This window comes from Dyella sp. 01N448 (genome assembly GCF_056399225.1).
On the sequence record NZ_JBFTQX010000002.1, the window covers coordinates 230,687 to 343,399 of the forward strand.

The following is a 112,713-nucleotide window of genomic DNA, read 5'->3' on the forward strand; positions in this document are numbered from 1 at the left end:
CGAACCGACCGTTGCAACCGGCCAACCCGAACATCACCTGCAGCGAAATCTGCGCAACCGCCACCTGCAGCTGATCGCCATCGGCGGCGCCATCGGCACCGGCCTGTTCATGGGCTCGGGCAAGACGATCAGCCTCGCGGGCCCGTCGGTGATTTTCGCCTACGCGATCATCGGCAGCGTGCTGTTCTTCATGATGCGCGCCATGGGCGAGCTGCTGCTGTCCAACCTGAACTACAAGTCGTTCGTCGATTTCAACTACGACTTGCTCGGCCCCTGGGCGGGTTTCTTCACCGGCTGGACCTACTGGTTCTGCTGGGTGGTCACGGGCATCGCGGACATTGCGGCCATCACCGGTTATATCCAATTCTGGGCGCCGCACGTGCCGCTATGGCTGCCCGGATCGGCCTGCATTCTCCTGCTGCTGGGCCTCAACTTGCTGACCGTGAAGCTCTTCGGTGAAATGGAGTTCTGGTTTGCGCTGGTGAAGATCGTCGCCATCGTCGCGCTGATCGCCGTCGGCATCGTGCTGATCGCCATCGGTTTCACCTCGCCGACCGGCGCCAAGGCCGCGGTGTCCAATCTCTGGGCGAATGGCGGCTGGTTCCCGCACGGCGGTTCAGGATTCATGGCGGCGTTCCAGATCGCCGTGTTTGCCTTCGTCGGCATCGAGCTGGTGGGCACGGCATCAGCCGAAGCGCGTGATCCGGAAAAAACCCTGCCCAAGGCGATCAACTCCATTCCCATCCGCGTGATCATCTTCTACGTGCTCGCCCTGCTGGTGATCATGACGGTCACGCCGTGGAACGAAGTGGCGCCGGATCGCAGCCCGTTCGTGAACCTGTTCATGCTGATCGGCATTCCGATCGCCGCCAGCCTGATCAACTTCGTGGTGCTCACCTCGGCAACGTCCTCCGCCAACAGCGGCATCTACTCGACCGGCCGCATGCTCTACGGTCTTTCGGCTGGCCGCCTCGGCCCCAAGCCGTTCGCCAGACTGAGCAACAACAACGTGCCGGCGAACGGCCTGGCCTATTCGTGTTTCCTGCTCTTCATCGGCGTGTTCCTGCTCTACCAGGAAGGCGACGTCATGAAGGTCTTCACCATCGTCACCACCATCTCCAGCATCTGCTTCATCTTCGTGTGGTCGCTGATCATGATCGCCTACATGCGCTACCGGAAACTGCATCCGGAGCGTCATGCGACGTCGATCTTCAAGATGCCCGGCGGCGTGGCGATGTGCTGGATCGTGCTGGCCTTCTTCGCCTTCGTGCTGTGGGTGTTCGCGCAGAAGCAGGACACGCTGCAGGGCCTGATCTACACCCCGATCTGGTTCATCTGCCTGGCCCTCTGCTACCCGCTCTATCGCCGGCAGGCGATCGAGCATCGCAAACAGACGCATTGACGTTGCGACACGTGACGGCGCGCGGCCCAAGCCCGCGTCGTCACGGCCTAAGAAGGGCCTGATTCACAGGCATAAAAAAACGGCCGCGAGGGCCGTTTTTTTTTTGTGAATGGCGATGCTTCCATTCACTGAATCTGGAGCGGGAAACGAGACTCGAACTCGCGACCCCGACCTTGGCAAGGTCGTGCTCTACCAACTGAGCTATTCCCGCATCGAAGTCGCGCATTGTAATGGCTAATCCGCGCCCGTCAAGCACCTGTCATGAATCTCAGGGCTTCTTTTATTCAGTCGTCGTTGCGGGGCAGCGGATGGCCGGAACCATCGCCCTTCAGGCTGGGCCACGCGGCGCGCAGGTAGTACAGGCCCGACCAGATGGTGAGGATGCCGGCGATCACCAGCAGTCCCTCGCCGATGTGATACAGGCGCAAGGCCTCGGCGTCCTTCTCGTGCTGGACGATCAGCACCACCAGAGCGACCATCTGCATGGCGGTCTTGAGCTTGCCGATGAAAGCCACCTTGATGGTGGCACGCATGCCGATCTCGGCCATCCATTCGCGCAAGGCGGAGACACTGATCTCGCGTCCCACGATGATGGCTGCCGTGATCGCCATCAGGATGCCCGGCCAGCCGCCGCGATGGGTTTCCACCAGCAGGAACAGCGTCACCGCCACCATCAGCTTGTCGGCGACCGGATCGAGGAAGGCGCCAAAGGCCGAGGTGAGATTCATGCGCCGGGCGAGATAGCCATCCAGCCAATCGGTGATGGCGGCAAGCGCGAACACGATGGCTGCCGTGATGTTGTGCCCAGGAAACTGCCAATAGAACACCACCACCATCACCGGCAACAGCAGCACGCGAAACAAGGTCAGCCAGGTGGGCAGGTTGATGTGCATAAATCCTTTCCGGTTTGCAGCAGTCAGCAGGGAAGCTTGTGGATCAACGCCATCATCAACCGTCCACGCCCTCGATCATGCGGGATTTTGATGTAAGCCGGCATGACGGTCCGCACCCATTCGCGCGGATCAGCCATGGAGTGCAGCATAAATGCGTTCGGCCAATCCGCGATCAATGCCTTTCACGCGGGTGAGCTCCTCCACGCCGGCCGCTTCCACGCCGGCGAGACCGCCAAATGCCTTGAGCAGGGCCGAACGGCGGCGCGCGCCGACGCCGGCAACATCCTCCAGCACGCTGCGCTCGCGCGCCTTCTCGCGGCGCTTGCGATGGCCGGTGATGGCAAATCGATGCGCCTCGTCGCGCACGGCGGCCACCAGATGCAACGCCGGCGATGACGGGCCCGGATGCAGGTTGCGGCCCGAATCGGCCAGCACCAGCGTCTCCTCGCCCGCGCGGCGACCCGGCCCCTTGGCCACGCCGACCACGTGGATGCCGGTCACGCCAAGCTCGCGCAATACGTCCAGCGCCTGCGCCACCTGCCCGCTGCCGCCATCGATCAGCAGCACGTCGGGCCGCGCGCCCTCGCCTTCGGCCAGCCTGCGGAAGCGGCGCACCAGCGCCTGATGCATGGCCGCATAGTCGTCGCCGCCGGTGATGCCGCTGATGTTGAAGCGGCGGTAGTGCGATTTCTCCGGGCCTTCCGGGCCAAACACCACGCAGGACGCCACGGTGAGCTCGCCCTGGGTGTGGCTGATATCGAAACACTCGATGCGGCGCGGCGGCTCGTCCATCTCGAGCAACTTCTGCAGATCGTCGAAACGCGCACCCAGGGTCTGCCGGCTGGCCAGCCTCGCGGTCAGCGATGCCTGGGCGTTGCGCTCGGCCATCTGCAGGAAGCGCGCACGTTCGCCGCGCACGCTGGATTTGAGCTCCACCGCATGGCCCGACTGCTGCGCCAGCACTTCGCCGAGGACCTGTTGGGTGGGCAGCGTTTCGCCCAGGATCAGCTCGCGTGGGACCGGACGGTCCAGGTAGTACTGCGCGATGAACTGCTCCAGCACGTCGGACGGTTCGGCATCCAGCGGCAGGCGCGGGAAGAAGTCGCGCGTACCCAGGCTGATGCCGTTGCGGAAGAACAGCACACTCACGCAGGCCATGCCCGCTTCGATGCGGCAGGCGAGCACGTCCATGTCCGCGCTGGCGCCCTGCACGTGGTGCTCGGCCTGCAGCTTGCGCAAGGCGCCGACCTGGTCGCGGAACGACGCCGCGCGCTCGAATTCCAGCGCCTTGCTCGCTTGCTCCATCTGGCTCGCCAGCTCGTCGATGACCGCGCTGCTGCGGCCTTCGAGGAACATCTCCGCGTGGCGCACGTCGTTGCGATAGTCGTCGACCGTAATCAGCTGCACGCACGGCGCCGTGCAACGACCGATCTGGTGCTGCAGGCAGGGACGCGAGCGGTTCTTGAAATAGCTGTCCTCGCACTGGCGCACCTTGAACAGCTTCTGCATCAGGTTGAGGCTTTCGCGCACGGCGAAGGTGCTCGGGTACGGCCCGAAATAGCGGCCCGGCAGATTGCGTGCGCCGCGATGAAAGGCCAGCCGCGGGTAGTCCTCGCCGCCCGACAGATAGATGTACGGGTAACTTTTATCGTCGCGCAGCAGGATGTTGTAGCGCGGCTTGAGCGATTTGATCAGCTGCGATTCGAGCAGCAGCGCCTCGCCTTCGGTGCGCGTGATGGTGATCTCGGTGCGCGCGATCTGCGAGACCATCGCCGCGATGCGCGGCTCCATGCGCGGCTTGAGGAAATAGCTGCCGACGCGCTTCTTTAGGTTGCCGGCCTTGCCCACGTACAGCAGCTCGCCGTCCTCGTCGAAATAACGATAGACGCCGGGCGACGTGCTCAGGTTTTTGACGAAAGCCTTGCCGTCGAAGGCTTGCGGCGGCGGTGTGGACTGCATCGTGTGATTCTATCCGGTCACTGCTGCCCGCAGGCGCACGATCAGGCCATCCACGCCCTGCTCCGCCAGCGCCACAGCGCGGCGAAACCCCTCGGTATCGCCAAAGTACGGATCGGGAAACTCTTCCGGCGCGGCCACGCCCGCCCAAGGCAGGAACAAGGCCGGCGCCACGCCATCACGCGGACGCAGCCCTTCGAGCGTCTCCAGATTGTCCTGGTCCATCGCCAGCACCCAGTCGAACGTCTGGAAATCGGCTGCCCGCACCTGTCGCGCGCGATGCGGCGACAAGTCATAGCCGGCATCCGCTGCCGCACGCAGCATGCGCGGATCGGCGCCCTTGCCGATATGCCAATGGCCGGTGCCGCAGGAGGCCAGCGACAACGAAAGGCCGGCCTGTGCCGCGCGCTGGCGAGCCACGGCTTCCACCAGTGGCGAACGGCAGATATTGCCCAAGCACACAAACAAGATGGACGGGACCGGCGCGCTTTTCATCAGATGGAAATGTCCTCGTCGCGTCGCCCTGATATAGGCATCGCATGAAAACTCGAAATGGCTGCGGAAAGGGCCGCAATCAAGCCCTCAGGGAGTGACTAAAGTCACGATTGTTGTGACACGCGAAGTCTGCCTATGCTTGCCCGATCCACAGGGAGGAAGAAAGTGAATCGCAAGCTCATTACGATAGTGGCCGCTGCCATGCTGCTGGGCCAGGCGGCCATCGCAGGACCCGCCGGGCAAGACGCGCCGGCTCCGGCTGCCGCCTCGCCCACGGCAGGCGCCAGTGCCAATACGGCAGGCGATCATCCGGCGAGCATCGACGAGGATCGCCCCCAGCCGGCCCCGCGCTTTTCCGCCGCCATGAAGAACAACGCCGGCACGGGCACCGTGGTGGTCATGGTGCAGGTCGGACCGGACGACAAGGCCAAGTCTTTCCACGTGATGATGTCGTCGGGCTCCAAGGCCCTCGACGACGAGGCCATCCGAACCGCGAAGGGCTGGTCGTACAAGTCGGCCGTCAAGAACGGCGCGCCTGCCGATGGTTATGTGCAGGTGCCGATCAGCTTCAACAAATAGCCTGAGTCGATGCAGGGCTGATTGGAGGATCGCTCGTGGGCTGCCTGCCTCTACCCATCCTGTTCGTGCTCGGCTTTTTGATCGGTCGCGCCGTTGCCGGTACCAACGGCGCCCTGTGGGGCGCCGGCATCGGGCTGGTAGTGGGCCTGGTCCTGGGCGGCTTGTTCGTGATGCTGCTGCGTCGCCGACGCTGAGGCTCAGCGCTGGGCCAGCCAGCGCTCCGCACGCTCGAGGTCGGCCTCAGTATCGATGCCCGGCGGGAACGGTTCGGGCGTCAGTCGGGCAGCGATGGCATAGCCGTGTTCGAGCACGCGCAGCTGCTCCAGCGATTCGGCCTGCTCCAGCTGAGTGCGCGCCAGCGTGGTGTAACGCTTGAGGAAGCCTGCGCGATACGCGTAGATGCCGATATGGCGCAGGAACGGCACGTTCGCGGGCAATACATCACGATCGGCAGCAAACGCATCGCGCGCCCACGGCAGCGGTGCACGACTGAAGTACAACGCCCGCCCATTGGCAGAACGCACAAGTTTGACCACGTTGGGATCAAACAGCTCGTGCGTATCCACGATCGGCGTGGCCAGCGTGGCCATCGGCGCATCGTCCTCGGCCAGCGCGCGCGCCACTTCGCGGATACCCGCCGCCGGCGCGAACGGCTCGTCGCCCTGCAGATTCACCACGATGGCGTCGTCGGGCCATGCGTAGAACTCGGCACATTCGCCCAGGCGATCGCTGCCCGAGGCGTGGCCGCTGCGCGTCATGCATACATCCACGCCATGCCCTTGCAAGGCATCGGCGATGCGCTGGTCGTCCACCGCCACCACCACTTGCGTGGCACCCGCCTCGAGCGCGCGCTGCGCCACGCGCACCACCATTGGCACACCAGCTATATCGCGCAGCGGTTTGGCCGGCAGGCGCGTGGAGCCGTAGCGGGCGGGAATGGCGACGATGAAGGACGGGGTGGCAGTGGGCATGGCGATCTCTGCGTGAGGCCACAAGGGTAGCTGCACCCGTTCCCACGGGCGAGACCTTGTGGGAGCGCACCCTGTGCGCGACGGGCATGCCGGACGGTCTCGGTTCCGGCCAGTCGCGCACAGGGTGCGCTCCCACAGAAAGCCGAATTGCTCGAATCAGGCGGTTTCCAGCTTGAACCCGCAGCGGTTGGCCAGCTCGATGAACCCAGGGAACGAGGTCGCCACATTGGCGCAATCGTTGATGCGCACCGACCCACTGGCGACCAGGCCGGCCACTGCGAAACTCATGGCAATACGGTGATCGCCATGGCTCTCGATGGTACCGCCATGCAGCGAGCCGCCGTGGATGGTGGCACCATCAGGAGTCTCGTCGACAACGGCGCCGAGCGCGCGCAACCCCGTGGCCATCGCCGCCAGGCGATCCGACTCCTTCACGCGCAGCTCGGCCGCACCGCGCACCACGGTATTGCCCGTGGCTGCCGTGGCCGCGACGAACAGCGCGGGGAATTCGTCGATCATGTCGGGCACCAGCGCCTCGGGCAGTTCGATGCCGTGCAGCGGCGCATGGCGCACCACCAGATCGCCGACTGGTTCACCGCCGCTCTCGCGTTCGTTTTCGATGCGAATATCCGCCCCCATCAAACGCAGCGCCTGCAGCAGGCCGGTGCGGCGCGGATTGAGGCCTACCGACTGCAAGCGCAGCTCGGCACCCGGCACGATGCTGCCGGCGACGAGGAAGAATGCCGCCGAGGAGAAGTCCGCCGGCACATCCACATTGGTAGCGCGCAAGGTATGACCGCCGCTCAGTCGTGCGCGACCCGGTGCGAAATCAATGGGCCAGCCAAACGCCGCAAGCATCCGCTCGGTGTAGTCGCGCGTCGGATGCGGCTCGATCACTTCTGTTTCGCCTTGCGCATACAGGCCCGCGAGCAACAGCGCCGACTTCACCTGGGCACTGGCCACCGGCAAGGTATAGGCGATGCCATGAAGCGCCTGCCCGCCGCGCACCTGCAGCGGCGGAAGACCGTCCTGCGTGTCGATCTTCGCGCCCATGCGGGCAAGCGGGTCGGTCACGCGGCGCATCGGACGCTTGGACAGCGATTCGTCGCCGACCAGCGTGCTATCGAAGGCCTGCCCTGCCAGCAATCCGGCCAGCAGGCGCATGCCGGTGCCGGCATTGCCGCAGTCCAACAACTGCGTGGTTCCCTTCAGGCCGTGCAAGCCCACGCCATGCACCACGCGTTCGCCATCGGCCGGGGTTTCGATGCGAACGCCCAGCTGCTGCAGCACGGCTGCAGTGGCGCGCGTATCTTCGCCTTCAAGAAAACCACGGATATGCGAAGCACCTTCCGCCAACGCACCCAGCATCAGCGCGCGGTGCGAAACGGATTTATCGCCAGGCACACGCACGCTGCCCTTGAGCGCGCGCGCGGCGTGACTGGTCCAGTCGAGTCGGGTCACGAAGCATTCTCCAACGGCTGCACAGCGGCGGCCACAGTTCTATCAGGGCAGCGCCACGGGGTAGGAGCCGAGCACACGCACCTGCGCGGCGGCTTCGCCCATTTCCTTCATCGCAGCCTGCAAAGGCGCGTCGTTGATGTGACCGGAGACATCGATAAAGAAGGCGTACTGCCACTTGCCCGAATGCGCCGGACGCGATTCGATGCGATTGAGGCTGATGTCGTGCTCGGCAAACGGCTTGAGCACGTGATACAGCGCGCCCGGCTTGTCGTTCACGGTGATCAGCAGTGAGGTGCGATCGTTGCCGGACGGCGGAAACAGCGAGCGGCCGATGACCAGGAAGCGCGTGGTGTTGTCCGCGCGGTCTTCAATGCCCTGGGCCACCGTCTTCAGGCCATACACGCGGCCCGCCGTTTCGCCGGCAATCGCAGCCACGTCATCGGCGTGACGCGCCATGCGGGCCGCCTCGGCGTTGCTGCTCACCGCCACGCACTCGACACCAGGCAAGTTGATGTGCAGCCAGGTCTTGCACTGCTGCAACGACTGCGCATGCGCGTAAACACGCTTGATGCCCTCCAGCTTGCCCTGCATCGAATGCAGGCACTGATGCACGCGCAATTCCACTTCACCGCAAATGGTGGCTTCGGAGGTGAGGAACATGTCCAGGGTGACCTGGATCATGCCCTGCCCGGAATTCTCCACCGGCACGACGCCGAAATCGGCGTGGCCCGCCGCCACTTCCTGGAAAACTTCCTCGATGCTGCCCAGCGGCAGTCCGTAGGCGGCGTGACCGAAATGCTTGCGCACGGCCTGTTCGCTGAAGGTGCCCTCAGGGCCGAGAAAGCCGACCTTGAGGGGATCTTCCTGGGCCAGGCACGAGGACATGATTTCGCGGAACAGCCGCACCATTTCCACGTCGGTGAGCGGGCCATCGTTGCGGTCCACCACCATGCGCAGCACGTGGGCTTCGCGTTCCGGGCGGTAATAGTCGATCGCCGAAAGCCCCTCGCCCTTGACGCGGGCCACTTCCTGCGCCCATCCGGCGCGCTCGGAGATCAGCTGCTGGATCTGCTGATCGATGCTGTCGATGCGCTCGCGCACATCGGAAAGCGAGGATTTCTTATCGGTCATGTCGTGGGCTGCGCAAGCAACGGAAGTCCAAATGGGGATCAGGGATAGTCCTTGATGTGCGACCAGGCGTGCAACGGTTTCATCCGTGACGATGCGCGAAATCGCGCATGAAACCCACCAGGGCCTGCACCGCTTCGAGCGGAACCGCGTTGTAAAGCGAGGCGCGCATGCCGCCCACCGCCTTGTGTCCCTTGAGCGCGAGCAGGCCGGCGGCTTCCGATTCCTTGAGGAAATCCGCGTCCAGCGCGCTGTCGTGCAAGGTGAACGGCACATTCATGCGCGAACGCGAATCCAGTGCCACCGGGTTGCGATAGAAACCGTTGGAGTGGTCGATGGCGTCGTACAGCAGCGTGGCCTTGGCCGCATTGCGCTCGCCGATCGCTGCCAGACCGCCCTGCTCCTTCAACCACTGAAACGTGAGGCCGGCCAAATACCAGCCCCAGGTGTTCGGCGTATTGAGCATGGAATCGTTGGCGGCGTGATCGGCGTAGCGGAAGATCCGCGCCATCGGCCGCGTGGCGCGCTCCAGCAGGTCGCGCCGGATGATCATCACCACCAGGCCCGATGGGCCGATGTTCTTCTGCGCGCCGGCGTAAATCAGCCCGAATTTGCTGACATCGATGGGCCCGGAGAGGATGTCCGACGACATATCCGCCACCAGCGGCACGTCGCCCACCTCGGGAATCTCGTGGAATTCCACGCCATGAATGGTTTCGTTCGGCGTGTAGTGCACGTAAGCGGCGCGCCCGTCGAGCTGCCACGTGTCGCGCGGCGGCAGGCGCATGTAATGCTCGGCCTTGCTGCTGGCGGCGACATTCACCTTGACGTACGGGGCCGCCTCGCTGGCCGCCTTCTCGCCCCAATGGCCCGTCACGATGTAATCGGCACTGGCGCCTTCGGCGGCCAGATTCATCGGGATTTGCGCGAAATGCTGGGTGGCGCCGCCCTGCAGGAACAACACCGCGTAGTTCGCCGGAACCGCCAGCAGCTCGCGCAGATCGGCCTCGGCCTGCTGGGCCAGACCCATGAAGGCCTTGCCGCGGTGAGACAGCTCCATCACCGAGGCGCCGCAACCCTGCCAGTCCAGCAATTCGCGCTGGGCGCGCTCGAGCACCGGTTGCGGCAATGCGGCCGGGCCAGCGCTGAAATTCCAGAGTCTGCTCACTGACGACGCCTATGGAAGGAACATCGCCGCATTATGCCGCGTCGCAGCAACCGCGAGTCAACCAAAGATGACGCTGCCTCGGGACTGCCTGAAGGCTGCCTCAGAAACGCACCAGCAAGGCCACCGCAATGCCCAGGGCGAGCACCGCGGCGGTAGCGATCAGCCACCACACCTCGCCGCGCGGGCCGGCGTCCTCTTCGGGCAGATGCGGGCGCTCCGGCTCGGGCTGAATGATCTCCGGCTCCGGCTCCAGTCCCGGGGCATCGACCACGAAACGATGCATGCCCAGGCCCACCTGATCACCCGGCCGCAGCGCGGCCTGGGTTACCGGCACGCCGTTGACGCGCAGGGGATAGCGCTCGGACTGCTGGCCGGCCTCCAGCATCAGCTGGCCGTCGCGCCAGAACACCACCAGCGACGCCGTCTCGCCCTGCGGAAGCTCCAGCGGGATGCGCCCATGCGGGCCAAGTTCCAGCTTGTCCAGCAAGGTCAAAACTCGGCCGGACAAGGGCCCCGCCACCGCACGCAAAGCCACCGTGCAACGTCCTTCGGCCGGCACGGTCACGGGCAGGTTGTGGGCGGGTTCTTCCTCGGCACGCAGCAGCATGCGGCAATCGCCGACGCTCAGGATGTCGCCGGCACGCAACAAGGCCTTCTCACGCACCGGGCGCGCATTCACGTAGATGCGGTTGCCCTGGGGCAAGACCTGCAGTACCCAGCCGCGGCGATCCAGTTGGATGCGCAGGTGATAAGTGCCGGCCTGATGCGCGGCCAGGATCAGGTCATTGTCCGGCGCACTGCCGATGCGCAGCGCCGGCCCGTCCCAGTGGAAATCCTCGCGGGGCGAATTGGGAAACTCGATGCGCATCTGTGAACCAGTCGATGGACGGGCGGGACTCTAGCAGATGCCTGCGAGCTTAAGGACGCTCTGATCTCACCCATGGGCTTCGACAACAGAGCTGCGCGCGCTGCGCAGCGGCAGTTCCGGGTGACGTGGCTTACCATATGCCTTTGCCTCCCAGGAACACCCATGCCCAAGATCGACATCCGCCGCCCCCACCAGCTCTCCGTGACCGAGGCCCGCGCGGTGGTCGACAAGGTGGCGGCCCGCATGCAAGAAAAGTTCGGCATGGAGGGCCAGTGGCAGGGCGACATCCTGCGCTTTTCCCGCCCGGGCGTGAACGGCAGCATTGCCGTGGCGGGCGACGTCATCCACGTGACAGCCGAGCTGGGAATGATGCTGGCGCCGCTCAAGGGCATGGTGGAACAGGAGATCCGTCGCAAGCTGGATGAGCATTTTGGCTGATGATTCTTTAACCATTGGACTTTCCGTGGCATAATCGACGGATTAAGCAGCCACGACGGCTGCCCTGCCCCCACGGAACGCATGGCCAAAGACGACGTCATCGAAATGGAAGGTACGGTCCAGGAGACCCTGCCCAACACCATGTTCCGCGTGCAGCTGGAAAACGGCCACGTCATCACGGCCCATATTTCCGGCCGCATGCGCAAGCATTACATCCGCATTCTCACCGGCGACAAGGTGAAGGTCGAAATGACCCCCTACGACCTGACCAAGGGTCGCATCACCTACCGCATGAAATAATCGCTCGTCTGTAGGAGCGCACTTGTGCGCGAAAAGCCTACGCAGCGGTAAAGCCGGAACCTTGCGGTCGCGCACAAGTGCGCTCCTACAAGGGACGGCCCATCGAAAAGGCCGCGCCATGTCGCGGCCTTTTTGTTTGCCCTCTCCCCACAACAACGAAAAACGGCGCCGTATCGCTACGGCGCCGCTCTCTCGTGAAGGTATAAAACCCAGGCTTACCAGTTGTAGCTGGCACCCACGCCCACACCGGCGTCGCCGTGGGTGGTTGCGCTGACGTTGAGCTTCACGGCAAATTTGCCGGTCGCGCTCATGGCCGACATGCTGACCGCCACGCTGGACTGGCCGCGGAAGCTGCCCACGCCCGCGCCGATGGAGTGCCCGCCGTTGACCACCGCCTGCGGGATGGAGGACATGGCCATCGCCGAGGCGACGCCGCCATCCGCCTGGCGACCCATGTTCCTGACCTGCTGGTCGGTGTAGCTCTTGGACCAGTCGGCCACCTGCTGCACCTGGCCCACCGTGGCCGCGTCCGTCGCCGAGGTACCCGGAGCCACGTTGTGGATCACCGCGGCATTGCCGCCGCCGTTCAAGGTCACGCTGCTGCTGCCATCGGCGTTGGTGTCGTAGGTCACCGCCGTATTGGTCGAGCCATCGGCATTCATCACACCGGCGGCCTTCAGCTGGCCCACGTTCACGGCATCCGTGTTGGCCGTACCGGCCGCCACATTGGTCACCTGACGCTCATGGCCGGCCGAACCCATCGACACGCTGTTGCTGCGATCGGCGACCGAGTTGGCGCCCACGGCCACGCTGTTGTCAGCCGAGGCTACCGCGGCATTGCCCAGCGCGGTGCTGTTGTTGCCGGACGCGACGGCGCCGTTGCCACCGGCGGTCGAGGTGCTGCCCGAAGCCACCGGCTGCTTGCTGTTGCTGTCCTTGCTGACCTGGAACATGCCGGACTGGCCGTTGGTGATGTTGGTGACGTTGCTCACGGCACCCGCCATCGTGTTCACCGTGTTTTCCACGTTGGTCACGCGGCCATCGAGGTTGGTCACCGCCTGGTTGGTGGCGTTGAGCTGGCTGCCATTCACCGCATCGGTGCTGGAGGCAGACAAGTTGCCGGCCGCCACGTTGGTGACCTGGCGTTCCTGCCCCACTGCACCCACCGAGACACTGTTCGCACGGTCAGCCACCGAACCCGCACCCAGCGCCACGCTGTTGGCCTGGCTGGCCTGCGCGCCGTTGCCGATCGCCACCGCATTGGCGGCAGATGCCTTGGTGTTGCCACCCACGGCCACGCTGTCCGAGCCCGCAGCGTTGGCAGCGGCAGCCGTCGAATTGACCTTCACGTACTTCAGGCCACCGGTGTTCATGGTGTTGATGGTGCTGTTGATGTTGGCGATATCGCCGGTGTTCTGCGCCACCTGCTGGTTGGTCGCATACAGCTGCGAGCCGTTCACCGCATCGCTGCTGGTCGCGGACAGCGCGCCGTCCTTGACGTTGCTCACCTGCACCGGCGTACCGGCATTACCCAGCGTCACCTTGTCATGGGCGGCGGAATCGTACTTCACCGCGTCAGCAAGCTGACCATTCATGCCATTGATGGTGGTGTTGATGGTGGAGATGTCGGTGGTGTTCTGCGTGACGCGACCATCGAGATTGCTGATGGCACTGCCCGCGTTGTTGACCGTGGTGGTGGAACCGTCCGCATTGTGCACGCTGTAGCTCGGTGCCGAGATGGAACCATCCGCATTCACTGTCGAGCCACCGCCGATGGCATTGGCCATCGACTGGCTCACGCCATACAACTGACCACCGTTGACGGCATCCTTGCTGCCAGCCGCCACCGTGCCATCTGCCACGTTCAGCAGCTTGCGGGCGCCGGCGGTGCCCTGGAAGTCCACCGCAGCACCGTTCGTGCTCTTGCCCACCGTCAGGTTGGCGCCGGCCGAAGCCTGCTGGACCAGACCGATCGTGCCGCTGTTGATCTGGGTGTTGATGGTGTTGATGTCGGAGGTGTTCTGCACGACGCGGCCATCGATGTTGGTGAGCGCCGTGCCCACGTCGTTCGCCGTGGTCGTCGTGCCGTCGGCATTGTGCAGGGTGTAGCTCGGCGCCACGATGGCACCGGTGGTGCTGTTGTAGCTCGCACCGCCGCCGAAGGCCGAAGCCGTGGTGGTGCCCTGCTGGTCGGCCTTGCCTTCCACGCGGGTCACGTTGGCGTTGGTCGTGTTGAGCTGCGACATGTTCACCGCATCGGTGTCAGCCACGCCAGCCGTCACATTCTTGAGCGTGCGGGTGGCGCCGTTCTTGTCGGCAAAGTCCACTGCAACGCCGTCGGTGCCCTTGCCCACGGTCAGGTCGGCGCCAGCCGCAGCCTGCTGCACCAGGCCCACGGTGCCGCTGTTGATCTGGTTGGTGATGTTGTTGATCGACGTCGTGTTGCCCGCGATGTCGGTGGTGTTCTGGGTCACCTGCTGGTTGGTCGCATACAGCTGCGAGCCGTTCACTGCATCGGAGCTGGCAGCGGACAGCGCACCATTCTTGACGTTCGTCACCTGCACCGGCGTACCGGCGTTGCCCAAGGTCACCTTGTCGTGCGCGGCCGAGTCGTACATCACCGCATCGGCCAGCTGACCATTCATGCCGGCAATCGTGGTGTTGATGGTGGAAATGTTACCTTCGGTGGTGGTGACGCGGTTGCCCAGGTTGGTGATGGCGGTGGTGTTGCCGGCCACATTGGCGTTGGTCGCGTTGAGCTGCGACATGTTCACTGCGTCAGTCGCGGCCACGCCAGCCGTCACGTTCTTGAGCGTGCGGGTGTTGCCGTTCTTGTCGGCAAAGTCGACCGCCACACCATCGGTGGCCTTGCCCACGGTCAGGTCGGCACCGGCCTCAGCCTGCTGCACCAGGCCCACGGTGCCGCTGTTGATCTGGTTGGTGATGTTGTTGATCGAGGTCGTATTACCCGCGATGGCCGTGGTGTTGCCGGCGATGTCGCTGGTGTTCTGCACCACGCGGCCATCGACGTTAGTGAGCGCCGTGCCCACGTCGTTCGCCGTGGTGGTCGTGCCGTCGGCATTGTGCAAGGTGTAGCTCGGCGCCACGATGGCACCGGTCGTGCTGTTGTAGCTCGCACCGCCGCCGAAGGCCGAAGCCGTGGTGGTGCCCTGCTGATCGGCCTTGCCTTCCACGCGGGTCACGTTGGCGTTGGTCGTGTTGAGCTGCGACATGTTCACCGCATCGGTGTCAGCCACGCCCGCCGTCACATTCTTGAGCGTGCGGGTGGCGCCGTTCTTGTCGGCAAAGTCCACTGCAACGCCGTCGGTGCCCTTGCCCACGGTCAGGTCGGCACCGGCCGCAGCCTGCTGGACCAGGCCAGTTGTGCCGTTGTTGATGTTGTTCTGCAGGTTGGTGATGGCCGTCGTATTGCCGGCGATGTTGGTGGTGTTCAGCGCAACATTGGCGTTGGTCGTGTTGAGCTGCGACATGTTCACCGCATCGGTGTCAGCCACGCCCGCCGTCACGTTCTTGAGCGTGCGGGTCGCGCCGTTCTTGTCGGCAAAATCCACTGCAACGCCGTCGGTGCCCTTGCCCACGGTCAGATCGGCACCGGCCGCAGCCTGCTGGACCAGGCCAGTCGTGCCGTTGTTGATGTTGTTCTGCAGGTTGGTGATGGCTGTCGTATTGCCGGCGATGTTGGTGGTGTTCTGCACCACGCGGCCATCGACGTTGGTGAGCGCCGTGCCCACGTCGTTCGCCGTGGTCGTCGTGCCGTCGGCATTGTGCAGGGTGTAGCTCGGTGCCACGATGGCACCGGTGGTGCTGTTGTAGCTCGCACCGCCGCCGAAGGCCGAAGCCGTGGTGGTGCCCTGCTGGTCGGCCTTGCCTTCCACGCGGGTCACGTTGGCATTGGTCGTGTTGAGCTGCGAGACATTCACCGCATCGGTGTCAGCCACGCCCGCCGTCACGTTCTTCAGCGTGCGGGTGGCGCCGTTCTTGTCGGCAAAGTCCACTGCAACGCCGTCGGTGCCTTTGCCCACGGTCAGGTCGGCACCGGCCGCAGCCTGCTGGACCAGACCCACGGTGCCACCGCTGATGTTGTTGACGGTGTTCTGCAGGCTGTTGATCGAGGTCGTGTTGCCGGCGATGTCGGTGGTGTTCTGAGTCACCTGCTGGTTGGTCGCATACAGCTGCGAGCCGTTCACTGCATCGGAGCTGGCGGCGGACAGCGCGCCGTTCTTGACGTTCGTCACCTGCACCGGCGTGCCGGCGTTGCCCAGGGTCACCTTGTCATGGGCGGCCGAGTCGTACATCACCGCATCGGCCAGCTGACCATTCATGCCGGCAATCGTGGTGTTGATGGTGGAAATGTTGCCTTCGGTGGTGGTGACGCGGTTGCCCAGGTTGGTGATGGCGGTGGTGTTGCCAGCCACGTTGGCGTTGGTCGTGTTGAGCTGCGACATGTTCACCGCATCGGTGTCAGCCACGCCAGCCGTCACGTTCTTCAGCGTGCGGGTGTTGCCGTTCTTGTCGGCAAAGTTGACTGTCGTGCCGTCGGTGTCCTTGCCCACGGTCAGATCGGCACCGGCTGCAGCCTGCTGAACCAGGCCCACGGTGCCGCTGTTGATCTGGTTGGTGATGTTGTTGATCGACGTGGTGTTACCCGCGATGGCCGTGGTGTTGCCCGCGATGTCGGTGGTGTTTTGCGCGACCTGCTGGTTGGTGGCATACAGCTGCGAGCCGTTCACCGCATCGGTGCTGGCAGCAGACAGGGCGCCGTTCTTGACGTTCGTCACCTGCACCGGCGTACCGGCGTTGCCCAGGGTCACCTTGTCGTGCGCGGCCGAGTCGTACATCACCGCATCGGCCAGCTGGCCGTTCATGCCGGCGATGGTCGTGTTGATGGTGGAGATGCTGCCTTCGTTGGTGGTGACGCGGTTGCCGAGGTTGGTGATGGCCATGGTGTTGCCAGCCACATTGGCATTGGTCGCGTTGAGCTGCGACATGTTCACTGCGTCAGTCGCGGCCACGCCAGCCGTCACGTTCTTGAGCGTGCGGGTGGCGCCGTTCTTGTCGGCAAAGTTCACGGCGGCACCATCGGTGCTCTTGCCCACGGTCAGGTCGGCACCGGCCGCAGCCTGCTGGACCAGGCCCACGGTACCGCTGTTGATCTGGTTGGTGATGTTGTTGATCGACGTCGTGTTACCCGCGATGGCCGTGGTGTTGCCGGCGATGTCGGTGGTGTTCTGCGCCACCTGCTGGTTGGTCGCATACAGCTGCGAGCCGTTCACTGCATCGGAGCTGGCAGCGGACAGGGCGCCGTTCTTGACGTTCGTCACCTGCACCGGCGTGCCGGCATTGCCCAGGGTCACCGTGTCATGCGCTGCCGAATCGTACTTCACCGCATCCGCGAGCTGACCATTCATGCCGGCAATGGTCGTGTTGATGGTGGAGATGCTGCCTTCGTTGGTGGTGACGCGGTTGCCGAGGTTGGTGATCGCCGTGGTGTTGCCAGCCACATTGGCGTTGGTCGCGTTGAGCTGCGACATGTTCACCGCATCGGTCGCGGCCACGCCGGCCGTGACGTTCTTGAGCGTGCGGCTGTTGCCGTTCTTGTCGGCAAAGTTCACGGCGGCACCATCGGTGCTCTTGCCGACGGTCAGATCGGCACCGGCCGCAGCTTGCTGCACCAGGCCCACGGTGCCGTTGTTGATCTGGTTGGTGATGTTGCTGATCGACGTGGTGTTACCGGCGATGTCACTGGTGTTCTGCGCCACCTGCTGGTTGGTCGCATAGAGCTGGGAGCCGTTCACCGCATCGGTGCTTGCGGCGGAGAGCGTACCGTTCGCAACATTGGCCACCTTGTTGCCGCCCATGCTGGCCGTCTGGCCAGCGCCCACGGTCAGGCCGCCATTGGCGGTGAGCATGCCGCTAAAGGTCGGATTGCTGACAACGCCCATGGTGATGGTATTGCCGCTGCGCGCCACCGTGGCATTGGTGCCAGCTGCGAAGTTGGCCGTGCCGCCCGGAGCGATGTTCTGCGACGTGGCGCCGGCGTCGGCGCTCAGATTCCAGCCCTTGTTGGCAGTGGTGTTGGCCGTGTTCGCGGTGGTTTGCGCCGTGGTCACAGCCGTGTTGAGTGTGCCGAGCGCGGTATCGACCTTGCTGAAGCCGCTGCTGACGGTGGTGGCCGCACCGGCGGTGCCGCCGATGCTGTTGGCGTTGGCCAGCGTGTAGCTGGGCGCATTGATCGCGCCGTTGGCACCAACCGTCGTGCCCAGTGCGCTTGCCGTGGTGCTGGCAACGTTGTTGACCTTGGCATCTTCAGACTGCAGCTGGCTGACGTTGACTGCGTCGGTGGCGTTTGCGCCAGCGGCCACATTGGTCAGGCGACGCTCTTTGCCCGCCGAGCCCAGCGACACTTCGCCATTGGCCGCAGACGCCGTGCCCGACAGTGCGGCGGTACCCGGGTTGTAACCAGCCGTCGCGAGATTGGCGGTAGTGGTGGAGTTTGCGCCCAGTGCGACCGAGTTTGTGGTCGAGGCGACCGCACCGGCACCGAGCGCCGTACCGCTAGCACCCGTGACACTGGTGGCATGACCAATCGCGACCGCGTAGCTCGAGAGGTGGGTATCCGCACTATTGCCCAACGAAGTCGACTGGTTGCCGGATTGCGAACCGCCACCGATCGAAAGCGAATTGTTGATGCCTGATGCAATGGATGCGTTCTGGCCGATGGCAATGCTGGCGGACCCGCCCGATGAAGCGTTCTGGCCGATGGCCACCGCACTTCCACCCGATGCGGTGGCCGAGCCACCAATGGCGATCGCCTCGCCTCCCGTCGCGCTGGAATCGGACTGCACGCTGTTGGTGTGGAAGTACTTGATGCCAGCACCGTTGTTGATGTTGGTAAGGCTGGTGTTGAGCTTGCCCAGCGCGGTGTCGACCGTATTGAACGCTCCACCCACATCCGTGGCCGCACCCGATGTGCCGGCGATGCTGTTGGCATTGGTCAGCGAGTAGCTGGGGCCGGTGACAACGCCCGTACCGGCGTTGAACGCCGCGCCTGCGCCCAGGGCGCTGACGAGCGGGGTCAGCTGCGACACGTTCACTGAGTCGGTGGCCGCGGTGCCATTGGCCAAGCCGGTGATCTTGCCGGCATTCATCAAAATATTGGCGCCGCTCTGGGTAATGGTCAGAGCGTTCGAACCGTCGGCACCGTTGATGTATTGATACCCGCCAACGGAGAGCGAATTGGCGGCAACCACGACAGAATCGGTCTGCCTGGCGTTCTTGTAATTGCCCGATGTCATGCTGTTCGCATCACAGTTGGGGATATTGACGAACGTGTTCGTACCGTCACCGCCGATGGCCTGACAGTTGCCGCCATCGGTTTGATTGAACGACATGTCGTTGACAATCAATGGGGCTTTGCCGTTGGTGCTCAACGCAAAGACAGGAGCCACGGCTGCCATCATGCCGATGGCGGCCAACTTCGAAGCGATCCCCTTGGCGGAGGACTTCTTGCGGCCCTTGGCCATTTCGGATGCGACGACCCAGCGGCAGGTGGTGGCGTTCCAGACGATGCGATAAATGGTGTTCATTGAGTGACCTAGCGGATGATGATGGTGTCGGTGGACGACTGTTTCGTCCTCATCAGCAAGGCTACGGACCGGGCCTTTGGGCCTATATCAGAGGCCTCTCAAAACCATCTCAGACGACTCTCAATTTGCGCTGCAACGACGATGCAGTGATCCAGCCGCTTTCGATTTCCGCCCATCGGTGATACTGGCGATAGGCACAAAAAAAAGACCGCGCAATGCGCGGCCTTTTCTTGTTGCTACTGATAACGAGCTATCAGCTCACGGTGGCCGGCAAGTTTTCCGCCGCTTCCGTAGTCACCACCAGCTCGCCCTCGTTGACGCTCAGGCGCACCTTGCCGCCATCGGCCAACTTGCCGAACAGCAGTTCGTCGGCCAGTGCACGCTTCACCTTCTCCTGGATCACGCGAGCCATCGGACGTGCGCCCATCTGCGGATCGAAACCATGCTCCGCCAACCAGCGGCGGGCATCGGCGTCGACATCCAGGCTCACGTGCTTCTCGGTGAGCTGGGCTTCCAGTTCGATCAGGAACTTGTCCACCACGCGCAGGATGTGATCGAAGTCCAGCGCATTGAACTGGATGATCGCGTCCAGACGGTTGCGGAATTCCGGCGTGAAGCTGCGGCGGATTACTTCCATCGCATCCATCGAATGGTTCTGCTTGACGAAGCCGATGCCGCGACGCGACGCCTGCTGCGCACCTGCATTGGTGGTCATCACCACCACCACGTTCTTGAAGTTCGCTTCGCGACCGTTGGTGTCGGTGAGCACGCCGCGATCCATCACCTGCAGCAGGATGTTGAATACATCCGGATGCGCCTTTTCGATTTCGTCGAGCAACAGCACCGCATGCGGATGCTTGGTCACCGCTTCGGTGAGCAGGCCGCCCTGATCGAAGCCGACGTAGCCCGGAGGTGCACCGACCAGGCGCGAGACCGAATGCGCTTCCATGTACTCGGACATGTCGAAGCGGATCATCTCGATACCCAGCTGCATCGCCAGCTGCTTGGTCACTTCGGTCTTGCCCACGCCGGTGGGGCCGGCGAGCAGGAAGCAACCGATCGGCTTGGACGGATCGGCCAGACCCGAACGCGCCATCTTGATCGACGCGGCCAGCGCTTCGATCGCCGGATCCTGGCCGAACACCACCATTTTCAGGTTGCGCTCGAGGTTCTTCAGCACGTCACGATCCGACGCCGACACCTGCTTGGCGGGGATGCGCGCCATCTTGGCCACGATGTATTCGACTTCGGGCACATCCACCCTGCCCGTGCGCTGATCGGCAGGCAGCAGGCGCTGGCGCGCACCGGCCTCGTCGATCACGTCGATGGCCTTGTCCGGCAGCAGGCGATCGGGAATGTGCTTCACCGACAGATCCACCGCCGCCTTGAGCGCTTCGCTGGTGTAGGTGACGTTGTGGTGTTCCTCGAAACGCGAACGCAGGCCCTTGAGGATTTCCAGGCTATCGGCCACCGTCGGCTCGACCACGTCGATCTTCTGGAAGCGACGGGCCAGCGCGCGGTCCTTCTCGAAGATGCCGCGGAATTCCTGGAACGTGGTGGAACCGATGCAGCGCAGCTCGCCCGAGGCCAGCATGGGCTTGATCAGGTTGCTCGCGTCCATGGTGCCGCCCGACGCCGAACCCGCACCGATGATGGTGTGGATCTCATCGATGAACAGGATGGCACCGGTCTGCTTCTTCAGCTGGTTGATGACGGCCTTGAGACGCTTCTCGAAGTCGCCGCGATACTTGGTGCCGGCGACCAGCGCACCCAGGTCCAGCGACCAGATGGTGGCGTTCTCGAGCACTTCGGGTACTTCGCCGTCGACGATGCGCTTGGCCAGGCCTTCGGCCAGGGCCGTCTTGCCCACGCCGGCCTCGCCCACGTAGAGCGGGTTGTTCTTGCGGCGGCGGCACAGCACCTGGATGGTGCGCTCGATTTCGTCCTGGCGGCCGATCAGCGGATCGATCTTGCCTTCGAGCGCCAGCTCGTTGAGGTTGCTGGCGTATTCGCTGAGCGGATTGCCCTTGGGCTCGCCGTCTTCACTCTCGCGCTCGGTGCCCGGCATGCTCGACGACGGCTCGTCGCCGATCTTGGCGATACCGTGCGAAATATAGTTGACCACGTCCAGGCGGGTGATCTCCTGCTGGTGCAGGAAATACACGGCGTGCGAATCCTTTTCGCCGAAGATCGCCACCAGCACGTTCGCGCCGGTGACTTCTTTACGGCCCGAAGACTGTACGTGATAAACCGCGCGCTGCAGCACGCGCTGGAAGCCGAGGGTGGGCTGGGTATCGCGCTCGTCCCCGTGCGGCAATACCGGTACGGTTTCGGCAATGATCTTTTCCAGCTCGCGCGACAGGCGCGGCAGGTCGACGCCGCAGGCGCGCAGTGCGCCCAGGGCCGACTGGTTTTCGGTAAGAGCGAGCAGCAAATGTTCCACCGTCATGAATTCATGACGCTGCTCGCGGGCCTGCTTGTAGCACTGGCCGATGGTGACTTCGAGATCCTTGCTGAACATCCGGACCTACTCCGCTGTGTGGCTGGGCGTCACGCGCCCCGATAGCTACGAAATGGGGGTGCTGGAAGGCTCTTCAATATCCGTGCCAGGGACGGGCTGTGAGATGGGTAGCGTGGGCGCCAGAACCGACCTTGGCAGATCCTCTCTACACACCTTTCATTACCTCTTTTCAGAGCTTTTCCATAGTGCACAACAAAGGGTGCTGATGAGCACGTGAATATTCGTTCACCTGGGTCACCTTGGTTTCCGCGACTTCCCGGGTAAACACCCCGCACACGCCTTTTCCGCGCGTATGCACGTGAAGCATGACTTGCACCGCACGTTCCTGGTCCAGACTGAAAAAACTTCTCAGCACTTCGACCACAAAATCCATCGGTGTGAAATCGTCGTTCAGCAGTACCACCTGGAAGAGCGGCGGGCGAGCCACCTCCGGACGGGAGGTTTCCAGCGCCAGGCCGTGACCGCTGCCTTGTTCGTGTTCGGGTTCGTGAGCCATGGGTCTACGTGAAATTTCCTTGGGGAAAGTATAGCGCCGGGCACCCGGGATGCTCCCAAGGGGCACCGCCGAAGGCAGATCGCCTTCAGGTGATGGCACAATGACCGCTTTTCCAGTGCCACTAGCGTCGCCATATACCCCCGATGGCCGATTCCTCACCCATTCCCCTGCAAGTCTGGTGCCCACACGTGACCGTGGCCTGCGTGGTTGCCGACGGCGACCGCTTCCTCATGGTCGAAGAGGAGGTCAACGGCCGCCTCGCCTATAACCAGCCGGCGGGCCATTTGGACGACAAAGAGAGCCTGCTGACCGCCGCCGTACGTGAAACGCTGGAAGAAACGGGCTGGACGGTGGTCCCCGAGCACCTGATCGGCGTCCACCAGTGGCGCAGCACCGAGCATGGCGACGGCGTGGTGCGCTTCAGTTTTGCAGCTCGGGCGGTGAGTCATGATCCCGGGCGCCCGCTCGACGAGGGCATCCGGCAGGCCCTGTGGCTCACCCGCGACGAAATTGTGGCACTGGGTGACCAATTGCGCAGTCCACTGGTGCTGATGAGCATCGACGCCTGGCTGAGCGGTCAGCGCCACCCGCTGAACCTGCTGCACAGCCTGCTCGCCGAGGATCGTTACCCATGAAAGTGATGCTCGGTGTCTCCGGCGGTGTCGACTCTTCGGTGGCCGCCCTGCTGCTGCAGCAGGGTGGCTACGAGGTCGAAGGCCTGTTCATGCAGAACTGGGAAGAAGACGACCGCGACGGCCCCTGCACCACCGATATCGATCGCAAGGACGCCGTGGCCGTGTGCGGGCGGCTGGGCATTCCGTTCCATGCGCGCAATTTCGCCGCCGAGTATTGGGCTGGCGTGTTCGAGCACTTTCTTGCCGAATACCGCGCCGGTCGCACGCCCAATCCGGACGTGCTGTGCAATCGCGAGATCAAGTTCAAGACCTTCCTGGATGAGGCCCGCGCGCTGGGCGCCGACAAGATCGCCACCGGCCACTACGCCCGCGTGGATTTCCATGAAGGCAAATATCGCCTGCTGCGCGCGGTGGATGCGTCCAAGGACCAGACTTACTTTCTTCACGCCCTGGGCCAGCAGCAGCTCAGCGCAACGCTGTTTCCGGTCGGCGAGATCGAAAAGCCGCTGGTGCGCCAGATGGCCCAGGAGGCCGCGCTGCCGACGCACGCGAAAAAGGATTCCACCGGCATCTGCTTTATCGGCGAGCGCGACTTCCGCAGCTTTCTTGCCCAGTACCTGCCCGCCCAGCCCGGCCCGATGCGCACGCCCGATGGCCAGACCGTGGGCGAGCACCAGGGCGCGATGTATTACACCCTTGGCCAGCGCAACGGCCTGGGGATCGGCGGGCGCCATGGCGCCAGCGGCGAGGCCTGGTACGTGGTCGGCAAGGATGTGCCCGCCAACGTGCTGTATGTTGCGCAGGGCGGCGAGAACCATTGGCTTTATTCGAACCGCCTGCACGCCGAGCCGCCGACCTGGGTGGCGGGCGAGCCGCCGGCGAAACAATTTCGTTGCACCGCCAAGACGCGCTATCGCCAGGCCGACCAGCCCTGCGAAGTGTTTGTACGGAACGATGGACTCGAGGTGGTGTTCGACCAGCCGCAGCGGGCCGTGACGCCCGGCCAGTCGGTGGTTTTCTATGACGGCGAGGCCTGTCTCGGCGGTGCCGTGATCGACCGCACCGACGCCCCCTTTGGCGGCTGGAATGATGCCGCTACTTCTTCCGCCCTCTCCGAGGCACTGACCGGTGTTTGAAATTTTCGCGATGAACGAAGAGCGCGTGTTGGCCCTGGCGGGTTTGTTCCAGGCCACCACGCTCGCCCAGCAGCTGGCCAACGATGGCCGCTGCGACGACATCGCCATGGCCTCGAGCATGGCCAGCGTGTTCCGCATCGATGCACCGTCGGTCGTGGGCGTCTACGGCGATGTCGGCGCCGTGCGCCTGGGCCTGCGCCAGCTGATCACCCTGCTCGACGAGAACAACCGCGATGTGGCCATCACGCGCATGGCCTTCACGGTGATGCGCCTGGAGCGCAGCCTGTCACGCCGCAGCGATCTGCTGGATCGCCTGCAGCAAGGCATCGCCGCCGCACAGCGGCAGGTCGAACACTTCGGTGCGGATTCGCCGCAGGTGGTGAAGCGTCTGGCCGAGCTGTATGCCGGCACGCTTTCCACGCTCAAGCCGCGCGTGATGGTCACCGGCAATCCGCAGCAGTTGCAGCAGCCGGCCGTGGTCGAAAAGGTTCGCACCAACCTGCTCGCCGCCGTGCGTTCGGCCGTGTTGTGGCGACAGCTGGGCGGGCGCCAGTGGCAGATGCTGCTGTATCGCAAGCAGTGCAGCATGTTGGCGCGTGGGCTGTTGACGGGTTCGACCATCAACAACCCCTGAGGGCTGCGCTCAGTCGGTCATCAACTGAGCTTTGCCGCGCCCTTTCACCAGCAGCCACACCGCCGCCGCAACGCCGACCACCACCGTGATCGTCACATAGTGCGCGGCAGCCATGCGCCCGGACGTCCCGGCCAGGTAGCCGATAAACGTGGCAGTACACGCGCCAAACACGGCATAGGCCACGTTATAGGCGAAGGAGATGCCGGAGAAGCGAATCTGCGCCGGAAACGCCGCCACCATGATGGTGGGCACCACCGCCACGGTACCGACCAGAAAACCGGTGAGCCCATACAGCGGCAGAAAATGCGCGCCGCCTGCCGCCAGATCACCGAACAGCACATAGGTGACAGTCACCAAGGCGACCGAGCCGGCGATCAGTGTCCAGGCGGCGCCAATGCGATCGACCAGCCAGCCAAATGCCACGCAGCCCACGCATAGGCAAAAAGCGGCGATGCTATTGCCCAGGAAGGCCACGTCAGCAGGAATGCCGAACGACTTCTGCGCCAGGCTGGGCAGTCCCAGAATCAGCACCAGGATGGCCGCGGTGAGCGTCCAGGTGACCGCCATGGAAATGGCCACGCTGGCGCCATGACCCGCCAGCACGGTGCGCAGCGGCAAGCCCTCGCTCAATGCCTTGCGCGCATGCAGCTCGGCAAACACCGGCGTTTCGCTCAACCAGCGACGCAGCCACACGGCCACGAGGCCGAACACGCCGCCCAGCACAAACGGCAGGCGCCACCAGCCGCGCAACACATCGGCGGGCGAGAAGTGATGGTTCATCCACGCCGCCGTCAGCGAGCCGATCAGGATGCCCGCGGTGAGGCCGGAGGTGAGGCATGCACAGGCAAAACCGACCCGTCCGCGCGGCGCGTGCTCGGCCACGAATACCCATGCGCCCGGCACTTCGCCACCAATCGCCACGCCCTGCATCACGCGCAGGCACAGCAACAGCAGCGGCGCCAGCAGCCCCACCGAGGCATAGACCGGCAGCGCGCCAATCGCCAGCGTCGGCAGCGCCATCAGGAAAACGCTCAGCGTGAACATGCGCTTGCGACCCTGCCGGTCGCCGAAGTGAGCCATCACGATGCCGCCCAGCGGTCGGGCCAGATAGCCCGCGGCGAAGATCGCGTAGGTCTGCAACTGGGCCAGCCACTGCGGCATGTCCGGCGGAAAAAACAGGTGGCTCAGCGGCAGCGCAAAAAACACGAACACCACGAAATCGTAGAACTCCAGCGCGCCGCCCAGCGAGGCGAGCAGCAGGGTCTGGATGTCACGCGCGCCCATGCGGCGGACGGGGGCTGCCAAGGTTGGCGTGGTCGGAAATGCTTGCGTCATCGAAGGATCCTGCAGTACCAGGCGAAAGCGACGGGGCAGCATACACAAAGGAAAAGCCTCTTCGGTATGTAAGCCTTCACCGATCTGGACCGGGACGTGGACTACTCCTATGGCCAATTTTGTTAGCCTACGCGTACTCGAGCCATGCACTAAGAGCCTGTTTCAAATCGGGATCGTTGTGGAAGTCACGCATGGATGCGCTCGAGCCATTCCCTGAAAATCTGGCAAGGAGAGTCCCCGTGAATATGGGCAAGCGTTTGGGAGCAGAGTTTTTTGGCACGTTCTGGCTGGTCTTTGGCGGCTGCGGCAGCGCAGTCTTCGCGGCAACCTTCCCTGAGTTGGGCATTGGATTTGCAGGCGTCGCCCTCGCCTTCGGCCTCACCGTGGTGACCATGGCGTATGCGGTGGGTCATATTTCCGGTGCGCACTTCAATCCCGCAGTAACTGCAGGCATGTGGGCCAGCGGCCGTTTTCCGGCCAAGGACGTGATCCCTTACTGGATCGCACAAGTGGTGGGCGGCGTGGCAGCCGGCGCCACCATCTATTTGATAGCCAGTGGCAGACCCGTGTTCGATCCCGTCGCGGGCGGCTTTGCCTCCAACGGCTACGGCGAGCATTCGCCGGGGCAGTATTCGTTGGTGGCCTGCATGGTTGCCGAGTTCGTGCTGACCGCGTTCTTCCTGATCGTGATCAACGGCACCACGCACAAACTGGCGCCGACCGGCTTTGCACCGCTGGCCATCGGCCTCGCGCTCACGCTGATCCACCTGATCTCCATCCCGATCACCAACACCTCGGTCAATCCGGCGCGCAGCACCGCGGTTGCCGTGTTCCAGGGCAGCTGGGCCATGGGGCAGCTGTGGATGTTCTGGGTGGTTCCGCTGATCGGCGGCATCGTGGGCGGCCTGATCTATCGCCACCTGCTGGACTGGCACGACTAAGCGCCTGCCCATTGCTCCACCTCGAAATCCAGCGGCTTATTCGAGCCGCTGGATTTTTTTATGGGTACGTCGACGTCTCAGGCTTCGTACAGCTCGATCGGAAGACCGTCGGGGTCGGCGAAAAAGGTGAAGCGGCGATCGGTGAATTCATCCACGCGCACGGGTTCGCAGGCCACGCCACGCTGCTGCAGCGTGGCGATCACCGCTTCCACGTCTGGCACGGCAAACGCGAGATGGCGCAATCCTTGTGCCTCGGGCCGTGACGGCCGCGGCGGTGGCGACGGAAACGAAAACAGCTCGAGGCTGACGCCCGGCGAAACTTCCAGATCCAGTTTCCACGAGTCGCGCTCAGCGCGGTACACCTCGCGAATGACGCGAAAACCCAGCGTCTGGGTGTAGAACGCTTTCGACCGCGCATAGTCCGAACAAATCAACGCCACATGATGGATGGCGGGCAGCAAACTCGACGCCATGCCTTCAGGCCTCTGCAAAGGGAAAAGTGAGCACGTCGGCGATCGCGTCCGTGCCCACCAGGCACATCAGGAGACGCTCGATACCCATGGCCACGCCGGCGCAATCGGGCATCGCGTCCAACGTGTCCAACAGGTTCTCGTCCATCGGGATGGCCGGTTGGCCGCGCGATTGACGTACCGCGTTGTCGCGCTCGAAACGCCGACGTTGTTCGGCCGCGTCGTTGAGCTCGTGATAGCCATTGGCCAGCTCATAGCGCCCCAGAAAAAGCTCAAAGCGTTCGGCCAGCGGAGGATCGCCCGGCCGCACTTTCGCGAGCGCGCACTGCGAGGCGGGATAGTCATGGATCACGGTGATGCGGTTGCGCGGAAACGAGGGCTGCAGGCGATGGGTGATGAGCAGATCAAGCCAGTCGTCGCGCGTCAGCCCGTCCGGATGGATGTTGAATTCCTCAAGCGCCAACTGCAGCTGCTCGATCGGCGCGTGCGCCGGATCGATGCCAAGCTCGTCGATGAAGAGCTGCCGGTAGCCTTCGATGCATATTTCCGCGCGCGATCCCATCATCGCCAGCGCAGCCTCAACGAGCGCGATGGTTTCTTCCATCAGCTGCCGATGATCCCAGCCCACGCGATACCACTCGAGCATGGTGAACTCGGGGTTGTGGCGACCGCCGGCCTCACCGTTGCGAAACACGCGGCCCATCTCGTAGCAGTCGCCAACACCGGCGGCCAGCAAGCGCTTCAACGGATATTCCGGCGAGGTGCGCATCCAGCGTTCGCGTGCACCGGCATCGACATGGCCACTGAAACGAGCGCTGAAACTCTCGATGTTCGGATCGGTGTTGCCGGCTGCCGACAGGATTGGCGTTTCCACCTCCAGCACATTGCGTTCGGCGAAGAACGCCCGGATCAGCGCGTAAAGCCGTGCGCGCAGATGCAGGCGCCCTGCCATGTGCAGGTTCATGCGCTGCCCTCGTGGGTGGCGAGCAGCTCGAGCAGGCGCGCCTCGTCCCACACTTCCACGCCCAGTTCCTGCGCCTTGTCGAGCTTGGAACCGGCCGCCTCGCCCGCCACCACGAAGCTGGTCTTCTTGGACACCGAACCGGCGACCTTGGCGCCCAACGCCTCCAGCCGCTCCTTGGCGTCATCGCGACTCAGCGACGACAGCGTGCCGGTGAGCACGATGGTCTGGCTTTCCAGCGGCGCGGTGGCGGCCTTGGTGCTCTTGGGAATGGCATTGAGCAACTCCCACATGGCCGCGTCCGCTTCGCGCAGCTGCTGCAGCTTCGCCTTGTCGGCAAGAAAAGCTTCGAGATTGGTCGATGCCGCCGAAGGCAAACCGGCCGTCACCCAATGCGCAGGTCCGGCCGCAACCAGCTTATCCAGTGAGGTAAACCGTTCGGCCAGCAGCTTGGTGCTCTTGGGACCGAGCTTGCTCACGCCCGCCATATCCAGCAACAACGCCAGATCCAGGCGCTGGTGCAACTTGGGTGAAGGGTGCGTTTCATCGGAGAACACGATGCCCGAAGCGAGCAAGGCATCGACCACTTTCTGATTGCCGTCCTGCGCGAAAAATGCCGCGATGGAACGCGCGACTTCATCGCCGATATCGGGCAACACCCGCAGCACCGCCGCCGGCATGCGACGGATCACCGCCAGGCTGCCCAGCCACGCCGCCAGCGTCTTCGCCGTGCTTTCGCCGATATGCATGATGCCCAGCGCAAACAGGAAGCGAGGCAGGCTGGTGTGCTTGCTGGCCTCGATCGCCTCGATCAGGTTCTCGGCCCACTTGGTGGCCACCTTGCCCTGCTTGACGGTTTCCGGTGTGGAGCCATCGCTCTCATCGGCACGCCGCTTCATCTCCAGGAAATCGTCCAGCGTCAGCGAGTAGAGATCGGCGGGCGTATGCACATAGCCGAAATCCACCAGTGCTTCCACGAAGCGCTCGCCCAGGCCGTCGATGTCCATGGCGCGCCGCGCGGCGAAATGAATCAGCGCTTCCTTGCGTTGCGCCGCGCAGATCAGGCCGCCCGAGCAGCGCCAGGCGGCTTCGCCTTCTTCGCGTACCAAGGCCGAGTTGCACACCGGGCAATGCGTGGGCATATGCCAGGGTCGCGTATGCGGCGGACGCAGTTCGGGCATCACGCGCACGACTTCGGGAATCACGTCGCCGGCGCGCCGTACGATCACCGTGTCACCAACGCGCACATCCAGGCGTGCCACCTGGTCGGCGTTGTGCAAGGTGGCATTGCTGACCGTAACGCCGCCCACCTGCACCGGTTTAAGGCGGGCCAGCGGCGTGGCGGCACCGGTGCGGCCGATATTGATCTCGATCGCTTCGACCGTGGTGGTCTGCTCCTGCGCCGGGAACTTGTGCGCCACCGCCCAACGTGGCGCGCGGGACACGAAGCCCATTTCGCGCTGGCCCGCGTAGTCGTCCAGCTTGTACACCACGCCGTCGATATCGTAGGGAAGCTTGTCGCGCTTGGCGCCGATGCGCCGGTAGTAGGCGATCAGACCATCAAAACCCTTGGCGCTGCCCACTTCGGGCGACACCGGAAAGCCCCAGTCGCGCAGCTTGGCCAAGGTTTTGGAATGCGTGGCCGGCAGCTCGCCGCCCTGCACGTCGCCCACCGCGTAAGCAAAGAAGCTCAGCTTGCGCCGCGCCGTGATGGCCGGGTCGAGCTGGCGCAGCGAACCTGCCGCGCCATTGCGCGGATTGGCCAGGGTCTTCTCGCCGTGCTCGCGGGCGCGTGCATTGAAGGCTTCGAAATCCTTGTGCAGCATGATCACTTCGCCGCGCACTTCCAGCACGCGCGGCCAGCCCTCGCCGCGCAGGCGCAGCGGAATCGCACGTACGGTGCGCAAGTTGGCGGTGACGTCCTCACCGGTCTCGCCATCGCCGCGCGTCGCGCCCTGCACGAACACGCCGTTTTCGTAGCGCAGGCTGATCGCCAGGCCGTCAAGCTTGGGCTCGACCGAAAACTCCGGGTTGCGCCGGTCCAGGGTCTGCTCGATGCGGCGCTCGAACTCGGCAATCTCGCGGAAGCGTTCGCGATCGCCCTCGCCGTCCAGTTCGAAGGCGTTGTTCAACGACAGCATCGGTATCACGTGACGCACTTCGGCGAAGCCGCCTTGGGCACGCGCACCGACTCGCCGCGTGGGCGAGTCGGGCGTGGCCAGCTCCGGGTGTGCCTGTTCGAGCGCTTCCAGCGCACGCATGGCGCGGTCGTACTCGGCGTCCGTGATCTCGGGGTCGTCGAGTACGTGGTAGCGATGGTTCGCGCGTTCAATCTTGTCGCGCAGTTCGGCGGCCTGGGCGCGCCAATCGGTGGCCTGACTCTGGCTCATGCGGGTGTCCTCATGAGCGGAAGTTTACCTAAGCTCGACTCGCTTCGGCCCGATTGCCTGTAAATCCCGCGGCAGTCGTGAAGAAGGCGTGCATAAGGGCGTCAGCGATGCAGATCGCCCGACGCTTCAGGTTGATATTCGATGTCCAGCACGCGCAGCTCACGGCGGTGGCCGTCCGGCGTGGGCCATTCGATATGCTGGCCCACCTTCAGGCCGAGCAACGCACTGCCCACGGGCGCCAGGATCGACACCGTGCCCGGCACCCCGGCGCCGGCGGGATACACCAGGGTGACAGTCAACTCGTCGCCGCCATCGTCGTCCTTGAAGGTGACCACGGAATTCATGGTGACCACGTCCGGCGGTATCGCCGAAGACTCCACCACGTCGGCACGATCGAGCTCGCCGCGCAGCGCCTGGTATTGCCCGGCCTGCACCGGTGGCATGCGCTCGAGCATGGCTTCAAGGCGATCCAGGTCGCGTGTGGAAATGACAATCGGTGGCTTGCTGCTCATAGGGACTCCTGTCGTGCGGATGCGCCTGCGACGATCCGCCAGCTATCGCAAAAAGAGACGCGCCGGGACGCTGCCGCCCCGGCGCGATCGATTCATCGTGGTTTGCCGTTCACCGTTGCTCGTCGGGCTGCTTCGCTGTTGCGAGTTGACGCGGTGCGCACACGCGCACCCCAAAGATGAAACGCAGCCGACTTTGGACGCAGCGACCCGCAAAAGCAAGCTGCCATAGCAGCTATCATAATGAGACATGTCCGAGAATTTGGCCGCCACCCAAACCAACCTTCCCGTGCCGCCGCCAGGCGAGGAAGCGCCGGCTCCTGCTCCGCCACCGGAGTCCTCGCGCGATCGCTATCGCGGACTGATCTGGCTGGTGGCTGCCGCCTTCTTCATGCAGGCGCTGGACTCCACCATCGTCAACACGGCCGTGCCGGCGATGGCCGAGGCGTTGAACGTCACTCCGCTGGGCATGCGCACCGCGCTCACCAGTTACGTGCTGACGCTGGCGATCTTTATTCCCGCCAGCCCATGGCTGTGCGACCGTTTCGGAACGCGGCGCATCTTTGCGCTCGCCATCGCCACCTTCACCGTCGGCTCGCTGTTGTGCGGCATCGCGCAGAGCCTGCCGCAGCTGGTCGCCGCGCGAGTGCTGCAGGGCCTGGGCGGCGCGGCGCTGATGCCGGTGGGCCGCTACGTGCTCGTGCGCAGCGTCGACAAACGCGATTTCGTGCGAGCCATGAGTACGGTCGCCACGGTGGGCCTGCTCGGCTCGGTGCTCGGACCGCTGCTGGGCGGCGCACTGGCGCAATACACCTCGTGGCGGCTGATCTTCCTGATCAATGTCCCGGTGGGCGTGATCGGCATGTGGATGAATCGCCGCGACATGCCCGATTACCGCCTGGACGATGTGCACCCCTTCGATCTGCTGGGCTTTCTGCTGTTCGCTGCCGCGTCGGCCATGTTGTTGACCGCATCCGAAGTGGCTAGCGGTGGCGGCGGACAAGGATTGTGGATCACCCTCTACGGCGTGCTTGCAGTCGTGTTCGGCGTGACCTATGTGTGGCACAGCCGCCGCAATGATCACCCCGTGGCGGATCTGAGCCTGCTGCGGGTACGCAGCGTATGGGTGTCGCTGGCCGGCAACCTGTTCACGCGCCTGGGCGTATCGGGCATGTTCCTGCTGCTGGTGTTGTTCCTGCAGGTGGGCTGCGGCTGGTCGCCCTTGATGGCCGGCCTGATGATGGTGCCGCAGGCGCTGGGCTCGATCACCGCCAAGTGGGGCATCAACCGGCTGCTGCAGTACCTCGGTTATCAAAAACTGCTGTTCGCCAACACCCTCATCGTGGCGGTGATGCTGGCGTCGTTCGCGCTGCTCGGCAAGAGCTCGCCGATGTGGGTGATCGCGCTGATGGTGTATGTCTACGGCGGCTTCATGGGCCTGCAGTACACCGCCATGAATACCCTCATCTACAACGACCTGGACGTGAAGTTCGCCGCGCAGGCGTCGTCGATGGCCTCGACGGCGCAGTATCTGTCGATGAGCTTCGGCATTGCGCTGGCCTCGCTGCTGATGGAAGCCTTGCTGCAAGGCCATGCCCACGAAGACTACATCCCTGCGTTTCGTTGGACGGTGTTGCTGCTGGCCATCGTGACTGCCACGGCCAGCTGGGTATTCAGCCGACTGAAGAGCGACGCCTCGCCACGCTCGACGCACGCGTCCGACTGAGCGCAGGTTTCGTGCCGAGCATGTAGCATGCGTGGCATTCGACTGCCGCCGTGTACTTACGCATGCATCACGCCAGCGACATCCTGCTTACCCTCTTCATCGTCTTCATCGCCGCCCAGCTTGGCGGCGAGATCGCGCAGCGGCTGAAGCTGCCCGGCGTGGTGGGCGAGATCGCCGCCGGCTGCATCATCGGCCCTTCCCTGCTGGGCTGGATCACGCCCGACCAGGTGGCGCCTGGCACGCCGCTGGATGTGCTGGCGGAGATCGGCGTGGTCTTGCTGCTGTTTTCAGTGGGACTGGAAACACGGCTGGAAGACCTGAAGAAAGTCGGCAAGGTCGCCTTCATCGTCGGCGTGCTCGGCGTGCTCGTGCCGTTCGCACTGGGCGGTGCCTGGGCGCACGGCAATGGCTTCGACTGGAGCCGTTCGCTGTTTATCGCGGCGGCCTTTGTCGCCACCTCGGCTGGCATCACCGCGCGCGTATTGCAGGAGCTGGGCGCGCTCCAGCGCATCGAGAGCAAGGTGATCCTGGGTGCGGCGGTGATCGACGACATCCTGGCCATGTTGCTGCTTGGCGTGGTGGTTTCAGTGCAAGGCGGCGAAGGCATCGATGTGGTGCACTTGCTCGCCGTGCTGGCCGGCGCGATCGGCTTCATCGCCATCATCGGTATCGGCGGTGCGCGCGTGATGCGCTGGAATTCAAGCTGGCTGGACAAGCCGCAGAGTCCTCACTCGGCGCTGGCGATCGTGCTGGCGCTTTGCCTTGGCCTGGCCTACGTGTCGACGCTGTTCGGCCTGGCCGCCATCATCGGCGCCTTCCTGGCCGGCATGATCGCCTCCGAAACACGCCAGCAGCACACGCTCGAGAAACAGACGCAACCCCTGCTCGCCCTGCTCACGCCGTTCTTCTTCGTCATCACCGGCAGCAAGATCGACCTGCACCAGCTGATGAACCTCGAGGCGGCGACCATGTTGCTGGTGGTCACCCTGATCGCGATTGCATCGAAGTTGATCGGCGGTTTTCTTGGATCGCTGTCGCTGGGAGCGCGTAGTGCCACCGTCGTCGGATTCGGCATGGTGCCGCGTGGTGAGGTGGGCGTGGTGATTGCCAGCCTTGGCTTGGCAGCGGGTGTATTCACCGATCGCATCTACGCGATCATCGTGGCGATGTCGTTGTTGACGGCGATGGTGACGCCGCCGGTGTTGGCGTGGTTGTTGCGCAAATGGAGTGGACCCACATCCGTTCAACCGACCTCTGTGGGAGCGCACCCTGTGCGCGACGACCCGGAGCGTTGAAGTGGAGGCCTGTCGCGCACAGGGTGCACTCCCACAGGGGGACGGTGCGGCGGATCCTCAGCTCGCGCGCATGGTGCGATAAGCCATCAAGGCAGCTTCGCGGCTCTCACCCAAGTCCACCATAGGCGCGAGGTATCCGGTGCGCTTCAGCAAGGCCGGATCCGTCCACGGTTCATGCAACTGCTTCAACGGCACCTCCGCCAACTCAGGCAACCAGCGCCGCAGATACTGACCCTCCGGATCGAACTTGTGCGCCTGCGTCACCGGATTGAACACGCGGAAATACGGCGCGGCATCAGCGCCGCTGCCAGCCACCCACTGCCAGCCCATCGTATTGTTCGCCAGATCAGCGTCCACCAGCGTGTCCCAGAACCAGCGCGCGCCGTGATGCCAGTGCTGCCTGAGGTTCTTGCACAGGAAGCTGGCTACGATCATGCGTACGCGGTTGTGCATCCAGCCGGTGTGCCAGAGCTCGCGCATGCCGGCGTCGACCAGGGGAATGCCGGTGAGGCCGCGCTGCCATCGCTCGATCGCCGTGGCATCTTCGCTCGCCCATGGAAACCGGTCGAACTGCTCGTTGAAGTTCGCCGTAGGCGTCTTGGGAAAGTGATATAGCAGGTGATGCGCAAACTCGCGCCAGCCCAGCTCGCGCAGGTAGGGCTCGATGTCCGGGCGTCGACGCGCATCGGTGGCAGCCGCGCGATCGACCAGCTGGCGATGGATCTGCCGCGGCGATATCTCGCCAAAGTGCAGATGTGGCGAGAGTCTCGAAGTACCGTGTCGCGCAGGCAGGTCGCGGGCGCGTTGATAGTCGCTCACGGCGTCGTCCATGAAGATATCCAGCCACTCCTGCGCGCCCTGCTCGCCCGGTTGCCAGGCTTCCTGCAGGCCGCCGTCCCACGCGATGCGCGGCAATAGCTTGAGCGCATCCAGCGGCACGCTTCCGTCGACTGTGATCGCACGCAGTGAAGCCGGCACGGCCAAGGGCTGCACGACCTCGAGTTGGGGACGCAGGCTCCGCCAGAACGGCGTGAACACGCGATACGGCCCCTGCTGTTTCGTCTCGATCCGCCAGGGTTCGCACCACAGCGACGCATTGAAGCTGTGGACCTCGACGCCCTGCTCGCGCAAGGCGGTCTTGAGTTCGCTGTCCCGCGCGATGGCGGCGGGTTCGTAGACTCGGCTCCAGTAGACCGCCGTAGCTCCCGTGCGATCGATCAGATCGCGCAGCACCTCAAGGCTGCTGCCCTGCGCAAGATGCAGTGCATTGCCATGCTCGCGCAGTTGGGCATCGAGTCGCGCAAGGGAATGATGCAGCCACCAGCGGCTCGCGGCGCCGGGAGTCCACGCGCCGTCTTCATGCGGTGCATGAATATAGAGCGGGAGGATGTGTTCGTGCGCCTGCGCGGCGGCACTGAGTGCGGGATGATCGGCGAGGCGTAGGTCGCGGCGAAACCAGACGATGGCGGTGCTCATGCCGACAGCTTAGTGAGCGCCTGAGCGGTTGTATGCCTCGTCTTTGGACGGTACCGGATGCCGCGCGATGGCGGCATCCGGTGGGGTCGATCAGAGTTCGATCACGTCGAAGCGGCGATCCGGGTTCACGTCTTCTTCGTAATGGATGTCGCTGCGGCCAAAGCCGAACAGGCGCAGGAAGTCGCTCTTGTAACCGGCGTAGTCGGTGAGCTGGTTGAGGTTTTCGGTATTCACCGTCGACCACAGCGCCTTGCACGCCTGCTGCACATCGTCGCGCAGCTCCCAGTCGTCCAGACGCAGGCGGCCGTCGCTGTCGGTTTCGGTCGCGCCATGATCCTTGCGGTACAGGCGGTCGCGGAACATGCGGTTAATCTGCTCGATGGTGCCTTCGTGGATGCCCAGCTCCTTCATCACGCGGAAGGAAATGGCGATATACAGCGGCAGCACCGGGATCGCCGCGCTCGCCTGGGTCACCACCGACTTCATCACGCCCACGTAGGCATCCAGGTGCTCGGCCTTGTGTTCGGCGACGAGCTGCTTGGCGGTGTTGTCCAGATGCTGCTTGGCCTGGCCGAGCGTGCCGTGCCAGTACATCGGCCAGGTGATCTCGGTGCCGATATAGCTATAGGCCACGGTCTTGGCATGATCGGCGAGCACGCCAGCCTTGCTCAGCGCATCGATCCACAGCTTCCAGTCCTCGCCACCCATCACGGTGACGGTGTCCTTGATTTCCTGCTCGGTCGCCGGCTCCACCGACGCCTGCACCACGGTGTCGCGGTTGGTGTCGATCGAGTTGGCGGTGAAGGTCTCGCCGATGGTCTTGAGCGACGAGCGCACCACTTCACCGGTGTCCGGCAGCTTGCGCACCGGCGAGGCCAGCGAATAGACGACGAGGTCGATCTTGCCGCCCATCTCGTTCTTGATGATCTCGATGGCGCGCTCGCGCGTCTCGTTGGCGAACGCATCGCCGTTGATCGAGCGGCTGAACAGGCCTGCTTCCTTGGCGAGCTTGTCGAACGCCGCGGAGTTGTACCAGCCCGCGGTGCCCGTCTTGGTCTCGCTGCTGGGCTTCTCGAAGAACACGCCGAGGGTGGCCGCGCCGTAACCGAAGGCCGCGGTGATGCGCGAGGCCAGGCCATAGCCGGTGGAAGCACCGATCACCAGCACGCGCTTGGGACCCTCGCCCAGGTCGCCCTGCGCCTTGGTGATGTTGATCTGATCGATCACGTTGTGCTCGCAACCGACCGGATGGGCCGTCACGCAGATAAAACCACGCACCTTGGGGTTGATGATCACTCGAGGACTCCTGGGAGGCGTTGCAAACCGCCATATTAACCCGCACGGCAGGCCATGCGCCTCCGTAGGGAAGCCCGGCCTCGCCACGGAAGGATCGGGGACGCTGGTTCCCAGCGGCTCCCACAGACCAAAGCTTCACCATCGCGGCACTATGAATAGCCCGGGCCAGGGCAAGGATCGCTGGCTGCCACAGGTCAACAGCGGCAAGGGACGGGGGTGAGCGGGCATGGCGGATATCGCGCGCAAGACGCTGGCTGGCCATGCCCCGACATGGTTGAGCCTTGGCCTTGCCTGCGCGACGTCAGCGGGATGCGTCCATCAGCCGTCCAAACCAGCGGCCGCCTCGACCAGCGCTTCTGAAGAAACCTTGCCCGCCGCGCCTGCCTCCGGGACGTCGACGGCCAGCAATGACAGCGCTGCACTGGAGCACTTGCGCGAGTTGTCGCTGATGCGCCCCTTCGAAGGCGGCATCGACACGCCGGTGATCCACAACCAGATCCACGGCTACGTGATGGTCGATGCCGCCGACTACAACCATCAAGGCCTGGGCAATACGCAATTTTCGATACGGCGCGCCGACATCAGCCTCACTCACAATCTGCGCTTCGACTGGCTGTTCTATGCCGACGCGCAGATCGTGGACGGCCATCTGGAGTTCAAGGATGTCTACGTTCGCAAGCAGACCAAGTATTTCGGCGTGGTCACCATGGGCAACCAGCAGGAACCGTTCGGCCTCGAGCAGTTCGGCAGTTTTCGCAACACGACTTTTCTCGAGCGCGCCACCACCAATGCGCTCGCACCGAGTCGCAGCGTGGGCATCACCTCCAGCGATTTCCACGGTCCCTGGATATGGAGCTACGGCTTCTACACCGCCGGCGCCAAGGATGAAGGCCGCACCCAGCGCGGCGTGGCTCTCACCGGTCGCCTGGCTTATCTGCTGAGAACTGCGCGCGGCTCGTATCACCTGGCCATCGATTATTCGACGCGTCGCGCCGGCCCTGACAACGACCAGCAGTTCAAGTCGGCCTCGGAGGTGGCACTGTCTTCGGACGGCTATTTCCTCAACACCGGCGATATCACCGGCTCGAACAAGGTGCAGCGCTACGGCCTCGAAGCGGCGCACGTCAACGGGCCGTTCTCCTGGCAGGCCGAATATATGGAGGCGCATCTGCAACGCAGCGACGGTCTGCCTGCCCTGCGCTTCCGCGGCTGGTACGCCTATGCCAGCTGGATGATCACCGGAGAAAGCCGCGACTACCGCGAAGGCAACGCCACCTTCGGACCGGTGGTGCCGCATGCCTCCTGGAACGGGCATGGCGGTGGCGCGCTGGAAGTGGGGGCGCGACTGAGCATGACCGACCTCAACGATCGCGATGTGGTCGGCGGCAAGGAGACCAATCTCACGCTGGGCGTGAACTGGTACCTGGACAAGTCCGTACGCCTCTCTGCCAACCTGGTCCACGCGCTGGACCTGAACAAGCCCGGCAACGAAAACAGCGGCAAGCATCCGTCTGCCATCGTGGGGCGTTTCCAGTACCAGTTTTAGGCGATGTCGCGAGTGCGGCGGATCGGCGCGGCGCTGCCGTCCGGCGACCCGCGCGGTTGACAGCACTGCCGTCAAATGAGAATAATTCTCAATATTCAATCTCGTGCAAAGCGGTTTCAAGGCGCCGACGTGATCACCTTTTGTGCCCTGTTGTTGACCCTGTCGGGCGCCGTGCTGGTCTATCTGGCCAGCGCGCAGCAGCGGCTGCGTGCGGTATCCCTGCCCGCTTCCGCGCGCGGACTGGGCTGGCTGATGGTGCTCCTGGGTACGGCTTGCTGGCGGTATGCTGCCGGTGTGGGCCCGGGCATCACCGCGGCGCTGACCATGCTGATGCTCACCTGGGTACTGCTGCCGTATCTGGCGTGGTGGCGCACCGAGGCCGCGGAAGTCGGCGAATCATGATCGCCCGCTGCCTCGCCGGCACGTTGCTCGGCTTTCCGCTCGCCGCCCTGCTGCTCGCGCTCTTGCTGTATGTGCTGCCAGGACACGGCCAAGCCTTGCTGATACCGGCGCTGATCCTGTTCTTTCCGCTGTGGACGGCCTTCATGGCCGTTGCGTATATGTTTCGCAGCGGACCGCGCGCGTGGCTGGTGATGGGCAGCGCGAACATCGTCGTTTTTGCTGCGCTGTGGCTGCTGCGCCTGCCCGGCTGATACAGGGAAGTTGTGATGAAAGCCGCCACGATCCGTACCTTCCAGACCGTACACACCTGGGCCGGCCTGCTCGCCGGTTTTGCCCTGTTCGTGGCTTTTTATGCCGGCGCGCTGACCGTCTTCCACGACGACATCGCCGCCTGGCAGAACCCGCCCTGGCGCGCCGCGGCCGACGCGAACGTGCCGATGGACACCTTGATCGAGCGTCTGCTCGCTCATCATCCCGAGGCACGCCAAGATTTCGGCATCGTGCTTGCGCGCGACAGTTCGCACGCCGCCTATGCGTATTGGGAAGCAAAGGACGGCAGCCGTTTTGCTACTGCCAGCCAGGTGGAGGCGCCGCGCGCCGAAGCAGCAGAGAACGAACTGGCCGACTTCGTCTACGCCTTGCACGACTCGCTGGGACTGCCGGTGATCGGCCTGTATCTGATGGGCATCGTCAGCGTGATCTACGGGCTCGCCTTGCTGTCGGGCGTCCTGATCCACCTGCCGCAACTGGTGAAGGATCTGTTCGCCATGCGCGTGGGGCGCAACCTCAAGCGGCTCTGGCAGGACGCACACAACGCGATCGGCGTGATCAGCCTGCCGTTCCATGTGATCTTCGCGGTGACCGGAGCGCTGTTCTGCCTGTTCGGCATCACGCTGGCCGCGCTCAACACGGTGGCGTTCGACGGCAAGCTGTTCGACGCCTTCGCCAAGGCCACCAACACCACGCCGGCGGTCACCGTCAGCGGCACCAACGCCAGCATGCTGTCCACCGATGCGCTGATCGAACGCGCACGCGCCGAAGCGCTGAAAAGCGGCGTCACTACGTTCGAGCCCGACTATATGCACTTCGTGCACTACGGCGATCGCAATGCCGTGGCAGAAGTGCGCGGCCTATCGCAGCACACGCTGGGTTCGTTCGGCAGCGTGGCGATGTCGGCGCATGACGGTACGGTGCTGGCCACCTATGTGGGCGATAGATACAGCGTCAACGGGATCAGTTACGCCTCGCTGTTTGGCCTGCATTTCGGCAGTTTTGGCGGACGCACGGTGCAATGGCTTTATTTCATCCTCGGCCTGGCCGGCGCGTTCCTGTTTTATTCGGGCAACCTGCTGTGGATCGAATCGCGCCGCAAGCGCCGGCATGCGGAGCAGCCGCGCAAGACGCTGGTGATGGCGCGCGCCACCGTCGGCGTGTGCATCGGTAGTTGCCTGGCGATTTCAGGCGCGTTCGTGGCGACCTGGATCGCGGTGCGCCTGGGCGTGGATGCCGGCCTGCCGCAGCGCGTGGCCTGCTACGGACTCTTTCTCGCCGCGTGTGCCTATGCCTGCCTGCGACCGGTGGCCAGGGCGATGATCGAATTGTTGTGGGTCACGGCGGCGCTCACCGCCGCGATGGCTATCGTGGACTTGGCAAGCAATGCTGCGGCCATGACGCAGGCGTGGTCGCCGCTCGGCTGGCGCGTGATCGGCGTCGATCTCACCGGCATCGCACTAGGCATCGTCTTCGCGCTGCTTGCACGCGCGGCAACGCGAAGGGCGCGCAGCGGCAACGCCAACAGCGTGTGGGCGATCAAGGCGCCGAGCCCCGTCGCGGTCGGAACGGAACGCCCTCAGTAAGCCATCCGCACGGCGTTGATGCGTGCCGATACCGGTGCATCGCTCAGTAGCGCGATCTCGTCCCAGACGGTGTCTGCCTCGCCATCGGCGAGCAACTCGTAAGCGGTTCGTCCATCGAACGCATTCTGATGACGGCACATCCAGCGCACCGCGCGCTGGCGATCACCGAGGCTTTGCACCAGCATCGCGGCCAGCGTGTCGTGGCGCTGCTCGAGCATGCTGAAGGCGCGCTCCATCACGTCGTCACGCAACGTGTTGATCTGGGCTAACTCAGTGGCGACGTCCTGAAACCTGATCGTTATCTTGCGCATGCCCATACTCCCTCCCCCGCGCCGTCCGGTGATGTCGCCCTGGGTCGACCTGCCAGCCTGGCGGGAGAGACACCTGGACTCCTATCGCCCTTCCCTGAGCCCTGCCGTTCTCGCTGCATGGCGACCGTGCCGCCCCTGCTCACCATGCGACCCGATCATGCTGAAGCAAATGCTGAATTCGCGTGAATTCGCAGGGCCTATCGACTAATACTTTTGGGTAAAACCGAAAGGCCGGCAGTGCCCCTTAAGCACTAGCCAGTAAGGCAGCCAGTTGCTGCATGGAGGCGTGAATGTCCTGCACCGGCGTGTCGCCATAGCCAAACTGCAGGCCTTGTTGCGCGCGCCGCCCGGCGTGGAAGCGACTGATGCCGTAGAGCGCGATGGAGGCGGTGCGGGCGCGGGAAATCACCGCTTCCTCACTCACGCCTTGACGCAACCGGGCGACCAGGTGGATACCGGCCGCCGGCACGATCGGCTCCAGCCACGCGGACAAGGGGCCGCGCAGGTGTTCCAGCAAGGCGGCCCGGCGTTCGGCGTAGTGCTTCTGCACCCGACGCACGTGGCGGCCGAACTCGCCATCCAGCATGTAACGGCCCAGCGCGGCCTGGGTCAGGCTGCAGCCGTGCCAGTCGTTGATCTGCCGGGCCTTCAGGAAATCGGCGGCGAGTGACGGCGGCGGCACCACATAGCCGGTGCGCAGTTCCGGGAAGATCGTCTTGGAGAACGTGCCGACATAGGCCACCACGCCGCTGCGATCGAGGCCCTTGAGCGATTCCAGCGGACGTCCTTCGAAGCGGAATTCGCCGTCGTAGTCGTCCTCCACAATCAGTGCGCCGCGACGCGACGCCCACTCCAGCAAGGCCACGCGCCGATCCAGGCTCATCGGCATGCCGAGCGGAAACTGGTGCGAAGGCGTCACATAGACCAGTCGCGCGTCATCGGGGAGCTCGTCGACGCACAAGCCTTCCGCATCCACGCGTACCGGTTTGACCCGCGCGCCCAGCGCCAACATGCTGGCGCGCGCCGGCGGATAGCCGGGCTCTTCGACCGCGACCACGTCGCCGCGCTCGACCATCACGCGCGCGGCCAGGTCGATGGCCTGTTGCGCGCCCTGGGTCACCAGCACGTCCTGCCAGTTGCACGCCACCGCACGACTGAAACCGAGATAGCGCGCGATGGCGAGCCGCAACTCCTGCTCGCCGGCCGGATCCCGATACATGCCCCGCCCACGCGCCTGCGTGCGCAAGGCGTGCGCCACGCAGGCGCGCCAGGCATCGGCATGGAAAAGGGTCTTGTCGGTGACGCCGCCCAGATAGTCATAGCGCAGCCGTTCGCCGGGCTTGGGCATCGACAAGGCCTCGGGAACCCGCTGCCATACTTTCGCCGCCTTGGGCGATGAGGCGCCGCGGGCTCGGGCGGGCGGCGGCGTGGCGAGTCCTTCGGCGACGAAGGTGCCGTCGCCTTGCCTGGCGACCAGGAAACCCTCGGCGATCAACCGCTCGAATACCTCGAGCGTGGTCTTGCGCGATACGCCCAACTGGCTGGCCAGATCCCGCGTCGACGGCAGCCGCGAACCCGCTGCCAGGCGTCCATCGACGATCGCCCCACGCAGTTGCTGGTAAAGCTGTCCGGCCAGGTCCCGGCGGCCGGCGATGGTAAGCAGGATGTCCATCAGTGGTTACCTCAAATATCTCAAAAATGGACATTTAAGAAGGCCAGTGAGAAGTCTAACCTGATTCTACTTTCCCACCGAATCCCCACTGAGGATCCCGTCATGAACCAGCGTCTCGACTTCTACAAAGCCAGCCCCGAAGCGATCAAGGCCATGGTCGGCCTGGAGCAGCGCATCGCCAAGAGCGGCCTGGAAAAATCCCTGATCGAACTGGTCCGCCTGCGCGCCTCGCAGATCAACGGCTGCGCTTATTGCGTGGACATGCATTCGGCCGATGCCCGCAAGGCGGGCGAGAACGAACGCCGCCTGGCGACCTTGAGCGTGTGGCGTGAAACACCGTTCTTCACCGACCGCGAACGCGCCGCGCTGGAGTGGACCGAGTCGCTCACCCTGATCGCCAGCAACCATGTGCCCGACAGCGTGTGGCAGGCCGTGCAGCCGCACTTCTCCGAAGAAGAACTGACCGACCTCACCTTGCTGATCGTCGCCATCAACGGCTGGAATCGCTTCGCGATTGCCTTCCGCAAACTGCCGGCCTGAGCGGAGCGATGCCATGAAAATGTCGCTCGCTCCCCTGGTCCTCTCGCTGGTCATGGCATTCGGCGCCGTCACGGCGCAAGCCCACGACGGTGGCGAAGAAACCGTCCAGCCGCTGATGAAGCAAGCCTTGCCCGACGTGCCCGGCAAGAACGCGATGATGGCCACCGTCACCCTCGCTCCCGGCCGGAGCGCCGCGCCGCATCTGCATCCGGGCTCGATCTTCGCCTACGTGCTCGAAGGCCAGGTGGTGTCGCAGCTCGAAGGGCAGGAACCGAAAACCTATGGCGCCGGCCAGAGCTGGTACGAGCCGCCGCGGGCGCACCATCTGGTCACGCGCAACCCGAGCAGCACACAAGCGGCGAAGCTGTTGGTGTGGGCCATCGTGGCGCCGCAGGATCCGATCAAGCTGCCGCTGCCGCAAGTATCATCCGTGCAAAACCCGCTTCCGACACTCGCCTCCCACTGATCACGGCGCTGAAGGCTGGCGAAGGATGTCCAGGATCTTCGCCAGCACTTCATCGTTGAGATAGAGCTGGTGGCCGTCCTTCACGACGGTAGTGGAGACGGCGCCGGGAATCGTCGCGCTCTTGAGCGGAACAAAGCCGTCGCCTGGAGGATCCGTGCCTGGCAGCTTGCCGGCAAACGTGTAGTAGCGAACACCCTTGACGGGCATCAGCGATTGCGCCGCATGACTCACGGGTTGTGCGTCGCGCAGTGTGCTGATGCTGCTCAGGCCGTACTGCTCGTAATCCTTGGCCAGCAGAGGATTTTCGTGGGCGCGATTTTCCGCCGCCACGCGGACCAGGGCATCGAGTTCCGGCGCATGGGCGTGCACCACGCGCAACGCCACCTGCCCGATCAGGCTGTCGACATAGGGCGAGCCCAGGTGCGGCGCCGCCAGGAAGATCGTGCGCGTCACGCCGGGATAAGCATGGAAGCGAAATACCGAATCCACGATCGCGAGATCCGCGGGCGTGCCGCGCAACTGCTCTGGGGGAATATCGAACGCGGCCTTCCAGATCACATCATTGCTGTCGGACACGATCAGCCGGGAAATGACGCCGCCCATACTGTGCCCGATCAGCGTCACGTCCTGATGCGCCGGCGCGGTGCCATCGGGATCGAGAATATGCCAGGCCTGATCGAGCGAGCGTTGCACGATCAGCCGATTGAGCAACTGCGGCGTGTTGGTCGGGTAGACCACGTGCCAGATCTGATAGCGCGCCCGCAAATCAGGGTCGCCGTCGATGAGGTTGGTCAGCTTCGCCCACACCATCGGGCTGCGCCCCAGCCCATGCACCATGATCACGGGCGTCTTGTTCGGATCGTAATCTTCCAGCAGATACAGCCCCTCGCGCAGCGCGAACTGCCGCCCGCCAATGAGGTTCCACAAGGCCAGCCGGTTGATGTGCGAACGATCGTAAAGCGCAGCCAGGGTCGCAGAGGGATCCGTCGCCAGAGGAACGCTGCGCTTGCCGATGGTGATCTCCGGGTGTTCGCGCATGCCTGAAACGATCAGCTGGGCAACACCGTCAGCGCCAGGCTCCACCCATGCGGTAAGCGACCGGGTGATGCCCTCTGGCGGATAGAGCATGCAGATTGGCTTGTCGTTGCATCGCTTCTGCCACCCCACCATCGGCACGCCATAGCCAGGCGTCGCGAACCGCTCGCCCATCACCGGGGGAATGGTCACCTCGTCGGCGCGCGCCAAGGCCACCGGCCCATCGTCCAGGCTATCGGGCAGATCGCGGAATTCCACGCGCAGCGGCACGTCCAGTACGCGCAAGGACTGCGAACGCCACGGGTCAGGTTTGACGTCCAACAGATAACCCAGCAACTCATGCGTGCAGTTGTCGGCAAGCGTCTGGGCTTCCGCCTGCTGGGCCGCGCTCCCCTGCTCCGAGGCCTGGTAAGCCACCACGGCGCAATGCAGCCAGTTGCGGGCGGCAAGGTCCTTGCGCTGGACGGCCGCCGTGTCACGCCACAGGTGGCGTGCTTCGTTCAGGGCATCATTCTTTGGCTGCCGCGAAAGACTGCTGCACGCCGCCAACAAGACCACACACGCCATCCAGACCAGGCGGTGGCCACGAGTCGAGCGCGGTTTGCCGGGAATACCTGAGCGCATGCGGGCACTCGTCGCCAGAGAGGTCGCAGACAAGGCGGGCCGAACCGTAGCACCCGCCGCCGGTTGAACGCCGCGCCACGCTACGCCATTCGTCCGCTCCGCGCACTAACACCTTAGGGCCACGGCCTGGATCAGCCCTGCTCGGCGGCCCGGTCGATGTCCGGGCACTCCAGCACGGGGCTGGGTCCGCCCGCCCTGGCCACCGCTAGCATGGCCTGGCCAATGGTGACCGTGCTCAGGATCTGCCGCGGAAACAGCGCCCGCAGCACGGGCACCAATGGTCGCGTCACGGCGTAGACCACGCGGGACATCGTGGTCTTCGAACGCTCGCCATGCACCGCCTCGATGAAGCCCGGACGAAACAGGTAGACCGCACGGAAGGGCAGGCGCAGCAGCGCGTTCTCCGTGCGCCCTTTCACCCGCGCCCACATGCTGCGTCCCTGCTCCGTGCTGTCGGTGCCGGCGCCCGACACATAGACGAACACCATCGAGGGATTGAGCCGCGCCAGCGTGCTGGCCGCCGCCAGCGTCAGCTCGTAGGTGAGGCGGGTATAAGTCGCCTCGTCCATGCCCGCCGCACTCACGCCCAGGCAAAAAAAGCAGGCGTCGTAACCATGCAGCTGCGGTTCGATCGACGCATAGTCGAAGAAGTCCTGATGCACGAGCTCGCGCAGCTTGGGGTGATGCACTCCTAGCGAACTTCGTCCCAGCACCAGGACTTCTTCCACATCCTGTGCCGCCAGGCATTCACGCAGCACGCCCTGGCCGACCATGCCGGACGCGCCAAACAGTATGATTTTCACGTCCGGATCTCCTGTGCCAGCCGCTGTTAGTACGCGGGAAACGCCGGGATGGCGTCCACGTCATAGCCCGTGGAAAGGCTCACCTCGCGCCAGCGCTCGGCTGCGCTGATGCGCTGGGCGTCCACCTGGCCGAAGTACTGCAAGGCATCGCTGCCCAGCAGCAGATGACGAGGCGGCTGCTCGTGGTAGCCCATCTTCAACACCACCTGCGCCACCCGCGCCGGATCGCCCGCCTGTTTGCCCAGCGCATCCTTGAGGCGTTCGCGGAACACGCCCACCGAGGCCTGATAGTCGGGCAGCAGATCGCCCAAAGTGCTGTTGGCCTCGGCGGCCCAGTCCGTGCGCATGCCGCCCGGTTCCAGCGAGCACAGCTTGATGCCCAGGTGCTCGACTTCGGCAGCCACCACTTCGGTGAAGCCGCCCACGGCCCACTTGGCCGACTGGTATGCGGAAAGTCCCGGGGTACCAATGCGCCCGCCTACCGAGGAAATCTGCAGGATGTGGCCCGACTTCTGCGCACGCATCACCGGTAGCGCGGCTCGCGTCATATTCACCACGCCGTAGAAGTTCGTCTCGATCTGCGCGCGGAAGTCGTCTTCATCGCTTTGCTCGAACGGGCGCGCGTGGCCGTAGCCGGCGTTGTTCACCAGGACGTCCAGACGGCCAAACGCCTTGACCGCCGCATCCACTGCGGCACGTCCTGCCGCCGGATCGGCCACATCCAATGCCACGGCCCGCACCTGCTCGCCGTAACGCTCGACCAGATCGGCCAGCTGTTCCGGACGACGCGCGGTGGCCACCAGGCGATCGCCATGGGCCAGCACTGCTTCGGCGATATCGCGACCCAAGCCGCGCGCACTACCCGTTACCAACCATACCTTTGACATGACATCCTCTCTATTGAGTGATTACACACTCATTTAATGGTCAAAACAAATCAGGCTTTGCCGATGGCGTTCCAGAACGCCTCGAAGCCTGCCAATCGATACTGCTCTGCCCGCTCCGGTTCGCGGGCGATGAAATCCATGGTGGTTTCCGCCAGCGACGTGAGCAGCGCGCCCACGAAAGCGGGGTCGAGCTCCTTCAACACGCCCTTGGCCATGGCCTCCTTCAACATGCCCTGCACATCGCCGAACGGCGCCGAGCCGGTCGCCTTGGTTTCGGGCGCGATGCACTGGGACACGCTCAGTTGCGCCATCACCTTTCGAGCCTGCGGATGCGCCACGCCCCAGTCGATATAAGTGCGCCAGACATGGGCCGCCCGCTCGCGGATGCTGGCGCGACGCGGATAGCCCGTTAGCATCGCCTCGCGCATGTCCACCTTCAGCTCCAGGTACAGCTGGTTGAGCAGCGTGTCCTTGCTGTCGAAATAGGTGAACAGCGTGCCCTCGGCCACGCCCGCGGTGCGGGCGATCTTTGAGGTCGGCGCATTGATCCCCTGCTCCGCAAACACCTGGGTTGCGGCATCAAGGATGGCATTGCGCTTGTCTTCGCTGCGGGGGCGGGCCATGGGGATCAATAATTGAGTGACCACTCAATCATAGGGCCGACCGTCCCGGACTTCAAGGGCTGGTTCAGAGCAGGCTTTCGATTGGCAGCAGGCCGCCGGCATTGACCTTGAAGCGCCGCCACCAGCTGGTTTCGGGTGCGTGGTCGTAACGCACGTCCGACTGGCCCGGCCCCTTGCCCACCCAGTACACGCTGCCCTTGTCGTCCAGCAGGACCTGGTAGCTGTGGACCGGTTTGGTGGCGTCGGCAAAGATCGCCAGCAGCGCCTTGGCGAGCCCCGGCGAATCCACGATGACGCCGTCCTCGGTATTGATGTGGACCGAGCGCGGATCGAGATTCATCGAACCGACAAAGGCATGTTGCTCGTCGACCACCATGGCCTTCGCATGCAAGCTGTTGCTGCCGGAGGACGAGCCGAAGAAACTGCTGCCGCCACGGCCCTTTCGCGCGTCCGGCTTCAGTTCGTACAGATGCACGCCGGCCTTCAACAGGCCCGTGTAATAGGACGCATAGGCCACGTAGACATTGCCGGCGTCCGTCGATGCCAGTGAGTTGGTGAGTATCGACACCTCGACGCCGCGGTCGCACATGCCCTTGAAGTAGGCCACACCTTTGTCGCCGGGCACGAAGTACGGGGAGATCAAGGTGAGCCGCTGCTGCGCCCCATCCATCCAGGCGCGGATCTGCGGGGCCATATGCAGATCCTTGCCGTCGGCCGCGGGATTGCCCTTCTCCGGATCGTCCGCGAGATACGTGGCCGTGCCCCAGGCCCACGACGTAGCTGGCGCCTCATGTACCAGGTCGCCCACGCGGGCGACGAGGCTCTGTGCATAGCCGCTCTCGCTGAACTGGCGCGCGCTCGCCGCCATGGTCTTGCGCAGCTGCGCCAACTTCTCGGGGCTGGGCGTCTTGCGATGAAACGCGCCGATCGGGAATGACTGTTCGCTGTTCCAGTACCGATCGAACATCTGCCCGACCTCGGCCACCACCGGGCCAATCGTCAGCACATCCAGGTCGCGAAAATTGACGCTGTCGTTCGCGTCGAAATATTCATCGCCGATATTGCGGCCGCCGACGATCGCCATGGCGCCGTCGGCGATCATCGCCTTGTTGTGCATGCGCCGGTTGAGGCGGGAGAAATCGCCGGCAAACTGCATGCCCATGCTCAAGCTCGACGTACTGCGATCCAGAAAGGGATTGAACAGTCGTATCTGGATATTCGGATGGCCATCCAGAATGCGCAGCACGTCGTCGTTGCCGGCCACGTGCAAGTCATCGAGCAGCAGGCGCACCCGCACGCCACGATCGGCGGCGGCCAACAGGCGTTGCGCGAGCAAGCCGCCGGTCGCATCGGAATGGAACATGTAGTACTGCAGGTCGAGCGAGTGCACGGCGCGGTTGGCCAGCGCAATGCGCGCCAGCAAGGCGTCGTTGGAATCGCTGATCAGGCGCAGGCCGCTGTCGCTGCCATGTTGCGCAGAGATGCGCTTGGCATACGCCTCCAGCGGCGCATCCGGCTGGACCGGCAGCACCGTGCTGGGAACGCGGGGGTAATCGGGACGAAGATCCGAATGGGTGCAGGCAGCCAGCGCCAACAGCCCCAGACAGGCAAGGCGACGCAACAAGGTGCAGGCCATGTTCCCTCCTTGGTGCTGACTGTGTCTGAGGCGGCGGTTGTACGCAAGGTTGTTGTTGAACGGATGCCCCGCAGATCACCACCCATCCCCTCCCTTGTAGGAGCGCACTTGTGCGCGACCAGACGTGGCTACGTAGCGGCGCCCGGTCGCGCACAAGTGCGCTCCTACAAAGGAGGACCTGGCCGCACAAAGCGTGCGCCACAAGGGAGAGCTTGTCCGGACGGCCTTTACAGGCCTCAACGCCCGAAGGTGATTTCCCGACCTTCGTGATCGCGGTCCCAGCCGCGCAGTTCGTCGCGGATATGCGCCACGCGCTGGCGGCCGAGGGCGTTGCGCTCCTCGTCCAGCACCTGGCCGTCCAGCAGCTCGGCCAGACGTTGCGCGGTGGGCAGCATGGCGTCCCATGCGTCCAGCGCGGGAATCGGCGCCGGCAGCGTCATGAAGAAGCTCAGGCCCGGCGTGCGCATGGCATCGACGCGGCTCAGGTCGAAGTTGCCCGGCTTGACCATATTGGCGACGCTGAAGATCGGACCGAGCTCGCGCTTGCCGTCCACCAGGCGGTGATAAATGCCCATGTCGCCGAATTCCAGGCCGGTCTTTTCGGCCGCCACAATCAGGTCGGCGCCGTTGAACACATTGCCTTCGCGCGCCACCACGAACAGCGTGACGATACGCTCGACCGGCAGGCGTTCCGGACGACGACCCACGTCGGAACGCTGCGGCACGCGAGGCGCCTCCGGCGCCGGTGCGGGCGCCGGCGCGGCAACGGCTACGGGCTCAGGCTCGTGTACACGCGGGGCGGTCACCTGATCGGCACCCGTCGCCTGCGCCAGGCTCTGCTCGAACTGCTCCGGCGGTGCGCGCAAGGCATCGACAATCGATGCCGCCGCGCCCAGCGAGCGACCGACTGGCGCCGGCTCGACCCTGTCCTTGCCGCCCGCGAGCGTGGCGCCAAGGCGTTCCAGTTCCTCACGCAAACCGACATCGAGCTCACCCTGATGGGGCTGCTGGCGGGCGTCGAGTTCGTCCATGCGGAAATCGTCGTGCGCACTGAAGGACGGCTCGGTAGAGATATCGCCTTCGGTACCAAAGGTCGGCTCGCGGCGTTCGCCCGAGGCTGTCACGATCACCCGTCGCTTGCCCTGCTCTTTCCTGGGCTGGCCAAACAGCCACAGTCCTGCCAGAACAATCAGGCCGACGATGAGCATGGGAACGCCAACGGCGGCATTCCAGGCAAAAGCGAGTACGGGTTGCACGGTCATATCAAATCCTCAAGCTGCTCCCGCAAGTTTAGCTGCTTCAGCCAGGTCCACCTGCACGAGTCGCGATACGCCTGCTTCGCGCATGGTCACGCCGCACAGCTGGGAGGCTGCTTCCATGGTGGCCTTATTGTGACTGACAAAGATGAACTGAACTTTCTCGCTCATCTCCTTCACCATGTTGGAGAAGCGACCCACGTTGGCTTCGTCCAGCGGCGCGTCCACCTCGTCCAGCAGGCAGAACGGCGCGGGATTGAGGCCGAAGATGGCAAACACCAGCGACACCGCGGTCAGCGCCTTTTCGCCACCCGACAGCAGGGTGATGTTGGAAACACGCTTGCCCGGCGGACGCGCCATGATCGCCACGCCGGTGTTGAGCAGATCGTCGCCGGTGAGTTCCAGGTACGCGTGGCCACCGCCGAACAGGCGCGGGAACAACTCCTGCACGCCGGCGTTGACGCGGTCGAAGGTTTCCTTGAAGCGCTGGCGCGTTTCGCGATCGATCTTCTTGATCGCCGCCTCCAGCGTCTCCATGGCGCTGACCAGGTCGGTCAGCTGATTATCCAGATACGTCTTGCGCTCGCTCTGCTCGGCGTGTTCCTGGATGGCGGCGAGATTGACCGGCTCCAGCCGCACGATCTTCTGGCCGATCTCGACCAGCTGCGTGCGCCATTGGCTGGCGTCGGCATTTTCGGCGAGCTCGGCAAGCAGCGGTTCCAGTTCGAGACCGGAGGCGGTGATCGCCTCGGCCAACTGCTCGGCGCGCAGCTGCAACGCCTGTGCGGCGAGGCGCTTCTGCGACAGCCCTTCGCGCAGGCCCTGCAACAGCTGCTCGATGCGCTGACGCTCTTGTTCCAGGCGACGGAATTCGAGATCGCAGTCTTCCAGGCCGCGACGCGCCTCCACCAACTGCTTGTCGACCAGCAGGCGCTGATCGAGATAGGTCTGGCGCTCGGCTTCCAGTTCGGCGATGGGATCGGAACCGGCCGCCAGCTGGTCGGCGATTTCGGTACGGCGGGCTTCGATCTGGCGCATCTGGGTGTCCATGCGCGCCAGCGACTGTTCCAGCGAACTCAGCGACGAACGCTTCGACTCCATCGACAGCGCCAATGCATGCGCTTGATCGGCTGCCTCACGCGCGTTCATGCGCGCTTCTTCGCGTGCTTCGAGCAAGGCGCGGCGTTCGTTTTCCAGCTCGCGGCGCTGGTCTTCCAGGTCGCCCATATGGCCGACGGATTCATCCAGGCGCGCACGCGCATCGCGCGTCTGCGTCTGCAATTCGTCGAGCTGGGTGATCAAGTCATTGAGTTCGCCGGTCACCTTTTCGGCGCGTGCACGGGCAGTTTCCATCTTGCCGCGATGGCTTTGCACCTGACCGGCCAGTTCGGACTGACGACGGTGCGCGTTGTACAGCTCGCGCTGCGCATCGTCGCGCGCGCGTTCGGCTTCGAACTTGCTCGTGCGCAGATCATCGAGCGTATTGGTGGCTTCTTCGATGCGCTCTTCCAGCGCCTGGATCTGTTCGGCCAGTGTGCGCAAATCACGCTCGCGCGCCAGCACGCCGACCTGGTTGCCCTGCGCGCGGCGCACGCGCGCCCAGCCCGGACCCAGCCATTCGCCGCTGGCCGTCATCACCGACTGATACGGCGCCAGCGCCGAGAGACCCGCCACGATCCGGTGCGCGTGCTCGATGGAATCGGCGGTAAGCACGTGATTGAGGATGGTCAGCGCAGCGGCCGGACCGCGCACATGGGCCGCCAGCGTGCCAGCAGTATTCACGCCACCGTCGGCGCCGTTGACCAAAGCCACGTCCGCATTGTCCAGCGCACCGAATTCAGTCGCCAGCGCGTGCGATTCGTCCACCAGCACGGCATCGAGGAAGCCGGCCAGCGCGGTTTCGACGGCCGTTTCCCAGCCCGCTTCCACCTGCAGCGATTCGCCCAGGCGGCGTGACTTGTCCAGACCCAGTCGCGAGAGCCAGCCGCTCGCCGCACTTTCTTCCTGGCCCAGCGCAGCGTGCTGCAGCGCTTCCAGCGAGGCGTGACGCCCGCGCGCGGTCTGCAATTGCTGGCGTGCCTCGTTGAGCGAGGATTGCACCTGGCGCTCTTCGTCCAGCACCTTTTCGTGCGCAGACTTGTGCTGATCGAGCAGGCTGCCCAGCGATTCGACGCGTTCGCGCTGCGTGTCGTGTTCGACCAGCAGTTGTTCGGACGCGGCGTCGAGCGCGGCGATGTCGGTGGCTTTCTGTTCGGTCTCCAGCGCTTCGCGGCGACGCGACAGGTCGACCGACTGGCGATCGAGGTAATTGAGCTTGGTGCGCTCCACTTCCGCGGCGCGGCTGGATTCGCCCGCCGTGCGGGTATGCGAATCCCAGCGCTGCTGCCAGTCGGCCAGCTTGGTTTCGGTATCGCGCAGCGACTCGGTGGTGTCGTCCTGCATCTGCTGCAGGGCTTCGAGCTTGGGCTCGCCCTCAGCCAGCGCCATGCGCAGCGTTTCCACCTGCGTGCGGTCGTTGGCTATGTGTTCGGCCAACTCGGCGTGTTCGCGCTCGGTCTCGCCCTGCGCGCGCTGCAGTCGATCGGCGGTTTCGCGGTTGAAGCGCACCTGCTGTTCGACGCGGGCGATCTCGGCGCCGACCTTGTAGACCTCGGCCTGCACCTTGTTCAAATGGTCGGTGGCGTCGGTGTGACGCTCGCGCACCGTCTCCATCTGCGCCTCGAAATGGCGCTGGGTGGCGACGTGCTTTTCGATCTCGATCTCGGCAGCGGACAGGCCCGAGCCTTCGTTGTCGTGCTGGCTCTTCAGGCCGCGGTATTCGAGCGCGCGCAGTTCGGCTTCCTTGCGCGTCTGGTCTTCTTTCAGCGCCTTCCAGCGTTCGGCGGCGCGGGCCTGGCGGTTCAAGTGTTCGAGCTGCTTGTCCACTTCGTCGCGCACGTCGCGCACGCGGTCGAGGTTTTCGCGGGTGGACTTGATGCGGCTCTCGGTTTCCTTGCGGCGCTCCTTGTACTTGGAGATGCCGGCGGCTTCTTCCAGGTGCGTGCGCAACTCGTCGGGTGCCGCCTCGACGATCTGGCTGATCATGCCCTGCTCGATGATCGAGTAGCTGCGCGGACCCAAACCCGTGCCCAGGAACAGATCGGTGATGTCGCGGCGGCGACAGCGCGCGCCATTGAGGTAGTACGCCGACTGCCCGTCGCGCGTCACCTGGCGCTTCACCGAAATCTCGGCGTACTGCCCGTATTCGCCCTGGATGGTGCCATCGGCGTTATCGAAGATCAGCTCGACCGTGGCCTGGCCCACCGGCTTGCGCGCGTTGGAGCCGGAGAAGATCACGTCGGTGAGCGAGTCGCCGCGCAGGCGGCTGGCCGCGCTCTCGCCCATCACCCAGCGGATCGCATCGATAATGTTGGATTTGCCGCAGCCGTTCGGACCTACGACGCCGGTCATATTGGTCGGCAAATGGAGCGTCGTCGGGTCCACGAAGGACTTGAAGCCGGCGAGTTTGATCGTAGTCAGGCGCATGCGGGCATCGGCGGCAAAAGTGGATAAGCCCGGGGGCGCCCGGGCGATGGGTCACTGTGCCAAACGCGAGGGGAAGCCGCAATGCGTTTTGGCCACAGCTTTCACTTTAACACTGGCGCATAAGCCAATGTTATAGAAAAGTTTTCTCTTCGCCCTAGATCGTCATTCCTGCGAAAGCAGGAATCCAGCGCCTTCGGACGGTGCGTCTCAAGGCAAAGTCACCGGGTCCCAGCTTTCGCTGGGACGACGGTGAGGGAACCGGTTGCCCTTACTCGCCGGGCGCCTTTGCGTCGATCGACAGCGCGTGGATCCCGTTGTCCATCAGCCCGTGCAGGGCGGCGTAAACCAGGCGATGGCGCTTGATCGACATCTGCCCGGCGAAGGCCGCGCTGACAATGCGCACGTGGAAATGCCCCTTCCCCTCGTTGGCATGGCCGGCGTGCTTGTGGCCCTCGTCCAGCACTTCGAGGGTCGAGGGTTCCAGCGCCTGCTGCAGGCGCTCGCGGATCTGCTCGACCATGGGCGCGCTCATGCCTGCGGCAGCGCTTTGATAAAGGGCTTGACGCTGACGCTGGCGTAGACGCCGGCATCCACATACGGATCGACCTTGGCCCAGGCCTCCGCGTCCGCCTGCGAGGCGAACTCGGCCAGGATCAGGCTGCCGGTGAAACCCGCCGGGCCCGGATCGGGCGAATCGATCGCCGGGAACGGGCCGGCCACCAGCAGGCGGCCTTCATCCAGCAACTTTTTCAGGCGTTCCACATGCGCCGGGCGCGCGGCCAAACGCTTCTCCAGGGAATCGGGCACATCCGTACCAACAATCGCGAACCACATGGATCAGGCCTCCGGGCGCATATAGGGGAACAGCAGCACGTCGCGGATCGACGCCGAACCAGTGAGCAACATCACCAGGCGATCGATGCCGATGCCCAGGCCGCCGGTCGGCGGCAGGCCCACTTCCAGCGCGCGGATGTAGTCGGCATCGAAATGCATGGCTTCGTCGTCGCCACCGACCTTGGCTTCCACCTGCTTCTGGAAACGGGCGGCCTGGTCTTCCGGGTCGTTCAACTCGGAGAAGCCGTTGGCCAGCTCCTTGGCGTTGATGAACAGCTCGAAGCGGTCGGTGATACCGGGATTGGTGTCGCTCTCGCGCGCCAGCGGGGAGACTTCCACCGGATGATCGGTGATGAAGGTGGGCTGGATCAGCGTGTGCTCCACCGTCTTCTCGAAGATTTCCAGCAACAGGCGACCCCAACCGAAGCCGTCCTTGACCTGGCAGCCCAGGCGCTTGGCGTGGGCGGCCATGGCGTCGCGATTGCGCAGGTCATCGCGCTTGATCTCCGGGTTCAACTCCAGCACGGCGTCTTCCATGCTCCAGCGACGGAACGCCGGACCCACGTCGATCTCATTGCCTTCCCATACCAGCTTGGTCGTGCCGATCACGTTCTTGGCCGTCTCGCGGATCACTTCTTCAGTGATATCCATGATCTCGGTGTACGTGGCGTACGCCTGGTACAGCTCGAGCATGGTGAACTCAGGGTTGTGTCGCGTGGACACACCCTCGTTGCGGAAGTTGCGGTTGATCTCGTAAACGCGGTCGAAGCCGCCGACCACGAGGCGCTTGAGGTAGAGCTCAGGCGCCACACGCAGATAAAGATCCATGTCCAGCGCGTTGTGATGCGTCACGAACGGACGCGCCGTGGCGCCGCCCGGGATCACGTGCATCATCGGCGTTTCCACTTCCATGAAGCGGCGCGGCTCAGCTTCCAGCCACTTGCGAATAAAGCCGATGATCTTGGAGCGCTGCGCAAAGGTGCGGCGCGCATCCTCGGTGACGATCAGGTCGACATAGCGCTGGCGATAGCGCTGCTCCACATCGGCCATGCCGTGATGCTTGTCCGGCAGCGGACGCAGGCTCTTGGTCAGCAGACGCAGCACATCCACCTTCACCGACAGCTCGCCCGTGCGCGTGCGCATCAGCGTGCCCTCGGCACCGACGATGTCGCCCATGTCCCAGGTCTTGAACGCCTTGTACGTATCCTCGCCCACCGTGCCCTGGTGGATGAACAGCTGGATACGGCCGTTGACATCCTGCATCTGCACGAAGGCAACCTTGCCCTGGTCGCGCTTGAGCATGACGCGGCCAGCGACTTTCACGCGGCGAGCAAGGCCTTCGATGGCTTCTGCAGTCCACTTCTCCGTATCGGCAAACTCGGCCTGCAGATCGCCCGTGAACGCGTCGATCTTGTAGTCGTTCGGAAACGCCACGCCCTGCCCACGCAACGCCTTGAGTTTCTCGCGGCGCTCGGCGATCAGCTTGTTCTCGTCGATGGGCTGGATATCGGTCGGTTCAGTCATGAGGTTCCCGTCGCTGCCAGCGCCCGCACCATGTGGCGGACGCGCTTTTGTTTGTCATCAGATCGTCAGGGCGAAGGGCTTCCCGCGCCACCGATGATCAATCGTCCTTACCGAACGCGTGTTTGACGGCGTGCCTCGTGGCATTCCATCCATCACGCGCACCGTGCCCGACGGTCAGGGCGGCATCCCTCGTGCCATGACCCACTGCCAGGCCCGCATCCTTCGCGCCGTGCCCGACGGACACCGCCGCGTCCTTGGTGGCATGGCCTACGTCACGGCCCGCGTCGCCAACCTTCTTGCCGGCCGCGCGCGCATCCTCTTTGACGCCCTGGCTGGCAGAATTGTCCTGCGCGGCGACCAGGCCCTGGCATCCCATCAATGCAACACATGCCATCAACGTACGGAAAGTCTTCCTGCGAGTCATGCGGGCATTACCTCCGGTGTGGCCAGGTTCCATAGGTGTCGATCAGGCATCCACGCGCTTGGCACCGGCATCCAGGCCGGACTTCAGACTCGCCTCGACAAATTCGTCGAGATCGCCGTCCAGCACCTTCTGCGTATCCGAACGCTCGATGCCGGTGCGCAGATCCTTGATACGGCTCTGGTCCAGCACGTAGTTGCGGATCTGGCTGCCCCAGCCGATGTCCGACTTGGTCGCTTCCAGCGCATCCTTCTCGGCGTTGCGCTTCTGCAGCTCCAGCTCATACAGCTTCGCGGCCAACATCTTCATGGCGCGATCGCGGTTGGCGTGCTGGCTGCGTTCGGTCTGGCAGGCCACGACCGTATTGGTCGGGATATGCGTGATACGCACCGCCGATTCGGTCTTGTTGACGTGCTGGCCACCGGCGCCGGACGAGCGATACACGTCGGTGCGCAGGTCGGCCGGGTTGATGTCGATATCGATGTCGTCATCGACTTCCGGCGACACGAACACCGAAGTGAAGCTGGTGTGGCGGCGGTTGTCCGAATCGAACGGGCTCTTGCGCACCAGGCGGTGCACGCCGATTTCGGTCTTCAGCCAGCCATAGGCGTAGTCGCCTTCCACGCGGAAGGTGGCGGACTTGATGCCGGCCACTTCGCCACCGGAGACTTCCATCAGCTCGGCCTTCCAGCCGCGCGATTCGGCCCAGCGCAAATACATGCGCAGCAGGATTTCGGCCCAATCCTGCGCCTCGGTGCCGCCGGCGCCAGCCTGGATGTCCACGAAGGCGTTGTTGGCGTCCATCTTGCCGGAGAACATGCGCTGGAATTCCAGCTTGCTCACCTTGGCTTCGAGGCCGGCCAGGTCGGTGACCACCGAGTTGGCGGTGTCTTCATCGTTGTCGGCGGCGGCCATTTCCAGCAGCTCGCCGGCATCGGTGAGGCCGGCCGTCAGGCTGTCGATGCCGCTCACGATGGTGTCCAGGCGGGCGCGCTCGCGGCCCAGTTCCTGTGCGCGCGGCGGATCGTCCCACACGGTGGGGCTTTCCAGTTCGCGGCTTACTTCTTCGAGACGCTCACGCTTGGTGGCGTAGTCAAAGATACCCCCTAAGCGACTCGACGCGGCCCTTGAGGTCCGCGATCTGCGCATGGATCGGATTGGTCTCGATCATGTGATTTGAAATTCCGGATATTCAGCCTTCTAGGATAACAGAGGTGCCTCAGGGGCCGGAATGCGCCCGAAGGGACCACTGGCGTGAACGCGCGTTCAGACGGGGCGGTCGGGCCGCGTCCCGGCAGCGGCCACAAGAGCGGCGCCATCCAAGGGAAGCGGCGGCGCCCCGGGCGATCAGCGACGGCCGTGCAAGCGCTCGTCCATCGCCTGACACCTCAGCCCAGCGCCTGCTGGTGCACGCCGCGCACCGCGCGGCCGGAGGGATCGGCCGCAGCCGCGAACGCCGGATCCCACGCCAGCGCCGCCGGCGAGGAACAGGCAATCGACTTCCCACCGGGCACCGTTTCCGCACACGCCTGCCCCGGATAGAACCGCTCGAAGATGCGCCGATACAAATAGGCTTCCTTGGTAGCGGGCGGGTTGTGCGTAAAGCGCGTGGCCGCGGCGGCGAACTCGCGATCGCTCACTGCCTGCTCGGCGTGCGCCTTGAGGCCGTCGATCCAGCCGTAGCCCACGCCATCGCTGAACTGCTCCTTCTGTCGCCACAGAATCTCGTCGGGCAAGGCGCCCTGGAAAGCTTCTCGCAGCACAGCTTTTTCAATCCGCCCCTGCCCCGCCATCTTGTGACGCGCATCCATGCCCATCGCGACGTCGAGAAATTCCAGATCGAGGAAAGGCACGCGCGCTTCCACGCCCCAGGCCATCATCGACTTGTTCGCGCGCAGGCAGTCGTAGCTGTGCAGCGCGTCGAGCTTGCGCACCGTCTCTTCATGGAATGCTTCAGCGGAAGGCGCCTTGTGGAAATACAGGTAGCCGCCAAAGATCTCGTCCGACCCTTCGCCTGACAGCACCATCTTCACACCCATCGCCCTGATGCGACGCGCCAGTAGATACATTGGCGTAGAGGCGCGAATGGTGGTGACGTCATAGGTCTCGATGTGTCGTATCACCTCGGGTAACGCGTCGAGACCTTCCCAGAAGGTGTACACAAAGCCGTGGTGCACCGTTCCCAGGGCATCCGCCGCCACTTGTGCCGCGGCAAGATCGGGCGAGCCTTCCAGCCCGATGGCGAAAGAATGCAGGCGTGGCCACCATGCTTCGCCGCGGTCATCATCCTCCACGCGATGACGTGCAAAGCGCGCGGCACAGGCAGCCACGAGCGAGGAATCCAGGCCGCCCGACAACAACACGCCATACGGCACGTCGGTCATCAGTTGACGATGCACGGCTTGTTCAAAGGCATGACGCAACTCCGGCAAAGGTACCTGGTGTCCCTGCGTCTGCGCATAGTCGCGCCATGGCTTGTGGTAGTAGCGACGCAGCTCGCCATCCACGCTGTCGTACACGTGCCCCGGCGGAAACGGCGCCACATCGGCACACAAACCAACCAGCGATTTCATTTCCGAGGCAACGCACAGCCGCCCTTCCTTGTCGTGCCCCCAATACAGCGGACACACGCCAATCGGATCACGCGCTATCACGTAGCGCGACTCGACGCTGTCCCATAGTGCAAAGGCGAAAATGCCATTGAGCTGGGATACCCAAACAGACGGCGATTCGTGTTGCCGATACAAGGCGTTGATCACTTCGCAATCGGAGCCCGTGGTGAAATCGTAGTCGCTTGCCGCACGCAGCTCGCGGTGGTTGTAGATCTCGCCATTCACCGCCAGCGCCAGCGCGCCATCGCGCGAATGCAAGGGCTGTGCGCCGCTGGCCGGGTCGACGATGGCTAGGCGTTCGTGCACAAGGATCACCCCTGCATCCACGAACACGCCGCTCCAATCCGGGCCGCGGTGACGCTGGCGTTGCGAAAGCTCGAGCGCCTGCTGGCGCAACGCGGCCAGATCATCGCCGGGTTGCAGATCGAACATACCGAAGATCGAACACATGAGCTGGATTCCTGGTTTGCCTTTCACGTGACGGAAAAACAAAAAGGCCCGCAGTGAGCGGGCCTTTTTGCGTGTGTAATGTGTTTCTGGTGCTTACACGCCGGCCCACCCGTGGTTGCGGGTATTGTTATTGGCGTTGTTATTGTTCAGCGCGCGCACGCACTCGCTGGCCGACGCCGCAGCGGCGGTCATGGCAACGAGTTGGGCGTGAAGGCTGATCATGTGGCCGACTTCATCACATGTCGCGCCAGCTGACAAGCGCCAATTGGTTTCATTTGTTCCCATCCTCGTCGACGGGCCGCGGTTCGCTGATCCATGCCACCGCTTCGTCGAATTGCACGTCATGGAACAGCTTGAACTCCGCCGGCACGGCAAACCCCATGGCAGTCGCTGTGATGCGTAACCAGTGCACGTCTGTCACCAGGGCCACGCGATCCCAGCCACTGAAGTGACGGAAGCCAAGCTGCGCGTCTTCCCACATGGCGCCTGCGTCAAAACCGGTGAAGTCCGGGCTGATGTGATAGAGCAAGCGCAGCTTTCGGTTGACCGCGAACGCCGCTTCGATATCGGGCACGAGGATCTGCGAGTAATCCGTGGCGGTGACCTGCCCGCTTGCACGAAAGCCCAGTGCACCCGCCGGCAAATCTGGAATCTGCTCGATCATGATTGACGTCCTCACCGTGATGGACGTCTGTATCTCAAATGGATTGTTACGGAGACGTCATCGCGGCAACAAGGATGCTTGCGCGTTACGGCTGCTGCGCTTTCGCGTGCGCCTCAAGCCACGGCGCCAGCGGTATCTGCCAGATGTTGTATTTGCTGTTATCCCAGTCCGCACGCACGGTACCGGGCGCGATATCCACCAGGCGATCGCTGGCGAAGTAAAGCGTCCGATGGTCGGGACTCAGGCGCGCTTCCGCGTCGGAGACGGCGCTGTTCACGCCATTGCCCAGATGGATCGGCGTGCCCCATGTGCCGTTGTCGCGAAAGACGATGAAAAGATCGATCTGACGCGCCGGCGAACGGCTGGAACCAAACACCACGAAGGACTCATCCGGCGCCACCGCAGGATCGACATCGGTGACGTGGCCATCGCTGAAAGGCAGCGGCTGCGGGTCATCGTAACCACCGCGATGCCATGCCGCCCGATACAACTGGAAGTGCTTCGGATTGGCAGCCGGGTGCATGAAATACAGACTGCCATCGGCCGCCACGCTGGGCGCGAAAGTGGAATCGCTGCGGTTGACGTTATCCGGCAGGCGCACCGGTGCGCTCCACTTGCCGTTCTGCCACATCACCTTCCACAGGTTGCCGCCGCGCTCGGGAAAGCTGCGCCCCATGAAGAAACCATCGAGCGGTTTGCCGCCCGGCGTCGACGGGCGATTGGAAACGAAAACGAGAAAGCGCCCATCCGGCGACATCGAAGGCTCCATATCGCTCCACTGTCCGGAGAACGGGGCCATCACCGGCGTGGACCAATGCCCATGGTCGAGATGGCTGACCAGGATGCCGGAATACGTGCCATCGCTACGCGTGAAATACACCGTGTTGCCATCGGGCGTGAAGGCCGGCGCGCTGTCATGCAGCGGACCGGAAATCACGCCGGGCGCGAACACCGTCGGCGTGACGTCCTGCGCCAGGGCATCGGCACAGATCAAGGCGAACACGGTAAGGACGGCGTAGCGCAACATTCCGGTACCTCAGGTGTGAACGCCGGATGCTAGCTCCCCTGCGAGCAAGGGCAAAGTGTGCCTAGTCCTGTTCGGGCGCCTTTCGGCTGACGCGACGCTTGCGCTGAGGAGCTTCCGAGGCGGCAATCAATGCCTGCAAATACGCAATGCCTTCTTCTTCGGGAAAAAACGCCACCACGTCGGCCACGCTCAACTGATAGCGCTCACGCAACGCGAGGAACTCGCGACGGGCGCGCTCCATCGGCTTTTCCTTGGCATCGCTACGACGCGTCTGCTGTTCCTTGTCGAGTGCGGCCAGTTCTTCCTGGAACTGCCGGAATGCGTCTTTTTGGATAGCCATCGCAAGGGCGTCGTCGTGGCGATGCGGGGCGGCCATTGTGACACGCCTGCTCGAAATGGCGGAAATGGCAGGTGATGCCGCAAAAGATTCATATAGCTGCGCCCCGGGGAGCACTCCGTCATGAGAATGTCAAAGCCTGCGATTCCTAGGAATTTGATAAGAATTCCGTTTGCCCAAATCGGCGCCTGCTTTAACCGGTCACCAACGAGCCGCTGGCTAGTCTGAACTTCCCAGGCGACCACCAGCAGGAGTGCATATGGATCCGATGACCCTTGATGCGCCATTTGCCGGCGAAGAACTTCACGCAAGGCGCGTGTCGCCCGAGCCCGCCGAGGGCTATGTGCTGGACCCATGGTCCGGGCTCTACACGGAAACGGAAGCGGCTTATCAAAGCCGACTGCAAGCGTCTCCGACACTGATCGCGTGAAACCCAAAACCCCGCCACGGCGGGGTTCTTTCATTCCGGAAAGGCCTGAAATTGCGGCAAGTCGTCGGTGATCTCGAACCACGGCGCCTTCGAGCCGACAAAGATGTGTTTACTCGGGCGAATGGAAGGCGCATCGACCAGCGTCCCCATCGCCACATGCACAAACTCACCGTCGCGCACCACCGAATAAAGCAGCGAGCCGCAACGGCCGCAATGCGCATCGTGCCCCGTGGGATCGCCCACGATCAGCAATGAGTCCTCACCCTGGATTAACGCCAGGTGCTCCCGCTCTATGCCCGCGAACGGCTTGAACGCCGAGCCGGTGGTGCGACGACACTGCGAGCAATGACAGTTGGCGGCATAGAGAAAAGCATCCTGCACCTGATAGCGGACAGCGCCGCAATAGCACTGCCCTACTAACGTATCGCCCGCATGTTGGGTCGCCATGGCCTGTTCCCATCCGTCTGATCTGGCGGATGTTAGCCCAGCCATACCCCGCCGTACTGGCGGGCGGATGCGCAAGGTCAGTTACTGCCCCTCACGGTCAGCATGTGCGCGAATCCCACGCAACATGATTTCCGCCTGGATTTGCCCCGCAATCGCCGAATCATCGGCCGCATGCCCATCCATCGTCTCCTGCAACGTGGCAAACCCATACAACCAGGCCCGCCAATACACCGACTCACCCCGCTCAAAGACCTCGCAAAAGACCTCGATCGGCTCGCCCAGCTCATCAATCAACGTGAAATTCATTTCCATGGCAGCAACCACTTGTTGGAAGCACAGCCGTCCCCAGCCGCCTGGAAAGGCGGTGCTCAGCGCGTACAAATGCCGTGCCGGGGATGGAGTTGGTGTTACTGATTAGGGGTGTATCAAGGAGCGTGCCAGCGGGGGCTTTTTAGTCCGAACATGCGATCGGAGCATCGATGGCAGATGAGAAAAACGGGGCCAGATTCACGCCTATTGTGAGCCTTCCCTCTGAGAAGTGAATCTGCCCCGTTATCGGAGGCTTTCGCGACCAAGGCCGCTTTCCTCGGCGACGCGCGTCATGCTCCGCGCCTTCACTACGTCAGCGACGGCGAGCAGAAACACGTCCATGTCGCCATCTTCGAGCGCGTCCTGCAGATAAGCCGCGATAACCTCGTCATTGTCGAGGAACACGGCGGCGTCAAATGTCTTCACCGTTGCGGTCATGGTTGTCACCTTTCTATCTCTTCTTGCCTGTCTGGTCCTGTCTCACTTCTCAGCCGCCTTAAGCGAAAAGGTGCTAGGGACAATTTCATGGGTCAGCATGCACTCTTTTGCGAACGCGAACTGCCTCCAGCTCCCCTAAGGGAATGGTGCTGACATTCGGTCAGCCTGGCGCCGTCACGCACCGCCTTGCCCAGGTGGACACCCATCTCGCCGATCCCTGACAGACGATGCCAACCCCGCTTGTTAGGGTCAGTCAGTCATTCGCGATGTCGTGTTGCACGGCCTCGCGAATGACCATGACCGCCAGGTCATGAGGCGCGGGCCGTGAGTGCGGAAACACTCACGACCCGCTAACCATCAACAACTTTCTGAGAGTTGATCATGGCTACCCACGATCATACGGTACGCATTCGCTCGTCCGTTCCCCCTGACGACACCCTCACTCCTCCGCCTCGCGACCACTCGTCCACGGCGGTGGCATCGCCCGAAACCCTGCGTCACAGCACTCGCGGTGACATCGCCCTGGCGGTGCTCGCCCTCACGCGCTTGCGTGTCGACAGCGAGCAATGCCGCCACGCGCAGGCGCGGGGATTCCCCGGCAGACCACTGCAATGGCCGCTTCCCGTGCCCGTCACGGCCAGCCTGGGCACGGCCATCCACTGCCTGCAGCAATACGCCCGCCTGCTCGGTGACGAGCCTCGAGTGAACACCACACGCCTCCGATGATCGCCGTTACGGCGCATCGGCCGGCATGGCGATGCGCCGCATTCGGACGATCACCGACGAAGCTGCCAAGCATTCACTGACACGGAGCGCTGTAAGCGCCTATCCGCTGCACGGCCGTGTCCGACAGGGAGGACAACCATGGAACTGATCCAGCTCACTCCGCACTCGGAAGTCGACCCCTCGCAACCCCTGCGAGCCCCCGGCGACATCCTGCTGCACGCCTACCTGATCCCCAGCGCCCTCAACCCCGCCCAACTCGCCCGTCGCACCGGCATACCCTCCAACCACATCAAAGCCTTCATCGCCGACACTCACCCCATCACCCCCAAGATCGCCCTCCGCCTTTCCCTCGCCTTCGACACCACCGCCTTTTACTGGCTGTCTACCTTCTCTGCGTCACCAGGATCACATATCACAGTCTTCTTCGAGTTGACGTACAAGCCGATATTGCGAAGCTCAATGCTCAAGTCTTTGAGTGCCTTCCTGGCGTCGAAGGAGTCATCGCAAACAATTTTGATGTCATCCATGTACCGGAAGTACTTGTATCCTTTTGAGAGCATCGCCCGGTCGACACCAAGCATGTAAATGTTGGCAAGGAAGGAGGATGCGTCCCGGTTCTGCGGCAGCCCGTACCCCGGTTTGTAGGTCCAATCGTTCAGGCATTTAAAAAGCGTTTGGATTCGGGCGCTTGCGTCGGCCTTTTCAGCCGCTGAGGCCGAGGTCTCTGGAAGAAGCTTCTCAAGCCCTTCCTTGAGCTTCCGAATGTCGATGTTGTCGTAGTAGTTAGTTAGGTCAGTAGAGAGCAGCGCATAGGCCGGAGGGCTGTCGGCATCCGGAATGAGCGTGGATCGGACCACGCCAATGAAGGCCATCCAAGATTGGACGCTTGACCGAAACAAATGCTTCTCAGCGAGCTCATGATCGTTGTAACGATGGCTAAATGCCTGCCAAGGAATCAAAGGGTCGTATAGCGGGACAAGGGCTGCTGCCAGGGCGTGATACATGACGCGATCCGAAATGCTCGTTTCGAGGGCCGAGCGCAGCGTGAAGTTTGACTTCGGCATATTGAGCGCGTGCCGTACACCTGGACGGAACTCGCCATGGTTGCTCTCGACGTTATCCCGCAGGATTTTCTGGACGAGGTCCTTATTGAACACGTCGTCGAACTTTCGTGGATCGGGAAACCAGTCGTCTTTGAGATCCTGACGTAGTTGCTTCAGAACGAGCTCGTCGTCGATTTTCAGCGCGCCCAACGTAATTGCCATCTCAGTCCTCGCCCCCCCTATCCCTGAAATCCGGAGGCCCTCAGCCCCCCGGGCCAGCATTATGCATGCTACCAACAATGGGCTCAGGTTCATTTTCCCGCATTGGCCTTCAGACTGAGAACTGAACTTGGCCCGGCCGTCTGACTTCGGTATTTGGTTAGCTCCGCACAAGCCTATACGACGGATGCTTCAACCCGGTTGGCGGGTACAGCTCATCATGCGTGTAGGTGAATCCAAGTTTCTGCAGAAATTTTCGCGACATCTCATTCTTGGGATGATGCCCTGCAAATAGAGAGGAAGCGCCGAGCGAGTTAAAGGCATAATCGATCGCCGCCTCGCCCGCCTCTACGGCCAATCCCCGCCCCCAAAACTCCTGACGCAGGTGAACTCCCAGCTCATACACGCGCTGAACGACATCGTAGGGGCGCAGACCTGCGCACCCAGCGTGTTCTCCGCTTTCTCGGAGGAAGATCGGCCAATACTGCACGCCGTGTTCTTGCATGCAGGACATCTCGGTAGACAAGCGCTTCGCCACCGCTTCTGCGGTGAACGGTCCGCCGATCAACGCAGTCACTTGGGGATCTCCCCATAACGCCCATGCAAGAGCCAGGTCGTCCGAGGTCCAGCAACGAAATTCCAGTCGTTTGGTCGGCGGGGGATGGTTCACGGGGCGACTCTTAGCGGGTGGCAAAGCGGGAAGGAATTTTTAGCTATACCGGCCGAAATATTGGCACAGCCCGTTGGTACCTCAACAATCGAATGGATCTCTGCCATGACGAGTGCCCGCTGTTGGCCCAATGCCCGAAACGCGCACACAAAAAAACCGCCAGTTGGCGGTTCTTTGCTTTCGATAACGACACGTCTGCATCGCTATCTTCGATTGGTGCCCAAGGGGGGACTCGAACCCCCACGCCTTACGGCGCTACCACCTCAAGGTAGTGCGTCTACCAATTCCGCCACCTGGGCAGGTGTCTTGCTTAGTTTTTCTTTGCCGGTTCCGTCGCGGCTGGCACGTCGCCCGTAGACTTGGCCGGAGCCGTTGCAGCGGGGACATCGCCCTGTGCCGGCTTGGTGGCCTGCGGGATTTCCGCGTTGGCCGGAGCGGCGGGCTGCGCATTTTGCGTTGCAGCCGGCTTGTTGGCAAGACCGGACATCACACCCAGATCGTTGCCGTTATCGGTCTGTGCCTTGCCGTTGTGGCCGAGGTAGATACCCATACCCAGGCTCAACGCGAAGAACAGCGCTGCCAGCACCGCCGTGGAGCGAGTGAGGAAGCTGGCCGAACCGCGTGCACCGAAAACGGTCGCGGACGCGCCGCCACCGAAACCCGAGCCTGCGTCGGCGCCAGCGCCGCGCTGCATCAGGATCAGCACGATCATCGCCGCGGCGATCAGAATGTAGAAAACGCTGAAGATGACGAACATGGTTCTGTTTAAGAGTCCGTTGCGCTTAATGCGCCGCAGCGCAGATTCCCAGGAAATCGGCCGATGCCAGCGAGGCGCCTCCGATCAGTCCACCATCCACGTCTGCTTGCGCGAACAATTCCGCAGCATTCGCCGCTTTGACGCTGCCGCCGTAAAGCAGCCGAGTCAGACGGGCAATCATAGCATCTTCTTTTTCCAGTTGGCTACGGATGAACGCATGCACATGCTGTGCCTGCTCCGGTGTGGCGGAATGGCCCGTGCCAATGGCCCAGAGGGGTTCGTAGGCGATCACGGCGGTGTCGAAACTGCCGATGCCGTTGAGGTCGAGCACGGCTTTGAGCTGGCGCGCCACGACCTCTTCGGTCTCGCCAGCCTGGCGCTGGGCCAGCGTTTCACCCAGGCAGAGAATGGGGGTGAGACCGCCGGCGCGGGCGGCGGCGAATTTGCGGGCCACCTGGGCGCAGGTTTCGCCGTGGTACTGGCGGCGCTCGGAGTGCCCGACGATGGTCCACTGCGCACCGATGTCGGCCAGCATGGCGGCGGACACTTCACCGGTATACGCGCCCTGCCCCTCGTGCTCGCTCACGTCCTGGCCGCCAAAACCGAGGCCCGAACCGGCATGCTGGCTCGCCAGTTCGCCCAGGTACGGGAACGGCGGCATCACCACCACATCGATGGCGGTCGGCAAGGCGGCGACGATGTCGCTGACCAGTGCTGTCGCCATGCTGCGGCTACCATGCATCTTCCAGTTGCCGGCGACGAGTTTCTTGCGCATGCGCGTGTTCCATTGCGTATAAACGACCAAGCTTACCGATCGACCATGCCACTGGCAACGAAGACCCGACAAACCCTTGCCGTTATGGAAAAAATCGGATGGACCACAAGGAGACCACTTCTATGCCACCTGCCCGCCCATTGAGTCTGGTGACCGGCGCCTCTGCCGGCATCGGCGCGGCCTTTGCGCGGGATCTTGCGGCGCGGGGCTACGATCTGGTGCTGACCGCCCGACGCGTCGAGCGGCTTGAAGCGCTGGCGCAGGAGCTACGCGACCAGCACAAGGCCAGTGTGACAGTACTCGCGGCTGATCTGGCTGACCCTGCCGCCGTCCGCCAACTGTGCGAGGCGCTGGATGCGCGTGGACTCAAGGTGGACTGGCTGATCAATAACGCCGGTTATGGCGTGCCGGGCACCTTCGAAGCGGTGGCCTGGCCGGTGCATGAGGCGTTTATCCGGGTGTTGATGACTGCGCCGGCTGAGTTGGCTTGGCAGTTGTTGCCGGGGATGCGTGAGCGGGGATACGGGCGGATCGTCAATGTCGCCTCGTTGGCCGGGCATGTGCCGGGGTCGGCGGGTCATACGCTTTATGCGGCGAGCAAGGCGTATCTGATCAAGTTCTCGCAGTCGTTGGCGTTGGAGAACCGGCATCTTGGGGTGAATGTTTGTGCGCTTTGCCCTGGGTTTACGTGGTCGGAGTTTCATGACGTCACTGGGACGCGGCAGCTGATGAACAAGTTGCCTGGTTTTATGTGGCAGACGGCTGAGGCTGTGGTGCGTGAGGGGTATGAAGCTGTCGAGTGTGGTGAGGTTGTGCGTGTGACGGGAGGAGTCAATCGCTTTATCAAGGCGATGATGAAGCTGCTGCCGGATAGGTTGACGTTGTGGCTTTCGGCGCGGGAGTCGAAGAGGTATCGGGATTTGGGGGAAGTGGCTTAGGCGGCGATCTGATCGCAACGTAACTTGTAGGAGCGCACTTGTGCGCGACCAGCCGTCGGAGCGGTATGTCTCGGCGTTGCGGTCGCGCACTAGTGCGCTCCTACAAAAAAGGGGTACGTACGCCTGTGGGGCGGATCAAAGGATGCGGGCCGCCCTTTGTAGGAGCGCACTTGTGCGCGACCAGCCGACGGAGCGGTATGTCTCAGCGTTGCGGTCGCGCACAAGTGCGCTCCTACAAGGGGGAGGCGCAGGCCTGGGGATGGCGGATCAGAGTTGCTGGTTGGCTATTTGTGGGAGCGCACCCWGTGCGCGACAAACCWACGGAGCGGTACACCCAGGCGTGGCTGTCGCGCACAGGGTGCGCTCCCACAAGGGAAGATGCAGGCCTGTGCGCGACAAACCTATAGGGCGGTAGACCCAGGCGTGGCTGTCGCGCACAGGGTGCGCTTCCACAGACGAGCGCAACATGGAAACTGCCGTCGATATACTGCGCTTGTCCATCTTGCGCAGGGCATGTCGATGAGCTTCAAGGATCATTTCTCAGGGCATGCGTCGATCTATCGCGAGGCTCGCCCTTCTTATCCTGATGCGTTGTTTGACTGGCTCGCGCAGATCGCCCCGGCGACCGAACTTGCCTGGGATTGCGGCTGCGGAAACGGGCAAGCCAGCGTCTCGCTTGCTGGGCGTTTTGAGCGCGTGTTTGCCAGCGATCCGAGCGCCAGTCAAATCGCCAATGCGGAATTGCGCGCCAATGTCGAATACCGCGCCGAACCGTCCGAACATTGTTCGCTGCCCGACGCCAGCGCCGATCTGGTGACCATTGCGCAAGCGCTGCACTGGTTCGATTTCGATGCGTTCTATGCGGAAGTGAAGCGTGTGCTCAAGCCTGGTGGCGTGATCGCGGCGTGGTCATACGCGGATTGCCATGTCACGCCTGCCATCGATGCGCTGAAGAATCGTGTGTATGTGGATCTTGTCGGCCCCTATTGGCCGCCGGAACGCGATCTGGTCGATTCAGGCTATCGCACCATTCCCTTTCCGTTCGTGGAAATCGCGGCGCCGCCGTTCGAGATGTCGGTGCGCTGGAGTGTCGAACACTTCCTCGCCTATTTGCGGTCGTGGTCGGCGACGCAGCGGTATGTGAAGGACAAAGGGGAAGATCCGGTCGCGATGGTGGAGGCGGAGCTTCGCGCGGCTTGGGGAGAAGATGTGCGTGATGTGCAGTGGGATTTTTATTTGCGATGTGGGCGCGTTTAAGGCGAGGTAGAGAGGCTTCCGCGAGCACCCGCCCCTCACCCCGACCCTCTCCCCATCGGGGAGAGGGAGTAAGGCGCGGCGTCAGATCAGCTTGATCTCGCGCAAACGCTCCAGCAAATACTCATGCGAGGTAATGCTGGTGTTGTAGCGGCTCGGGTTGTCCGGTGTGATCGTTTGCGGCAGCGGATCGAGCACCACGTCCGGATTCGGATGCAGGAAGTACGGCACCGAGTAGCGCGGCTTGCGGGCGTTGGCGTTCTGCGGGTTGACCACGCGGTGCGAGGTGGACGGATACACGTGGTTGGTCAGGCGCTGCAGCATGTCGCCGATGTTCACCACGATGGCGTCGCCTTCGGTGGTGATCGGCAGCCACTCGCCTTCGCGGGTGAGCACTTCGAGGCCTTCGGCGCTGGCGCCGACCAGCAGGGTGATGAAGTTGATGTCCTCGTGGGCGCCGGCGCGCACGTTCGGGATGTTCTCGTCGGTGATCGGCGGGTAGTGGATCGGGCGCAGGATGGAGTTGCCCTGGTCGATCTTGTCATCGAAGAAGTGCTCGGGCAGATCGATGTGCAGGGCCAGTGCGCGCAGTACGCGCGAGCCAAGCTGATCGAGCGCTTCGAACAAGCCGTAGCCGTTCTGCTTGAAGTCGGCGATTTCGGCCGGCCAGATGTTCGGCGGCATGACGTCGGCGAATTTCGAATCGCGCGGGATTTCGCGGCCGACGTGCCAGAACTCCTTGAGGTCGGCGAACTTGCTGTCCTTGGCCGTTTCCACCTTGTACGGCGTATAGCCGCGAGCGCCACCACTGCCGGCGATGTGGTACTTCATCTTGGTGTCGTTCGGCAGCGCGAAGAAGCGCTGGAACGAATCGTAGGCGCCGTCGATCAGCTCGCGCGGGATGCCGTGGCCGCTGATGCAGCAGAAGCCGTATTCACGGTAGGCGTTGCCCAGCTCGGCCACGAACGCGGCGCGATCGGTGTCGTAACGACGGATGTCGAGAGTCGGAACTTTCTTCATGATCTGTCCACAGGTTGTGCGTGCGGTCCACTTATCTGTCCGCCACCGCAGGGGCGGGGCACGTCGGGCCAATCCTTGGCGACCTGGGTAACAAAAACGCTTTACAGGCTCACGAACGTTCTGCCGCCGATTTTACGACACCGGCGAGCTGTTCGGCCAACTGGCGCACTTCGGCCTCGTCGCCCGCCTCGATCGTGACGCGGACCAGGGGCTCGGTGCCGGAGGCGCGCAGCACCACGCGGCCGCGACCGGCCAGGGTCTGCTCGGTCTGGGCCAGCGCGGCGCGCACCGCCTCGCTGCCAAGGGCTTCGCGGGCGCCGTCGGCACGCACGTTGATCATGATCTGGGGCATCTTGTGCAGCCCCTGGCGGGCCACGGCCAGGTCCGCGCCGGCGAGGGCTTCGAGCACGGCCAGCGCGGATACGATGCCGTCGCCGGTGGTGGCGCGGTCCAGGCACAGGATATGGCCGGAGGTCTCGCCGCCCAGGTTGCCGCCGTGCTCCTTGAGCTGCTGCAGCACGTAGCGGTCGCCCACGTTGGCGCGGATCAGCTTCACGTCGAGCTTGGCCAGCGCCAGCTGCAAGCCGTAGTTGCTCATCAGCGTGCCGACCACCGGGCCGAGCAGCAGGCCCTGGGCGTGCCAGGCGTTGGCCAGCACGTAGAGAATGTCGTCGCCGTCGGCGGTCTTGCCGTGGCGGTCGACCAGTTGCAGGCGGTCGCCGTCGCCATCGAAAGCAATGCCGATGTCCGCGCCCTGCTCCACGACCGCACGCTGCAAGGCCTGCGGATGGGTAGAGCCGACGTCGCGGTTGATGTTGAAGCCGTCGGGCTTGTCGCCCAGCGTGGTGACCACGGCGCCCAGCTCAGAGAACACCTTGGGCGCCACCTGGTAGGTCGCGCCGTTGGCACAGTCCAGCACGATCTTGATGCCGCGCAGGTTGAAGTCTTCCGAAACGGTGGACTTGCAGAATTCCGCGTAGCGCGTGACTGCATCGGCGATACGAATCGCCTTGCCCAGCTGCTCGGAGGGCACGGTGGCGAAGTCGAGCTCAAGCTCTTCTTCGATCGCCAGCTCTACTTCGTCGGACAGCTTCTCGCCGTTGGCGGAGAAGAACTTGATGCCGTTGTCGTGATGAGGATTATGCGAGGCGCTGATCACAATGCCCGCATCGGCACGCAGGGAACGCGTGAGGAAGGCCACGCCCGGCGTGGGCATGGGGCCGAGCAGCGACACATCGGCGCCTGCAGCGACCAGGCCGGCCTCGAGCGCGGACTCGAACATATAGCCGGATACGCGCGTGTCCTTGCCGATCACTACCTTCGGTCGCGGCCGGCCGTGGCGGGCGAGCACCACGCCCACGGCGCGTCCCAGCCGCAGCATGAAATCGGCGCTGATCGGCCACTGCCCCACGAGACCGCGAATACCGTCGGTGCCGAAATACTTCCGTTGCGTCATGGTCCTGCTCCTACCGGGTCGGCGCTACAAAGGCGCCAGACGTCCTGGTTTGTTTGGTTATTCGTCGTCCGGCCAGCGCGGCGCGGAAGGTTTGTCGTCGCGGCGCGGCGGTGTGTCGCCGGCCTGCACGGCGTTCCATACCGCCAATGCATCCACCGTGGCCGCCACATCGTGCACGCGCACCATGCGCGCGCCACGCTGCACGGCGATGACCGCGGCCGCGACCGAACCAGCCATGCGTTCGGCCGGCACCTGGCGGCCGGTCAGCGTGCCGATCATCGATTTGCGCGACATGCCCACGTAGACGCCGCTTCCAAGGCTGGCGAAACGTTCCAGCGCGCGCAGCAGCGCGAGATTGTGTTCCAGGTTCTTGCCGAAACCAAAGCCCGGGTCGACCATCACTTTGCGGCGATCGATGCCGGCAAGCTCGCAGGCGAACAGGCGATCGGTGAGGAAGCGATGCACTTCGCCCACCACGTCGTCGTACTGCGGATCGTCCTGCATGCTGCGCGGCTCGCCCAGCATATGCATCAGGCATACCGGCACCCCCAGCTCGGCCACGGCGTCCATGGCGCCCTCGCGCCACAGCGCGTAGACGTCGTTGACCATGCCGGCGCCCGCGGCCACGGCCGCGCGCATCACTTCGGGCTTGGAGGTATCGATGGCCAGCGGCACGCCGGTGCGCGCCACCAGTTGTTGCAGCACGGGCAGCACGCGGCGCAGTTCTTCGTCCACCGGCACGTCGTCGGAACCGGGGCGAGTCGATTCGCCGCCGATATCGAGCATGTCCGCGCCCTCTTCCACCATGCGCAGGCCATGCGCGACGGCGTCATCGACCGACGCGTATTGACCACCGTCAGAGAACGAATCGGGCGTGACGTTGAGGATGCCCACCACGCGCGGACGGTCCAGCTTCAACTGGCGGCCGTTGCAGTCGAGCACGGGAGCGAACAGATCGAAAGACATGATGACTCCCAGGGGTGACCTTAGGACGCGCCGCCCAGCGGTCCCATGAACTGGCGGTAATAGCGCAGCTCGTCGATCGAATCGCGGATATCGGACAGCGCCGTATGCGCCGATTCCTTGGCAAAGCCCTTGCCGATGGCCGGCGACCAGCGGCGTGCGAGCTCCTTGAGCGTCGACACGTCCAGATTGCGGTAATGGAAGAAGCGCTCCAGGCGCGGCATCTGGCGATGCAGGAAGCGGCGGTCCTGGCAGATGGAGTTGCCACACATCGGCGATTTGCCCGGCGGCACCCATTCCTTGAGGAAGTTGAGCGTGGCCTGTTCGGCGGCCAGGTGATCGTCGGCCGAGGCCACCACCTGTTCCCACAGACCGGAGCGGCGATGCTGGTTGCGGTTCCACGCATCCATGCCTTCCAGCCGCTCCAAGGCGTGCCGGATCGCGAAGACCGGGCCTTCGGCCAGTACGCGAAGATCCTTGTCGGTGACGATCGTGGCGATCTCGAGGATGGAGTCGTTGTCCGTATCGAGGCCGGTCATTTCCAGATCGATCCAGATCAGATTGTCTTCGTTCGCTTGGCTCATGCGCCCTCCTGGACGCGGAGTCTAACAGCAGGTTGCGGGCCGCCACCCTGATTTTCGGCCTGGCTCTTACGCCGAACCCTCGCCGGGGGAGCGTGGAGCACGCATGAAGGCCATGCGATGATCGCTGCATGCAGACCTTTTTCTGGCACGACTACGAGACCTTCGGCGCCGACCCCTGGCGCGATCGACCCGTCCAGTTCGCAGGCATCCGCACGACCATGGAGCTGGAAATCGTGGGCGAGCCGGTGATGTTCTTCGGCAAGCCACCCCGTGAAATGCCGCCCCATCCGGACGCCTGCCTGATCACCGGCATCACGCCACAGCAGGCCGAGCGCGAGGGTTGCCTCGAGGCGGATTTCGCCGCCCGCGTACACGAACAGCTGGCCCAGCCGGGCACCTGCGGCGTGGGCTACAACTCCTTGCGCTTCGACGACGAGATCGGGCGCCAGATGTTCTACCGCAATATGTTCGAGCCCTATGGCCGCGAATGGGAGAACGGCAACTCGCGCTGGGATCTGATCGACCTGGTGCGCATGTGCCAGGCGCTGCGGCCCGAAGGCATCGAATGGCCCAGGCGCGAGGATGGCTCGCCCAGCTTCAAGCTTGAGCACCTGGCCACCGCCAACCACCTGCGGCAGGAGCGCGCGCACGACGCCTTGTCGGACGTCTACGCGCTGATCGACCTGGCGCGCCTGATCCGTGTGCGCCAGCCGCGGCTATGGGACTGGTACTTCAACTTGCGCCGCAAGCAGCGCGTGTTCGAGATGCTCGACGTGGTGGCGATGACGCCGGTGCTGCATGTGTCGTCGCGCTATCCGGCCAGCCGTCACTGCCTCGCGGTGGTGGCGCCCTTGGCGGCGCATCCGAGTCGCCCGGGGGAAATCATCGTTTACGACCTTTCCAGCGACCCCTCTGAATTGCTTGAGCTGGACGAGGAAGAAATCGCGGATCGGGTGTTCACTTCGCGTGCCGATCTGCCCGAGGGTGTGGAACGTATTCCGCTGCGCACTGTGCGCGCGAATCGGGCGCCGGCGCTCGCGCCGTTGTCCACGCTCAAGGGCATGGACATGGGGCGTCTGCAGATCGACATGGAGAAGATTCAGACGCATCGCGACATGCTCGCCTCGGCGGATGGCCTCGCGGCAAAACTTCGCCGCGTATTCCAGCGTGCGGCCGATCTGCCGCCGCCGGCCGATCCGGAACTTGCCTTGTATAGCGGCTTCCTCCCCGATGCCGACAAGCGCCTGCTGACCGATATCCGTGGTACGCCCCCCGAGCAATTGGGGCAACGCGAGTTTCCGTTCCGCGATCCGCGCTACCCGGAGCTGCTGTTCCGCTATCGGGCCCGCAACTGGCCGCACACGCTGAGCCTGGACGAACAGGCGCGCTGGCAGGCGTTCTGTCGCGATCGCCTGACCAAGCCCACGCCACTGACCAACCTCACGCTGGACGATTACTTCGCCCGCATCGCCGCCTTGCGCGCCGAGCATGCGAGCGACGATAAACTTGCCATCCTCGATCAACTGCAAGCCTGGGGCGAGCAGCTCGCCGCCGACCTTGCACCCATCAGCGCCTGACCACAGACACCATGGCCAACACCTATTTCTCGACTGCCACCTTTCGCTTTCTTCGCTCGCTTGAAAAGAACAACAACCGCGAATGGTTCCACGCGCACAAAGACGACTACGAAACCCATGTGCGTGAGCCGTTTCTCGCCCTGATCGGCGACTTGCAGGCGCCGTTGAACAAGATCAGCAAACATTACCGCGCCGATACGCGCAAGAACGGCGGTTCGCTGTTCCGCATTTTTCGTGACACGCGGTTCTCGAACAACAAGCTGCCTTACAAATCATGGCAGGGAGCGCGGTTCTTCCATGAACGGCGCCACGAGATCCCGGCGCCCTCGTTCTATGTGCAGATTCAGCCGGGCGATTGCTTTGCCGGCGGCGGCATGTGGCATCCGGAACCGGAGGCGCTCAAGCACATACGTGGGTTTCTTGCCGACAACCCTGAGGCCTGGAAGAAGGCGACGCGCAGCAAGGCGTTCCGCGATCACTTCGAATTCTGGGGCGAGTCGCTGAGCCGTCCGCCGCGCGGATTTGATCCGGCGCATGAATTGATCGACGACATCAAGCGCAAGGATTTCGCGTGTGGCGAGGGGTTTGACGAGAAGCTCGCGTGTTCGGCGGAGTTGTTGCCGTGGTTGGTGGACACGTATAAGCGCGTGGCGCCGATGATTGATTATTTGTGTGCGGCGCAGGAGTTGGAGTTTTAAGCAAGAACGGCGGACGGCGCCCGGCTTTTCTGTGGGAGCGCACCCTGTGCGCGACAAACCAACGAAGCGATACATCCAGGCGTGACTGTCGCGCACAGGGTGCGCTCCCACAGGTTTTCGCCTTGGGCTTGTGAACGACGAGCCTTGAGACGCAACCCGAAAATCCGCCGAACCGATTCAATCGACTTCGCTTAGCACCTTCAATCCCGGTCGCTGCTTCGCCAGCTTGCGCAGCAATGCCGCGAAGTTCTGCAAATCGGCATGCCACGGCGACGCTTCGCGCCAGTAGAGCGCGATCTCGCGACCCGGAGCTTGTCCTTTTAGCTTGGCGAGCACGACATTGGGCATCGAAGCCAATCGCTCGTGCGCCAGAGCCGGCACCAGCGCATAGCCTCCGCGCAATTCCACAAGCGCAGCGAGGCTTTCCAGGCTCACGTCCTGCACGTGGCCGCCGCCGAGTACATCTTCACAATGGCTTTCGGTCATCAGCGTGGCGTCGGTGGCGTCGAGTTGTTCCAGGCCCACGCTGCGCTTGCCGGCCATGGCGTGGTCGGCGCGGAACATGACTTCCCAGGGTTCGAAGAACAATGGGCGCATCGCTACGCCACTAACTGGCGGGACCAGAGGAGCCAGCACCGCGTCGAGCTCGCCCTCGTTCAAGCGGCGCAGCAGGCCGCGTGGCTTGCCTTCGGAAAGACTCAGGCGCGTGCCCGGAAAATGCTGGGGAAACGGGCCGATCAGATGCGGGAGCAGATAAGGACCGAGCGAGGCGGGAACACCGAGCCGCAGCTCGCCGCCGAATGCCACCTCGCCCGCGCGTGCCACTTGCTGCAGGTGTTCCGCCGCGGCAAGCACGGTATCAATCTGTTCAAGCAAACGTTGACCGCCCGCCGTGGGCACGATGCGGCGACCGCCTCGCTCAAACAGCGGCGCACCCAGCGCCTGCTCCACTTTCTGCACCTGATGGGACAGCCCCGAGGGGCTGATATGCATCGCGCGCGCCGCACTATTGAAGCTGCCATGGCGACGCACCGCCTGCACCAGCATCAGGTCACGCAGCGAGACTACCGATAGGTGAGAAGAGATCATCCGCTGGGTGCTTGCCTGGCCTGTGACGGGGCGAAGCATAAACGACCCTGATGGTCACCGTGACAGGATGCCTGCCTCCCCCTTGTAGGAGCGCACTTGTGCGCGACCCACCGGTGCGGTGATTCCGGAGGTATCGGTCGCCCACAAGTGGGCTCCTACAAGGGGACCGTGTCACCGGCCTTTTGTGGGAGCGCACCCTGTGCGCGACAAACCAACGGAGCGGCAATCCCGATGTGCCCCTGTCGGCCTGTCGGCCACAGGGTGGCCTCCCACAATGACGCGAGGAGCGCCCCGTGCATCGCGCAAAAAGAAAGGGCGGCTTGCGCCGCCCTTCTCCAGTCACTGTGACGTGACTCACCGCGCTCAGGCAGTAACCGTGTCGGCCACGTCCTGGTAATCGGCGATCTGATTGAAGTTCATGTACTTGTAGATCTTCTCGCCGTTGGCATCGAGCACGCCCACGTCCGTCATGTACTCGGCCTTGGTCGGGATGCGGCCCAGACGCGAGCAGATCGCGGCGAGTTCGGCCGAGCCCAGGTACACGTTGGAGTTCTTGCCCAGGCGGTTGGGGAAGTTGCGGGTGGAGGTGGAGAACACCGTGGCGCCCTCGCGCACCTGCGCCTGGTTGCCCATGCACAGCGAGCAGCCCGGCATTTCCATGCGGGCGCCGGCGGTGCCGAGCACGCCGTAGTGGCCTTCCTCGGTCAGCTGCTGCTGGTCCATCTTGGTCGGCGGAGCGACCCACAGCTTGGTCGGGATGTCGCGCTTGCCTTCCAGCAGCTTCGACGCCGCGCGGAAGTGACCGATATTGGTCATGCACGAACCGATGAACACTTCGTCGATGGTGGCACCGGCCACGTCGCTGAGCGTCTTCACGTCGTCCGGGTCGTTCGGGCAGGCCACGATGGGCTCGTGCACGTCGGCCAGGTCGATTTCGATGACGGCGGCGTATTCGGCGTCGGCATCGCGCTCCAGCAGCTGCGGGTTGGCGAGCCAGGCTTCCATCGCCTTGATGCGGCGCTGCAGGCTGCGCGGATCCTTGTAACCCTGCGCGATCATGTACTTCAGCAGCGTGATGTTGCTGTTGATGTATTCGATGATCGGCGCCTTGTCCAAGTGCACCGTGCAACCGGCGGCGGAACGCTCGGCCGAGGCATCGGACAGCTCGAACGCCTGCTCCACCTTGAGGTTCGGCAGACCTTCGATCTCCAGGATGCGACCGGAGAAGATGTTCTTCTTGCCCTGCTTGGCCACCGTGAGCAGACCGCTCTTGATCGCGTAGAGCGGGATCGCATTGACCAGGTCACGCAGGGTCACGCCCGGCTGCAGTTCGCCCTTGAAGCGCACCAGCACCGACTCGGGCATATCCAGCGGCATCACGCCGGTGGCGGCGGCGAAGGCCACCAGACCCGAACCGGCCGGGAAGGATATGCCGATCGGGAAACGCGTGTGGCTGTCGCCGCCGGTGCCGACCGTATCGGGCAGCAGCATGCGGTTGAGCCAGGAGTGGATCACGCCATCGCCCGGACGCAGCGAGATGCCGCCACGCGTGCTGATGAATTCCGGCAGCGTGTGGTGGGTCTTCACGTCCACCGGCTTGGGATAAGCGGCGGTGTGGCAGAACGACTGCATGACGAGGTCGGCGGAGAAGCCCAGGCAAGCCAGGTCCTTCAGCTCGTCGCGGGTCATCGGACCGGTGGTGTCCTGCGAACCGACCGAGGTCATCTTCGGCTCGCAATAGGTGCCCGGGCGCACGCCCTGGCCTTCCGGCAGGCCGATGGCACGGCCGACCATCTTCTGCGCCAGCGTGTAGCCCTTGCCGGTATCGGCCGGCTGCTGCGGCAGGCGGAACAGGGTGGACACCGGCAGGCCCAGCGCTTCGCGCGCCTTGGCGGTAAGGCCACGGCCCACGATCAGCGGGATGCGGCCACCGGCGCGCACTTCGTCGAACAGCACGTCGGACTTGACCTGGAATTCGGCGATCACTTCGCCGTTCTTCAGCGCCTTGCCTTCGTACGGACGGAGCTCAACCACGTCGCCCATGTTCATGCTGGAGACGTCGAGCTCGATCGGCAGCGCGCCGGCGTCTTCCATCGTGTTGTAGAAGATCGGGGCGATCTTGCTGCCCAGGCACACGCCGCCGAAGCGCTTGTTCGGGATGAAGGGGATGTCTTCGCCGGTGAACCACAGCACCGAGTTGGTGGCGGACTTGCGGCTGGAACCGGTGCCGACCACGTCACCGACGTAGGCCACCAGGTGGCCTTTTTCCTTCAGCGATTCGATGAAGGCGATCGGGCCGCGCTTGCCGTCTTCTTCCGGCTGGAACGGCGCACCGTCGCGCTGATTCTTCAGCATGGCGAGGGCGTGCAGCGGGATGTCCGGACGCGTGGTGGCATCGGGTGCCGGCGACAGGTCATCGGTATTGGTTTCGCCCGGCACCTTGAACACGGTGACGGTCAGGCTTTCGGGCACTTCCGGCTTGCTGGTGAACCATTCGGCGTCGGCCCAGCTCTGCAGCACGGCCTTGGCGTTGGCGTTGCCCTTGTCGGCCTTGTCCTTGACGTCGTGGAAGGCGTCGAACATCAGCAGGGTGTGCTTGAGCGCGTTGGCGGCGACGGTGCCGACCTGCGCGTCGTCGAGCAGCTCGATCAGCGGATGGATGTTGTAGCCGCCCAGCATGGTGCCGAGCAGTTCGGTGGCCTTCTCGCGCGAGATCAGCGCGCACTTTTCGGTGCCGAACGCCACGGCTGCCAGGTACGAGGCCTTGACCTTGGCCGCATCGTCCACGCCAGCCGGCACGCGGTTGGTGATCAGGTCGACGAGGAACGTCTCTTCACCGGTGGGCGGATTCTTCAGCAGCTCGATCAGCTCGGCGGTCTGCTGGGCCGACAGCGGCAGTGCGGGGATTCCCAGCGCGGCGCGCTCGGCAACATGTTGGCGGTAGGCGTTAAGCATGTGGTCTCGTCCGGTGAACGTGGATCAAAGGGGCAGCGGGCGATGGTTTGCGCCATCGCGGCGGAGGTTCACCCGGCGGGAGAGGTTCCGCGTGGCCGCTGCCGGCGTTCGACAAGGCGCAAGGTCTTGTCGCCATGCCGTTCTTGGCGGCATCACAGCCCGCTATTTTGCCAGTCCGGCCCCAAGCGCCGCAACGCAAGACAACGCTTCCGCCTGCGTTCGAAATCTTGCAAGGCGAATGTGCGGCAATCCCCAATCGGGTCTCTTGCGCGTTTGGGCTTTTGTCCCAAACTGAATGGGAGTGCTGAACGGAGAGGATGGATTCCCCGGATTGCCAGGCCTTCTTCGCCGTCATCCCGGCGTAGGCCGGGATCCAGTAGCGTCGACTTCTGGTGGTCGCGAAAACCCAACACAGGGTCACTGGATCCCGGCCTGCGCCGGGATGACGAGCTACAAAGGCTTTGCAATTCCCCTCACGTCCCGTGCCCTAGGATCCCCAAGCTACGCGTTCGCGCGTTCGCCAGACTCACGCAACAGGAGTTAGCCCATGCTGGATTCATTCGCCACCCGCGACACCCTCACTGTCAACGGCAGCCAGTACAACTTTGCCAGCCTGGCCAAGCTCGGCCAGCGCTTTGACCTCAAGACCCTGCCCTATTCGCTCAAGATCCTCCTGGAAAATCTGTTGCGCCACGAGGACGGCGTCAATGTGACCTCGAAGGAAATCGAGGCCATCGCCAACTGGGATGCCAAGGCCGAACCCGATACTGAAATCGCTTTCATGCCCGCCCGCGTGGTGCTGCAGGACTTTACCGGCGTGCCCTGCGTGGTCGACCTGGCTGCGATGCGCGATGCGGTGGTGAAGCTCGGCGGCGACGCCAAGCAGATCAATCCGCTGGCGCCGGCTGAGCTGGTGATCGACCACTCCGTGCAGGTCGATGTGTACGGCTCCGAGTCCGCGCTGGAGAAAAACGTCGAGATCGAATTCCAGCGCAACCAGGAACGCTATGCCTTCCTGCGCTGGGGCCAGAAGGCGTTCGACAACTTCAAGGTGGTGCCGCCGCGCACCGGCATCGTGCACCAGGTGAACCTGGAGCACTTGGCCCGCGTGGTGTTCACGGCCGAGAAGGACGGCGCGCCCTGGGCCTATCCGGACACCGTGTTCGGCACCGACTCGCATACCACCATGATCAACGGCATCGGTGTGCTGGGCTGGGGCGTGGGCGGTATCGAGGCTGAGGCGGCGATGCTGGGCCAGCCTTCGTCCATGCTGATTCCGCAGGTGGTCGGCTTCAAGCTGACCGGCAAGCTCTCGGAGGGCGTGACCGCGACCGACCTCGTGCTCACCGTCACGCAGATGCTGCGCAAGCTCGGCGTGGTGGGCAAGTTCGTGGAGTTCTTCGGCAGCGGCCTCAAGCACCTGGCGCTGGCCGACCGCGCCACCATCGGCAATATGGCGCCGGAATACGGCGCCACCTGCGGCATCTTCCCGATCGACCAGGAAGCGCTCAATTACCTGCACCTGTCCGGTCGCAGCGACGATCAGATCCGCCTGGTGGAGGCCTACGCCAAGGCGCAGGGCATGTGGCATGACGAGAACGCCATCGAGCCGCGCTTCACTACCACGCTGGAACTCAACCTGGCCGATGTGAAGCCCTCGCTCGCTGGCCCCAAGCGCCCGCAGGATCGCGTGCTGCTGGAAGGCGTGCAGAAGAGCTTCCAGGACGCCGTGGGTCCGCTCACCGCCACCCGCAAGCCGCGCAACGAAGCCACCTCGGCGTTTATTGCCGAAGGCGGCTCGGCGGCGATCGGCAACCCGGCCAACGACATCACCGACAGCGGCGTGCGCGTGGACAAGGACGGCGAGTCGTTCAAGCTGGGCGATGGCGCGGTAGTGATCGCCGCGATCACTTCGTGCACGAACACCTCCAACCCGAGCGTGATGATCGGTGCGGGCCTGGTGGCGAAAAAGGCCGCGGCCAAGGGCCTCACGGCGCAGCCCTGGGTGAAGACCTCGATCGGCCCGGGTTCCAAGGTGGTCACCGATTACCTGGAAAAGACCGGCCTGTTGAAGGAGCTGGAAAAAGTCGGCTTCTATATCGTCGGTTACGGCTGCACCACCTGCATCGGCAACTCCGGTCCGCTGCCGGCGGAAATCAGCAAGGGCATTGCCGAAGGCGATCTCGCGGTGGCGTCGGTGTTGTCGGGCAACCGCAACTTCGAAGGCCGCGTGCATCCGGAAGTGAAGATGAACTACCTGGCCTCGCCGCCGCTGGTGGTCGCCTACGCTTTGGCCGGCACGCTCAACATCGACCTCACCAAGGAACCGCTGGGCACGGGCAGCGACGGCAAGCCGGTGTATCTCAAGGACATCTGGCCGACCAACCAGGAGATCTCCGACATCGTCGGCAGCGCGCTCAATCCGGAGATGTTCGAGAAGAGCTACGCCGACGTGTTCAAGGGCGACACGCGCTGGAACCACATCGCCTCGCCCGATGGCGATGTGTACAAGTGGGACGACTCGACCTACATCAAGAACCCGCCGTACTTCGACGGCATGAGCAAGGAGCCGGGCAGCATCGAAGATGTGCACGGCGCCCGCGTGCTCGGCCTGTTCGGCGACTCCATCACTACCGACCACATCTCCCCGGCCGGCTCGATCAAGAAGGACAGCCCGGCGGGCCGTTTCCTGATCTCCAAGGGCGTGGAGCCGAAGGACTTCAACTCCTATGGTTCGCGTCGCGGCAATGACGATGTGATGGTGCGCGGCACCTTCGCCAATATCCGCATCAAGAACCTGATGCTGGACGGCGTGGAAGGCGGCTACACGCTGTACGTGCCAAGCGGCGAGCAGTTGGCGATCTACGATGCGGCGATGAAGTACAAGGCGGACAAGACGCCGCTGGTGGTGCTGGCCGGCAAGGAATACGGCACGGGTTCGTCGCGCGACTGGGCTGCCAAGGGCACCCTGCTGCTGGGCGTGAAAGCCGTGATCGCCGAGAGCTTCGAGCGCATCCACCGCTCCAACCTGGTGGGCATGGGCGTGCTGCCGCTGCAGTTCGAAGACGGCCAGAACGCGCAGTCGCTGGACCTGACCGGCAAGGAGACCTTCGACATCACCGGCCTCAACGGCGGCGAATCGAAGACTGCCAAGGTCACTGCCACGGGGCAGGATGGCAAGAAGAAGGAGTTCACCGTGAGGGTGTTGCTGCTCACGCCGAAGGAACGCGAGTTCTTCCGTCACGGCGGCATCCTGCAGTATGTGCTGCGCCAGCTGGCTGGAAAGAAAGCGGCCTGATCCTCGTTGCAGGCTGCTTTTGGCAAGGAGAAAACGCCGCCGTTGGGCGGCGTTTTCTTTGAGCGGCCTGGACGCTATGTGTGGGGCACCCTACCTTTGTAGGAGCGCACTTGTGCGCGACAACCCCACGGCGCAGTAACAGTCAACGCTGCGGTCGCCCACAAGTGGGCTCCTACACAAGATCCCCGTGGCGCGGCGACGATCAGCGTTGCGGTCGCGCACAGGGTGCGCTCCTACAAGGGGAAGGAGGCGATCAGCTGCCCGAGGTCCACGTGGCGGCATAACAGCGCCACTCGCGCCCATCCTTCCGCCACGCCGTCTCCACCCGATACACACCCATCTGCGCCGGCAACAACTTCCCGCCGCTGGTCAGGGTCACGGTGAAGCGCGCGACATAGCGATCGCCGCGCTGCTCCACCTCGATCGGCCCGCTCAAGGCATGAATCGTCTCGCCGCGAAACCTGGCGGCACGCAGCAGCCCCAGGATTTGCCGCCTCTCCATCTCACCGTTGTTGCCGCTGAAATCGTCGCTCAACAACGCGTCCAGCGACGAGGCATCGGCCTGTTCGGCCGCTCGTTCGGCGGTTTCGATGCCCTGCCGCACCCGACTTTCGTCGGGCGTGCGATGGCAGGCCGTCAGGCCGATTGCGAGGAACACGCAAAACACTGGATTTACAAGTAGTTTTTGTATCGAAGGCATGCCTTATTCTCGCTGCGGCGCGGCTTGCCGCTATACGCAAGCGTATGCTCCAATGCCGCGTCATCATCTTGCCCTACGTCACTGCCGGGCTGATACATACAGGAGCGTTGGATCCAACATGAGCATTGAGCGTCCGTGGCTGGCCCATTACCCGGAAGGCGTTCCCGCGCAGATCGACATCAACCAGTACGCGTCGCTCGCCGCCGTGGTGGAAGAAGCCTTTGAACGCTTCCGTCATCGCCCGGCTTTCTCCAGCTTCGGCAAGGTGCTCACCTACGGTCAGATCGATGAGATGAGCCGCCAGTTCGCCGGCTACCTCACCGGCGAGCTCAAGCTCGGCAAGGGCGATCGCATCGCGATCATGATGCCCAACGTCTTGCAGTACCCCATCGCCCTGTTCGGCGCGTTGCGCGCAGGCCTGGTGGTGGTCAACACCAATCCGATGTACACCGCGCGCGAGCTCAAGCATCAGCTGGAAGACGCCGGCGCCAAGGCCATCGTGGTGCTCGACAATTTCGCCGCGACGCTGCAGCAGGTGGTGGCCGAGACTCACGTCGAGCACATCGTCACCACCGGCATCGGCGACCTGCTCGGCGCCAAGGGCGCGCTGATCAATTTCGTGCTCAAGCACGTCAAGAAGATGGTGCCGCCGTACGAGCTGCCGCATGCCGTGCGCTTTACAGACGCCCTGTCCAAGGGCGCGCCGCATCCGATGCCCAAGGTGCAGCTCGATCACGAAGACATCGCCTTCCTGCAATACACCGGCGGTACCACCGGCGTGGCCAAGGGCGCCATGCTCACCCACGGCAACATGGTCGCCAACATGCTGCAGGCCGGTGCGTGGATCGGCAACAACGCCAAGCAGGGCGAAGAAGTAATCATCACGGCGCTGCCGCTGTATCACATCTTCTCGCTGACGGCGAACGGCCTGGTGTTCATGCGCCTGGGCGGTTTGAACTGGCTGATCACCAATCCGCGCGACATGCCTGGCTTCGTCAAGGAATTGAAGAAGTCCAAGTTCACCGCGCTCACCGGCGTCAACACCTTGTTCAACGGCTTGCTCAACACGCCGGGCTTTGCCGACCTGGATTTCTCGCGCCTGCACCTGTCGCTGGGCGGCGGCATGGCCGTGCAGCGCGCGGTGGCCGAGCGCTGGAAAAAAGTCACCGGCTGCACGCTGGCCGAGGCTTACGGGCTGACCGAAACCTCGCCTGCGGCCTGCATCAATCCGCTGGACCTCAAGGATTACAACGGCTCGATCGGCCTGCCGATTCCCTCCACCGACGTGGCGATCTGGTCGGAAGAAAACCAGCCGCTGGCGATCGGCGAAGTGGGCGAACTGATGGTGCGCGGCCCGCAGGTGATGAAGGGCTACTGGCAGCGTCCGGACGAAACGGCCAAGGTGCTGGGCTCAGACGGCTGGCTGCACACCGGCGACATCGCGCGCATGGATGCCACCGGTTATGTCTACATCGTGGACCGCAAGAAGGACATGATCCTGGTGTCCGGCTTCAACGTGTATCCGAACGAAGTCGAAGACGTGGTGATGCAGCATCCTGGCGTGGCCGAAGTGGCTGCCGTGGGCGTGCCGGACGAACACTCGGGTGAAGTGGTGAAGCTGTTCGTGGTGCGCAAGGACCCGAACCTCACCGTGGAAGAACTGAAGAAGTTCTGCCACGACAACCTCACCGGCTATAAACGTCCCAAGCTGATCGAGTTCCGCGACTCGTTGCCCAAGAGCAATGTGGGCAAGATCCTGAGGCGCGAGTTGCGGGATGAGAACAAGCAGAAGTGAGGGAAGAGGCGTGGGAGTAGAGCTCACTGCGCTCAACAAAAAGCCCGGCGAACTGCCGGGCTTTTTTTATGGATTCCCTCGCGGCGATAAGTGCCGAGTGATTTCCCTCACTCCTCGCCCCTAGTCCTTCCACAACTCCAGAATATCCGCATACCCACCCAGCAGGTTCCACAGCGGCACCTGCTTGTCTTCCGGGATGCGGGTATAGGCAAAGCCCAGGTGGCGATCGGAAATACGGGCCACCTGCGCCTCCAGATGGATGTGCAGGTCGTGACCAAAGATCATGTCGAGGATCCAGCTCTGGCCATGCTCGCCCTGCCAGCCCAGGGGGCGGCGCAGCAGCACGCCGGTCGCGGAAATGTCCACCAGTTCGGTCGAATGCGATTCGTCGGCACGGCTCATCAGCACCGTGGTCTCGATCCGCATGCGCGCCGGACGCAGCTGCTCCGGATCGGAGCTGTTCCTGACATTGTCTTCCGCTTTGCTCATCTTGCTCTTGCTCCCCACGTCAAACGCGCCAGCGCCGACTGCTTCATCCTGAAGAAACACTCCCTCATCGGTCGATGTGGAGCGTCTCCGTTCAACTTCAATCCTGCTCTTGCGTTCTCAACACGCCTGCGCGGACCAGGCTTCCTGAGCCAAACCGCGCATTGATCCTGTCCTGCACCTGGTCGGTGACGCGCCGTTCGGGCGCGCTGTCGAACAGGTCTTGCTGTCGTTGTGCCGCAAAACCCGACAGGCTGACGCCCAGCAGGCGAAGGCGCGGCCTTGATTGCGCCTTCCACCATGCGTTAAGCAAGCCTCGTGCCAGCTCATAGAGTTCGCTGGCGGAGGCGCTGGGCACGCGCAGTTGGCCCTGGCGGCTGTGGGTGACAAAGGGCGGCTCGCGCAATTTCACCGTGACGGTACGCCCTTCCAGCCCACGCTGGCGCGCTCGGGCCGCGATGCGCTCGCAATGGCGCAGCAGCCAGGCCTCGGCCATCGCCAGCTCGGCCAGATCGACATCAAAGGTGTGTTCCGAGCCGATCGACTGTTCGGCCTGCGCCGGTTCCACGTCGCGGTCGTCTTCGCCGCGGGCCAGCGCCTGCAGCGCCTCCACCTGACGCCCTAGCGCACTCGCCAGACGCGCCGTGTCACTTGCTGCCAATTCGCCTATGGTCCGGATACCCAGGCGGTGCAACGCCTGCTCGGTCACCTTGCCCACGGTCCACAAGCGGCCCACCGGCAGCGGCGCCAGATCCCGGGCGGCGTGCTCAGCGGTGATGCGACGCAGACCATCGGGCTTGGACATTTCGCTGGCCAGCTTGGCCAGCAGCTTGTTGGGCCCCATGCCCACCGAAGCATTCAGCCGGGTCCGCTCGTGGATGGCGAGCTTGATGCGACCAGCGATGGTCTCGACCGAGCCGAGCAGGCGCAGGCTGGCAGTGACGTCCAGGAACGCCTCATCCAGCGACAGACCCTCCACCAGCGGCGTGGCTTCGTGGAAAACCTTGAAAACCTGCTCCGAGGCTTCTTCATAGCGAGCGAAATCAGGCGGCAGGTAGACGCCATCGGGGCAAAGCCGTCGCGCCTGCGCCATCGGCATGGCCGAACGCACGCCGAACGGGCGCGCTTCATAACTGCAGGTGGAGACCACCCCGCGAGGCCCCAGGCCACCGACGATCACCGGGTGCCCACGCAGCTGCGGGCGGTCGCGCTGCTCCACGGACGCATAGAAGGCGTCCATGTCGACGTGGATGATGGAGCATTCATCGGGCAGCATGTCCCTGTATTCTGCCGATACGGCAGCATCGCGTGTACTGGACTTGCCCGTCGCCAGCGGCTAATCTTGGTCTCGCTTGGGTCAGTGGGTGCGCGCACGATCGGTGAGATCGACCGCTACGGCACCCGTCCCGATGCACTCAGCCGACCGATTGAGAAGCCAGTGACGCAGGTTTCGTCACGTTGTGGCTCGCGTTTTTTGTCGTGACCCAAACACGCTAAAAACGCTCAAGGGTCGCTCACGGCCAGCCTGATCGAAACGCCAGACGCGCGCTTTCGTCATGCATGACCGCGACGGTGACGCCATGCGCACCGGCTAGGCATCGCGCAAGTTAGCTTCAACGGATCGCGCCTGCGGGCCAACGTCCGGGCGGGACATTCGTCAGGCGAATGCCGGTGGGATCAACGTTTCCTCACGTATTGAACGCAGAGCAAGCCGTCTTGAACGGCCCAACGACATGCATTGATGAGCACTGAGCCAGTCGAGCCTCAGGCGGTCGCCGCACCGCAGGACGCGTTTGCGTCGGTACCTCAACAGCAGGAAATGCCGCTGGCCATCGTGCGCGGCGAACCGCTGTTGCAGATGCCGCAGGACCTGTACATCCCGCCGGATGCGCTCGAGGTGATCCTCGAATCGTTCGAAGGGCCGCTCGACCTTTTGCTGTACCTGATTCGTCGCCAGAATCTGGACATTCTCGACATCCCGGTCGCCGAGATCACCCGGCAGTACATGGATTACATCGAGATGATGCGCGACGTGATGCGCCTGGAGCTGGCTGCCGAATACCTGCTGATGGCAGCCATCCTGGGCGAGATCAAATCGCGCCTGCTGTTGCCCCGGCCGCCTGCCGAGGAAGGCGTGGAAGAAGATCCCCGCGCCGAGCTGATCCGTCGCCTGCAGGAGTACGAACGCTTCAAGAGGGCCGCGGCGGATATCGACGCCCTGCCCCGCATGGAGCGAGACATGGCGCCGGCCCACGCGGACGTGGGCGAACGCAATGTGGTCAAGCTGCCTCCGCCGCTCGACCTCAAGGAGATGCTGCTGGCGCTGAAGGACGTGATGCGTCGTGCCGAATTGTTCGGCCACCACGCCATCCGGCGCGAAGCACTCAGCGTGCGACAGCGCATGGGTGAACTGCTCGGCCGCTTGACCGACCAGACCTTCCAGCGCTTCGAAACGCTGTTCGATGTCACCGAGGGCCGCCTGGGCGTGGTGGTCACTTTCCTGGCCATGCTTGAACTGGCCAAGGAGATGCTGGTGGAGATCGTGCAGGAAGAACCGCTGGCACCGATTTACGTAAGGGCAAGGGCAGGAAGCGCGGAAGAAACCGCCGCCGAACGCTATGCCGATGACGAGCCGGCCACCGCGGCCGAATAAGCCGCGCAGCCCGCCCCATTCACCGCAGCATCCGCATCCGATCCGAGGCCATGCAGATCGAGCAACTCAAACCCATCATCGAGGCGGCCCTGCTGGCATCCACCCAGCCGATGACCGTGCCTCAACTGCTGGAACTGTTCGGCGAAGAGGACGAAGTCGGCCGCGAAGAGGTCGCCAAGACCCTCGAGGCGCTGGCGGACGATTGCGCCAACCGCGGCGTGGAGCTGCAAGAGGTCGCCTCGGGCTTCCGCTACCAGGTGAAGCAGTCGGTGCATCCGTGGATCTCGCGACTATGGACCGAGCGCCCCAGCCGCTACTCCCGCGCCCTGCTGGAAACCCTGGCGCTGATCGCCTACCGCCAGCCGATCACCCGCCCGGAGATCGAACAGATCCGCGGCGTGGTGGTGTCGTCCAACATCATCAAGACGATGGAAGAGCGCGAATGGATCCGCGTGGTGGGCTACCGCGACGTGCCGGGCAAGCCCGCACTGTTCGGCACCACGCGCGCCTTCCTCGACTACTTCAACTTGAAGTCGCTCGACGAGCTGCCGCCGCTGTCGGAAATCCGCGACATGGAAGACCCGCAGATGAGCATCGCGCCGGAGCCGCTGCCGGTGCGTGTGATGCGCGACCTGCCGATCGATCCGGACGAAGAAAACGAAACCCTGGTGGTGGCCGGCGAAGAAGATCTCGACGTTTCCATCACCGAACCTGCCGGGCACGATGTACCGGCCACCGAACACGAAGAAAGCCAGGCCGCCGACGCTGTCGACGAACCCGGCCACGAAACGCCCGAGGCGATGCATGTCGCCTCCTCCGAACCCGGCGCTGCACCGCACGCCGAGACTCATGTTGACACTGCCGACGAGGCAGCGACCCACGCGGACGCCGAGCAAGGCGACGCCACGCAAGATACCGAGGAGTACCGCGCATGACTGCGCCACAGAAATCCGTTTTGACCCTTAAGCGCACCCCGCGCGACGAAACCGCGCCCGCCATCGAGGAGCGCCTGCACAAGGTGCTCGCCAACGCCGGCCTCGGCTCGCGCCGCATGCTTGAGCAACGTATCCAGGCCGGTGAGGTTGAACTCAACGGCACCCCCGCCACCATCGGTGCCAGCGTCCACGCCGGCGACCGCGTCGTGCTCGACGGCAAGCAGTTCGTCGTCGCCACCGACAACCGCGACGAAACCGAAGTGCTGGTCTATCACAAGCCCGAAGGCGTGGTGACCACCCGCGAAGATCCCGAAGGCCGTCCCACCGTGTTCGAACAGCTGCCGCGCCTGAAGGGTGCGCGCTGGGTCGCCGTGGGTCGCCTGGACATCAACACCACCGGCCTGCTGCTGCTCACCACCGATGGCGAACTCGCCAACGCGCTGATGCATCCCAAGAGCGGTCTCGAGCGCGAATACCTGTGCCGCGTGCACGGTGAAGTGCCCGACGAGATGATCGAAAAGCTCAAGGCCGGCGTGGAGCTGGAAGACGGCCCGGCCCGCTTCGACGAAATCGCCGTGATCAGCCAGGGCGGCAGCCACAGCTGGTTCCGCGTGGTGATCCGCGAGGGCCGCAATCGCGAAGTGCGCCGCCTTTGGGACTCTCAGGGTTTCCTGGTGAGCCGCCTCAAGCGCATCCGCTACGGCAGCGTGGAATTGCCGCGCACCCTGCGCCGCGGTGACTGCGAATCGCTGGGCGAAGAAGCCGTCAAGGATCTGCGCAAGACCACGGGTCTGGGTTCGCCGCAGCCGGTGCTCACGCTGAGCCCGGTGCTGCACCAGCGCCGCGCGCCGCGCAACGTCACCGAGTACGTTCCCAAGGGCGCCAGCGGCTCGTACAGCGCGGGCTACCAGGACGAAGCGCGCGAGCTGCGCGCCTATGACCGCATCCGCGAAGAACCCACCCGCGGCAAGCCGCGCGGCCGTCCGGGCCGGGAAGTGAACGGCAATGTCGCCCGTCCGGAACGCTCGGGCGGTGGTGGCGGCGGCATGCGCAAGGGCAAGCGCGGCGTCGCCCCGGGCCAGGAGCTGCCGTCGGTGCGCACCTGGTTTGCCGGCGAATCGCGTGAAGGTGGTGCTGCGGGCGGCGCTCGTGGCGGCGCAGCGGGCAATCGTCGTCCGGGTGGCGGCAAGCCGTCGTTCGGCAATCGCGCCGGTGGCGCGGAAGGCCGTAGCGGCAGCCCGTACAGCGGCTTCGGCGGCGGTGCCGGTGCTGGTGGCAACCGCGGCGGCAAGCCGAGTGGTCGCCCGGGTGGTCGTCCCGGCGGTCACGGTGGCCAGGGCGGTCAGGGCGGCGCGGCTGGCCAGGGTGGCCAGGGCGGTCGTCCGCAGGGTCGCGGCGGTAATCGTCCGCAAGGCGGCGCCGGTCGTCCGCAAGGCGGCGGTCGTCCCCAGGGCGGCGGTAATCGTCCGCACGGCGGCGGTGGCGGTGGCGGCGGTGGTCGCGGCGGCAACCGTCACGGCAATCGCTGAGCACGGCTTCCGCCATGCACGCCCGCATCTATCACAACAACCGCTGCTCCAAGTCGCGCGCCACACTGGCCTTGCTTGAGCAGCGGGGCGTGGTGTGCGATGTCGTGAACTACCTGGACACGCCGCCGAGCAGCACCGAGCTGATGCAATTGCTCGACATGCTCGGCATGACGCCGCGCGAACTGATGCGCACCAACGAGGCCGAGTACAGCGAACTCGGCCTCGACGATCCGTCACTGGATGACACCGCGCTGATCGCGGCGATGGTGAGTCATCCGCGGCTGATTGAACGCCCCATCGTGGTGTCCAACGGCAAGGCCGCGATTGGACGTCCACCGGAATCGGTGCTGTCCATTCTTTGAGTGCACGCATCCTCGCCTTGCGCGGGATGCGTCGCCCTACTCTTCCTCGTCAGGCACGTAGGCCAGCAGATCGCCCGGCTGACACTCGAGGAATTCGCAGATCTTGCTCAGCGTTTCGAAACGCACGCCGCGCACATGGCCGGACTTGAGCAAAGACAGATTGGATTCGGTAATACCGACGAACTCGGCGAGTTCGCGCGAGCGCACTTTGCGCATCGCCAGCATGACATCGAGTCGGACTACGATCGCCATCAGGACCTCACACGATCGAGCGCTGGTCGTCTTCGAGTCGCGCCGCCTCGTCGAACAGGCGGGCCACGAAGAAGAACACGGCCACCGGCAACAACGACAGCAGATCGTCGCCGCTGAAGGTCAAGCGGGCCGACCCTGCGCCTGAGTGCCACGCCAGCCAGAGCGAGGCTGCCGCCGGCAACATCACGCGTAGTGCTGCAGCGACCATCAGCAGGCAGGCGAAGCGGCGGAAGTGTTTCGTGGCGGCGCTGGAAAACAGTGCATCCGGCGCCACGCGACCGAGCATCAGGGCCAGCTCCGCCAGCGCGGCGCAGCTGACCAGCGCCAGCACGGCTGCAATGCTCGCCGCCCATGCGCGCGGAAGTTCATCGGTCGACAGGCTGGCGACCACGGTCGCACCCTGGGTGCTGCCGTCGGCCCAAATACCCAGCCCCGTGACCACCAGGCAGGCCAGCGCACTCAGCCAGGCGACGATCGCCAGCGCACGGGCGACGCGCACGATGCGATGTACTGTTGGATAATCATTTCTTTCTGTATTACGATAATTTTTCTTCGTCATACGGGCACCATATCATGAAAGCTGCGCCGCTGGTCTGGCTTCATCCCTATGTACTGTTCGCAGCGCTCGCCCTTCCGGCCATGGCCGGAGGCGTGGCGCCGGCGCCCCTGTCCAGTCAGCAGGCCGAAAGCGCCCTGGTGGATGCCGCCGATGGCGAGGTCTTCCATCTGGCCAGCGTGCTTCCCCAAATCGAGGACCTGGGATTGGCCACCCTCGCCAGGGCGCGACTGGCCGCGGCACGACTGGATGCCGCCGAGGCGGACCAACTGGTCGAGCGCTATCTCGCCGACGGCCGCCGCACGCCAGCGCAACGCGCGCTGGCCTGGCCCATCGCCGCCGATGTCAGCTTTGCCGATGGCGACTACCGCAAGGCCGCCGAGGCGGCGCACGCATGGGAACAGGCGCTGGCCGCGCAAGGCGCCAGTACCGAGGACCGTGCCGCCGCGCTGCAAATGGCGGAACTCGCCGGCCAACTCGCCCAGGCCAAGGCGCAGCATGTAGACGTTTATGCGCCCAAACCAGAGTTAGTGAAGCGCGATAAAGTCGGCCTGCCCCGCTCTCACGCTTCCATCAACGGCAAGCTTCAAGAGGTCGTGCTCGACACAGGCGCCAATCTCTCCGTCGTATCGCTCTCCACCGCCCACAAGCTGGGCTTGCGTCTGCTCGATGGCGCCGCCAGCGTGGGCAGCGCCAGTCGCCAGGCGGTGGCTACCCGCGTGGGCATCGCCGATCACCTGCAGTTTGCCGGGCTCTCCTTGAGCCATGTAGCGTTTCTGGTGCTGGACGACGATCAGCTGAAGATGCCCGTGCCCGGCGGTTATCAGATCGACGCGATCCTCGGCTTCCCGGTGCTGCGCCAGTTGCAGCGGCTGGAGTTCAGCGCTGATGGCAAGCTGCTGCCCTCGCGCAGCGACGCTGCCAAACCTGGCGAAGGCAACCTGCGCATGGCCGGCAGCGATCTTTATGTCGAGGTGATGCTCGATGATCTGCACGTGGCGATGCATCTGGATAGCGGCGGCGCGTTCTCTTCGCTCTCGTCGCGCTTTGCGGCAGAGCATCCCGGCGTGGTCAAGGGATTGAAATCGAAACAGGAGCACGTCGCGGGTGCAGGCGGGGCACGCGTTCGCCAGTCGGCGACGTGGCCGAACGTGCGAGTGCGCATCGGCGATCAGCAGAGCGTGCTTGCGGCGATGACGATCTCGCTCAGTGATGCCGGCAACGTCAAGGAGCCGAATGTGCTGGGCGGCGACATCCTGCAGTCGTTCGATCACTGGACGATCGACTTTCCACGCATGCAGTTCGAGGTGGGCAAGCCGTTGCCTCAGGCCTCCGCCAAGGTGCGCGCGAAATAATCGCGCGCAGTCCGATCAACCCGGATTGAGCGTAAAGCTGTCCGCATCCATCCACGCCGGAAAACGCTCGCGATGCGCGAGCAGCGGCGCGGGATCGATGGTCACCGTCACCACCTGCTCCTGCGGACCCAGCTCGACCAGCGGCTCACCGATCGGGTCGAGCACCGCGCTGTCGCCTGCATACGGCAGATCGTTGCCGTCGACGCCGACGCGGTTGAGGCCGATCACATAGCTCAGGTTTTCGATGGCGCGCGCACGCAGCAGCGTGCGCCAGGGCTGGCGGCGCGGTGCCGGCCAGTTGGCCACGAAGATCGCCAGGTCGTAATCCATGCCGCCGGTGGCTTCCTCGCGGCGGCCGTTGCGCAGCCATACCGGGAAGCGCAGGTCGTAGCAGACCTGCGGAAGAATGCGCCAGCCCTTGAGTTCGACGATAAGCCGCTCGGTGCCGCCGCCATAGCGCGTGTGTTCACCCGCCATGCGGAACAGATGGCGCTTGTCGTATTGCTCGAAGCTGCCGTCCGGGCGTGCCCAGATCAGCCGGTTGTAAACGGTGTCGTTTTCGCGAATAGCCAGGCTGCCGCACAACACCGCACCCACTTCCTGGGCGAGCGCGCGCATCCACGCAACGCCTTCGCCTTCCATCGTATCGGCACTGGCACGCGTGTCATTACTGAAGCCGGAAAGAAATGTCTCCGGCAACACCACCAGATCGGTCTGCCCGGCGACGCGTCGCACCAGCTCGCCGTAGTACTCGCGATTGGCCGGCGCGTCATGCCAGCGCGTGGCGCCCTGGATCAGGCTGACCTTCAGAGCTTGCATAGACGCTCCGCGGCGGCTTCCATGGTGGCATCGCTCTTGGCAAAGCACAGGCGCAGGTAATGCGTGCCCGGCGCCTTGTCATAGAACGGCGTGAGCGGAATCGCGGCGACGCCGCCTTCCTTCACCATCCACTCGCAGAACGACACATCGTCCTTGTTGCTGATGGCGGAATAGTCGACCAGCTGGAAATAGCCGCCCGGCACGTCGAGCAACTTGAAGCGCGAGGGCTTGATCAGTTCGCGGAAGCGATCGCGCTTGACCTGATAGAAGGCGGGCAGCTCCAGATAGTGCTCGGGCGTGCTCGCCATGAACTCGGCAAACGCAACCTGCGCCGGATGAAACGTGCAGAACGTGAGGTACTGATGCACCTTGCGAAATTCCGCGGAGAGCGCCTTGGGCGCCACCGCGTAACCGAGCTTCCAGCCGGTGCAGTGATAGGTCTTGCCAAACGAGGACACCACGAAGCTGCGCGCGGCCAGCTCGGGATGGCGCAGCACGCTCTCGTGCTGGGCGCCGTCATAGACGATGTGCTCGTAGACCTCGTCGGACAACACCACGATCTCGGTGTCGCGCACGATGGCGGCCAGCTCGTCCAGATCGGCCGAGGACAACACCGCACCGGTCGGGTTGTGCGGGCTGTTGATCAGGATCATGCGCGTCTTGGGCGTGATCGCATCACGCACGCGCTGCCAGTCGATGCTGAAGCTGGGCGCCTGCAGCGGAATATGCACCGCGCGAGCGCCCTGCAGCTCGATGGCCGGTTCGTAACTGTCGTACGCCGGATCGAACACGATCACTTCGTCGCCCGCGCGCACCACGGCAGCGATGGCGGCAAACAGCGCTTCGGTGGCACCCGAAGTCACCGTGATCTCGGTGTTGGGATCGAGCTTGTGACCGTACAGGCGCTCGGTCTTCAGCGCGATCTGCTCGCGCAGCGGCTGCAGGCCGATGCCCGGCGCATATTGGTTGCGGCCTTCGGCCATGGCGCGCGTGATGGCGTCGCGCAACGGCTGCGGTGGTTCGAAGTCCGGAAAGCCCTGCCCCAGGTTGACCGCCTTGTGTTCGACAGCCAGCTGGCTCATGACGGTGAAGATGGTGGTTCCAACTTTGGGAAGCTTGGTTTCGATCTGCATGACCTGGATGTCTGGAAGGCTAAATGATGATCGTAACACGGGTGTCGTTGCGCACCTGCGTCACAGGTATTTGTGGCACTTCGCGTGATTTTCGCGCACCGAATCGGGCAGCCGTTCCGCAAGAAAATCCACGAACGCGCGTACGCCGGGCAACAGGCCGCGCCGGCTCGGGTAGACGAAGTGCATGGTGCCTTGTGGCACGCTCCATTCGGGCAGCACCACTTCCAGCTCGCCGCGCTCGATGGCCGGACCGCACACGAACTCGGGCAGCAGCGTCACGCCGACGCCGGTCTTGCAGCTTTGCAGCAGGGCGTTGAAGTCGCCGCAGATCAGGCGGGGCTGGATGTCGACCACGATCTTCTCGCCTTGTGCATCGAGCAGCTCCCAGCCCTGCGCTCCCTCGTGCTCCTGGTTGCTGAGCGCCGGCAGCTGCGAAATATCGGTGGGTTCCTTGGGACGGCCGTAACGGTTGAGCAGGTCCGGACTGGCTACCAGCAAGACCTTGGACTGGCCAAACGTGCGCACCACCAGGGTCGCGTCGGTATCGAGCTTGCTGCGCACACGTATGGCGATATCAAAGCCCTCGCCGATCACGTCGACGCGCCGGTCGGTGGCGTGCAGGCGCACCTGCATCTTGGGGTGCTGGGCGAGGAACTCCGGCAGCATATGGCCCACCACGGTCTGCACCAGCGAGACCGGGCAACTGACGCGCACCACGCCACGCGGCTCGGAGCGCACTTCTTCCACGGCCTCCTGCGCCGCCCTTGCCTCTTCCAGGACGGCACGACAGTGGCCGTAGAAGCGCTCGCCGACTTCCGTCACCACGAAGCGACGGGTGGTTCGCTGCAGCAGGCGCACGCCCAGGCGCTCTTCCAGCTGCGCGATGCGTTTGCTCAGGCGGGACTTGGGGATGCCCAGGGCGCGTCCGGCCGAGGAAAAGCCGCCGTGTTCAACCACGGCAGCGAAGAAATACAGATCGTTGAGATCTTGAAGGGCGCCATCCAGGACCGTCATCGCTGTTTCCTTATTAGAACAATACGTTCGAGTTTAGCCGGCTTATCACTTGATTGTCCGAAGACTACCTTAGTTCTGTCGCCGGCGGACCCGGCCCGTCAACTGAGGAAATACCATGAAACTGCTGCATCTCGACGCAAGTGCCCTGGGTAGCCACTCCGTTTCGCGCGGTCTGACCGCCGCCATCGTGGCCGAACTGACCGCTAACAACCCCCAAACCGAAGTTATCTACCACGATCTGGTCGCCAACCCGCTCGCCCACTGGACTGCCGTGGCCGACGCCAGCGATCCGGTGGCGGTCCAGGGCAGCCAGATGATCGAAGAGTTTCTGGCGGCCGACGTGGTGGTCATCGGTGCCCCGATGTACAACTTCTCGATCCCCAGCCAGCTCAAGGCCTGGATTGACCGCATCGCGGTGGCCGGCAAGTCGTTCCGCTACACCGCCAATGGTCCGGAAGGCCTGGCTGGCGGCAAGCGCGTGATCATCGCCTCCTCGCGTGGCGGCATCTACAGCGAAGGCAGCGCCGCCCAGCCGATGGACTTCCAGGAAACCTACCTGCGCGCCCTCTTCGGCTTCCTCGGCGTCACTGACCTGGAGTTTGTCCGCGCTGAAGGCGTCAACTTCAGCGAAGACCACAAGGTCGAGGCCCTGAAGACCGCGCACGCTTCGATCAGCGTGGCGACCCGCAAGGCCGCTTAAAGCTTCACCGGCACCACCGTCCCCAGCAGACGCCGCGCCCTCAGGGTGCGGCGTTTGTCTTTTCAGCGCGGTAAACCGCCTTGCCGTCCACCCACGTGCTGAGGGGCTTCAAGTCGGCGATCTGACGCGGCGACACGGTGAGCAGGTCGCCGCTGAGCACGACGAAGTCGGCACGCATGCCCGGCTTCAAGGCGCCGACCTGATCCTCCATGAAGGACGCATAGGCCGCGCCGCGCGTGAAACCCGCCAGCGCCTGGATGCGGCTCACCCGCTGATCCGGCAACCAGCCACCCGGCGGCTGTCCATTGAGATCCTGCCGCGTCACGGCGGCATACAGGCCAAGCATCGGATTGACCTGCTCCACCGGGAAATCCGAACCGAACGCCAGCGGCACTTTTTCCTGGATGAAACGCTGCCAGGCATAGGCGCCCTTCAGTCGCTCCGCACCGAGACGCTGTTCGGCCCATGGCATGTCGGAGGTGGCGTGGGTGGGCTGCATCGAAGCGATCAGATGCAAGGTGGCGAAGCGCGGAATGTCGTCGAGCGCGACGATCTGCGCATGCTCCACGCGCCAGCGATGATCGCTGTCGGCGTGCTCGCCCAGCACGGCCTGATAGGTATCGAGCACGTTGCGGTTGCCGCGATCGCCGATGGCATGTGTGGCGACCTGTACATGGCAGCGATACGCCTTTTCCACCGCAGTGCGATAGGCCTCGGGCGAGGTGACGAAGATGCCCTTGTTGCCATGGTCGTCGTTGTAGTCGGCCAGCAATGCCGCGCCGCGACTGCCCAGCGCGCCATCCATGTAGAGCTTGACGGTACGCATCTGCAGGCGACCGTTGGCATCCGCCCAACGCCCGCCCTGGCTGCACAGCCAGTCGAGCGCCTGGTGGTTGCCGTCGGCCATCTCATAGAGACGCAGCGGTATCTCACCGGCTGCCGCCATTTCCTGCAGGACTTTGAAATCCTCCAGGCTCACGCCCGGATCGTGTACGCCGGTCAAGCCGGCCGCGACTGCATCGGCGAAAGCGGCCTTATAGGCATCGCGCGTCTGCTCGTGCGTCAGCGGCGGGACGGCCTGGCCGACCAAGGCCTGGGCGCCGTCCACCAGCACGCCCGTCGCCTTCTTGCCGACGCGTTCGATGCGTCCGCCGTCGGGTTGCCAGTCGCCATCCAGCGACTTGGTCGCGTGCTTCATCGCCGCCGTGTTTGCCCACGACGCATGACCATCCACGCGCTCGAGGTACACGGGGCGATCGGGAAACGCTGCATCGAGATCAGCGGCGTTGGGGAAATGTTTGTCGGCCCAGCGGTTCTGATCCCAGCCGCGGCCGATCAGCCATGTGCCCGGCGGCAATTTGGCGGCGGCCGCCTTGAGCCGCGACACCACCTCCGCGCGCGAGGTGCTGCCGACAAGGTCCACTTCGATATGGGTCATGCCCAGGCCCAGCATGTGGCCATGAGCGTCGATCAAACCGGGAATGACGGTGGCGCCTTTGGCGTCCTCGATCTTGCCGTCGGGGTACTGCTTCTTGAGGTCAGCTGTATCACCCACCGCAAGTAGGCGGCCATCGTCGCTCCAGGCCAGCGCCGTAGCCTCCGGACGTGAGGGATCCATCGTATGGATGTGGGCATTGACCAGCAAGGTGGTCGCCTGCAGCGGCAGCGCGGCGAGCGCCAGAACAGCGATCGAGCCATAACGAAGCGACAAGCACATGGAGTCGTCCCGGGTGGAAGAATGCCGAGACTTTGCCCAGCCCGGCCCCGACACACAAGCGGCCATGCAACATGTGTGCACCCAGGGCGCCCCCTACGCCCCGGATACGAAGGACTTACGCGGCCTGTTCCAGCACCGCCGCCACGCTGGCGTACTGCGCCAGGCGGATCGAGGCTTCGGTGCCTGGCATTTCCACGCAGACCGAACGACCCGAACGCAGATGTTCATCGCGGGCGACTTCCCGGGCGAGTTTGATGGCACTGCCAAGCCGCAGATCACTGAACAGCGAAAAACCAAGACGGCACACACACCACATACCGTCCGGGGACTGCTTGAGCGAATAGGTGACCATGATGCAACCCTGTGGGGGAAAGGAGATGCCTGCCACAACTAATCGTGTACGCATTAGGCGCGACGATTTGTCCGTTCCGGACTAAAAGAGCATGCCTTTGTTACACCGGTCGTCCTATCAGCACGACACCTGATGTTTCGTAGGAATGCGACTACGACGATTGGGATAGGGACACAGGCATGGACTGTTTCACCACGGATACACATGCGCTTGCCATCTGTGAACGCCACGCCCTGCACAACGCTGCCGATGGCGGAAATCACATCGATCTATCACCCATCGTTAACTGCCTGATCGTCAGTTTCTAAAGCCCCGATCACGGAGTCTTGCTGATGACGGATGGCACACCCATGATCCAACTGCCCCTGCATCAGGCTTTTAACGAACTGCTGCAGCTCTACCGCATGCTCGAGCTGGAAAACGAACTTTTGCGCGGGCAGCTGCGGAGACATCCGGTGGGCGAGCTGCAGATCCGCGAGACCGAACGCAAGATGATGGAATTGCGCGGCGGTGTGCCGCCTGTCACTCCCGACCAGCTGACGGCCATGATGGCCGTTCGGCCGGAATGAAGCGCGGCGCGCGAAGGTCGCCCATGACGACGAACGAATTGAATGGTGTGGTAGTCACCCATCCCAAGCGCGTGGTGTTTCCCGACGACGGCATCACCAAGCAGGACATCGCCGATTATTACGACGCGATCATGCCCTGGTTTCTACCGGGCGTGACCGGTCGACCGACTTCGGTGTTCCGCTTTCCCGAAGGCCTTGCCGAGCCGGGCTTTTTCCAGAAACACCCGATGCGGGGACTTCGTCGGGTCGAAAGCGTGCGGCTGCGTGAGGAAAGCGGCGCGCTTGATGACTATCTCTGCCCCAGCGACGCCAGCTCCGTGATCGAATTGGTGCAATACGGCGCCATCGAATTCCATCCTTGGGCGGCACGGGCCGATGCGCTGGAAGAACCCGATTATCTTGTGTTTGACCTCGATCCCGGGAGCGGCGTGAGCTGGCGTGATGTGATCGAAGCCGCGCGATGGCTCAGGGATCGACTGGCCAAAGTGTCGCTGAAGAGCTTCGTACGAACCACCGGAGGCAAAGGCTTGCACGTGCTCGTGCCATTGCACGCATCGTGTCGCTGGGAAGACGCCAGCCGGTTCAGCAGTGCCTTTGCCCGTCAACTTGCCGACGAGCGCCCTGACGCGTTCACGGCGACATCCGCCAAGAGCGAACGCAAGGGGCGCATCTTCATCGACTATCTGCGCAATACGCGCGGCGCCACCAGCGTGGCATCGTTGTCGTTGCGTGCGCGTCCCGGTGCGCCGGTTGCCATGCCGTTACGCTGGCAAGACCTTGGTCGCTGCAGCAGCGGCAGCGCGTTCGACATCCGCTCCGCCAGGCAGCGACTGGTGCGCTTGCGCGGCGATCCCTGGGAGGGGGTTTCCACGCTGCGGCAGGATCTGGGCGAGGCGATGCGCGTCTATGCCGGCGCGGAAAGCTAGTGGTTTTTTCCAAACGTCGCGGGCAGCTCCATCAACGCCTCAAAGCGACCCAATGCCGGTGACAGGAAATGGCCACCCTTGAGCACTTGATTGAGCGCCTCGATCAGCTCCTCTCCCGCCGAAGCCTTCAGCACATAGCCCTTGCCCAGTGACAATGCGGCGCGCGCCAGCGTGGCGTCGTCGTGCACGGTGATGAAAATGATCGGCAGGTCGGGGCGATCGACGAGCAATTGGCGGGCCGCCTGCATGCCGTCCATGCCAGGCATGCTGATGTCGGTCACCACGACGTCGGGCTGCAGGCGCCTCACGGCTTTCACCAGCGCCTCGCCATGCGCAACCACGGCAAGCACGTCGAACTCCTCGCTCAACAGTTCGCGCAGCTGCTCGGCGATGGGCAAGTGGTCCTCGGCCAGCACCAGGCTGGATCGCCTTTTGTCGCTGCTTTCAGTCGAGGCGCGCATCTCGTCGTGAGCATCTTCCAATGCACCACCCTGCGCCACCGAAATCGAACCGAAGCAATGCTAAGTAAATCTACCGAAGCAAACGCCGTAACGTACGGCCCGCTCAGAACAACAGCCCCAGATCCTGTGCGCGACGTACCAGCTCCAGCGTGGAATGCACGCCGAGCACCTGCATCATGGTGTATTTATGCGCTTCCACGGTGCGCACCGACAGTCCCAGCTGCAGCGCGATCTGCTTGGAACGCAAGCCTTCGCCAACCAGTCGAAGCACCTGCAACTGCTTGGAGGTGAGATTGCGCATATCGGTCATCTGGCCGCTGATGTAGCGCGCGCCCAACGCCGGGGTCACATAGGTGCCTCCGGCCATCACCTGCTGGGCCGCATTGCGCAGATCTTCGCCCGCCGAGTTCTTCAGGATGTAGCCCCGCGCACCTGCGCGCAACGCGGCGACCGCCAGCGCCGGCTCCATGTGCATGGTGAGGAAGACGAAGCGCGTGTCGAAGCCGGCCTGCCGGAGACGCTTCAGCGCGTCCATGCCGTTGCAGCGAGGCATGTTGATATCGGCCACCACCAGATCCGGCTTTATGCGCTGCACGGCGTCGATCAGTGCCTCGCCATCAGCCACGATGTCCTGCAGATCGAAATCCTCGTCGAGGATGTGCTGCACGCCCTCGGCCACCATGCGGTGGTCGTCGGCAATGATCAGGGTTGGCCTCACGCCGGCCCTTGGGTTCCTAGCGGAATTCGTATGCATAACTCAGTCCCTTTGCCCAGAGTTGATTGCAGTCGGCAGCTGCCGCCCAGCAGCTTCGTGCGTTCGTCGATGCTCAGCAGTCCAAGCCCTCGACGCCCCTCCCCTTCGGTGACAAATCCCTTGCCGTTGTCGATGATGGTGAGATCTACCTGGTCATGCTCGATCTGCAGCGCCACTTCAACTCGCTGCGCGTCTGCGTATCGCAATGCGTTGCCGAGTCCTTCCTGGGTGACGCGATAAAGACAGAGCGCGACATCTTCAGGAAGATCTTTTGCATACGGCGATACCCGCAACTCGATCGCCGGCCCGTTGCGGTGACGCACGTTCTGGCATAAGCCCGCCAGCGCGGCAGTGAGCCCGGTCTGCGAGAGCATGCTTGGATGCAGGTCGTGGGACAGATGGCGCACGTCCTCGGATAGTGCAATAAGGTCGCTCTGCAGTCGGCTCACGTCCTGCTTGTTGCTCTCGTCCACCTTGCGGCGCAGCGCGCTCAGCCGGATCGATGCCACCGCCAGACGCTGGTTGATGTCGTCATGCAGATCGCGCGCAATGCGCGCACGTTCCTGCTCCTGCGCAACGATCAAGCGACCTGCCAGTTCGCGCACTTCGGTGTTGGTGACGCTCAGGTCGCGCTGGGTCGCCCGTCGCTGCTCGACCAGGGCCGCGAGATAGAGCGATGCCACCGATACGCCAAGCATCCACAACTGCACGCTGATGGTGGTGAGCTCCGCTTGCGGCTGCACGAACGGCCCTTCATGTTCCAGACTCAACTGGATGGCGAGCAGTCCCACCAGGAGATTGACCACGCAGGTGCCCACCACCTGCGCCCGCAAGGCCACGAAAATGGCCAACGGCACGGGCGCGAGCAGCAGCAGCGGTCTCGTTGTGGGGTAATCGCCAAGTTCGCGCCAGGCCAGCCAGAGCACGACCAGCGCTGCGGCGGTGATCAGCGGCATATTCCATCCCGGCAGCCTGTCGCGTCGCAACGACGAGCCCGGGTTGACCAGGCTGAGGATGGCCGGCGTCAGCAACACATAGCCCAGCGCATTGGCCAGCGCCACATGCCACCACTGCCTAGACAGCCAGAACGGCAAGTCCACCTGCGTGGATAACCACGACACTGCCGCACCGGTGGCAGCGGGCAGCACCATGACGGCCACCAGAACAAACACCAGCAGCTGCTGGAAATTGCCGATGGGTTGCTCTTCACGCAGTTGCCCAAGACCCCAGGCGGCGATGGTGACCAGCAAGATCACGCCCGTGTTGGCGACCGCGAGGCCCTGCAGCGGCAGGTTCGCCGTCAACGACATCAAGGTCATGCCGACGAACCAGCCTGCGTTGTTGGCGAGCCAGTAGCGATAGGGCGCGCACAGCAACAGCGCAAGCAACAACGGCCCTGGCAGCCAGATGATCTGGAAATCGCGCGTGTGATCCCACAGCACCAGCGACATCCATTGCGCCAGCACCGCGGCCAGGCCTGCGCCCAGACCACGTAGCAGTTGCTGGGACAATGCACCGATCGGTGCTTTCCCGGTCATGATCCCCTCTGCCCCGTGCATCCCTTCGTCCTGCTGCCAGCGGCAGCTTTCGCCCCTGCGAGTATTGAGCGCCGGTCCACCGAAATCCCTCCCGCATTTCCCCACGACGCCCGTCGTCGCCCCGTGATGATTTGCGTAGTTCTACGAATGTTCTCCCGTGAAATCCCTCCAGGGCATAGCCTTAGGTCCATAAAATCAGCGAACTCGCAACGGACCCATGTGCGTGTCCCGTGTCCGTCCCGTCGCAAGAAATCGGCGATTTCACGCGATTTTCAGTAAATTTACCGACCCCCTTTGAGTGAAAGTTCGCTTACCAAGCGGGCATCGACGGGCCAAGCTGAGCTGGAGCGAGCTGAGGCCCAACGGGGATCCGATCGATCATGAAATCAGCGTGCCCTCCTCCTTGTTCGGGCACCCTTGCCGCGCCCTGGGGCGTCGCCAGGCTCGTCGTGACGCCCGCATGGCGGGTTGGCGACGTCTGGCCGGCGACGCCATGAAGGCGACCGTGCGAATCGCCGCCAGGAGCACGCGCAAGCTGCGGGTACTGCTTGCCGACGAACATCGCTGCGTCGCCGAGGGCCTGGCCGGCCTGCTCGCCAAGCGCACCAGTTCGGTCCTGCTGGTGCATGACGGCGAAGCCCTGATGGAAGCGGTACTGACCGGACAGATCGACCTGGTCATCACGGATATCGCCATGCCACCCTTCAGCGCCCTGCAGGCATTGCAGCGCTTGCGGCGCATGGGCAGCGATATACCGGTGGTGGTTTTGTCCACGCACAGTGAGCCTCTGATCGTGCGCGAAGCCATGCAGGCGGGTGCGAACGGCTATGTGCTGAAGCAGTCACCAAGCAGCGAGCTGTTCAATGCGATGGCCGAAGTCTGCGCAGGCAACCAGTTCGTCAGCCCGCAGTTGATGGCAACACTGCTCGAAGCACCCGAATCGCTGCGACGGCTGACCCGTCGGCAGCGCGAAGTCATCGAGTCGATGGCCAAGGGCAAGCGAACCAGCGAGATCGCCGCCGACCTGGGCATTTCGGTGCGCACGGTGGAGAGCCACCGCCAGTCGCTGCTCGATCTGCTGGGCGTACACAGCGGCGTGGCGCTCATCCGTGAGGCGGAGCGTCTCGGGCTCATTCCGGTGGCGCCAGGGGATATGGACATGGCCGCGGACCAATCCTTTTTTTAGCGCACACCCTTCATTCCCACGCTCAGGCCGAGCCGATGGCGCTCAGCCCCTTCAAGACGCTGCAAGGAGTAGGACCATGACAAACCACAGCCTTCGAATCATCGGCCTCTCGCTCACCTTCGTCGCCGGCGTCGCATCCGCTCAGCAGCTGCCGCCGACTTACCCGGCCAACGGACAGAACGCCAACCAGCAGGAGGCGGACAAGAGCGCCTGCATGTCCTGGGCCCAGACCAACGCACCCCAGCAGGCGGTTCCCCCGCCGCAGACCGGGCCGGCCGTCGGCGGTGGCCAGCGTGTTCAAGGCGCGGCGCGTGGCGCCGCTGCCGGCGCAGTGATTGGCGGTGTTGCCAACGGCGACGCCGGACATGGTGCCGGCGTGGGTGCCACCGCCGGTGTCGTGGCCGGCGGCGTACGCGCACGCCAGCAGAGGCGTGATCAAAACGCAGCCTCGGCGGCCACGCAGAACCAGAACTCCGCCAACCTTGGCCAGGCGTACAGCGCATGCATGAAAGGCAAGGGTTACACCACCGGTTGAACGGGCTCGCACCATCGCGTCGTCCGCTCGCCACAGGCGGACGACGTTATCGCCAGGCGCTTCCCACCTGGATGTAATACGCGTGGTCGCCTTCGCTCCACGCCCAGTCCAGGCCGACGTAGAGCCCCAAGGCACGTGCGATCAGATAGCGCAAGCCAACGCCTTCTGCGGTGTGCGTGCTTGCATCACCGAAGTCCAGCGTGCGTCCCCACGCCTTGCCCGCTCCGCCAAACCCAAGCAACGCCCATCGAGGCGTGAGGTTCCAGCGCAGCTCCGCCTCGAGCATGCCAACGTTCTGATCCTGATAGCGGCCATAGGCAATGCCGCGCAGATCGATCGACGGCTGTTGATAGAACGGCACATCGCCACGCACGGAGCGGAAGTCCGCGCGCGTGCCCAGCACCCAATCCTCGCCCAGTTTGAAATACCCATAGGCGCGGCCGCGATAGCTTTGGAAGGTGGTGTCGCTACCAAAAGCGGGCGCGTATTGGGTGGCCTCCAGTCGCGCGAACCATCCGCTTGAGGGTGTCAGCGTGTTGTCGCGTGAGTCGTAACCCAGGCCCAACCCGAGTCCCGACGACTTGCTGGCGAATTCTTTGGGCTTGAAGTACTGATCGTCGCTGGGAATATTGAGCCGATTATCCAGGTCGATGTAGAGCCAGCGCGCCGAGAGAAACAGATCGCTCGTGCCGAGCCGGCGCGAGACCTGCTGGTAGGAAAAGATGCCGTCGAGGTTGTAGCCGATCTTATGCGGACCCAGCAGCAAGCCCTGCGTGTAGTAGTCCAGGTTGACATTGATCTTGGCCACCAGGCCGGCGTAACGCCAGGTGTCGTCTTTGAAATGAAAGATGCCGCCCAGGCCGTAACCCCAGGTGCCGTTTTCGGTTTTGAAGGCGGCCGCACCGTAGATGTCGGGCGGAATGCGCAAGCCGCTTTCCCTGGACGCCTCCGATTGTTTGGGCGTGTGGAAAAACACCGCGGCCAGTCCGCCACCGTTACCCACCGCAGGCTCGGTGATGATGATGGGAACCAGCAGCGCGCCCTTGTGTTGCAACAGCCAGCGCGACATGTCGACGGAGCTGTCCTGCGGGTCGCGGAAACGGCTCCACCATGAACCCTGGGTGTCCTTGGCCTGCGCCACGGGAGCCGTCGGCGACAGCGGTTGGTTCTTATCGGCAGCCCCTGCAACTGCGGGTGCGTCCTGCGCATGGAGCGCGGCGCCCAGCAGCAGGCACGCGCCGAGCAGGCAAGCTACTGGCGCAGGGCGCGGCCTCATGACTTCTCCATCGGTGCATCATCCGCCATGGGCGATGGAAGGACTCTGCCGGAGCCGGCGTTTTGCGGACAGCGAAAATACTCGGCATTGCGCCCGGTAAAAGCACGTAATGAGCTCGCCGGCCATCCACGCCGACGAGCACTCACCGTGCGGGCGGCGTCAATTGGCAGTGGGAACGTCGACTTCCTTCCAGCTGCTGTCAGGGTCGAAACTCTTCATGGACTGCGCGATGGTGCCGCCGTTCTTGCCCAGATCCTTTTCGAATACCTGGCCGTCGTGGCTCACCATGAAACTCATCACGCCGGTCTCGCCGTACTGCGCGGGCCAGGCAACCAGCGCGAAACCGTTGGTCATGCGACCGCCGACCAAATAGTTATAGGCGCCTCCGGGGGCAGAACCGCCCTGCGCCGTCAGTATCCGGTAGTGGTAGCCGTAATAGCCCTGCCCTGGCACCACGTTGGCGAATTTCGGACCCAACGGACTCGGCGGCTCGTTGTCGTTGACGGGCCAGTACAGTCCGTCGTGCTTGCCCGGCGAGCTGAGCAGGTGCTGCGCGTACTGCAGCACTTTGTCCCCGTCCCTGTCCTGGGTCGCGTAATCGCGCTGCGCGTCGTAGTAGGCAAGCATGGCTTGCTCGACGGCGAGTTCGTTCTGCCCGATGTGGCGCGTGCGTATCTCTTGCTGCGCAGCGGCCAGGTCAAAATGCCAACCGTCCTTCCCTTTGACCAACGGCATGGGCAGCACCCACTTCTCCGCGCCCACGTCCAGATGACTCTTGCCGTCGGCCGTTTCGATGCGATGGCTTTCGTCGTAGCGTTTGAGGAACAGGTCCACATCATCCTGATCGATGCCTTCGGTCGGGATGTAATCCTTCCAGTTATTGCCCAGCACCTTGGCGAGTGCCGCCTGGTCGTGATTGCGCACGGCCAGCACGAAGGCTCCGGCGGCGTCATCCGCCGTTGGGTAACTCGCCTGTTGTGCCAGCGCGGCGCCGCAAAGGACACAGCCAGCCCAGAACATGGTGCTCAAGGCCAGGCGACGGATCATGGGAGTGCGATTCATGGTCATGCTCCTCAACGACGACGGCCACCGCCACCCGCCCGGGCCGGCGCAGGTCGGGACATCTGCCTGCCAGCACCAGCGCCGGCACCACGGGACTGCGACATCGAGCGCTGACTGGATTGCCCGCGATTCATTTGCGTATGCGCCGAACCCGGCGATTGCCCGCCGCTGAACGCGTTGTTGCGCGGTCCCTGCGATGCACGATCGCCACCGGAGTTGCCCTGCTGCCCAGCGGCATTGCCGCGCTCGCGCGTCTGTCCGCCCAGATCGCCGCGCCCCTGACCGCCGGGGTTGCCTCGATCCGCGCCGCCGAGGTTGCCTCGATCCGCGCCGCCGGCTGCGCCCTGGCCACCACCAGGCCGGTTGCCGGTGGACGGCCGATTGAGTGCCGCGCCGGTTTCACCTGCACCACGCCGCGCGGCCATCGAAGAGCCGTTGCCGGTGGAGCGGTCAAAGCTCTGCAGTGCGCGCTGGCGATTCGCGTCGTTGCCGCGGAAAGCCTCGCGCTGATTGGCGCCACCCACGCCCTGCCCATAGCGCTCACGGCTGCCCTGATCGCGATAAGGCGTACCGCGCCGATTGGACGGGTTGTGGTTCCACGTCTGCCTGTTGTTGCCGTTGCCGCTGATGCGGTTGTTGACGTTATTGACGTTGTTGTAGCGGTTGACGTTGATGTCGACGTCGCCATGCCCCCAGTTGAAACCGCCCCACAGCGAGTTCACGGCGGCAACGCCCACGCCAAAGGCAATGCCCGCCGCCAGTCCGGTGGCCACCGGATAGTAATAACCCGGCGGTGGCGGCCAATACGGCGGCGGGTAGCTGGGATAGGCCCAGGTACCGTAGACCACGGTCGGGTTATACGACGGTACGTACACCACTTCCGGATTGGCCGGCTCGATCTGGATCACCGTGGTGCTCGGCGCCGCGGCCGTGGGTGGCGCCTGCTGCACCACCACCTTCTGCTGCTCGGTCGTCTTCAGATTGCCGGCCTTCTGCGCCTGCGCGCGCAGGCGCTGCACGGAGGCCATGACATCATCGGGCTGGGCAAGAAAGGCGTCGCCCATGTTCTGCACCCATTCGGGTTGCTGCTTCATTTGCGCCAGCACCTGGGGGAATGCCACCAACGATTGCACGCTGGGATCCCAGGGCGTGTTGGCTACCTGTTTCACCGCGTCGTCGCCCTGGATCTTGGGATGTGCCGCCGACCATGCCGCGGCATCGGCCACATTGCTGGGATAGGTACAGGCCATCAGTATCTGCGAGAGCAACGCATCCGGATACAAGGCCACCGGAGCGAGCATCTGATCGAGTTGCTGAGTGGAGAAACTCTTCTGCGTACTGCCCTGGGCGCTAGTCGCGCCTTGCGTACTTTGTGCGGCCACGGGACCCGCAATCATCAGCGGCAGGCATACGAGACATAGCAAGTAGATCCGCCAGAATCCGTGCTTCCCAGTCGTGTTCATGGTGCCGCTCCGGTGCCGCTCACGCGCTTGCACCAGCTTGATACGTCGCACGACGCATTGACCACTGCATTTATGCGCAAACGTCTCCAGTAAAACTACTTAAAAGGACCACCGGCCCTGCTCAAGGGGCGCGGTATCCGTAGATTTACCGCCTGCGGGTAAGTAGTAGTTCGCTGGGAGTCTGCCAAACAGAGCACGACCATAGCGTCGATCGCCGACCTTAAGGATGACCACCATGCGCCGCCTCCGCAATTCGCGCCTCACCTGTTCCCGCGCCCTGCTGGCGTCGGCTTGCATCATGGGCTTTGCGGTGACATCGGCAAAGGCGGACACCCCCGATTACTGGGATGGCGACTGGCATGGCAGCATCCAGCCCTATGGCTGGTTGCCCGGCATCAGTGCCAAAACGCGCTATCAGTTGCCCAACAATGGCGGCACGGTCGAGCAGAAAACCAACAACAACATCTTCGATTACCTCAGCGGCGCCTTCATGGTCGATGGCACGGTACGCAAGGGGGATTGGGGCTTCTATGGCGACTTCGACTGGGTGAAATTCAGCGACGAAAAGGGACGCTTCACCCGCATCGGCGGCGATCGCATAGCCGCCGACGCGAATCTCGATACGCGTTGGGGCATCAAGGGCGGCATGGTGACCCTGGCCGGCCTGTATACGATGGCCCATGGACAGCAGGGCTACATCGATCTGGTGTTCGGCATGCGCTACTTGTGGATCAAGGGCAATCTGGACTGGAACTTCAACCTGACCGGCAACGGTGGCCGGCCGGATATCCAGAACAGCGGTCATCTCAACAACCAGACGCACGTCACCGACGGCATCATCGGCATTCGCGGCCTCTGGTCGCCGTTCGCCGGCAGCAACTGGTTCTTCCCCTATTACGTCGATGTTGGCGCGGGCAGTTCGGACAACACCTATCAGGCGATGATCGGCGTGGCCTACGCTTTTCACTGGGGCGATATCGCGCTCAATTACCGCGACGTCGAATACAAGCAAGGCAGCAGCGACAAATTCCTCAAGCAAGTGGAATTGAGCGGCCCTGCGCTAAGCGTGGCCTGGCACTTCTAGCATCAGCGTGTTGCGGGAGCTGCCGGCGTGAGCGATCCCCGTTCGAGCATTTTCGAAGAACCCAAACATGTCGCCGTCTTGCGGCGACTGCGGCTGATCAAGCCGGCGCATCGCACCCAGGCATTGCGTCGCGTGCTTATCGCGGTGGGGTTGGCATGGATTCCGCTGGCCCTGCTCTGCACTGGACAGGCCTTGGTGACGGGTCACGACGAGTTGCTGCACGCCTTTTTTACCGATATCGCCGTGCATGCGCGCTTTGTTTTGGCCGTTCCGATCCTGATCCTTTGCGAATACATCATCCTGCCGCGACTGGACCTGACGGCACAGCACTTCGTCACCTCCCATATCATCGACGCCTCCGATCAGACGCGCTTCGATGAAGCCGTTGCTTCGACCCGGCGCCTGAGTCTGGGCGTGTGGCCCTCGGCAGCCATGACGATCATCGTCTATACGTTTGTCATCACCATTGCGATCACCGTACGCCAGAACGTGCTGCCGATCTGGCATTACGCACCCGATTCGCCGCATCTGTCGCCCGCCGGCTGGTGGCATATGTTGATCAGCCTGCCGCTGCTGCTGGGTTTGCTGCTGAGCTGGATATGGCGCGTGTTCGTATGGATGCGCTTTCTTCGTCAGGTGTCCCACATGGGGCTGCACCTGGTGGCCTCCCACCCCGACAAGGCGGGCGGACTGCTGTTTGTCGCCTTCTCGCCGCGCATGTTCGCTCCGCTTGCGCTGGCCATCGGCATCATCATCGCGGGCACCTTTGCCAATGAGGTGTTTCATCTGGGGCTCAATCCACTGGACCACCCGGCAACGCCGCTCGCCTCGGCGGCGGTGGTCGTGGTCATCTTTCTCACGCCGCCGCTGGTTTTCGGACGCATGCTGCTGATGGCATGGCGACGCGGCATCTTCGAGTACGGCGCACTGGCCAGCCGCCTGGGTACGCAATTTGAAGACAAATGGCTGAGGTCGGGCAACGTGGTCGATACGGAATCGCTGGAGAAACCGGATTTTTCCGCCGCCACCGATCTCTACAGCGTGACGGCCAACGTCTACGCCATGCGTCCCGTGCTGTTTGATGCGCGCGCGGCGTTGGCGCTCGCCCTCGCCACGCTCATCCCGTTCGCTCCCATCTTTCTGACGGTGATTCCCGCCAAGGTCATTCTCACGCAGTTGTTGAAACTCGTCGTCTGAGCCGCGCCGCAGCGCCCACGCGGCGACCGCCGTGCCTTCTGAAAAGGAACGTGCACGCAGGGCTTGCCTTTGTACTGGCACCGCCGCTGTCCGGTCATGCAACGCTGACCGTGCTTGCCCTGGCCATCGTGGCAGGCGTGGGCATCTACAACATGATCGGATCGCCACGGGCCTATAGCTGGATCCTCGGTACGGTGACGGCGTTGATGGTGCTCAGTGCAGCCGACCAGGTTTCTTCGTTATCGCAGCTTGCGCTCGATCGGGTGATCGATGTCGCCGTCGGCTCGACCCCGCTGGTGGCGCTGGCCGCGCGACGACGTGAAGATATGGATGCCGCGAAGACGATCAGGTGCCGATGGGGCTGTATGTGGTCGGCGGCGACGGCGTGCTGCAGGCCGTTTCGGTCCATATTGCCGATTGCAGCGACTATGGCGAGGGTATCGAGATAGCCGTCTACGGCATTTCGGAGCCGCCGTTCGACGAGCTGTTTCCCTGCAGCTGAAGCGCCCCATTTCGCAAA

General features: G+C 63.8%; 104 protein-coding genes and 2 tRNA genes (1 of these 106 running past the window's edge). 38 read left to right on the top strand and 68 right to left on the bottom strand.

What is annotated here, in order from left to right; all coding sequences use genetic code 11:
* Window positions 1-1,402, top strand: the 3' portion of a protein-coding gene (cycA, locus tag AC1DKY_RS03500; RefSeq protein WP_441602335.1) for a D-serine/D-alanine/glycine transporter. It extends 11 nt beyond the left edge of the window; the window shows 1,402 of its 1,413 coding nt (coding positions 12-1,413); the start codon falls outside the window, past its left edge; it ends in the stop codon at window positions 1,400-1,402.
* Window positions 1,403-1,537: 135 nt separating this feature from the next.
* On the opposite strand, the gene AC1DKY_RS03505 is transcribed toward cycA, so the two are convergent.
* From AC1DKY_RS03505 to AC1DKY_RS03520, 4 genes are all read right to left on the bottom strand, one after another.
* Window positions 1,538-1,613: transfer RNA gene (locus AC1DKY_RS03505), tRNA-Gly, on the bottom strand.
* A gap of 73 nt (window positions 1,614-1,686) precedes the next feature.
* Window positions 1,687-2,295, bottom strand: coding sequence for a CDP-diacylglycerol--glycerol-3-phosphate 3-phosphatidyltransferase (pgsA, locus tag AC1DKY_RS03510; RefSeq protein ID WP_441602336.1), 609 nt, complete (start codon window positions 2,293-2,295; stop codon window positions 1,687-1,689).
* A gap of 129 nt (window positions 2,296-2,424) precedes the next feature.
* Window positions 2,425-4,254, bottom strand: a complete 1,830-nt coding sequence (uvrC, locus tag AC1DKY_RS03515) for an excinuclease ABC subunit UvrC (RefSeq protein WP_441602337.1) — start codon at window positions 4,252-4,254, stop codon at window positions 2,425-2,427.
* 9 nt (window positions 4,255-4,263) lie between these two features.
* Complete coding sequence (locus AC1DKY_RS03520; protein ID WP_441602338.1) at window positions 4,264-4,746, bottom strand: low molecular weight protein-tyrosine-phosphatase; 483 nt, start codon at window positions 4,744-4,746, stop codon at window positions 4,264-4,266.
* A 165-nt stretch (window positions 4,747-4,911) separates the two neighbouring features.
* On the opposite strand from AC1DKY_RS03520, the gene AC1DKY_RS03525 reads away from it, so the two are divergent.
* Both AC1DKY_RS03525 and AC1DKY_RS03530 read left to right on the top strand, forming a co-directional pair.
* On the top strand, window positions 4,912-5,325 hold the full coding sequence (locus tag AC1DKY_RS03525) for an energy transducer TonB (RefSeq protein ID WP_441602339.1): 414 nt from the start codon (window positions 4,912-4,914) through the stop codon (window positions 5,323-5,325).
* 35 nt (window positions 5,326-5,360) lie between these two features.
* The gene (locus AC1DKY_RS03530; protein ID WP_441602340.1) at window positions 5,361-5,519 is read left to right on the top strand and encodes a hypothetical protein; all 159 of its coding nucleotides are present in this window, start codon (window positions 5,361-5,363) and stop codon (window positions 5,517-5,519) included.
* A gap of 3 nt (window positions 5,520-5,522) precedes the next feature.
* Here AC1DKY_RS03530 and kdsB read toward each other — a convergent pair whose 3' ends face one another.
* The 5 genes from kdsB to AC1DKY_RS03555 form a co-directional block, all read right to left on the bottom strand.
* The gene (gene kdsB, locus AC1DKY_RS03535; protein ID WP_441602341.1) at window positions 5,523-6,296 is read right to left on the bottom strand and encodes a 3-deoxy-manno-octulosonate cytidylyltransferase; all 774 of its coding nucleotides are present in this window, start codon (window positions 6,294-6,296) and stop codon (window positions 5,523-5,525) included.
* 156 nt (window positions 6,297-6,452) lie between these two features.
* Window positions 6,453-7,757 (bottom strand): 3-phosphoshikimate 1-carboxyvinyltransferase, encoded by a 1,305-nt coding sequence (gene aroA, locus AC1DKY_RS03540; RefSeq protein ID WP_441602342.1) that lies wholly within the window; start codon window positions 7,755-7,757, stop codon window positions 6,453-6,455.
* A gap of 42 nt (window positions 7,758-7,799) precedes the next feature.
* Window positions 7,800-8,888, bottom strand: a complete 1,089-nt coding sequence (pheA, locus tag AC1DKY_RS03545; RefSeq protein ID WP_441602343.1) for a prephenate dehydratase — start codon at window positions 8,886-8,888, stop codon at window positions 7,800-7,802.
* Between the two features lie 79 nt (window positions 8,889-8,967).
* Entirely contained in the window at window positions 8,968-10,053 is a 1,086-nt protein-coding gene (gene serC, locus AC1DKY_RS03550) for a 3-phosphoserine/phosphohydroxythreonine transaminase (protein ID WP_441602344.1), read from the bottom strand.
* Window positions 10,054-10,153: 100 nt separating this feature from the next.
* Complete coding sequence (locus AC1DKY_RS03555) at window positions 10,154-10,921, bottom strand: FHA domain-containing protein (RefSeq protein WP_441602345.1); 768 nt, start codon at window positions 10,919-10,921, stop codon at window positions 10,154-10,156.
* Between the two features lie 162 nt (window positions 10,922-11,083).
* Between AC1DKY_RS03555 and AC1DKY_RS03560 the strand changes: the two genes are divergently transcribed.
* Both AC1DKY_RS03560 and infA read left to right on the top strand, forming a co-directional pair.
* Window positions 11,084-11,359, top strand: coding sequence for a polyhydroxyalkanoic acid system family protein (locus AC1DKY_RS03560; RefSeq protein ID WP_441602346.1), 276 nt, complete (start codon window positions 11,084-11,086; stop codon window positions 11,357-11,359).
* 81 nt (window positions 11,360-11,440) lie between these two features.
* On the top strand, window positions 11,441-11,659 hold the full coding sequence (gene infA / locus AC1DKY_RS03565; RefSeq protein ID WP_019466733.1) for a translation initiation factor IF-1: 219 nt from the start codon (window positions 11,441-11,443) through the stop codon (window positions 11,657-11,659).
* A gap of 215 nt (window positions 11,660-11,874) precedes the next feature.
* Here the strand turns inward: infA and AC1DKY_RS03570 are convergent, their stop codons facing one another.
* The 3 genes from AC1DKY_RS03570 to clpS form a co-directional block, all read right to left on the bottom strand.
* Window positions 11,875-19,266: an ESPR-type extended signal peptide-containing protein gene (locus AC1DKY_RS03570; RefSeq protein WP_477179501.1), complete on the bottom strand. Its 7,392-nt coding sequence runs from the start codon at window positions 19,264-19,266 to the stop codon at window positions 11,875-11,877.
* 253 nt (window positions 19,267-19,519) lie between these two features.
* The gene (clpA, locus tag AC1DKY_RS03575) at window positions 19,520-21,787 is read right to left on the bottom strand and encodes an ATP-dependent Clp protease ATP-binding subunit ClpA (RefSeq protein WP_441602348.1); all 2,268 of its coding nucleotides are present in this window, start codon (window positions 21,785-21,787) and stop codon (window positions 19,520-19,522) included.
* A 169-nt stretch (window positions 21,788-21,956) separates the two neighbouring features.
* Window positions 21,957-22,283 (bottom strand): ATP-dependent Clp protease adapter ClpS, encoded by a 327-nt coding sequence (clpS, locus tag AC1DKY_RS03580; protein WP_074546739.1) that lies wholly within the window; start codon window positions 22,281-22,283, stop codon window positions 21,957-21,959.
* A gap of 143 nt (window positions 22,284-22,426) precedes the next feature.
* Between clpS and AC1DKY_RS03585 the strand changes: the two genes are divergently transcribed.
* The 3 genes from AC1DKY_RS03585 to hflD are packed head-to-tail and all read left to right on the top strand — an operon-like array spanning window position 22,427 to window position 24,688.
* Complete coding sequence (locus AC1DKY_RS03585) at window positions 22,427-22,918, top strand: NUDIX hydrolase (protein ID WP_441602349.1); 492 nt, start codon at window positions 22,427-22,429, stop codon at window positions 22,916-22,918.
* Window positions 22,915-24,054, top strand: a complete 1,140-nt coding sequence (gene mnmA / locus AC1DKY_RS03590; RefSeq protein WP_441602350.1) for a tRNA 2-thiouridine(34) synthase MnmA — start codon at window positions 22,915-22,917, stop codon at window positions 24,052-24,054. Before AC1DKY_RS03585 ends, mnmA begins: the two co-directional genes overlap by 4 nt.
* 10 nt (window positions 24,055-24,064) lie before the next feature.
* Window positions 24,065-24,688, top strand: a complete 624-nt coding sequence (gene hflD / locus AC1DKY_RS03595; RefSeq protein ID WP_441602450.1) for a high frequency lysogenization protein HflD — start codon at window positions 24,065-24,067, stop codon at window positions 24,686-24,688.
* 9 nt (window positions 24,689-24,697) lie between these two features.
* Here hflD and AC1DKY_RS03600 read toward each other — a convergent pair whose 3' ends face one another.
* Window positions 24,698-26,023, bottom strand: coding sequence for an MFS transporter (locus AC1DKY_RS03600; protein WP_441602351.1), 1,326 nt, complete (start codon window positions 26,021-26,023; stop codon window positions 24,698-24,700).
* A gap of 239 nt (window positions 26,024-26,262) precedes the next feature.
* Here AC1DKY_RS03600 and aqpZ point away from each other — a divergent pair, with 239 nt between their 5' ends.
* Complete coding sequence (gene aqpZ, locus AC1DKY_RS03605; protein ID WP_441602352.1) at window positions 26,263-26,964, top strand: aquaporin Z; 702 nt, start codon at window positions 26,263-26,265, stop codon at window positions 26,962-26,964.
* A 77-nt stretch (window positions 26,965-27,041) separates the two neighbouring features.
* On the opposite strand, the gene gloA2 is transcribed toward aqpZ, so the two are convergent.
* The 4 genes from gloA2 to rnk form a co-directional block, all read right to left on the bottom strand.
* Window positions 27,042-27,437, bottom strand: a complete 396-nt coding sequence (gene gloA2 / locus AC1DKY_RS03610) for an SMU1112c/YaeR family gloxylase I-like metalloprotein (protein WP_441602353.1) — start codon at window positions 27,435-27,437, stop codon at window positions 27,042-27,044.
* A 4-nt stretch (window positions 27,438-27,441) separates the two neighbouring features.
* Window positions 27,442-28,398 carry an EF-P lysine aminoacylase EpmA gene (epmA, locus tag AC1DKY_RS03615; protein WP_441602354.1) on the bottom strand — a complete coding sequence of 319 codons (957 nt, stop codon included), beginning with the start codon at window positions 28,396-28,398 and terminating at the stop codon, window positions 27,442-27,444.
* Window positions 28,395-30,785, bottom strand: coding sequence for an NAD-dependent DNA ligase LigA (gene ligA, locus AC1DKY_RS03620; RefSeq protein ID WP_441602355.1), 2,391 nt, complete (start codon window positions 30,783-30,785; stop codon window positions 28,395-28,397). Before ligA ends, epmA begins: the two co-directional genes overlap by 4 nt.
* 101 nt (window positions 30,786-30,886) lie before the next feature.
* The gene (gene rnk, locus AC1DKY_RS03625) at window positions 30,887-31,297 is read right to left on the bottom strand and encodes a nucleoside diphosphate kinase regulator (RefSeq protein WP_441602356.1); all 411 of its coding nucleotides are present in this window, start codon (window positions 31,295-31,297) and stop codon (window positions 30,887-30,889) included.
* A gap of 247 nt (window positions 31,298-31,544) precedes the next feature.
* Between rnk and AC1DKY_RS03630 the strand changes: the two genes are divergently transcribed.
* Together AC1DKY_RS03630 and AC1DKY_RS03635 are read left to right on the top strand one after the other, a co-directional pair.
* Entirely contained in the window at window positions 31,545-33,020 is a 1,476-nt protein-coding gene (locus tag AC1DKY_RS03630; RefSeq protein WP_441602357.1) for an MFS transporter, read from the top strand.
* A 62-nt stretch (window positions 33,021-33,082) separates the two neighbouring features.
* Window positions 33,083-34,315, top strand: a complete 1,233-nt coding sequence (locus tag AC1DKY_RS03635; protein ID WP_441602358.1) for a cation:proton antiporter — start codon at window positions 33,083-33,085, stop codon at window positions 34,313-34,315.
* A gap of 57 nt (window positions 34,316-34,372) precedes the next feature.
* On the opposite strand, the gene AC1DKY_RS03640 is transcribed toward AC1DKY_RS03635, so the two are convergent.
* A complete protein-coding gene (locus AC1DKY_RS03640; protein WP_441602359.1) occupies window positions 34,373-35,791 on the bottom strand; it encodes a cryptochrome/photolyase family protein in 1,419 nt (472 codons plus the stop codon).
* Between the two features lie 90 nt (window positions 35,792-35,881).
* A complete protein-coding gene (fabV, locus tag AC1DKY_RS03645; protein ID WP_441602360.1) occupies window positions 35,882-37,087 on the bottom strand; it encodes an enoyl-ACP reductase FabV in 1,206 nt (401 codons plus the stop codon).
* A gap of 226 nt (window positions 37,088-37,313) precedes the next feature.
* Here fabV and AC1DKY_RS03650 point away from each other — a divergent pair, with 226 nt between their 5' ends.
* From AC1DKY_RS03650 to AC1DKY_RS03665, 4 genes are all read left to right on the top strand, one after another.
* The gene (locus AC1DKY_RS03650) at window positions 37,314-38,633 is read left to right on the top strand and encodes an OprO/OprP family phosphate-selective porin (protein WP_441602361.1); all 1,320 of its coding nucleotides are present in this window, start codon (window positions 37,314-37,316) and stop codon (window positions 38,631-38,633) included.
* 129 nt (window positions 38,634-38,762) lie between these two features.
* On the top strand, window positions 38,763-39,035 hold the full coding sequence (locus AC1DKY_RS03655; protein WP_441602362.1) for a hypothetical protein: 273 nt from the start codon (window positions 38,763-38,765) through the stop codon (window positions 39,033-39,035).
* Window positions 39,032-39,286, top strand: coding sequence for a hypothetical protein (locus AC1DKY_RS03660; protein WP_441602363.1), 255 nt, complete (start codon window positions 39,032-39,034; stop codon window positions 39,284-39,286). The genes AC1DKY_RS03655 and AC1DKY_RS03660 overlap by 4 nt, the downstream gene beginning before the upstream one ends.
* Before the next feature lie 15 nt (window positions 39,287-39,301).
* Window positions 39,302-40,891, top strand: a complete 1,590-nt coding sequence (locus AC1DKY_RS03665; RefSeq protein ID WP_441602364.1) for a PepSY-associated TM helix domain-containing protein — start codon at window positions 39,302-39,304, stop codon at window positions 40,889-40,891.
* On the opposite strand, the gene AC1DKY_RS03670 is transcribed toward AC1DKY_RS03665, so the two are convergent.
* Window positions 40,885-41,208, bottom strand: a complete 324-nt coding sequence (locus AC1DKY_RS03670) for a DUF2384 domain-containing protein (RefSeq protein WP_441602365.1) — start codon at window positions 41,206-41,208, stop codon at window positions 40,885-40,887. The two genes, AC1DKY_RS03665 and AC1DKY_RS03670, sit on opposite strands and share 7 nt — an antisense overlap.
* A gap of 238 nt (window positions 41,209-41,446) precedes the next feature.
* A complete protein-coding gene (gene pdxR / locus AC1DKY_RS03675; protein ID WP_441602366.1) occupies window positions 41,447-42,874 on the bottom strand; it encodes a MocR-like pyridoxine biosynthesis transcription factor PdxR in 1,428 nt (475 codons plus the stop codon).
* 102 nt (window positions 42,875-42,976) lie between these two features.
* Between pdxR and AC1DKY_RS03680 the strand changes: the two genes are divergently transcribed.
* Window positions 42,977-43,414 carry a carboxymuconolactone decarboxylase family protein gene (locus AC1DKY_RS03680; protein WP_441602367.1) on the top strand — a complete coding sequence of 146 codons (438 nt, stop codon included), beginning with the start codon at window positions 42,977-42,979 and terminating at the stop codon, window positions 43,412-43,414.
* A 13-nt stretch (window positions 43,415-43,427) separates the two neighbouring features.
* Window positions 43,428-43,880 (top strand): cupin domain-containing protein, encoded by a 453-nt coding sequence (locus AC1DKY_RS03685; protein WP_441602368.1) that lies wholly within the window; start codon window positions 43,428-43,430, stop codon window positions 43,878-43,880.
* Here AC1DKY_RS03685 and AC1DKY_RS03690 read toward each other — a convergent pair whose 3' ends face one another.
* The 17 genes from AC1DKY_RS03690 to AC1DKY_RS03770 all read right to left on the bottom strand — a co-directional run bounded on the left by AC1DKY_RS03690 (window position 43,881) and on the right by AC1DKY_RS03770 (window position 62,141).
* The gene (locus AC1DKY_RS03690) at window positions 43,881-45,539 is read right to left on the bottom strand and encodes an esterase/lipase family protein (RefSeq protein WP_441602369.1); all 1,659 of its coding nucleotides are present in this window, start codon (window positions 45,537-45,539) and stop codon (window positions 43,881-43,883) included.
* Window positions 45,540-45,670: 131 nt separating this feature from the next.
* Window positions 45,671-46,342, bottom strand: coding sequence for a Rossmann-fold NAD(P)-binding domain-containing protein (locus AC1DKY_RS03695; RefSeq protein WP_441602370.1), 672 nt, complete (start codon window positions 46,340-46,342; stop codon window positions 45,671-45,673).
* A 26-nt stretch (window positions 46,343-46,368) separates the two neighbouring features.
* Window positions 46,369-47,229 (bottom strand): SDR family NAD(P)-dependent oxidoreductase, encoded by an 861-nt coding sequence (locus AC1DKY_RS03700; RefSeq protein ID WP_441602371.1) that lies wholly within the window; start codon window positions 47,227-47,229, stop codon window positions 46,369-46,371.
* Between the two features lie 50 nt (window positions 47,230-47,279).
* The gene (locus AC1DKY_RS03705) at window positions 47,280-47,852 is read right to left on the bottom strand and encodes a TetR/AcrR family transcriptional regulator (RefSeq protein WP_441602372.1); all 573 of its coding nucleotides are present in this window, start codon (window positions 47,850-47,852) and stop codon (window positions 47,280-47,282) included.
* A 64-nt stretch (window positions 47,853-47,916) separates the two neighbouring features.
* Complete coding sequence (locus tag AC1DKY_RS03710; protein ID WP_441602373.1) at window positions 47,917-49,488, bottom strand: phospholipase D family protein; 1,572 nt, start codon at window positions 49,486-49,488, stop codon at window positions 47,917-47,919.
* 236 nt (window positions 49,489-49,724) lie between these two features.
* Window positions 49,725-50,750: a cell division protein ZipA gene (gene zipA / locus AC1DKY_RS03715; protein ID WP_441602374.1), complete on the bottom strand. Its 1,026-nt coding sequence runs from the start codon at window positions 50,748-50,750 to the stop codon at window positions 49,725-49,727.
* A 9-nt stretch (window positions 50,751-50,759) separates the two neighbouring features.
* A complete protein-coding gene (gene smc, locus AC1DKY_RS03720) occupies window positions 50,760-54,269 on the bottom strand; it encodes a chromosome segregation protein SMC (protein ID WP_441602375.1) in 3,510 nt (1,169 codons plus the stop codon).
* 268 nt (window positions 54,270-54,537) lie between these two features.
* Window positions 54,538-54,789, bottom strand: coding sequence for a BolA family protein (locus AC1DKY_RS03725; RefSeq protein ID WP_441602376.1), 252 nt, complete (start codon window positions 54,787-54,789; stop codon window positions 54,538-54,540).
* An 8-nt stretch (window positions 54,790-54,797) separates the two neighbouring features.
* Complete coding sequence (locus tag AC1DKY_RS03730) at window positions 54,798-55,103, bottom strand: YciI family protein (RefSeq protein WP_441602377.1); 306 nt, start codon at window positions 55,101-55,103, stop codon at window positions 54,798-54,800.
* Window positions 55,104-55,106: 3 nt separating this feature from the next.
* Entirely contained in the window at window positions 55,107-56,627 is a 1,521-nt protein-coding gene (gene lysS / locus AC1DKY_RS03735) for a lysine--tRNA ligase (protein WP_441602378.1), read from the bottom strand.
* A gap of 97 nt (window positions 56,628-56,724) precedes the next feature.
* A complete protein-coding gene (locus AC1DKY_RS03740) occupies window positions 56,725-57,051 on the bottom strand; it encodes a hypothetical protein (RefSeq protein WP_441602379.1) in 327 nt (108 codons plus the stop codon).
* A 42-nt stretch (window positions 57,052-57,093) separates the two neighbouring features.
* Window positions 57,094-58,219 (bottom strand): peptide chain release factor 2 gene (prfB, locus tag AC1DKY_RS03745; protein WP_441602380.1). Its coding sequence is split into 2 segments (ribosomal slippage): window positions 57,094-58,143 and window positions 58,145-58,219, totalling 1,125 coding nucleotides; the frame shifts between segments, so codons are not numbered across the junction.
* Window positions 58,220-58,436: 217 nt separating this feature from the next.
* Window positions 58,437-60,110, bottom strand: a complete 1,674-nt coding sequence (asnB, locus tag AC1DKY_RS03750; RefSeq protein WP_441602381.1) for an asparagine synthase B — start codon at window positions 60,108-60,110, stop codon at window positions 58,437-58,439.
* A gap of 93 nt (window positions 60,111-60,203) precedes the next feature.
* A complete protein-coding gene (locus AC1DKY_RS03755) occupies window positions 60,204-60,332 on the bottom strand; it encodes a hypothetical protein (protein ID WP_441602382.1) in 129 nt (42 codons plus the stop codon).
* Between the two features lie 49 nt (window positions 60,333-60,381).
* Complete coding sequence (locus AC1DKY_RS03760; RefSeq protein WP_441602383.1) at window positions 60,382-60,774, bottom strand: SpoIIAA family protein; 393 nt, start codon at window positions 60,772-60,774, stop codon at window positions 60,382-60,384.
* Window positions 60,775-60,859: 85 nt separating this feature from the next.
* Window positions 60,860-61,801 (bottom strand): hypothetical protein, encoded by a 942-nt coding sequence (locus AC1DKY_RS03765; RefSeq protein WP_441602384.1) that lies wholly within the window; start codon window positions 61,799-61,801, stop codon window positions 60,860-60,862.
* Window positions 61,802-61,862: 61 nt separating this feature from the next.
* A complete protein-coding gene (locus AC1DKY_RS03770; RefSeq protein WP_441602385.1) occupies window positions 61,863-62,141 on the bottom strand; it encodes a 2-hydroxyacyl-CoA dehydratase in 279 nt (92 codons plus the stop codon).
* A gap of 256 nt (window positions 62,142-62,397) precedes the next feature.
* Here AC1DKY_RS03770 and AC1DKY_RS03775 point away from each other — a divergent pair, with 256 nt between their 5' ends.
* Window positions 62,398-62,568, top strand: coding sequence for a hypothetical protein (locus AC1DKY_RS03775; protein WP_441602386.1), 171 nt, complete (start codon window positions 62,398-62,400; stop codon window positions 62,566-62,568).
* Window positions 62,569-62,598: 30 nt separating this feature from the next.
* Here the strand turns inward: AC1DKY_RS03775 and AC1DKY_RS03780 are convergent, their stop codons facing one another.
* The 3 genes from AC1DKY_RS03780 to AC1DKY_RS03790 all read right to left on the bottom strand — a co-directional run bounded on the left by AC1DKY_RS03780 (window position 62,599) and on the right by AC1DKY_RS03790 (window position 63,762).
* Window positions 62,599-63,015, bottom strand: a complete 417-nt coding sequence (locus tag AC1DKY_RS03780) for a GFA family protein (RefSeq protein ID WP_441602387.1) — start codon at window positions 63,013-63,015, stop codon at window positions 62,599-62,601.
* Window positions 63,016-63,096: 81 nt separating this feature from the next.
* Window positions 63,097-63,327 (bottom strand): hypothetical protein, encoded by a 231-nt coding sequence (locus AC1DKY_RS03785; protein ID WP_441602388.1) that lies wholly within the window; start codon window positions 63,325-63,327, stop codon window positions 63,097-63,099.
* A 240-nt stretch (window positions 63,328-63,567) separates the two neighbouring features.
* Entirely contained in the window at window positions 63,568-63,762 is a 195-nt protein-coding gene (locus tag AC1DKY_RS03790) for an addiction module antidote protein (RefSeq protein ID WP_441602389.1), read from the bottom strand.
* Window positions 63,763-64,143: 381 nt separating this feature from the next.
* On the opposite strand from AC1DKY_RS03790, the gene AC1DKY_RS03795 reads away from it, so the two are divergent.
* Window positions 64,144-64,488, top strand: coding sequence for a hypothetical protein (locus tag AC1DKY_RS03795; RefSeq protein ID WP_441602390.1), 345 nt, complete (start codon window positions 64,144-64,146; stop codon window positions 64,486-64,488).
* Between the two features lie 371 nt (window positions 64,489-64,859).
* Here the strand turns inward: AC1DKY_RS03795 and AC1DKY_RS03800 are convergent, their stop codons facing one another.
* From AC1DKY_RS03800 to tpiA, 5 genes are all read right to left on the bottom strand, one after another.
* Window positions 64,860-65,753 (bottom strand): RNA-directed DNA polymerase, encoded by an 894-nt coding sequence (locus AC1DKY_RS03800; RefSeq protein ID WP_441602391.1) that lies wholly within the window; start codon window positions 65,751-65,753, stop codon window positions 64,860-64,862.
* A gap of 157 nt (window positions 65,754-65,910) precedes the next feature.
* A complete protein-coding gene (locus tag AC1DKY_RS03805; RefSeq protein WP_441602392.1) occupies window positions 65,911-66,420 on the bottom strand; it encodes a GNAT family N-acetyltransferase in 510 nt (169 codons plus the stop codon).
* A 214-nt stretch (window positions 66,421-66,634) separates the two neighbouring features.
* Window positions 66,635-66,719 (bottom strand) — tRNA-Leu (locus AC1DKY_RS03810).
* Window positions 66,720-66,730: 11 nt separating this feature from the next.
* Window positions 66,731-67,177, bottom strand: coding sequence for a preprotein translocase subunit SecG (gene secG / locus AC1DKY_RS03815; RefSeq protein WP_441602393.1), 447 nt, complete (start codon window positions 67,175-67,177; stop codon window positions 66,731-66,733).
* Between the two features lie 25 nt (window positions 67,178-67,202).
* A complete protein-coding gene (tpiA, locus tag AC1DKY_RS03820) occupies window positions 67,203-67,952 on the bottom strand; it encodes a triose-phosphate isomerase (RefSeq protein WP_204636373.1) in 750 nt (249 codons plus the stop codon).
* Between the two features lie 122 nt (window positions 67,953-68,074).
* On the opposite strand from tpiA, the gene AC1DKY_RS03825 reads away from it, so the two are divergent.
* Window positions 68,075-68,890, top strand: coding sequence for an SDR family NAD(P)-dependent oxidoreductase (locus AC1DKY_RS03825; RefSeq protein WP_441602394.1), 816 nt, complete (start codon window positions 68,075-68,077; stop codon window positions 68,888-68,890).
* Between the two features lie 519 nt (window positions 68,891-69,409).
* Window positions 69,410-70,147 (top strand): class I SAM-dependent methyltransferase, encoded by a 738-nt coding sequence (locus AC1DKY_RS03830; protein WP_441602395.1) that lies wholly within the window; start codon window positions 69,410-69,412, stop codon window positions 70,145-70,147.
* An 81-nt stretch (window positions 70,148-70,228) separates the two neighbouring features.
* Here the strand turns inward: AC1DKY_RS03830 and AC1DKY_RS03835 are convergent, their stop codons facing one another.
* The 4 genes from AC1DKY_RS03835 to orn all read right to left on the bottom strand — a co-directional run bounded on the left by AC1DKY_RS03835 (window position 70,229) and on the right by orn (window position 74,167).
* Window positions 70,229-71,164, bottom strand: a complete 936-nt coding sequence (locus tag AC1DKY_RS03835; RefSeq protein WP_441602396.1) for an isopenicillin N synthase family dioxygenase — start codon at window positions 71,162-71,164, stop codon at window positions 70,229-70,231.
* Window positions 71,165-71,273: 109 nt separating this feature from the next.
* Window positions 71,274-72,620 carry a phosphoglucosamine mutase gene (glmM, locus tag AC1DKY_RS03840; RefSeq protein ID WP_441602397.1) on the bottom strand — a complete coding sequence of 449 codons (1,347 nt, stop codon included), beginning with the start codon at window positions 72,618-72,620 and terminating at the stop codon, window positions 71,274-71,276.
* 57 nt (window positions 72,621-72,677) lie between these two features.
* A complete protein-coding gene (gene folP, locus AC1DKY_RS03845) occupies window positions 72,678-73,586 on the bottom strand; it encodes a dihydropteroate synthase (RefSeq protein WP_441602398.1) in 909 nt (302 codons plus the stop codon).
* Window positions 73,587-73,606: 20 nt separating this feature from the next.
* Window positions 73,607-74,167: an oligoribonuclease gene (gene orn, locus AC1DKY_RS03850; RefSeq protein ID WP_441602399.1), complete on the bottom strand. Its 561-nt coding sequence runs from the start codon at window positions 74,165-74,167 to the stop codon at window positions 73,607-73,609.
* 128 nt (window positions 74,168-74,295) lie between these two features.
* Here orn and sbcB point away from each other — a divergent pair, with 128 nt between their 5' ends.
* Entirely contained in the window at window positions 74,296-75,744 is a 1,449-nt protein-coding gene (gene sbcB / locus AC1DKY_RS03855) for an exodeoxyribonuclease I (protein WP_441602400.1), read from the top strand.
* Between the two features lie 11 nt (window positions 75,745-75,755).
* Window positions 75,756-76,442, top strand: coding sequence for a DUF2461 domain-containing protein (locus AC1DKY_RS03860; RefSeq protein ID WP_441602401.1), 687 nt, complete (start codon window positions 75,756-75,758; stop codon window positions 76,440-76,442).
* A 177-nt stretch (window positions 76,443-76,619) separates the two neighbouring features.
* Here the strand turns inward: AC1DKY_RS03860 and AC1DKY_RS03865 are convergent, their stop codons facing one another.
* The gene (locus AC1DKY_RS03865; protein ID WP_441602402.1) at window positions 76,620-77,531 is read right to left on the bottom strand and encodes a LysR family transcriptional regulator; all 912 of its coding nucleotides are present in this window, start codon (window positions 77,529-77,531) and stop codon (window positions 76,620-76,622) included.
* 363 nt (window positions 77,532-77,894) lie between these two features.
* A complete protein-coding gene (acnB, locus tag AC1DKY_RS03870; protein WP_441602403.1) occupies window positions 77,895-80,486 on the bottom strand; it encodes a bifunctional aconitate hydratase 2/2-methylisocitrate dehydratase in 2,592 nt (863 codons plus the stop codon).
* A gap of 547 nt (window positions 80,487-81,033) precedes the next feature.
* Here acnB and acnA point away from each other — a divergent pair.
* Window positions 81,034-83,784, top strand: a complete 2,751-nt coding sequence (acnA, locus tag AC1DKY_RS03875) for an aconitate hydratase AcnA (RefSeq protein ID WP_441602404.1) — start codon at window positions 81,034-81,036, stop codon at window positions 83,782-83,784.
* A gap of 253 nt (window positions 83,785-84,037) precedes the next feature.
* Here acnA and AC1DKY_RS03880 read toward each other — a convergent pair whose 3' ends face one another.
* The gene (locus tag AC1DKY_RS03880) at window positions 84,038-84,442 is read right to left on the bottom strand and encodes a nuclear transport factor 2 family protein (RefSeq protein WP_441602405.1); all 405 of its coding nucleotides are present in this window, start codon (window positions 84,440-84,442) and stop codon (window positions 84,038-84,040) included.
* Window positions 84,443-84,602: 160 nt separating this feature from the next.
* Between AC1DKY_RS03880 and AC1DKY_RS03885 the strand changes: the two genes are divergently transcribed.
* On the top strand, window positions 84,603-86,279 hold the full coding sequence (locus AC1DKY_RS03885) for a long-chain-fatty-acid--CoA ligase (protein ID WP_441602406.1): 1,677 nt from the start codon (window positions 84,603-84,605) through the stop codon (window positions 86,277-86,279).
* A gap of 120 nt (window positions 86,280-86,399) precedes the next feature.
* Here AC1DKY_RS03885 and AC1DKY_RS03890 read toward each other — a convergent pair whose 3' ends face one another.
* Both AC1DKY_RS03890 and AC1DKY_RS03895 read right to left on the bottom strand, forming a co-directional pair.
* Window positions 86,400-86,768 carry a PilZ domain-containing protein gene (locus tag AC1DKY_RS03890; RefSeq protein ID WP_441602407.1) on the bottom strand — a complete coding sequence of 123 codons (369 nt, stop codon included), beginning with the start codon at window positions 86,766-86,768 and terminating at the stop codon, window positions 86,400-86,402.
* Between the two features lie 97 nt (window positions 86,769-86,865).
* The gene (locus AC1DKY_RS03895; protein WP_441602408.1) at window positions 86,866-88,041 is read right to left on the bottom strand and encodes a DNA polymerase IV; all 1,176 of its coding nucleotides are present in this window, start codon (window positions 88,039-88,041) and stop codon (window positions 86,866-86,868) included.
* 465 nt (window positions 88,042-88,506) lie between these two features.
* On the opposite strand from AC1DKY_RS03895, the gene AC1DKY_RS03900 reads away from it, so the two are divergent.
* The 4 genes from AC1DKY_RS03900 to arsC are packed head-to-tail and all read left to right on the top strand — an operon-like array spanning window position 88,507 to window position 92,244.
* Complete coding sequence (locus tag AC1DKY_RS03900) at window positions 88,507-89,418, top strand: segregation and condensation protein A (RefSeq protein WP_441602409.1); 912 nt, start codon at window positions 88,507-88,509, stop codon at window positions 89,416-89,418.
* A gap of 50 nt (window positions 89,419-89,468) precedes the next feature.
* Window positions 89,469-90,353, top strand: a complete 885-nt coding sequence (gene scpB / locus AC1DKY_RS03905; RefSeq protein ID WP_441602410.1) for an SMC-Scp complex subunit ScpB — start codon at window positions 89,469-89,471, stop codon at window positions 90,351-90,353.
* Window positions 90,350-91,882, top strand: coding sequence for a pseudouridine synthase (locus AC1DKY_RS03910; protein ID WP_441602411.1), 1,533 nt, complete (start codon window positions 90,350-90,352; stop codon window positions 91,880-91,882). Before scpB ends, AC1DKY_RS03910 begins: the two co-directional genes overlap by 4 nt.
* Window positions 91,883-91,896: 14 nt before the next feature.
* Window positions 91,897-92,244, top strand: coding sequence for an arsenate reductase (glutaredoxin) (gene arsC, locus AC1DKY_RS03915; protein ID WP_441602412.1), 348 nt, complete (start codon window positions 91,897-91,899; stop codon window positions 92,242-92,244).
* A gap of 36 nt (window positions 92,245-92,280) precedes the next feature.
* Here the strand turns inward: arsC and AC1DKY_RS03920 are convergent, their stop codons facing one another.
* Entirely contained in the window at window positions 92,281-92,496 is a 216-nt protein-coding gene (locus AC1DKY_RS03920) for a helix-turn-helix domain-containing protein (protein WP_121880725.1), read from the bottom strand.
* 7 nt (window positions 92,497-92,503) lie between these two features.
* Window positions 92,504-92,995, bottom strand: coding sequence for a hypothetical protein (locus AC1DKY_RS03925; protein ID WP_441602413.1), 492 nt, complete (start codon window positions 92,993-92,995; stop codon window positions 92,504-92,506).
* A 74-nt stretch (window positions 92,996-93,069) separates the two neighbouring features.
* On the opposite strand from AC1DKY_RS03925, the gene AC1DKY_RS03930 reads away from it, so the two are divergent.
* Entirely contained in the window at window positions 93,070-94,407 is a 1,338-nt protein-coding gene (locus tag AC1DKY_RS03930) for an aspartyl protease family protein (RefSeq protein WP_441602414.1), read from the top strand.
* Between the two features lie 15 nt (window positions 94,408-94,422).
* Here AC1DKY_RS03930 and AC1DKY_RS03935 read toward each other — a convergent pair whose 3' ends face one another.
* Genes AC1DKY_RS03935 through AC1DKY_RS03945 form a run of 3 tightly spaced genes read right to left on the bottom strand, consistent with a single transcriptional unit; the run spans window position 94,423 to window position 97,373 of the window.
* Entirely contained in the window at window positions 94,423-95,226 is an 804-nt protein-coding gene (locus tag AC1DKY_RS03935; protein WP_441602415.1) for an amidohydrolase, read from the bottom strand.
* On the bottom strand, window positions 95,214-96,359 hold the full coding sequence (locus AC1DKY_RS03940) for a pyridoxal phosphate-dependent aminotransferase (protein WP_441602416.1): 1,146 nt from the start codon (window positions 96,357-96,359) through the stop codon (window positions 95,214-95,216). Before AC1DKY_RS03940 ends, AC1DKY_RS03935 begins: the two co-directional genes overlap by 13 nt.
* Window positions 96,360-96,419: 60 nt before the next feature.
* A complete protein-coding gene (locus AC1DKY_RS03945) occupies window positions 96,420-97,373 on the bottom strand; it encodes a LysR substrate-binding domain-containing protein (protein WP_441602417.1) in 954 nt (317 codons plus the stop codon).
* Window positions 97,374-97,488: 115 nt separating this feature from the next.
* On the opposite strand from AC1DKY_RS03945, the gene AC1DKY_RS03950 reads away from it, so the two are divergent.
* Window positions 97,489-98,073, top strand: coding sequence for an FMN-dependent NADH-azoreductase (locus AC1DKY_RS03950; protein ID WP_441602418.1), 585 nt, complete (start codon window positions 97,489-97,491; stop codon window positions 98,071-98,073).
* A gap of 40 nt (window positions 98,074-98,113) precedes the next feature.
* Here AC1DKY_RS03950 and AC1DKY_RS03955 read toward each other — a convergent pair whose 3' ends face one another.
* Together AC1DKY_RS03955 and AC1DKY_RS03960 are read right to left on the bottom strand one after the other, a co-directional pair.
* Window positions 98,114-99,790 (bottom strand): amidohydrolase, encoded by a 1,677-nt coding sequence (locus AC1DKY_RS03955; protein ID WP_441602419.1) that lies wholly within the window; start codon window positions 99,788-99,790, stop codon window positions 98,114-98,116.
* A 115-nt stretch (window positions 99,791-99,905) separates the two neighbouring features.
* Entirely contained in the window at window positions 99,906-100,142 is a 237-nt protein-coding gene (locus tag AC1DKY_RS03960) for a hypothetical protein (RefSeq protein WP_441602420.1), read from the bottom strand.
* A 350-nt stretch (window positions 100,143-100,492) separates the two neighbouring features.
* On the opposite strand from AC1DKY_RS03960, the gene AC1DKY_RS03965 reads away from it, so the two are divergent.
* A complete protein-coding gene (locus AC1DKY_RS03965) occupies window positions 100,493-100,711 on the top strand; it encodes a hypothetical protein (protein WP_441602421.1) in 219 nt (72 codons plus the stop codon).
* A 23-nt stretch (window positions 100,712-100,734) separates the two neighbouring features.
* Window positions 100,735-101,637: a non-homologous end-joining DNA ligase gene (gene ligD / locus AC1DKY_RS03970; RefSeq protein ID WP_441602422.1), complete on the top strand. Its 903-nt coding sequence runs from the start codon at window positions 100,735-100,737 to the stop codon at window positions 101,635-101,637.
* Here ligD and AC1DKY_RS03975 read toward each other — a convergent pair.
* The 3 genes from AC1DKY_RS03975 to AC1DKY_RS03985 all read right to left on the bottom strand — a co-directional run bounded on the left by AC1DKY_RS03975 (window position 101,634) and on the right by AC1DKY_RS03985 (window position 104,390).
* Window positions 101,634-102,119, bottom strand: a complete 486-nt coding sequence (locus tag AC1DKY_RS03975; protein ID WP_441602423.1) for a response regulator — start codon at window positions 102,117-102,119, stop codon at window positions 101,634-101,636. The two genes, ligD and AC1DKY_RS03975, sit on opposite strands and share 4 nt — an antisense overlap.
* An 82-nt stretch (window positions 102,120-102,201) precedes the next feature.
* Entirely contained in the window at window positions 102,202-102,816 is a 615-nt protein-coding gene (locus tag AC1DKY_RS03980; protein WP_441602424.1) for a response regulator, read from the bottom strand.
* Window positions 102,813-104,390 (bottom strand): sensor histidine kinase, encoded by a 1,578-nt coding sequence (locus AC1DKY_RS03985; protein WP_441602425.1) that lies wholly within the window; start codon window positions 104,388-104,390, stop codon window positions 102,813-102,815. Before AC1DKY_RS03985 ends, AC1DKY_RS03980 begins: the two co-directional genes overlap by 4 nt.
* Before the next feature lie 460 nt (window positions 104,391-104,850).
* On the opposite strand from AC1DKY_RS03985, the gene AC1DKY_RS03990 reads away from it, so the two are divergent.
* Window positions 104,851-105,576, top strand: a complete 726-nt coding sequence (locus AC1DKY_RS03990; RefSeq protein WP_441602426.1) for a response regulator — start codon at window positions 104,851-104,853, stop codon at window positions 105,574-105,576.
* Window positions 105,577-105,652: 76 nt separating this feature from the next.
* Window positions 105,653-106,111: a hypothetical protein gene (locus AC1DKY_RS03995; protein WP_441602427.1), complete on the top strand. Its 459-nt coding sequence runs from the start codon at window positions 105,653-105,655 to the stop codon at window positions 106,109-106,111.
* A gap of 46 nt (window positions 106,112-106,157) precedes the next feature.
* Here the strand turns inward: AC1DKY_RS03995 and AC1DKY_RS04000 are convergent, their stop codons facing one another.
* The 3 genes from AC1DKY_RS04000 to AC1DKY_RS04010 form a co-directional block, all read right to left on the bottom strand.
* Window positions 106,158-107,387 carry a BamA/TamA family outer membrane protein gene (locus tag AC1DKY_RS04000; RefSeq protein ID WP_441602428.1) on the bottom strand — a complete coding sequence of 410 codons (1,230 nt, stop codon included), beginning with the start codon at window positions 107,385-107,387 and terminating at the stop codon, window positions 106,158-106,160.
* A gap of 159 nt (window positions 107,388-107,546) precedes the next feature.
* Window positions 107,547-108,449, bottom strand: a complete 903-nt coding sequence (locus tag AC1DKY_RS04005) for a DUF2950 domain-containing protein (RefSeq protein WP_441602429.1) — start codon at window positions 108,447-108,449, stop codon at window positions 107,547-107,549.
* An 11-nt stretch (window positions 108,450-108,460) separates the two neighbouring features.
* Complete coding sequence (locus tag AC1DKY_RS04010; protein WP_441602430.1) at window positions 108,461-109,912, bottom strand: DUF3300 domain-containing protein; 1,452 nt, start codon at window positions 109,910-109,912, stop codon at window positions 108,461-108,463.
* Between the two features lie 235 nt (window positions 109,913-110,147).
* Here AC1DKY_RS04010 and AC1DKY_RS04015 point away from each other — a divergent pair, with 235 nt between their 5' ends.
* From AC1DKY_RS04015 to AC1DKY_RS04025, 3 genes are all read left to right on the top strand, one after another.
* Window positions 110,148-110,996 (top strand): hypothetical protein, encoded by an 849-nt coding sequence (locus tag AC1DKY_RS04015; protein WP_441602431.1) that lies wholly within the window; start codon window positions 110,148-110,150, stop codon window positions 110,994-110,996.
* 27 nt (window positions 110,997-111,023) lie between these two features.
* Entirely contained in the window at window positions 111,024-112,193 is a 1,170-nt protein-coding gene (locus AC1DKY_RS04020; protein ID WP_441602432.1) for a hypothetical protein, read from the top strand.
* Between the two features lie 349 nt (window positions 112,194-112,542).
* Window positions 112,543-112,695 carry a hypothetical protein gene (locus tag AC1DKY_RS04025; RefSeq protein WP_441602433.1) on the top strand — a complete coding sequence of 51 codons (153 nt, stop codon included), beginning with the start codon at window positions 112,543-112,545 and terminating at the stop codon, window positions 112,693-112,695.
* Window positions 112,696-112,713: the final 18 nt, after the last annotated feature.

Excerpts from the sequence above, each read along its gene's own strand:
- pgsA (WP_441602336.1), bottom strand. The coding sequence starts at position 2,295 with ATGCACATCAACCTGCCCACCTGGCTGACCTTGTTTCGCGTGCTGCTG.
- uvrC (WP_441602337.1), bottom strand. The coding sequence starts at position 4,254 with ATGCAGTCCACACCGCCGCCGCAAGCCTTCGACGGCAAGGCTTTCGTC.
- AC1DKY_RS03520 (WP_441602338.1), bottom strand. The coding sequence starts at position 4,746 with ATGAAAAGCGCGCCGGTCCCGTCCATCTTGTTTGTGTGCTTGGGCAAT.
- kdsB (WP_441602341.1), bottom strand. The coding sequence starts at position 6,296 with ATGCCCACTGCCACCCCGTCCTTCATCGTCGCCATTCCCGCCCGCTAC.
- pheA (WP_441602343.1), bottom strand. The coding sequence starts at position 8,888 with ATGACCGATAAGAAATCCTCGCTTTCCGATGTGCGCGAGCGCATCGAC.
- AC1DKY_RS03555 (WP_441602345.1), bottom strand. The coding sequence starts at position 10,921 with ATGCGCATCGAGTTTCCCAATTCGCCCCGCGAGGATTTCCACTGGGAC.
- AC1DKY_RS03560 (WP_441602346.1), top strand. The coding sequence starts at position 11,084 with ATGCCCAAGATCGACATCCGCCGCCCCCACCAGCTCTCCGTGACCGAG.
- infA (WP_019466733.1), top strand. The coding sequence starts at position 11,441 with ATGGCCAAAGACGACGTCATCGAAATGGAAGGTACGGTCCAGGAGACC.
- AC1DKY_RS03570 (WP_477179501.1), bottom strand. The coding sequence starts at position 19,266 with ATGAACACCATTTATCGCATCGTCTGGAACGCCACCACCTGCCGCTGG.
- clpA (WP_441602348.1), bottom strand. The coding sequence starts at position 21,787 with ATGTTCAGCAAGGATCTCGAAGTCACCATCGGCCAGTGCTACAAGCAG.
- clpS (WP_074546739.1), bottom strand. The coding sequence starts at position 22,283 with ATGGCTCACGAACCCGAACACGAACAAGGCAGCGGTCACGGCCTGGCG.
- AC1DKY_RS03585 (WP_441602349.1), top strand. The coding sequence starts at position 22,427 with ATGGCCGATTCCTCACCCATTCCCCTGCAAGTCTGGTGCCCACACGTG.
- mnmA (WP_441602350.1), top strand. The coding sequence starts at position 22,915 with ATGAAAGTGATGCTCGGTGTCTCCGGCGGTGTCGACTCTTCGGTGGCC.
- hflD (WP_441602450.1), top strand. The coding sequence starts at position 24,065 with ATGAACGAAGAGCGCGTGTTGGCCCTGGCGGGTTTGTTCCAGGCCACC.
- AC1DKY_RS03600 (WP_441602351.1), bottom strand. The coding sequence starts at position 26,023 with ATGACGCAAGCATTTCCGACCACGCCAACCTTGGCAGCCCCCGTCCGC.
- gloA2 (WP_441602353.1), bottom strand. The coding sequence starts at position 27,437 with ATGGCGTCGAGTTTGCTGCCCGCCATCCATCATGTGGCGTTGATTTGT.
- epmA (WP_441602354.1), bottom strand. The coding sequence starts at position 28,398 with ATGAACCTGCACATGGCAGGGCGCCTGCATCTGCGCGCACGGCTTTAC.
- ligA (WP_441602355.1), bottom strand. The coding sequence starts at position 30,785 with ATGAGCCAGAGTCAGGCCACCGATTGGCGCGCCCAGGCCGCCGAACTG.
- rnk (WP_441602356.1), bottom strand. The coding sequence starts at position 31,297 with ATGAGCAGCAAGCCACCGATTGTCATTTCCACACGCGACCTGGATCGC.
- AC1DKY_RS03630 (WP_441602357.1), top strand. The coding sequence starts at position 31,545 with ATGTCCGAGAATTTGGCCGCCACCCAAACCAACCTTCCCGTGCCGCCG.
- AC1DKY_RS03635 (WP_441602358.1), top strand. The coding sequence starts at position 33,083 with ATGCATCACGCCAGCGACATCCTGCTTACCCTCTTCATCGTCTTCATC.
- AC1DKY_RS03640 (WP_441602359.1), bottom strand. The coding sequence starts at position 35,791 with ATGAGCACCGCCATCGTCTGGTTTCGCCGCGACCTACGCCTCGCCGAT.
- AC1DKY_RS03650 (WP_441602361.1), top strand. The coding sequence starts at position 37,314 with ATGGCGGATATCGCGCGCAAGACGCTGGCTGGCCATGCCCCGACATGG.
- AC1DKY_RS03660 (WP_441602363.1), top strand. The coding sequence starts at position 39,032 with ATGATCGCCCGCTGCCTCGCCGGCACGTTGCTCGGCTTTCCGCTCGCC.
- AC1DKY_RS03665 (WP_441602364.1), top strand. The coding sequence starts at position 39,302 with ATGAAAGCCGCCACGATCCGTACCTTCCAGACCGTACACACCTGGGCC.
- AC1DKY_RS03670 (WP_441602365.1), bottom strand. The coding sequence starts at position 41,208 with ATGGGCATGCGCAAGATAACGATCAGGTTTCAGGACGTCGCCACTGAG.
- pdxR (WP_441602366.1), bottom strand. The coding sequence starts at position 42,874 with ATGGACATCCTGCTTACCATCGCCGGCCGCCGGGACCTGGCCGGACAG.
- AC1DKY_RS03680 (WP_441602367.1), top strand. The coding sequence starts at position 42,977 with ATGAACCAGCGTCTCGACTTCTACAAAGCCAGCCCCGAAGCGATCAAG.
- AC1DKY_RS03685 (WP_441602368.1), top strand. The coding sequence starts at position 43,428 with ATGAAAATGTCGCTCGCTCCCCTGGTCCTCTCGCTGGTCATGGCATTC.
- AC1DKY_RS03690 (WP_441602369.1), bottom strand. The coding sequence starts at position 45,539 with ATGCGCTCAGGTATTCCCGGCAAACCGCGCTCGACTCGTGGCCACCGC.
- AC1DKY_RS03700 (WP_441602371.1), bottom strand. The coding sequence starts at position 47,229 with ATGTCAAAGGTATGGTTGGTAACGGGTAGTGCGCGCGGCTTGGGTCGC.
- AC1DKY_RS03705 (WP_441602372.1), bottom strand. The coding sequence starts at position 47,852 with ATGGCCCGCCCCCGCAGCGAAGACAAGCGCAATGCCATCCTTGATGCC.
- AC1DKY_RS03710 (WP_441602373.1), bottom strand. The coding sequence starts at position 49,488 with ATGGCCTGCACCTTGTTGCGTCGCCTTGCCTGTCTGGGGCTGTTGGCG.
- zipA (WP_441602374.1), bottom strand. The coding sequence starts at position 50,750 with ATGACCGTGCAACCCGTACTCGCTTTTGCCTGGAATGCCGCCGTTGGC.
- smc (WP_441602375.1), bottom strand. The coding sequence starts at position 54,269 with ATGCGCCTGACTACGATCAAACTCGCCGGCTTCAAGTCCTTCGTGGAC.
- AC1DKY_RS03725 (WP_441602376.1), bottom strand. The coding sequence starts at position 54,789 with ATGGTCGAGCAGATCCGCGAGCGCCTGCAGCAGGCGCTGGAACCCTCG.
- AC1DKY_RS03730 (WP_441602377.1), bottom strand. The coding sequence starts at position 55,103 with ATGTGGTTCGCGATTGTTGGTACGGATGTGCCCGATTCCCTGGAGAAG.
- lysS (WP_441602378.1), bottom strand. The coding sequence starts at position 56,627 with ATGACTGAACCGACCGATATCCAGCCCATCGACGAGAACAAGCTGATC.
- AC1DKY_RS03740 (WP_441602379.1), bottom strand. The coding sequence starts at position 57,051 with ATGACTCGCAGGAAGACTTTCCGTACGTTGATGGCATGTGTTGCATTG.
- asnB (WP_441602381.1), bottom strand. The coding sequence starts at position 60,110 with ATGTGTTCGATCTTCGGTATGTTCGATCTGCAACCCGGCGATGATCTG.
- AC1DKY_RS03755 (WP_441602382.1), bottom strand. The coding sequence starts at position 60,332 with ATGATCAGCCTTCACGCCCAACTCGTTGCCATGACCGCCGCTGCGGCG.
- AC1DKY_RS03760 (WP_441602383.1), bottom strand. The coding sequence starts at position 60,774 with ATGATCGAGCAGATTCCAGATTTGCCGGCGGGTGCACTGGGCTTTCGT.
- AC1DKY_RS03765 (WP_441602384.1), bottom strand. The coding sequence starts at position 61,801 with ATGTTGCGCTACGCCGTCCTTACCGTGTTCGCCTTGATCTGTGCCGAT.
- AC1DKY_RS03770 (WP_441602385.1), bottom strand. The coding sequence starts at position 62,141 with ATGGCTATCCAAAAAGACGCATTCCGGCAGTTCCAGGAAGAACTGGCC.
- AC1DKY_RS03775 (WP_441602386.1), top strand. The coding sequence starts at position 62,398 with ATGGATCCGATGACCCTTGATGCGCCATTTGCCGGCGAAGAACTTCAC.
- AC1DKY_RS03780 (WP_441602387.1), bottom strand. The coding sequence starts at position 63,015 with ATGGCGACCCAACATGCGGGCGATACGTTAGTAGGGCAGTGCTATTGC.
- AC1DKY_RS03785 (WP_441602388.1), bottom strand. The coding sequence starts at position 63,327 with ATGGAAATGAATTTCACGTTGATTGATGAGCTGGGCGAGCCGATCGAG.
- AC1DKY_RS03790 (WP_441602389.1), bottom strand. The coding sequence starts at position 63,762 with ATGACCGCAACGGTGAAGACATTTGACGCCGCCGTGTTCCTCGACAAT.
- AC1DKY_RS03795 (WP_441602390.1), top strand. The coding sequence starts at position 64,144 with ATGGCTACCCACGATCATACGGTACGCATTCGCTCGTCCGTTCCCCCT.
- AC1DKY_RS03800 (WP_441602391.1), bottom strand. The coding sequence starts at position 65,753 with ATGGCAATTACGTTGGGCGCGCTGAAAATCGACGACGAGCTCGTTCTG.
- secG (WP_441602393.1), bottom strand. The coding sequence starts at position 67,177 with ATGTTCGTCATCTTCAGCGTTTTCTACATTCTGATCGCCGCGGCGATG.
- tpiA (WP_204636373.1), bottom strand. The coding sequence starts at position 67,952 with ATGCGCAAGAAACTCGTCGCCGGCAACTGGAAGATGCATGGTAGCCGC.
- AC1DKY_RS03825 (WP_441602394.1), top strand. The coding sequence starts at position 68,075 with ATGCCACCTGCCCGCCCATTGAGTCTGGTGACCGGCGCCTCTGCCGGC.
- AC1DKY_RS03830 (WP_441602395.1), top strand. The coding sequence starts at position 69,410 with ATGAGCTTCAAGGATCATTTCTCAGGGCATGCGTCGATCTATCGCGAG.
- AC1DKY_RS03835 (WP_441602396.1), bottom strand. The coding sequence starts at position 71,164 with ATGAAGAAAGTTCCGACTCTCGACATCCGTCGTTACGACACCGATCGC.
- glmM (WP_441602397.1), bottom strand. The coding sequence starts at position 72,620 with ATGACGCAACGGAAGTATTTCGGCACCGACGGTATTCGCGGTCTCGTG.
- folP (WP_441602398.1), bottom strand. The coding sequence starts at position 73,586 with ATGTCTTTCGATCTGTTCGCTCCCGTGCTCGACTGCAACGGCCGCCAG.
- orn (WP_441602399.1), bottom strand. The coding sequence starts at position 74,167 with ATGAGCCAAGCGAACGAAGACAATCTGATCTGGATCGATCTGGAAATG.
- sbcB (WP_441602400.1), top strand. The coding sequence starts at position 74,296 with ATGCAGACCTTTTTCTGGCACGACTACGAGACCTTCGGCGCCGACCCC.
- AC1DKY_RS03860 (WP_441602401.1), top strand. The coding sequence starts at position 75,756 with ATGGCCAACACCTATTTCTCGACTGCCACCTTTCGCTTTCTTCGCTCG.
- AC1DKY_RS03865 (WP_441602402.1), bottom strand. The coding sequence starts at position 77,531 with ATGATCTCTTCTCACCTATCGGTAGTCTCGCTGCGTGACCTGATGCTG.
- acnB (WP_441602403.1), bottom strand. The coding sequence starts at position 80,486 with ATGCTTAACGCCTACCGCCAACATGTTGCCGAGCGCGCCGCGCTGGGA.
- acnA (WP_441602404.1), top strand. The coding sequence starts at position 81,034 with ATGCTGGATTCATTCGCCACCCGCGACACCCTCACTGTCAACGGCAGC.
- AC1DKY_RS03885 (WP_441602406.1), top strand. The coding sequence starts at position 84,603 with ATGAGCATTGAGCGTCCGTGGCTGGCCCATTACCCGGAAGGCGTTCCC.
- AC1DKY_RS03890 (WP_441602407.1), bottom strand. The coding sequence starts at position 86,768 with ATGAGCAAAGCGGAAGACAATGTCAGGAACAGCTCCGATCCGGAGCAG.
- AC1DKY_RS03895 (WP_441602408.1), bottom strand. The coding sequence starts at position 88,041 with ATGCTGCCCGATGAATGCTCCATCATCCACGTCGACATGGACGCCTTC.
- AC1DKY_RS03900 (WP_441602409.1), top strand. The coding sequence starts at position 88,507 with ATGAGCACTGAGCCAGTCGAGCCTCAGGCGGTCGCCGCACCGCAGGAC.
- scpB (WP_441602410.1), top strand. The coding sequence starts at position 89,469 with ATGCAGATCGAGCAACTCAAACCCATCATCGAGGCGGCCCTGCTGGCA.
- AC1DKY_RS03910 (WP_441602411.1), top strand. The coding sequence starts at position 90,350 with ATGACTGCGCCACAGAAATCCGTTTTGACCCTTAAGCGCACCCCGCGC.
- arsC (WP_441602412.1), top strand. The coding sequence starts at position 91,897 with ATGCACGCCCGCATCTATCACAACAACCGCTGCTCCAAGTCGCGCGCC.
- AC1DKY_RS03920 (WP_121880725.1), bottom strand. The coding sequence starts at position 92,496 with ATGGCGATCGTAGTCCGACTCGATGTCATGCTGGCGATGCGCAAAGTG.
- AC1DKY_RS03930 (WP_441602414.1), top strand. The coding sequence starts at position 93,070 with ATGAAAGCTGCGCCGCTGGTCTGGCTTCATCCCTATGTACTGTTCGCA.
- AC1DKY_RS03935 (WP_441602415.1), bottom strand. The coding sequence starts at position 95,226 with ATGCAAGCTCTGAAGGTCAGCCTGATCCAGGGCGCCACGCGCTGGCAT.
- AC1DKY_RS03940 (WP_441602416.1), bottom strand. The coding sequence starts at position 96,359 with ATGCAGATCGAAACCAAGCTTCCCAAAGTTGGAACCACCATCTTCACC.
- AC1DKY_RS03945 (WP_441602417.1), bottom strand. The coding sequence starts at position 97,373 with ATGACGGTCCTGGATGGCGCCCTTCAAGATCTCAACGATCTGTATTTC.
- AC1DKY_RS03950 (WP_441602418.1), top strand. The coding sequence starts at position 97,489 with ATGAAACTGCTGCATCTCGACGCAAGTGCCCTGGGTAGCCACTCCGTT.
- AC1DKY_RS03955 (WP_441602419.1), bottom strand. The coding sequence starts at position 99,790 with ATGTGCTTGTCGCTTCGTTATGGCTCGATCGCTGTTCTGGCGCTCGCC.
- AC1DKY_RS03960 (WP_441602420.1), bottom strand. The coding sequence starts at position 100,142 with ATGGTCACCTATTCGCTCAAGCAGTCCCCGGACGGTATGTGGTGTGTG.
- AC1DKY_RS03965 (WP_441602421.1), top strand. The coding sequence starts at position 100,493 with ATGATCCAACTGCCCCTGCATCAGGCTTTTAACGAACTGCTGCAGCTC.
- ligD (WP_441602422.1), top strand. The coding sequence starts at position 100,735 with ATGACGACGAACGAATTGAATGGTGTGGTAGTCACCCATCCCAAGCGC.
- AC1DKY_RS03985 (WP_441602425.1), bottom strand. The coding sequence starts at position 104,390 with ATGACCGGGAAAGCACCGATCGGTGCATTGTCCCAGCAACTGCTACGT.
- AC1DKY_RS03990 (WP_441602426.1), top strand. The coding sequence starts at position 104,851 with ATGGCGGGTTGGCGACGTCTGGCCGGCGACGCCATGAAGGCGACCGTG.
- AC1DKY_RS03995 (WP_441602427.1), top strand. The coding sequence starts at position 105,653 with ATGACAAACCACAGCCTTCGAATCATCGGCCTCTCGCTCACCTTCGTC.
- AC1DKY_RS04000 (WP_441602428.1), bottom strand. The coding sequence starts at position 107,387 with ATGAGGCCGCGCCCTGCGCCAGTAGCTTGCCTGCTCGGCGCGTGCCTG.
- AC1DKY_RS04005 (WP_441602429.1), bottom strand. The coding sequence starts at position 108,449 with ATGAATCGCACTCCCATGATCCGTCGCCTGGCCTTGAGCACCATGTTC.
- AC1DKY_RS04010 (WP_441602430.1), bottom strand. The coding sequence starts at position 109,912 with ATGAACACGACTGGGAAGCACGGATTCTGGCGGATCTACTTGCTATGT.
- AC1DKY_RS04015 (WP_441602431.1), top strand. The coding sequence starts at position 110,148 with ATGCGCCGCCTCCGCAATTCGCGCCTCACCTGTTCCCGCGCCCTGCTG.